The sequence below is a fragment of the Variovorax sp. M-6 genome (genome assembly GCF_052114385.1).
GTDB lineage: Bacteria > Pseudomonadota > Gammaproteobacteria > Burkholderiales > Burkholderiaceae_C > Variovorax.
Window position 1 is genome coordinate 1 of the sequence record NZ_JBFREQ010000001.1, and the last position, 109,228, is coordinate 109,228.

At 69.0% G+C, this 109,228-nt stretch carries 109 protein-coding genes (1 of these 109 cut by a window edge); 45 read left to right on the top strand and 64 right to left on the bottom strand.

The window, feature by feature from the left end; genetic code table 11:
* Nucleotides 1-250: 250 nt before the first annotated feature.
* The 3 genes from AB4Z46_RS00005 (at nt 251) to AB4Z46_RS00015 (ending at nt 2,235) form a co-directional block, all read left to right on the top strand.
* Nucleotides 251-1,231 carry a transglutaminase family protein gene (locus AB4Z46_RS00005; RefSeq protein ID WP_442281415.1) on the top strand — a complete coding sequence of 327 codons (981 nt, stop codon included), beginning with the start codon at nt 251-253 and terminating at the stop codon, nt 1,229-1,231.
* Nucleotides 1,228-1,686, top strand: coding sequence for a RidA family protein (locus AB4Z46_RS00010; protein WP_442281416.1), 459 nt, complete (start codon nt 1,228-1,230; stop codon nt 1,684-1,686). The genes AB4Z46_RS00005 and AB4Z46_RS00010 overlap by 4 nt, the downstream gene beginning before the upstream one ends.
* 96 nt (nt 1,687-1,782) lie before the next feature.
* Complete coding sequence (locus AB4Z46_RS00015) at nt 1,783-2,235, top strand: Lrp/AsnC family transcriptional regulator (protein ID WP_442281417.1); 453 nt, start codon at nt 1,783-1,785, stop codon at nt 2,233-2,235.
* Nucleotides 2,236-2,250: 15 nt separating this feature from the next.
* Here the strand turns inward: AB4Z46_RS00015 and amaB are convergent, their stop codons facing one another.
* The 3 genes from amaB to AB4Z46_RS00030 form a co-directional block, all read right to left on the bottom strand.
* Nucleotides 2,251-3,756, bottom strand: coding sequence for an L-piperidine-6-carboxylate dehydrogenase (gene amaB / locus AB4Z46_RS00020; protein ID WP_442281418.1), 1,506 nt, complete (start codon nt 3,754-3,756; stop codon nt 2,251-2,253).
* A 16-nt stretch (nt 3,757-3,772) separates the two neighbouring features.
* Complete coding sequence (locus AB4Z46_RS00025; protein WP_442281419.1) at nt 3,773-5,020, bottom strand: saccharopine dehydrogenase NADP-binding domain-containing protein; 1,248 nt, start codon at nt 5,018-5,020, stop codon at nt 3,773-3,775.
* Between the two features lie 235 nt (nt 5,021-5,255).
* The gene (locus tag AB4Z46_RS00030; protein ID WP_442281420.1) at nt 5,256-5,948 is read right to left on the bottom strand and encodes a Crp/Fnr family transcriptional regulator; all 693 of its coding nucleotides are present in this window, start codon (nt 5,946-5,948) and stop codon (nt 5,256-5,258) included.
* Between the two features lie 35 nt (nt 5,949-5,983).
* Here AB4Z46_RS00030 and AB4Z46_RS00035 point away from each other — a divergent pair, with 35 nt between their 5' ends.
* The 6 genes from AB4Z46_RS00035 to AB4Z46_RS00060 all read left to right on the top strand — a co-directional run bounded on the left by AB4Z46_RS00035 (nt 5,984) and on the right by AB4Z46_RS00060 (nt 10,198).
* A complete protein-coding gene (locus AB4Z46_RS00035; protein WP_442281421.1) occupies nt 5,984-7,120 on the top strand; it encodes an aminotransferase class V-fold PLP-dependent enzyme in 1,137 nt (378 codons plus the stop codon).
* Nucleotides 7,121-7,125: 5 nt separating this feature from the next.
* On the top strand, nt 7,126-7,575 hold the full coding sequence (locus AB4Z46_RS00040) for a hypothetical protein (protein WP_442281422.1): 450 nt from the start codon (nt 7,126-7,128) through the stop codon (nt 7,573-7,575).
* Nucleotides 7,576-7,596: 21 nt separating this feature from the next.
* On the top strand, nt 7,597-8,586 hold the full coding sequence (locus AB4Z46_RS00045; RefSeq protein ID WP_442281423.1) for a Bug family tripartite tricarboxylate transporter substrate binding protein: 990 nt from the start codon (nt 7,597-7,599) through the stop codon (nt 8,584-8,586).
* Nucleotides 8,583-8,984, top strand: coding sequence for a RidA family protein (locus AB4Z46_RS00050; RefSeq protein ID WP_442281424.1), 402 nt, complete (start codon nt 8,583-8,585; stop codon nt 8,982-8,984). Before AB4Z46_RS00045 ends, AB4Z46_RS00050 begins: the two co-directional genes overlap by 4 nt.
* 32 nt (nt 8,985-9,016) lie before the next feature.
* Nucleotides 9,017-9,817: a cyclase family protein gene (locus AB4Z46_RS00055; protein ID WP_442281425.1), complete on the top strand. Its 801-nt coding sequence runs from the start codon at nt 9,017-9,019 to the stop codon at nt 9,815-9,817.
* Between the two features lie 90 nt (nt 9,818-9,907).
* Entirely contained in the window at nt 9,908-10,198 is a 291-nt protein-coding gene (locus AB4Z46_RS00060) for a hypothetical protein (RefSeq protein WP_442281426.1), read from the top strand.
* A gap of 2 nt (nt 10,199-10,200) precedes the next feature.
* Here AB4Z46_RS00060 and AB4Z46_RS00065 read toward each other — a convergent pair whose 3' ends face one another.
* Both AB4Z46_RS00065 and trkA read right to left on the bottom strand, forming a co-directional pair.
* Entirely contained in the window at nt 10,201-11,667 is a 1,467-nt protein-coding gene (locus tag AB4Z46_RS00065) for a TrkH family potassium uptake protein (protein WP_442281427.1), read from the bottom strand.
* Nucleotides 11,668-11,685: 18 nt separating this feature from the next.
* Complete coding sequence (gene trkA, locus AB4Z46_RS00070) at nt 11,686-13,152, bottom strand: Trk system potassium transporter TrkA (protein ID WP_442281428.1); 1,467 nt, start codon at nt 13,150-13,152, stop codon at nt 11,686-11,688.
* A 147-nt stretch (nt 13,153-13,299) separates the two neighbouring features.
* Between trkA and AB4Z46_RS00075 the strand changes: the two genes are divergently transcribed.
* Nucleotides 13,300-13,830, top strand: a complete 531-nt coding sequence (locus AB4Z46_RS00075; protein ID WP_442281429.1) for a hypothetical protein — start codon at nt 13,300-13,302, stop codon at nt 13,828-13,830.
* 45 nt (nt 13,831-13,875) lie between these two features.
* On the opposite strand, the gene AB4Z46_RS00080 is transcribed toward AB4Z46_RS00075, so the two are convergent.
* The 8 genes from AB4Z46_RS00080 to AB4Z46_RS00115 all read right to left on the bottom strand — a co-directional run bounded on the left by AB4Z46_RS00080 (nt 13,876) and on the right by AB4Z46_RS00115 (nt 20,819).
* A complete protein-coding gene (locus AB4Z46_RS00080; RefSeq protein ID WP_442281872.1) occupies nt 13,876-14,901 on the bottom strand; it encodes a LacI family DNA-binding transcriptional regulator in 1,026 nt (341 codons plus the stop codon).
* A 14-nt stretch (nt 14,902-14,915) separates the two neighbouring features.
* On the bottom strand, nt 14,916-15,908 hold the full coding sequence (locus AB4Z46_RS00085; protein WP_442281430.1) for a 2-hydroxyacid dehydrogenase: 993 nt from the start codon (nt 15,906-15,908) through the stop codon (nt 14,916-14,918).
* A complete protein-coding gene (locus tag AB4Z46_RS00090) occupies nt 15,905-16,864 on the bottom strand; it encodes a sugar kinase (protein WP_442281431.1) in 960 nt (319 codons plus the stop codon). The genes AB4Z46_RS00085 and AB4Z46_RS00090 overlap by 4 nt, the downstream gene beginning before the upstream one ends.
* Nucleotides 16,864-17,598 (bottom strand): sugar phosphate isomerase/epimerase family protein, encoded by a 735-nt coding sequence (locus AB4Z46_RS00095; RefSeq protein WP_442281432.1) that lies wholly within the window; start codon nt 17,596-17,598, stop codon nt 16,864-16,866. The genes AB4Z46_RS00090 and AB4Z46_RS00095 overlap by 1 nt, the downstream gene beginning before the upstream one ends.
* A 16-nt stretch (nt 17,599-17,614) precedes the next feature.
* Nucleotides 17,615-18,394, bottom strand: coding sequence for an amino acid ABC transporter ATP-binding protein (locus AB4Z46_RS00100; protein WP_442281433.1), 780 nt, complete (start codon nt 18,392-18,394; stop codon nt 17,615-17,617).
* A 149-nt stretch (nt 18,395-18,543) separates the two neighbouring features.
* Nucleotides 18,544-19,341, bottom strand: a complete 798-nt coding sequence (locus AB4Z46_RS00105; protein WP_442281434.1) for a transporter substrate-binding domain-containing protein — start codon at nt 19,339-19,341, stop codon at nt 18,544-18,546.
* A gap of 138 nt (nt 19,342-19,479) precedes the next feature.
* Nucleotides 19,480-20,133, bottom strand: a complete 654-nt coding sequence (locus AB4Z46_RS00110; RefSeq protein WP_442281435.1) for an amino acid ABC transporter permease — start codon at nt 20,131-20,133, stop codon at nt 19,480-19,482.
* A 14-nt stretch (nt 20,134-20,147) separates the two neighbouring features.
* Complete coding sequence (locus AB4Z46_RS00115; protein WP_442281436.1) at nt 20,148-20,819, bottom strand: amino acid ABC transporter permease; 672 nt, start codon at nt 20,817-20,819, stop codon at nt 20,148-20,150.
* Between the two features lie 145 nt (nt 20,820-20,964).
* Between AB4Z46_RS00115 and AB4Z46_RS00120 the strand changes: the two genes are divergently transcribed.
* Nucleotides 20,965-22,668 (top strand): hypothetical protein, encoded by a 1,704-nt coding sequence (locus AB4Z46_RS00120; protein WP_442281437.1) that lies wholly within the window; start codon nt 20,965-20,967, stop codon nt 22,666-22,668.
* 26 nt (nt 22,669-22,694) lie between these two features.
* On the opposite strand, the gene AB4Z46_RS00125 is transcribed toward AB4Z46_RS00120, so the two are convergent.
* The gene (locus AB4Z46_RS00125) at nt 22,695-26,195 is read right to left on the bottom strand and encodes a patatin-like phospholipase family protein (protein WP_442281438.1); all 3,501 of its coding nucleotides are present in this window, start codon (nt 26,193-26,195) and stop codon (nt 22,695-22,697) included.
* A 152-nt stretch (nt 26,196-26,347) separates the two neighbouring features.
* Here AB4Z46_RS00125 and AB4Z46_RS00130 point away from each other — a divergent pair, with 152 nt between their 5' ends.
* A complete protein-coding gene (locus tag AB4Z46_RS00130) occupies nt 26,348-27,475 on the top strand; it encodes an MBL fold metallo-hydrolase (protein ID WP_442281439.1) in 1,128 nt (375 codons plus the stop codon).
* 23 nt (nt 27,476-27,498) lie between these two features.
* Here AB4Z46_RS00130 and AB4Z46_RS00135 read toward each other — a convergent pair whose 3' ends face one another.
* The 4 genes from AB4Z46_RS00135 to AB4Z46_RS00150 all read right to left on the bottom strand — a co-directional run bounded on the left by AB4Z46_RS00135 (nt 27,499) and on the right by AB4Z46_RS00150 (nt 33,109).
* Nucleotides 27,499-27,678, bottom strand: coding sequence for a hypothetical protein (locus AB4Z46_RS00135; protein ID WP_442281440.1), 180 nt, complete (start codon nt 27,676-27,678; stop codon nt 27,499-27,501).
* 11 nt (nt 27,679-27,689) lie between these two features.
* Nucleotides 27,690-30,074: a DNA topoisomerase IV subunit A gene (gene parC / locus AB4Z46_RS00140; RefSeq protein ID WP_442281441.1), complete on the bottom strand. Its 2,385-nt coding sequence runs from the start codon at nt 30,072-30,074 to the stop codon at nt 27,690-27,692.
* Between the two features lie 74 nt (nt 30,075-30,148).
* Nucleotides 30,149-31,027, bottom strand: a complete 879-nt coding sequence (locus AB4Z46_RS00145; protein ID WP_442281442.1) for a lytic transglycosylase domain-containing protein — start codon at nt 31,025-31,027, stop codon at nt 30,149-30,151.
* 84 nt (nt 31,028-31,111) lie between these two features.
* Complete coding sequence (locus tag AB4Z46_RS00150) at nt 31,112-33,109, bottom strand: DNA topoisomerase IV subunit B (protein WP_442281443.1); 1,998 nt, start codon at nt 33,107-33,109, stop codon at nt 31,112-31,114.
* 222 nt (nt 33,110-33,331) lie between these two features.
* On the opposite strand from AB4Z46_RS00150, the gene AB4Z46_RS00155 reads away from it, so the two are divergent.
* The 6 genes from AB4Z46_RS00155 to AB4Z46_RS00180 all read left to right on the top strand — a co-directional run bounded on the left by AB4Z46_RS00155 (nt 33,332) and on the right by AB4Z46_RS00180 (nt 38,197).
* Nucleotides 33,332-34,546: an MFS transporter gene (locus tag AB4Z46_RS00155; protein ID WP_442281444.1), complete on the top strand. Its 1,215-nt coding sequence runs from the start codon at nt 33,332-33,334 to the stop codon at nt 34,544-34,546.
* Nucleotides 34,547-34,554: 8 nt separating this feature from the next.
* A complete protein-coding gene (locus AB4Z46_RS00160) occupies nt 34,555-34,695 on the top strand; it encodes a hypothetical protein (protein ID WP_442281445.1) in 141 nt (46 codons plus the stop codon).
* On the top strand, nt 34,692-35,246 hold the full coding sequence (locus AB4Z46_RS00165; RefSeq protein WP_442281446.1) for a class I SAM-dependent methyltransferase: 555 nt from the start codon (nt 34,692-34,694) through the stop codon (nt 35,244-35,246). Before AB4Z46_RS00160 ends, AB4Z46_RS00165 begins: the two co-directional genes overlap by 4 nt.
* A 41-nt stretch (nt 35,247-35,287) precedes the next feature.
* Nucleotides 35,288-36,214, top strand: a complete 927-nt coding sequence (gene dapA / locus AB4Z46_RS00170) for a 4-hydroxy-tetrahydrodipicolinate synthase (RefSeq protein ID WP_442281447.1) — start codon at nt 35,288-35,290, stop codon at nt 36,212-36,214.
* Between the two features lie 116 nt (nt 36,215-36,330).
* Nucleotides 36,331-37,413 carry an outer membrane protein assembly factor BamC gene (gene bamC / locus AB4Z46_RS00175; RefSeq protein WP_442281448.1) on the top strand — a complete coding sequence of 361 codons (1,083 nt, stop codon included), beginning with the start codon at nt 36,331-36,333 and terminating at the stop codon, nt 37,411-37,413.
* A 7-nt stretch (nt 37,414-37,420) separates the two neighbouring features.
* Entirely contained in the window at nt 37,421-38,197 is a 777-nt protein-coding gene (locus AB4Z46_RS00180; protein ID WP_442281449.1) for an MBL fold metallo-hydrolase, read from the top strand.
* A 61-nt stretch (nt 38,198-38,258) separates the two neighbouring features.
* Here the strand turns inward: AB4Z46_RS00180 and AB4Z46_RS00185 are convergent, their stop codons facing one another.
* The 3 genes from AB4Z46_RS00185 to AB4Z46_RS00195 all read right to left on the bottom strand — a co-directional run bounded on the left by AB4Z46_RS00185 (nt 38,259) and on the right by AB4Z46_RS00195 (nt 40,224).
* Complete coding sequence (locus AB4Z46_RS00185; RefSeq protein WP_442281450.1) at nt 38,259-38,498, bottom strand: hypothetical protein; 240 nt, start codon at nt 38,496-38,498, stop codon at nt 38,259-38,261.
* A gap of 93 nt (nt 38,499-38,591) precedes the next feature.
* On the bottom strand, nt 38,592-39,095 hold the full coding sequence (locus tag AB4Z46_RS00190) for a hypothetical protein (protein WP_442281451.1): 504 nt from the start codon (nt 39,093-39,095) through the stop codon (nt 38,592-38,594).
* Nucleotides 39,085-40,224, bottom strand: coding sequence for a JmjC domain-containing protein (locus AB4Z46_RS00195; RefSeq protein ID WP_442281452.1), 1,140 nt, complete (start codon nt 40,222-40,224; stop codon nt 39,085-39,087). The genes AB4Z46_RS00190 and AB4Z46_RS00195 overlap by 11 nt, the downstream gene beginning before the upstream one ends.
* Before the next feature lie 14 nt (nt 40,225-40,238).
* Between AB4Z46_RS00195 and AB4Z46_RS00200 the strand changes: the two genes are divergently transcribed.
* Entirely contained in the window at nt 40,239-40,763 is a 525-nt protein-coding gene (locus AB4Z46_RS00200) for an FKBP-type peptidyl-prolyl cis-trans isomerase (protein ID WP_442281453.1), read from the top strand.
* 61 nt (nt 40,764-40,824) lie between these two features.
* On the opposite strand, the gene AB4Z46_RS00205 is transcribed toward AB4Z46_RS00200, so the two are convergent.
* From AB4Z46_RS00205 to coaBC, 3 genes are all read right to left on the bottom strand, one after another.
* Nucleotides 40,825-41,316 (bottom strand): glycine zipper 2TM domain-containing protein, encoded by a 492-nt coding sequence (locus tag AB4Z46_RS00205; protein ID WP_442281454.1) that lies wholly within the window; start codon nt 41,314-41,316, stop codon nt 40,825-40,827.
* Between the two features lie 193 nt (nt 41,317-41,509).
* Complete coding sequence (dut, locus tag AB4Z46_RS00210; protein WP_442281455.1) at nt 41,510-41,956, bottom strand: dUTP diphosphatase; 447 nt, start codon at nt 41,954-41,956, stop codon at nt 41,510-41,512.
* 37 nt (nt 41,957-41,993) lie between these two features.
* Nucleotides 41,994-43,223, bottom strand: coding sequence for a bifunctional phosphopantothenoylcysteine decarboxylase/phosphopantothenate--cysteine ligase CoaBC (gene coaBC / locus AB4Z46_RS00215; RefSeq protein WP_442281456.1), 1,230 nt, complete (start codon nt 43,221-43,223; stop codon nt 41,994-41,996).
* A gap of 190 nt (nt 43,224-43,413) precedes the next feature.
* Here coaBC and AB4Z46_RS00220 point away from each other — a divergent pair, with 190 nt between their 5' ends.
* The 7 genes from AB4Z46_RS00220 (at nt 43,414) to AB4Z46_RS00250 (ending at nt 49,467) form a co-directional block, all read left to right on the top strand.
* Nucleotides 43,414-45,084 carry a CTP synthase gene (locus tag AB4Z46_RS00220; RefSeq protein ID WP_442281457.1) on the top strand — a complete coding sequence of 557 codons (1,671 nt, stop codon included), beginning with the start codon at nt 43,414-43,416 and terminating at the stop codon, nt 45,082-45,084.
* Entirely contained in the window at nt 45,081-45,938 is an 858-nt protein-coding gene (gene kdsA, locus AB4Z46_RS00225; RefSeq protein WP_442281458.1) for a 3-deoxy-8-phosphooctulonate synthase, read from the top strand. Before AB4Z46_RS00220 ends, kdsA begins: the two co-directional genes overlap by 4 nt.
* Nucleotides 45,935-46,225 carry a DUF1330 domain-containing protein gene (locus AB4Z46_RS00230; protein WP_442281459.1) on the top strand — a complete coding sequence of 97 codons (291 nt, stop codon included), beginning with the start codon at nt 45,935-45,937 and terminating at the stop codon, nt 46,223-46,225. The genes kdsA and AB4Z46_RS00230 overlap by 4 nt, the downstream gene beginning before the upstream one ends.
* Before the next feature lie 158 nt (nt 46,226-46,383).
* Nucleotides 46,384-47,667 (top strand): phosphopyruvate hydratase, encoded by a 1,284-nt coding sequence (gene eno, locus AB4Z46_RS00235; protein WP_442281460.1) that lies wholly within the window; start codon nt 46,384-46,386, stop codon nt 47,665-47,667.
* Nucleotides 47,668-47,688: 21 nt separating this feature from the next.
* A complete protein-coding gene (ftsB, locus tag AB4Z46_RS00240) occupies nt 47,689-47,964 on the top strand; it encodes a cell division protein FtsB (RefSeq protein ID WP_442281461.1) in 276 nt (91 codons plus the stop codon).
* A gap of 13 nt (nt 47,965-47,977) precedes the next feature.
* A complete protein-coding gene (locus AB4Z46_RS00245) occupies nt 47,978-48,502 on the top strand; it encodes an ATPase (protein WP_442281462.1) in 525 nt (174 codons plus the stop codon).
* On the top strand, nt 48,499-49,467 hold the full coding sequence (locus tag AB4Z46_RS00250) for a hypothetical protein (RefSeq protein ID WP_442281463.1): 969 nt from the start codon (nt 48,499-48,501) through the stop codon (nt 49,465-49,467). Before AB4Z46_RS00245 ends, AB4Z46_RS00250 begins: the two co-directional genes overlap by 4 nt.
* 17 nt (nt 49,468-49,484) lie before the next feature.
* Here AB4Z46_RS00250 and AB4Z46_RS00255 read toward each other — a convergent pair whose 3' ends face one another.
* From AB4Z46_RS00255 to AB4Z46_RS00280, 6 genes are all read right to left on the bottom strand, one after another.
* Nucleotides 49,485-49,967 carry an adenosine-specific kinase gene (locus AB4Z46_RS00255; protein ID WP_442281464.1) on the bottom strand — a complete coding sequence of 161 codons (483 nt, stop codon included), beginning with the start codon at nt 49,965-49,967 and terminating at the stop codon, nt 49,485-49,487.
* A 48-nt stretch (nt 49,968-50,015) separates the two neighbouring features.
* Nucleotides 50,016-50,225: a hypothetical protein gene (locus tag AB4Z46_RS00260; RefSeq protein ID WP_442281465.1), complete on the bottom strand. Its 210-nt coding sequence runs from the start codon at nt 50,223-50,225 to the stop codon at nt 50,016-50,018.
* Nucleotides 50,226-50,283: 58 nt separating this feature from the next.
* The gene (locus AB4Z46_RS00265) at nt 50,284-50,538 is read right to left on the bottom strand and encodes a DUF6494 family protein (RefSeq protein ID WP_442281466.1); all 255 of its coding nucleotides are present in this window, start codon (nt 50,536-50,538) and stop codon (nt 50,284-50,286) included.
* Between the two features lie 46 nt (nt 50,539-50,584).
* A complete protein-coding gene (locus AB4Z46_RS00270) occupies nt 50,585-51,160 on the bottom strand; it encodes an NnrU family protein (RefSeq protein ID WP_442281467.1) in 576 nt (191 codons plus the stop codon).
* Nucleotides 51,161-51,327: 167 nt separating this feature from the next.
* A complete protein-coding gene (hslO, locus tag AB4Z46_RS00275) occupies nt 51,328-52,326 on the bottom strand; it encodes an Hsp33 family molecular chaperone HslO (RefSeq protein ID WP_442281468.1) in 999 nt (332 codons plus the stop codon).
* A gap of 23 nt (nt 52,327-52,349) precedes the next feature.
* Complete coding sequence (locus AB4Z46_RS00280) at nt 52,350-52,874, bottom strand: gamma carbonic anhydrase family protein (protein ID WP_442281469.1); 525 nt, start codon at nt 52,872-52,874, stop codon at nt 52,350-52,352.
* Between the two features lie 40 nt (nt 52,875-52,914).
* On the opposite strand from AB4Z46_RS00280, the gene AB4Z46_RS00285 reads away from it, so the two are divergent.
* Nucleotides 52,915-53,718: a ferritin-like domain-containing protein gene (locus AB4Z46_RS00285; RefSeq protein WP_442281470.1), complete on the top strand. Its 804-nt coding sequence runs from the start codon at nt 52,915-52,917 to the stop codon at nt 53,716-53,718.
* Between the two features lie 6 nt (nt 53,719-53,724).
* On the opposite strand, the gene AB4Z46_RS00290 is transcribed toward AB4Z46_RS00285, so the two are convergent.
* From AB4Z46_RS00290 to AB4Z46_RS00315, 6 genes are all read right to left on the bottom strand, one after another.
* The gene (locus AB4Z46_RS00290) at nt 53,725-54,192 is read right to left on the bottom strand and encodes a MaoC family dehydratase (protein ID WP_442281471.1); all 468 of its coding nucleotides are present in this window, start codon (nt 54,190-54,192) and stop codon (nt 53,725-53,727) included.
* Nucleotides 54,193-54,224: 32 nt separating this feature from the next.
* Nucleotides 54,225-55,358: a thiolase family protein gene (locus AB4Z46_RS00295; protein WP_442281472.1), complete on the bottom strand. Its 1,134-nt coding sequence runs from the start codon at nt 55,356-55,358 to the stop codon at nt 54,225-54,227.
* A gap of 90 nt (nt 55,359-55,448) precedes the next feature.
* Nucleotides 55,449-56,012 carry a TetR/AcrR family transcriptional regulator gene (locus AB4Z46_RS00300; protein ID WP_442281473.1) on the bottom strand — a complete coding sequence of 188 codons (564 nt, stop codon included), beginning with the start codon at nt 56,010-56,012 and terminating at the stop codon, nt 55,449-55,451.
* A gap of 49 nt (nt 56,013-56,061) precedes the next feature.
* Nucleotides 56,062-57,036, bottom strand: a complete 975-nt coding sequence (locus tag AB4Z46_RS00305) for a Bug family tripartite tricarboxylate transporter substrate binding protein (protein WP_442281474.1) — start codon at nt 57,034-57,036, stop codon at nt 56,062-56,064.
* A gap of 190 nt (nt 57,037-57,226) precedes the next feature.
* The gene (gene xerD / locus AB4Z46_RS00310) at nt 57,227-58,141 is read right to left on the bottom strand and encodes a site-specific tyrosine recombinase XerD (protein ID WP_442281475.1); all 915 of its coding nucleotides are present in this window, start codon (nt 58,139-58,141) and stop codon (nt 57,227-57,229) included.
* Nucleotides 58,142-58,281: 140 nt separating this feature from the next.
* Nucleotides 58,282-59,256, bottom strand: a complete 975-nt coding sequence (locus AB4Z46_RS00315) for a tripartite tricarboxylate transporter substrate binding protein BugE (RefSeq protein WP_442281476.1) — start codon at nt 59,254-59,256, stop codon at nt 58,282-58,284.
* A gap of 76 nt (nt 59,257-59,332) precedes the next feature.
* Here AB4Z46_RS00315 and AB4Z46_RS00320 point away from each other — a divergent pair, with 76 nt between their 5' ends.
* A complete protein-coding gene (locus AB4Z46_RS00320; RefSeq protein ID WP_442281477.1) occupies nt 59,333-60,265 on the top strand; it encodes an AEC family transporter in 933 nt (310 codons plus the stop codon).
* Between the two features lie 27 nt (nt 60,266-60,292).
* Nucleotides 60,293-60,724, top strand: a complete 432-nt coding sequence (locus tag AB4Z46_RS00325) for a hypothetical protein (protein ID WP_442281478.1) — start codon at nt 60,293-60,295, stop codon at nt 60,722-60,724.
* Here AB4Z46_RS00325 and queG read toward each other — a convergent pair.
* Nucleotides 60,711-61,781, bottom strand: coding sequence for a tRNA epoxyqueuosine(34) reductase QueG (gene queG, locus AB4Z46_RS00330; RefSeq protein WP_442281479.1), 1,071 nt, complete (start codon nt 61,779-61,781; stop codon nt 60,711-60,713). The genes AB4Z46_RS00325 and queG overlap by 14 nt on opposite strands.
* On the opposite strand from queG, the gene tsaE reads away from it, so the two are divergent.
* Both tsaE and AB4Z46_RS00340 read left to right on the top strand, forming a co-directional pair.
* Complete coding sequence (gene tsaE, locus AB4Z46_RS00335; protein WP_442281480.1) at nt 61,767-62,264, top strand: tRNA (adenosine(37)-N6)-threonylcarbamoyltransferase complex ATPase subunit type 1 TsaE; 498 nt, start codon at nt 61,767-61,769, stop codon at nt 62,262-62,264. The genes queG and tsaE overlap by 15 nt on opposite strands.
* Entirely contained in the window at nt 62,261-63,688 is a 1,428-nt protein-coding gene (locus tag AB4Z46_RS00340) for an N-acetylmuramoyl-L-alanine amidase (RefSeq protein WP_442281481.1), read from the top strand. The genes tsaE and AB4Z46_RS00340 overlap by 4 nt, the downstream gene beginning before the upstream one ends.
* A gap of 55 nt (nt 63,689-63,743) precedes the next feature.
* Here the strand turns inward: AB4Z46_RS00340 and AB4Z46_RS00345 are convergent, their stop codons facing one another.
* Genes AB4Z46_RS00345 through metC form a run of 10 tightly spaced genes read right to left on the bottom strand, consistent with a single transcriptional unit; the run spans nt 63,744 to nt 75,638 of the window.
* Nucleotides 63,744-65,369, bottom strand: a complete 1,626-nt coding sequence (locus AB4Z46_RS00345) for an FAD-dependent oxidoreductase (RefSeq protein ID WP_442281482.1) — start codon at nt 65,367-65,369, stop codon at nt 63,744-63,746.
* Nucleotides 65,370-65,423: 54 nt separating this feature from the next.
* Nucleotides 65,424-66,539, bottom strand: a complete 1,116-nt coding sequence (locus AB4Z46_RS00350) for a M14 family metallopeptidase (protein ID WP_442281483.1) — start codon at nt 66,537-66,539, stop codon at nt 65,424-65,426.
* Nucleotides 66,540-66,559: 20 nt separating this feature from the next.
* The gene (locus tag AB4Z46_RS00355) at nt 66,560-67,087 is read right to left on the bottom strand and encodes an L-2-amino-thiazoline-4-carboxylic acid hydrolase (protein WP_442281484.1); all 528 of its coding nucleotides are present in this window, start codon (nt 67,085-67,087) and stop codon (nt 66,560-66,562) included.
* On the bottom strand, nt 67,084-68,760 hold the full coding sequence (locus AB4Z46_RS00360; protein WP_442281485.1) for an ABC transporter ATP-binding protein: 1,677 nt from the start codon (nt 68,758-68,760) through the stop codon (nt 67,084-67,086). The genes AB4Z46_RS00355 and AB4Z46_RS00360 overlap by 4 nt, the downstream gene beginning before the upstream one ends.
* Nucleotides 68,757-69,587 carry an ABC transporter permease gene (locus tag AB4Z46_RS00365; RefSeq protein ID WP_442281486.1) on the bottom strand — a complete coding sequence of 277 codons (831 nt, stop codon included), beginning with the start codon at nt 69,585-69,587 and terminating at the stop codon, nt 68,757-68,759. Before AB4Z46_RS00365 ends, AB4Z46_RS00360 begins: the two co-directional genes overlap by 4 nt.
* Before the next feature lie 6 nt (nt 69,588-69,593).
* Entirely contained in the window at nt 69,594-70,571 is a 978-nt protein-coding gene (locus tag AB4Z46_RS00370) for an ABC transporter permease (protein WP_442281487.1), read from the bottom strand.
* Between the two features lies 1 nt (nt 70,572).
* Nucleotides 70,573-72,177: an ABC transporter substrate-binding protein gene (locus tag AB4Z46_RS00375; protein ID WP_442281488.1), complete on the bottom strand. Its 1,605-nt coding sequence runs from the start codon at nt 72,175-72,177 to the stop codon at nt 70,573-70,575.
* A gap of 14 nt (nt 72,178-72,191) precedes the next feature.
* Complete coding sequence (locus AB4Z46_RS00380) at nt 72,192-73,076, bottom strand: VOC family protein (protein WP_442281489.1); 885 nt, start codon at nt 73,074-73,076, stop codon at nt 72,192-72,194.
* A 23-nt stretch (nt 73,077-73,099) separates the two neighbouring features.
* A complete protein-coding gene (locus AB4Z46_RS00385; RefSeq protein ID WP_442281490.1) occupies nt 73,100-74,413 on the bottom strand; it encodes an NAD(P)/FAD-dependent oxidoreductase in 1,314 nt (437 codons plus the stop codon).
* A 22-nt stretch (nt 74,414-74,435) separates the two neighbouring features.
* The gene (metC, locus tag AB4Z46_RS00390; RefSeq protein ID WP_442281491.1) at nt 74,436-75,638 is read right to left on the bottom strand and encodes a cystathionine beta-lyase; all 1,203 of its coding nucleotides are present in this window, start codon (nt 75,636-75,638) and stop codon (nt 74,436-74,438) included.
* Nucleotides 75,639-75,808: 170 nt separating this feature from the next.
* Here metC and AB4Z46_RS00395 point away from each other — a divergent pair, with 170 nt between their 5' ends.
* Entirely contained in the window at nt 75,809-76,285 is a 477-nt protein-coding gene (locus tag AB4Z46_RS00395) for an Lrp/AsnC family transcriptional regulator (protein ID WP_442281492.1), read from the top strand.
* 132 nt (nt 76,286-76,417) lie between these two features.
* Nucleotides 76,418-76,714 (top strand): glycine zipper domain-containing protein, encoded by a 297-nt coding sequence (locus AB4Z46_RS00400; RefSeq protein WP_442281493.1) that lies wholly within the window; start codon nt 76,418-76,420, stop codon nt 76,712-76,714.
* Between the two features lie 70 nt (nt 76,715-76,784).
* Here AB4Z46_RS00400 and AB4Z46_RS00405 read toward each other — a convergent pair whose 3' ends face one another.
* The gene (locus AB4Z46_RS00405; RefSeq protein WP_442281494.1) at nt 76,785-77,432 is read right to left on the bottom strand and encodes a DedA family protein; all 648 of its coding nucleotides are present in this window, start codon (nt 77,430-77,432) and stop codon (nt 76,785-76,787) included.
* A gap of 49 nt (nt 77,433-77,481) precedes the next feature.
* On the opposite strand from AB4Z46_RS00405, the gene mutL reads away from it, so the two are divergent.
* The 5 genes from mutL to AB4Z46_RS00430 all read left to right on the top strand — a co-directional run bounded on the left by mutL (nt 77,482) and on the right by AB4Z46_RS00430 (nt 83,368).
* Nucleotides 77,482-79,332, top strand: coding sequence for a DNA mismatch repair endonuclease MutL (gene mutL / locus AB4Z46_RS00410; protein WP_442281495.1), 1,851 nt, complete (start codon nt 77,482-77,484; stop codon nt 79,330-79,332).
* A 191-nt stretch (nt 79,333-79,523) separates the two neighbouring features.
* Nucleotides 79,524-80,489 (top strand): alpha/beta hydrolase, encoded by a 966-nt coding sequence (locus AB4Z46_RS00415; RefSeq protein ID WP_442281496.1) that lies wholly within the window; start codon nt 79,524-79,526, stop codon nt 80,487-80,489.
* A gap of 44 nt (nt 80,490-80,533) precedes the next feature.
* The gene (locus AB4Z46_RS00420) at nt 80,534-81,778 is read left to right on the top strand and encodes a multidrug effflux MFS transporter (protein WP_442281497.1); all 1,245 of its coding nucleotides are present in this window, start codon (nt 80,534-80,536) and stop codon (nt 81,776-81,778) included.
* Nucleotides 81,768-82,715 (top strand): tRNA (adenosine(37)-N6)-dimethylallyltransferase MiaA, encoded by a 948-nt coding sequence (miaA, locus tag AB4Z46_RS00425; RefSeq protein WP_442281498.1) that lies wholly within the window; start codon nt 81,768-81,770, stop codon nt 82,713-82,715. The genes AB4Z46_RS00420 and miaA overlap by 11 nt, the downstream gene beginning before the upstream one ends.
* Nucleotides 82,712-83,368, top strand: a complete 657-nt coding sequence (locus AB4Z46_RS00430) for an ABC transporter ATP-binding protein (protein ID WP_442281499.1) — start codon at nt 82,712-82,714, stop codon at nt 83,366-83,368. The genes miaA and AB4Z46_RS00430 overlap by 4 nt, the downstream gene beginning before the upstream one ends.
* A 16-nt stretch (nt 83,369-83,384) precedes the next feature.
* On the opposite strand, the gene AB4Z46_RS00435 is transcribed toward AB4Z46_RS00430, so the two are convergent.
* The gene (locus AB4Z46_RS00435) at nt 83,385-84,350 is read right to left on the bottom strand and encodes a threo-3-hydroxy-L-aspartate ammonia-lyase (RefSeq protein ID WP_442281500.1); all 966 of its coding nucleotides are present in this window, start codon (nt 84,348-84,350) and stop codon (nt 83,385-83,387) included.
* A gap of 127 nt (nt 84,351-84,477) precedes the next feature.
* On the opposite strand from AB4Z46_RS00435, the gene AB4Z46_RS00440 reads away from it, so the two are divergent.
* From AB4Z46_RS00440 to AB4Z46_RS00455, 4 genes are read left to right on the top strand one after another with little or no spacing between them, the layout of a single operon-like run.
* Entirely contained in the window at nt 84,478-84,834 is a 357-nt protein-coding gene (locus AB4Z46_RS00440; RefSeq protein WP_442281501.1) for a YciI family protein, read from the top strand.
* Nucleotides 84,831-86,072 carry an RNA polymerase sigma factor gene (locus tag AB4Z46_RS00445; protein ID WP_442281502.1) on the top strand — a complete coding sequence of 414 codons (1,242 nt, stop codon included), beginning with the start codon at nt 84,831-84,833 and terminating at the stop codon, nt 86,070-86,072. The genes AB4Z46_RS00440 and AB4Z46_RS00445 overlap by 4 nt, the downstream gene beginning before the upstream one ends.
* 28 nt (nt 86,073-86,100) lie before the next feature.
* Entirely contained in the window at nt 86,101-88,662 is a 2,562-nt protein-coding gene (locus AB4Z46_RS00450; RefSeq protein ID WP_442281503.1) for an ABC transporter permease, read from the top strand.
* 2 nt (nt 88,663-88,664) lie between these two features.
* Nucleotides 88,665-89,744 (top strand): lipocalin-like domain-containing protein, encoded by a 1,080-nt coding sequence (locus tag AB4Z46_RS00455; protein WP_442281504.1) that lies wholly within the window; start codon nt 88,665-88,667, stop codon nt 89,742-89,744.
* Between the two features lie 58 nt (nt 89,745-89,802).
* On the opposite strand, the gene AB4Z46_RS00460 is transcribed toward AB4Z46_RS00455, so the two are convergent.
* From AB4Z46_RS00460 to AB4Z46_RS00485, 6 genes are all read right to left on the bottom strand, one after another.
* A complete protein-coding gene (locus AB4Z46_RS00460) occupies nt 89,803-90,792 on the bottom strand; it encodes a branched-chain amino acid ABC transporter permease (protein WP_442281505.1) in 990 nt (329 codons plus the stop codon).
* A gap of 22 nt (nt 90,793-90,814) precedes the next feature.
* Nucleotides 90,815-91,690 carry a branched-chain amino acid ABC transporter permease gene (locus tag AB4Z46_RS00465; protein WP_442281506.1) on the bottom strand — a complete coding sequence of 292 codons (876 nt, stop codon included), beginning with the start codon at nt 91,688-91,690 and terminating at the stop codon, nt 90,815-90,817.
* Nucleotides 91,691-91,796: 106 nt separating this feature from the next.
* Nucleotides 91,797-92,990, bottom strand: coding sequence for an ABC transporter substrate-binding protein (locus AB4Z46_RS00470; RefSeq protein WP_442281507.1), 1,194 nt, complete (start codon nt 92,988-92,990; stop codon nt 91,797-91,799).
* A gap of 45 nt (nt 92,991-93,035) precedes the next feature.
* Entirely contained in the window at nt 93,036-94,232 is a 1,197-nt protein-coding gene (locus AB4Z46_RS00475) for an ABC transporter substrate-binding protein (RefSeq protein ID WP_442281508.1), read from the bottom strand.
* Nucleotides 94,233-94,269: 37 nt separating this feature from the next.
* Complete coding sequence (locus AB4Z46_RS00480) at nt 94,270-94,980, bottom strand: ABC transporter ATP-binding protein (RefSeq protein ID WP_442281509.1); 711 nt, start codon at nt 94,978-94,980, stop codon at nt 94,270-94,272.
* The gene (locus tag AB4Z46_RS00485; protein WP_442281510.1) at nt 94,980-95,750 is read right to left on the bottom strand and encodes an ABC transporter ATP-binding protein; all 771 of its coding nucleotides are present in this window, start codon (nt 95,748-95,750) and stop codon (nt 94,980-94,982) included. Before AB4Z46_RS00485 ends, AB4Z46_RS00480 begins: the two co-directional genes overlap by 1 nt.
* A 224-nt stretch (nt 95,751-95,974) precedes the next feature.
* Here AB4Z46_RS00485 and AB4Z46_RS00490 point away from each other — a divergent pair, with 224 nt between their 5' ends.
* Nucleotides 95,975-96,337 (top strand): hypothetical protein, encoded by a 363-nt coding sequence (locus AB4Z46_RS00490; protein WP_442281511.1) that lies wholly within the window; start codon nt 95,975-95,977, stop codon nt 96,335-96,337.
* Here AB4Z46_RS00490 and AB4Z46_RS00495 read toward each other — a convergent pair.
* From AB4Z46_RS00495 to AB4Z46_RS00505, 3 genes are all read right to left on the bottom strand, one after another.
* On the bottom strand, nt 96,334-98,160 hold the full coding sequence (locus AB4Z46_RS00495) for an acyclic terpene utilization AtuA family protein (RefSeq protein ID WP_442281512.1): 1,827 nt from the start codon (nt 98,158-98,160) through the stop codon (nt 96,334-96,336). The two genes, AB4Z46_RS00490 and AB4Z46_RS00495, sit on opposite strands and share 4 nt — an antisense overlap.
* A 26-nt stretch (nt 98,161-98,186) precedes the next feature.
* Nucleotides 98,187-99,164, bottom strand: a complete 978-nt coding sequence (locus AB4Z46_RS00500; protein ID WP_442281513.1) for a Bug family tripartite tricarboxylate transporter substrate binding protein — start codon at nt 99,162-99,164, stop codon at nt 98,187-98,189.
* A 61-nt stretch (nt 99,165-99,225) separates the two neighbouring features.
* Nucleotides 99,226-100,377, bottom strand: a complete 1,152-nt coding sequence (locus AB4Z46_RS00505) for a CaiB/BaiF CoA transferase family protein (protein WP_442281514.1) — start codon at nt 100,375-100,377, stop codon at nt 99,226-99,228.
* Nucleotides 100,378-100,510: 133 nt separating this feature from the next.
* On the opposite strand from AB4Z46_RS00505, the gene AB4Z46_RS00510 reads away from it, so the two are divergent.
* Complete coding sequence (locus AB4Z46_RS00510) at nt 100,511-101,512, top strand: LysR family transcriptional regulator (protein ID WP_442281515.1); 1,002 nt, start codon at nt 100,511-100,513, stop codon at nt 101,510-101,512.
* On the opposite strand, the gene AB4Z46_RS00515 is transcribed toward AB4Z46_RS00510, so the two are convergent.
* From AB4Z46_RS00515 to AB4Z46_RS00530, 4 genes are read right to left on the bottom strand one after another with little or no spacing between them, the layout of a single operon-like run.
* Complete coding sequence (locus tag AB4Z46_RS00515) at nt 101,410-102,969, bottom strand: DHA2 family efflux MFS transporter permease subunit (RefSeq protein WP_442281516.1); 1,560 nt, start codon at nt 102,967-102,969, stop codon at nt 101,410-101,412. The two genes, AB4Z46_RS00510 and AB4Z46_RS00515, sit on opposite strands and share 103 nt — an antisense overlap.
* Before the next feature lie 17 nt (nt 102,970-102,986).
* Nucleotides 102,987-104,297, bottom strand: a complete 1,311-nt coding sequence (locus AB4Z46_RS00520; protein WP_442281517.1) for an HlyD family secretion protein — start codon at nt 104,295-104,297, stop codon at nt 102,987-102,989.
* 39 nt (nt 104,298-104,336) lie between these two features.
* Nucleotides 104,337-105,818 carry an efflux transporter outer membrane subunit gene (locus tag AB4Z46_RS00525; protein ID WP_442281518.1) on the bottom strand — a complete coding sequence of 494 codons (1,482 nt, stop codon included), beginning with the start codon at nt 105,816-105,818 and terminating at the stop codon, nt 104,337-104,339.
* Nucleotides 105,799-106,293 (bottom strand): MarR family winged helix-turn-helix transcriptional regulator, encoded by a 495-nt coding sequence (locus tag AB4Z46_RS00530; RefSeq protein WP_442281873.1) that lies wholly within the window; start codon nt 106,291-106,293, stop codon nt 105,799-105,801. The genes AB4Z46_RS00525 and AB4Z46_RS00530 overlap by 20 nt, the downstream gene beginning before the upstream one ends.
* A gap of 139 nt (nt 106,294-106,432) precedes the next feature.
* Here AB4Z46_RS00530 and AB4Z46_RS00535 point away from each other — a divergent pair, with 139 nt between their 5' ends.
* A complete protein-coding gene (locus tag AB4Z46_RS00535; protein WP_442281519.1) occupies nt 106,433-108,241 on the top strand; it encodes an ABC transporter transmembrane domain-containing protein in 1,809 nt (602 codons plus the stop codon).
* A 9-nt stretch (nt 108,242-108,250) separates the two neighbouring features.
* On the opposite strand, the gene AB4Z46_RS00540 is transcribed toward AB4Z46_RS00535, so the two are convergent.
* Both AB4Z46_RS00540 and AB4Z46_RS00545 read right to left on the bottom strand, forming a co-directional pair.
* Nucleotides 108,251-108,691: a DUF1178 family protein gene (locus AB4Z46_RS00540; protein WP_442281520.1), complete on the bottom strand. Its 441-nt coding sequence runs from the start codon at nt 108,689-108,691 to the stop codon at nt 108,251-108,253.
* A gap of 7 nt (nt 108,692-108,698) precedes the next feature.
* Nucleotides 108,699-109,228: the 3' portion of an NUDIX domain-containing protein gene (locus AB4Z46_RS00545; RefSeq protein ID WP_442281521.1), read on the bottom strand. It continues 61 nt past the right edge of the window; the window shows 530 of its 591 coding nt (coding positions 62-591); the start codon falls outside the window, past its right edge; its stop codon occupies nt 108,699-108,701.

Sequence of the window (109,228 nt, forward strand, 5' to 3'; positions counted from 1 at the left end):
TTCAGGCGGAAGAAGGGCCGCGCGTGTTTGAGCGAAGCGAGTTTGCGCGGACCCCGCCTGAAGCGAGCACCGCAAGGCAGCCCGAAGGGCCGGCGCAGTGGGGTCGACGGGCCCGCACCGCATGCCGGGCGCGCTTCCATGGGAAACAAGCCCGGGGTACAACCAACTGGCGCTCCGCTTGGAGACAATCCCCGAGCCCAATTCCTGCCCCTCGCACCCGCCCTGGGCGGGCAGCTGTAAGCTCTGCCCTATGCTGCTTCACGTCACCCATGCAACCCGCTACGACTACGCGCCGCCGGTCGAGACGGCGCAGCACCTGGCGCACCTGAAGCCGATGAACACCGCCTCGCAGCGCCTCGTGAGCCATGCGCTGACGATCAGCCCGACACCCGCCCTGCACGAGGAGTCGCCGGACGTCTACGGCAATGCGCGCGCCTTCTTCGCGCTCGAGGCGACGCACGACGAGCTGGTGGTGACCGCCGAGAGCGTGGTCGAGACCGCGCAGCCCGTGCTGTCGCCGGCGGCGGCGCCCAAGCTGCCGTGGGAAGAGGTGCGGGAGCGCTTCCGTTACGTCAAGGACTCGAGCTACGACCCGGCCTCCGAGTTCGTCTTCCCGTCGCGCTACGTGCCGCGCCATGACGACTTCGCCGCCTACGCGCGGCCCAGCTTCGCACCGGGCCGGCCGGCCTTCGACGCCGCGCTGGACCTCACGCTGCGCATGTACCGCGACTTCGAATACGACGCCGAGAGCACCGAAATCAGCACGCCGGCGATCGAGGCCCTGGCGCAGCGCAAGGGCGTCTGCCAGGACTTCGCCCACATCATGATCGCCTGCCTGCGCACCCTGGGCCTGCCGGCGCGCTACGTGAGCGGCTACCTGCTGACCCAGCCCCCGCCCGGCCGCCCGCGCCTGGTCGGCGCCGATGCCTCGCACGCCTGGGTGTCGCTCTACCTGCCAGGCGCCGACGGCCCCGGCGACTGGGCCGACTTCGACCCGACCAACGGCCGCCAGCCCGGCGAGGACTACGTGACACTGGCCGTCGGCCGCGACTATTCCGACGTCTCGCCGATGCGCGGCGTGCTGCATGGCGGGGCCCGGCACACGCTCGATGTCAGGGTCACCGTGCGGCCGCTCGAGGAGCTGAAGGACGAAGCCGCCCGCATCGCACAGGCCCTGTCGCAAACCCAATCCCAATCCCAATCTCAATCCCAGAACAAGGAGTCCTCATGAACATCTACGACACGCTGTCCCGCCTCGGCATCACCCTGCCGCCCGTCGCCACCCCGGCCGCGGCCTACGTGCCCTTCGCGCGCACCGGCAACCTGGTCTTCCTCTCGGGCCACATCGCCCGCAAGGACGGCAAGCCCTGGGTCGGCCAGCTCGGTGCCGCGCTCGGCACGGACGAGGGCAAGCAGGCCGCGCGCGCGATCGCGATCGACCTGCTCGGCACCCTGCACGCGGCGGTCGGCGACCTGAACAAGGTCAAGCGCATCGTCAAGCTCATGAGCCTGGTCAATTCGACCAGCACCTTCACCGAACAGCACCTGGTGACCAACGGCGCGAGCGAGCTCATGGCCGAGGTCTTCGGCAGCGAGAAAGGCGCCCACGCGCGCAGCGCCTTCGGCGTCGCGCAGATCCCGATGGGTGCCTGCGTGGAGATCGAGCTGATCGCCGAAGTGGAATAAGTTGACCCCCACGCTCCTCACTTCGTGTGTCGCTGCCCCCCGAGGGGGCCGCAGGCCGACTTGGGTCGGCCCGGCGCCGGCCTGAGACCGCCCTCGATGGACGGCACCGATCGCCACCTGCTGAGCCTGCTCCAGGCCAACGCCAGGGAGCCAGCGGCGCTGCTCGCCCGCAAGCTCGGCGTGGCGCGCACCACGGTCGTGGCCCGCGTCGCGCGGCTGGAACGCGACGGTGTGATCGCCGGCTACGGCGTGCGGCTCGGCCAGCGGCTCGAACAGGCCGCGGTACGGGCCTACTGCGGCCTGAGCGTCGCGCCGCGCATGGGCACGGCGGTGGTCCGCGCGCTCGAGCGCCTGCCCGAGGTCGAGGAGCTGTCGGCGGTCAGCGGCCAGTACGACTACATGGTGTTCCTGCGCTGCGAAAGCAACGAGCAGCTCGACGCCCTGCTCGACCAGATCGGCCAGATCGAAGGCATCCGGCAGACGCACACGGCGGTGGTGCTGAGCCGCAAGGTCGACCGGCGCAGCGCAGTCCCTCCTGCACCAGACTGAGCCCGGTGCGCCGGCTCAGTCGAACTGCACCCCCTGCGCCAGCGGCAGGCCGGTCGAATAGTTGATGGTGTTGGTGGCGCGGCGCATGTACTGCTTCCAGGCGTCGGAGCCGCTCTCGCGATCGCCGCCGGTGTCCTTCTCGCCGCCGAAGGCGCCTCCGATCTCCGCGCCGCTCGGGCCGATGTTGACGTTGGCCATGCCGCAGTCGGAACCCGCCGCCGAGAGGAAGCGCTCGACCTCGCGCAGGTCGTTCGAGAAGATGCACGAAGACAGTCCCTGCGGCACGTCGTTGTGCAAGGCGATGGCTTCTTCCAGGCCCTCGCAGCCCAGCACGTAGAGCAGCGGACCGAAGGTCTCGCGGCGCACCAGCTCGGTCTGCGCCGGCATGTCGGCAATGGCCGGTTGCACGTAGAAGGCGTTCGGGAAGCGCTCGGCCAGGACACGCCCGCCCCCGACCAGGATCCGTCCGCCCTGCTGCCACGCCTCGGCGATGGCGCGCTGCAGGGCGTCGTGGGCCGCTTCGTCGATCAGCGGGCCCACCAGGACGCCCTCCTGCAGCGGATGGCCGATGCGCAGGCTCTCGTAGGCCGGCAGCAGCTTGGCGATCAGCGCGTCCTTGACCCGACGATCGACGATCAGCCGGCGCAGCGAGGTGCAGCGCTGGCCCGCGGTGCCCACGGCGCTGAACAGGATGGCGCGCAGCGCCATGTCGAGATCGGCCGCCGGCGTCACGATCATCGCGTTGTTGCCGCCGAGCTCGAGAATGCGGCGGCCGAAGCGCGCCGCCACCCGCGGGCCGACCTCGCGGCCCATGCGCGTGGAGCCAGTCGCCGACACCAGCGCGATGTCCGGGCTGTCGACCAGCGCCTGCGCCTGCGCACGGCCGCCGATCGCGATCTGGGCCAGGCCCGCCGGCGCGCGCTCGCCGAAGCGCGCGATCGCGCGTTCCAGCGCCCTGAAGGTGGCGAGTCCCGACAGGGGCGCCTTCTCGGACGGCTTGAAGATCACCGGGTCGCCGCACACCAGCGCGATGGCCGCGTTCCAGGCGAACACCGCGCTCGGGAAATTGAAGGCCGTGATCACGGCGACCGGGCCCAGCGGGTGGTACTGCTCCATGATCCGGTGGCCCGGGCGCTCGGACACGATGGTCCGGCCATAGAGCTGGCGCGACAGGCCGAGCGCGAACTCGCAGATGTCCACGCCTTCCTGCACTTCGCCCAGGCCTTCCTGGGCGATCTTGCCGACCTCGATCGAGATCACATGGCCGATGTCGGCCTTGGCACTGCGGAGCTCGTCGCCCCACAGCCGCACCAGCTCGCCGCGCGCGGGCGCCGGCAGCTCGCGCCAGGGGCGGAATGCGGCCTGCGCGCGGGCGATCAGCGCGGGCATCGATGCCGCCGGGGTTTCATGCAGACGCGCCAGTTCCGCGCCGTCGATGGCCGAGCGCACGCCCAGCGTGCCGCCGGACAGGTCCGCCGCGTCGATGCCGCAGCGCGCCAGAATCGTCGATGGATCGTTCATGGTCTCGGCTCTTTCCCTATGCGGCACCGCGCCTGAAGCCCCCGGGTTCCCTCGCTTCGCGTGATCGCTGCCCCCGAGGGGGCCGCAGGCCGCGTTGGGGCTGGCCGGCGTCGGCCTGAGGCGGCCAGGCATGCGCGAGAGTCGGGCCTGCACGGTCGTCACCCGGGCTCGAATCATCCAGGCCAGCGTAGCAACGGCCCACGCGCGTGGCAAGGAAGGCGTCGAACGCCACCTGCTCCTGTCGCACGAAACCTCGCGCCGGCAGGCGGCCGGTGCGCAGCAGCTCGAACACGCCGACCACGCCCGCGGCCGTCGCCAGTTCGATCGCGGTGCGGTCGACGCCACGCAGCCGGCCGCCGTGGATGCGGGCGATGCGGGTCTCCTGCTCGAGCCGGCCCTCGCGCAGGCCCGAGGCCGACGCGAACACGACCACCCGGTCCTCCCGGCTGTGGGGTACGGCGTGGTCGAGCACCTGCCGCAGCAGATCGCGGCGCTCGCCCAGCCGCAGGCCGTTCAGCAGCAGGTCCATGGCATCGCGGTGGCCGGGGTAGCGCAGGGTCTTGTAGTCGAGATCGCGCACCTGTCCGGCGAGCGTTTCGCACAGCGTGCCGAGCCCTCCCGAGGTGTTGAAGGCCTCGAAGCACTCGCCGTCGAGCACCAGCGTCTCGAGCCCCTCGAGCGGCTGCACCGTGACCGGCCGCCCCTGCACGATGGCCGCGCACGGATGGCAGTACTGGTTGATGACGCCGTCGATGCTCCAGGTGAAGTCGTAGCGCAGGCGGTTGGTGGCGTGGCGCGACAGCGCGCCGACGCGCAGGTGCAGCGACTGCAAGTCGTCGAAGCGCCCTGCCAGGTGCCCGCCCAGCATGCCGATCACGCCGGGCGCGAGCCCGCACTGCGGCATCAGCACCGCGTCGGCGCCGTCGGCCAGGGCGCGGATGGCGCGGGTGGCCGAGACATCCTCGGTGAGGTCGAGGTAGTGCACGCCGCGCGCGCGGGCCGCCGCGGCGACGCGTGCGGCCAGGTGGAAAGGCAGCGCGTTGATGACCATCTCGTGCCCCTCCAGCGCGGCCGCGAGCCCCGTGTCGTCCTCGGCATCGACGACGGCGCGCCGCACCAGCCGGTCGCCGAGTTCGCGCCGCGGGGGCTCGCGGTCGGCCAGCGTGACCGCAATGCGGTGGTATTCGGCCAGCATGTCGGCCACCGTGCCGCCCACCTTGCCCGCGCCCAGCACGAGGATGTTGCGAATCAGGATCGGGTTCATCGGGCACCTCCTTCCAGCGATCGAGCCTCAGGAACTGTAGGAGGCCGCGCTGGCATGGAGAAGCCGCCATTGCGTCGAGGAAACGCGGCGCCCCGACGGAACGACGGGATGGACGGTCGAAGGGTCAGGCGCCGCCTCCGGGGCGCGCTGCAAGAAAAACCATCGTGCTTGTAAAGCCGTTGACATACGGCGCCGCAACGCGTTCCTAAACTGGACCGCAGCCAACCCCTCCACCTCACAGGCCCAAGGCAAGCCGCCTCAACCCCTGCATCTCGCGAATCACGCAATGCGACTTGACCATCTCGATCAGTCCCTGCTCCTGCAGCTGCAGGAGCACGTTCGAAGTCATGACCCGGCTCAGGCCGGCGATGTTGGCCATCTCCTGGTGCGTGAACGAAATCCGTATCGCGACACCCTGCGCCTGCGCCTCGCCGTAGGTGCCGGCCAGTTGCACCAGGTGGTGGACCACCCGCTGCGCGGCCGTGGCCTGGCTCAGCAACAGGTTCTGGTGCGCCAGCACGCGCAGCTTGACGCTCATGAGCCAGAGCACCTGGCGCAGGCAGGCCGGATCGCGCTCCATGCACAGCAGCAGGTGCTGCCGCTCGACCTGCCGCGCAACGACATCCGACGAAGCGACCGCGCTCACCGAGTGCCTGCCGTCCAGGAAGGCGCTGCACTCGCCGACCATCCCGTGAGTGCCGACTATCGCCATGTGCTTCTCGTGGCCCGCCGCCGAGAGCAGCACCAGCCGCACCCGCCCCTGTTCCACGACATGGACGTGGGTCACCGCGTCGCCTTGCGAAAACAGGGTCTGGCCCTTGTGGAAACGAACCGTCGGTGCGCCCTGCGCTGTCAGCGTCCCCCAGTCGAAATGCGGCACCTCGATCCAAGCCGAAGGGGTCGCTGTCGTGTCTCCATTCTTGTTCATCGCCTCAAAGCCCCGTCATTGCACCGAGCCGTTTCATGAAACATCCATTCTCTTCGTACCGAAAGCTCTTTCCCATCCTGGACAACGCGATCCAGCTGTCCAGCTGCTCCCAGAGTGCGCTCAGCCTGCCGGTGCGGCAGGCGATCGACGACTACCTCGACGTCTGGGTGCGGCGCGGCGCCGACTGGGGCTACTGGATGGAGCAAGTGGCACTGGCCCGCGCCGAATTCGCCCGCATGATCCACGCCGACGTCGACGACATCGCCGTGCTGGGCAGCGTGTCGGATGCGGCGTCCGCCTTCGCCTCGGCGCTGCGCTTCGAAGCCGATCGGCCGGAGATCGTCACCACCACGCTCGACTTCCCGTCGATCTGCCACGTCTGGCTGGCGCAGCAGCCGCGCGGCGCGCAGACCCGCTTCGTGCCCGTCGAGGCCGGCGGCACGGACACCACCGACCGCGTGGTCGCGGCGATCGACGGCCGCACCGCATTGGTGTCGGTGTCGCAGGCCTGCTTCTATGACGGCCAGCTCGTGGACATCGCCGCCACCGGCCGGGCCGCGCGCCGGCATGGCGCGGTCCAGTTCGTCGATGCCTACCAGTCCGCCGGCTCGGTCGCGATCGACGTGCGCGCGCAGGAGGTCGACGTCCTGGCCAGCGGCGCGCAGAAATACCTGCTCGGGATCCCGGGCATCGCCTTCCTCTACGTGCGCCCCGAGCTCGCGCGTCGGCTCGTGCCCACGGTCACCGGCTGGTTCGGCCGCGTGGATCCTTTCGCGTTCGACCCCGCCCGGCTCGATTTCGCCGACAGCGCGACGCGATTCAGCACCGGAACGCCGCCGATGATGTGCGCCAGCGTCGCGCGCGCCAGCATGGGCCTGCTCAACGAGATCGGCATCCCCGCGATCGAGGCCTACCTGGGGCAACTGTCGGCGCTCGCCATCGAAGAAGCGACGCGCCTGGACCTCGAGGTCGCGAGCCCTTTGGAGCCTTCCGCCAAGGGCGCGAACACGGCGATCCGCATCGCGAATGCGGCCCAGGTCGAAGCACGGATGCTGCAGTCGGGCTACGTGGTCTCGGCACGCAACGACGTGATCCGGATCGCGCCGCACTTCTACAACAACGCCGACGACGTCGTCGGCGCCCTGCGCGAATTGGCCCGCCTCACGCGCTGATGGCCATGCAGATCGACACCCCTCTTCTTCGCTCGCACTGCGCCTCGGTCGTCTGCCGGGTGTCCGCGCCACAGGCCCTGGCCTTTCTTGCCGACGGCCTGCAGCTCGGGCAATGGGCGCTCGGCTGCTGGCAGACCGAAGCGGTCGGCGGCGGCGTGGTGCGCGGCCGCTCGCTATTCGACGACACGCCGAGCTGGGTGCGCCCGGTCGTGGACGAAGCGCACATGACAGTGGTCTACCACGTGGGCGGCGCGCCCGATGGGCTGAGCCCCCGCATCCACGCCGTGGTGGCAGCCGATCCAGGCGGCTGCCGGATCAGCCTGCATGGGTCACGCACGCCCGACATGGACGACGCCCGCTGGCTGCGCCTGGTGCGCTGCCACGAGCTCGAAGTGCTCCTGATCCAGGCACGCCTGGAGCTCCACGCCGCGCCACCCGCTCCGCAAGTTCTTTGACACCACGATGAGGAAGAGATCATGAACCGACGTCATTTCGGCCAGGCCTTCACGGCGGCGCTGCTCACCCCCGCGCTCTCGTCTCCCTGGAGCGCCCACGCGAGCACCAAGGCCTACGCGGGGCCCATCCGCGTGCTGGTGGGCTTCCCGCCGGGCGGCGCCACCGACGTGGTGGCGCGCGCGGTGATCGACAAGCTCGGCAAGGCCATGAACGGCCAGGTGTTCGTGGTCGACAACAAGCCCGGGGCCGGCGGGCAGATCGCCGCCCAGTTGCTCAAGGCCGCGCCGGCCGACGGCTCGACCATCATGCTGTCGATCGACCACACGCAAGTGATCATTCCGCTGACCATCGCTGCCGCAGGCTACGACCCGGTGGCCGACTTCACGGCGCTGGCCGGCGTGGCCTCCTACTACAACGTGCTCGCGGTCAGCGCCGCCACCGACGTCAAGACCATGGCCGAGCTCGGCGCCTGGGTGAAGGCCCATCCGAACGAGGCCAACTACGGCATCCCGGCGGCCGCCAGCGTGCCGCAGTTCATCGGCCACATTGTCGGAAAGTCCTTCGGCGTCACGATGAACTCGGTGCCCTACAAGGGTGGAGCCCCGATGGTGCAGGACCTGCTCGCGGGCCAGATCCCGATCGGCATTGCCTCGATGACCGAATTGATCGAGTACCACCGCGCCGGCAAGGTGCGCATCCTCGCGAGTTCGGGCCAGGTGCGCAGCAAGACCGCGCCCGAGATCCCGACTTTCCTCGAACTGGGCTACAGCGGCATCGACAAGAACCCGTGGCTGGCCTTCTTCGGGCCGAAGGGCATGCCGGTCGAATTCGTCGATCAGTTCGACCGCGCGATGAAGATCGCCCTGGCTCAGCCCGACCTGCAGGAACGGCTGGCCAAGATGGGCAACGAGGTGACGCCGGCGCCGGCCAAGGAGGTCGAGCAGTGGGTGGTCGATGCCTCGCGCGGCTGGGGCAAGGTGATCCGCGACTCGGGGTTCAAGGCGCAATGAGCACCGACTCCGACACGCCACGCACGTTCATCCAGAGCGGCTCCCGCTGGGAGGAGCTGGCCGGCTACTCGCGCGCCGTGGTCGACGGCGACTGGATCTTCGTCTCGGGCACGCTGGGCCAGGTTTTCGCCACCGGCGAGTTTCCGGCCACCGTCGAGCAGCAGTGCGATGTCGCGCTCGACACCATCGAAAGCGCGCTGGCGCAGGCACGGGCCAGCCTGGCGGACGTGGTGCGGGTGCGGGTCCATGTGCCCGATCGCGGCGATGTGATCGCGGTCAGCGGTGTGCTCAAGCGCCGCTTCGGCGCCAACCGCCCGGCCAACACCACGCTGTGCAGCGCATTGGCGGTCGAGGGCGCCAAGGTCGAACTCGAAGTCACCGCCCGGCGCCGCACCTGAGTCTCCTTTTCCTTGTCTGATTGAAAGCCACGATGAACCTCCTGACCCAGCTGGCCACGGCCATGCGCGACCGGTCGGTCCGCACGATCGATCTCACCCACACCCTGAGCGAGGACTTCCCGCCGCTGCAGCTGCCGCCGCAGTTCGGCCAGGTCGCCGCCTTCAAGATGGAGCGCATCTCGCGCTACGACGAGGCCGGCCCTGGCTGGTACTGGAACAACTTCACCTGCGGCGAGCACACCGGCACGCACTTCGACGCACCCGCGCACTGGGTGACGGGCAAGGACCATCCGCGCAACACGGTCGACACCATCGACACCGGCAACTTCATTGCGCCGGCGGTGGTGGTCGATGCCAGCGCCGAGGTCGCCGAGGATGCCGACTGGCTGCTGACGGTGGATTTCCTGCAGGCCTGGGAAGTGCGCCACGGCCGCATTCCCGAAGGCGCCTGGGTGCTGCTTCGCACCGACTGGTCGAAGCGGATCGCCGACCCGGCCGCCTTCGTCAACATGCGCGACGACGGCGCGCACACACCGGGACCGACGCAGGAGGCGGTCGAGTGGCTGATCCGCGAGCGCAACGTGCACGGCTTCGGCGTCGAGACGATCAACACCGATGCGGGTCAATCCCATGGCTGGCCGCTGGCCTATCCGTGCCACACGCTGATGCATGGCGCCAACCGCTATGGGCTGCAGTGTCTGAAGAACCTTGACCAGTTGCCGCCGACGGGCGCGTTGATCGTGTCGGCACCGTTGAAGATACGCGAAGGCTCGGGCAGCCCGTTGCGGGTGCTGGCGCTGGTCGAGGGCGACGCCGGCGGTACGCCGAACTGAGCCGGGGCCAAGGGGTGCGATCGGCTGCCGGAGGCATTTTTCGGATATTTCTGATGGCTCGCATCGACGGCGAAAACTAATCTTGGGGTCATGAATGCAACTCGAGATCTCTCCGTCCACGCCACCGACATCCCCGCCACGTTCACTGCAGCGCAGGTCGAAACGATCCTCGCCTTGAACGAAAAGATCGACGACGCCAAGGCCGGCGCCGCACAGCTGTTGAACGCAATGACGCCCACGCGCTTCAGCGCGGCCCAGGCCGAGTGCATTCGCGAGCTGCTGACCCTGAACGTTCGGGACTTCCACGCGACCTTGGCCGACGCCATGGAACTCGGTCCGCTCAGGGACCGGCTGCGTACGAGCGCACGACGGCTCTCGTAGGCTCACTTGCGCCAGAACGAGGGCGTCAGCAGCGCGATGAAGCTCAGCATTTCAAGCCGGCCGAGCACCATCGCAAAGGTGCAGACCCATACCTGGAAATCCGTCAGGCCGCTGAAATTGCCTGCCGGCCCGACGGTGCCCAGCCCCGGACCGGTGCAGTTCACGCTGGCCAGCACGGCGCTGAAGGCCGTGACCGGGTCGAGGTCTGTCAGCACCAGCAGCATGCTCAGCGAGATCGTGGTCACGCCGTAGACCAGCATGAAGGCCAGCACCGAGAAGATCACGCGGTGGTCGACCACCATGCTGCCGAGCGTCACCGGCTGAACCGCGCGCGGATGCACGAGGCGCGTCATCTCGCGCCGCGCCTGCTTCACGAGGATCAGCACCCGCACCATCTTGATCCCGCAGCCGGCCGAGCCTGCGCTGGTCGCCACGCTCGAAAGCAGCAGCATGAAAAGCGGCGCGAACACGGGCCAGGCCAGGTAGTCGACGGTCGCGAATCCGGTCGTGCTGCCGACGGAGATGGCGTGGAACACGCCATAGCGCAGCGCATCCAACGGCCCGTAGACGCCCTTCACCCACAGCACCACCGCCACCAGCAGGCCGCCGCCGATCAGCGCGATGAGCGTGCCGCGCAACTCCGGGTCACGCCAGAAGCCGCGCCAGTGGCCCTTTCGCATCGCGACGAAATAGAGCGCGAAGTTGCAGCTGGCCGCGAGCATGAAAAGCACGGCCACCCCTTCGAGCAGCGGCGACGCGAAGTACGCAAAGCTCGCGTCGTGCGACGAGAGCCCGCCCAGGCTCACGGTGGTGAACATGTGCATCATCGCGTCGATGGCGGTCATGCCGCCGGCCCAGTACGCGAGGAAGCAGGCCGCCGAGAACGTCGCGTAGATGCCCCAGAGCCCCTTGGCGGTTTCCTTCACGCGCGGCGTCAGCTTGCTGTCCTTGATCGGGCCGGCCACCTCGGCCTTGAAGAGCTGGCTGCCGCCCACGCCGAGCAGCGGCAGGATGGCCACCGCCAGCACCAGGATCCCCATGCCGCCGAGCCATTGCAGGAAGGTGCGCCACACGTTGATCGACACCGGCAGCTCGTCCAGCTTGGCCAGCACCGTCGCGCCCGTGGTCGTGAGGCCCGACACCGACTCGAAATACGCATGCGTGAAGTTGACCGGCCGCCCGATGGCGTCGAGCGCCCACATCAGCGGCATCGTGGAGACAAGCGGCAGCAGCACCCAGGTGAAGGACACCAGGAAGATGCCGTGGCGCGGTTGCAGCTCGCGCTTGTGGCGGCGCAGGCCGCCCCACAATGCGGCGCCGCAGATGAATGAGATCGCCGCGGAGCCGGCCCACACATGGCGCAGGCCGTCGGCATGCGTCCACGAGACGATCCACGGCACGAACATGCCGAGCGAGAAGAAGGTCAGGAGCGCGCCGAGCACGCGCAACACCGGAAAGAAGTCTCTCATGGGACAGGGACGGCGGTGTCAGAAGAAGGTGGCGCTGACGCGGAACAGCTTTTCCACGTCGCGCACCTGGCGCTTGCGGGGCACGAAGATCACGACGTGGTCGTTGCTCTCGATCACGGTGTCGCCGCGCGCGATGATCACTTGCGCCGGCGTCGGCGGCTCGCTGCCGGCCGGGACCGCACCTTCGCCGATTTCCGGCAACCCGCGCATGACCAGCCCGAATTCCGCGCCCTTGGGCAGCTGGATGTCCGAGATCTTGCGTCCGACCACGCGCGAGGTCTTGCGGTCGCCGCGCGCCACGATCTCCAGCGCTTCGGCCACGCCTCGGCGCAGGCTGTGGACCGCCTGCACATCGCCCTGCCGCACATAGGCCAGCAGTTCGCCGAGCATGGTCTGCGCGGGCGACAGCGCAATGTCGATCTGCGTGCCGTGCATCAGATCGGCATAGCTGCGCCGGTTGATCAGCGCCAGCACGCGCCGCGCGCCCAGTCGCTTGGCCAGCAGGCTGGCCATGATGTTGTCCTCGTCGTCGTTGGTGAGCGAGAGGAACAGGTCGATGTTCTCGATGCCCTCGTCGTCCAGCAGGTCTTCGTCGGTGCCATCGCCGTGCAGCACCAGCACGCTGCTGGGCAGTTCGGAGGCGAGCTGCACGCAGCGTGCATGGTCGCGCTCCAGTACCTTGATCTGGTATTTGCGGCCGGTCTCGAAAAGCTGTCTTGCGAGCCGCAGCCCCACGCGGCCGCCGCCCGCGATCATGATGCGCTCGACGTCGCGATGGTCGGCCAGGTCGTAGCGGTGCAGCGCCGACAGCACCGATTGCAGGTGCTCGCGCGCCGACAGCACGAACACCTCGTCGCCGGGCTCGATGAGCGTCTGGCCTTCGCAGACGATGAAGCGGTCGGGCTCGTTGTCGAGCCGGCGGTAGATCGCGACGATGCGCATGTCGGCACCGGGCACGCGTTCGCGCAGCTCGGCGATGCTGTGGCGCACCAGCGGCGCGCCCGCCACCGCGCGCACCGACACCAGGCAGGCCAGCCCGTTGGCGAACTCGCGCACCTGCAGCGCCTCGGGGTACTCGACCAGCTTGCCGATGTAGCGCGTCAGCGATTCCTCGGGGCAGATCACGCAGTCGACGGCGAAGCCCTCCTTGCCAAGGAGCGGGCTGTCTTCCTTGTAGGCATCGGAACGCACGCGCGCAATGCGCGTCGGAATGCCGAACACCTGATAGGCGACCTTGCAGCAGACCAGGTTGGTCTCGTCCTGCGCGGCGCAGGCGATCAGCATGTCGGCATCGCGCGCACCGGCTTCGGCCAGCACGTCGGGCTCGATGCCGCTGCCCACCACGCCGCGCAGTTCGAGGCGTTCCTCGAGCTCGCGCAGGCGCCCCGCATCGGTGTCGATGACGGTGATGTCGTTGCGCTCCGACACGAGCGTGCCGGCCACGCTCTCGCCGATTCGGCCTGCGCCGAGAATGATGATTTTCAAGTGATTTACTCCCCCGGGACGCTTTATACGCCCGAAGGGAATCGCCGCCGCATGGCGCTCGAGAAGGCACGTCCGCATCGGAATTGACGCCTGTCGACAATTCGAGCGAACATGTCCCCTGCGCAATGGCTCTTGTGGAGGATCTTCATGACGACCCGACGCGTTTTCGTTGCCTCCGCGACCTTGCTCGCCTCGACGCCCGCGCTCGAGACCGCCACGGCGCAGGGCGCTGACGCGCCTGCGAAGCAGGCCGACTTCCTGTTCGTGCAAACGGCGAACCGCATGACCTACGACAAGACGAACGGCAAGCTGACGCTGCTGGGCGTGAGCCCGGTCACCGTGTTCTTCTCCGACCGGCCCGAACGCATTGCCGGGAACATGGCGACAGCGGCCTTCGTCCCCTTCTGGAGCAAGGGCAAGGACAGTTTTCTTTCGGACCCGCCGAATGCCGACATCTCCATCATCGAAGGCAATTCGATGCGGCAAGTGGTCGTGGTGCTGCAGTCGCCCGTGTTGAAAGGCTCTGCCCTTTCCTACACGGCCCAGGTCCTGAAGGGCAGCATGCCGGCCAAGGGAGCGGAAATTTCGGTGTTCATCGACGTCATCGGCATGCCCATGACGCCCGTGTCGTACGCCGGTGTGGCGCGGCGCAGCTACCGCCGTGCTGTCATTCGATAGCGCCAAGCGCGCCGTTCGGTCCGCAAGACGACGGACCAGCGCGCGTCAGGCGCCGCGCGACGATCCCCGCACCACCAGCTCCCCCGGCAGCAAGAGCTGCCGCGCCGGCCCTTCCAGGCCTCGCAGGCGTTCGAGCAGGCAGGTCGCCGCGACCCGGCCGATCTCCTCGGTGGGCTGCGCGATGGCGCTCAGCCCGGGGCCGATCAGCGGCGCCCATTCGGCGTCGTCGAACCCGACGAAGCCGATGTCGGTTCCGAAGCGCAAACCCAGCCGCGCCATCGCCGCGGCCAGCCGCAAGGTCACGACCGCATTGCCCGCCAGCACCGCCGCGCGCTTGCCKCGCTTGGCGCGCTTGTGCAGGGCGCGCAGCGCGGCGTCAAGGCCCTCGCCGTCGTCACCCGTGCATTCGTACACCTCGCCGGCCACGCGCGGCTCGTGCGCCGCGACGCAGGCCCCGAAGGCTGCCGTGCGCTCGCGCCGCGAACTCACGCCCTTCTGCGGCTCCGTGATGTAGAGCAGCTCGCGGTAGCCGCCTTCGACCAGGTGGCCGCAGGCCGCGCGCATCGCCGCGGGGTTGTCCAGCGACACGAAGTCGGTGTGCATGCCCGCATGGCGCCGGTCCACCAGCACGGCCGGCTTGCCATGCAGCGCATCGGCATCGACCAGCCCCGCGCCGCGGCCCAGCGTGTTGAGGATGAAGCCATCGACCTGGTAACCGGCCAGCGCATCGATGGCCTCGCGCTCGCGGTCGATGTCGTTACCCAGGTTGAACAGCATCACCAGGTAGCCGGCATCCTGGCAGGCCTTCTCGGCGCCGCGCAGCACGGCCACCGAATAGGGATTGGTGATGTCGGCCACGATCAGGCCGATCAGGCGCGAGCGGCCGTGGCTCAGTGCCTGCGCCATCGGGCTCGGCGTGTAGGCCAGTTGCGCGACCGCGGCCTCGACGCGGGCCGCGATGTCGGGACTCAACAGCCGCTCGCGGTGGTTCAGGAAACGCGAGACCGTGGCCTTGGAGACACCGGCCGCCTTGGCGACGTCGGCGATGGTGGCGCGGGCCGGGCGCTGCATGGGGGTTCGGGCGTTCAAGCGGATGCGGTGTCGTAGACCGCCGCGGGGCGCTCGCCGGCCAGCGACTGCAGCAGGTTGGTGGTCGCGAGCTCGGCCATCGCATGCCGGGTCTCGTGCGTGGCCGAGCCGATGTGGGGCAACGGGGTCACGCGCGGATGGGTGCGCAGCGGCGAGTCCGCGGGCAGCGGTTCGGTCGCGAAGACGTCGAGGCCGGCCGCACGCAGCGTGCCGTGATCGAGCGCCGCGAGCAGCGCGTCTTCCTGCACCGTGGCGCCGCGGCCGCCGTTGATGAAGATGGCGCCCGGCTTCATCGCGGCGAAGAACTTCGCATCGACCAGGCCGCGCGTGCTGTCCGACAGCGGCAGCATCGCGACCACGAAGTCGGCGCGTGCCAGCAATTCGTCCAGCGGGGTGTGCGCGGCAGCGCCCTGCAGTTCGGGCGCCTGCGCAGCCAGGTCCACCGGCCGGCGCGCGTGATAGAGCACGGGCATGCCGAAACCGAGCGCGGCGCGGCGCGCGATCGCCTGGCCGATGCGGCCGAAGCCGACCAGGCCCAGCGTCTTGCCGTGGACGTCGAAGCCGAACAGATCCTCGCCGATGTTCTTCGTCCAACGGCCTTCCCGCACCAGGTTCGAGAGCTCGACCACGCGCCGGCTGGTGGCCATCAGCAGGGCGAACACGGTGTCGGCCACGGTCTCGTCGAGCACGCCGGGCGTGTGGCACAAGGTGACGCCGCGCGCGTGCAGCGACGCCAGCGCGTAGTTGTCGACGCCGACCGAGACGCTGGACACCACTTCGAGCTGCGGCGCGCGCGCCAGCAGCGCGTCGTCGACCGGGTAGCTGGAGCCGATCAGCCCGTTCGCCTGCGCAAGCGCGGCATCGAAGGCCGCGCGCTGCGCGGGCAGGCGCGGATTGGCGACCGTGACCTCGTGCACCGCCTGCAAGCGCGCGAGCTGGTCGTCGGGAAGTTCGCGAAACACCAGCACCTTCTTGCGGGCAGCAGTCACAGTCCAGCCTCCTCGAGTTCTGCGCGAGTCGGCAGGCCCTCAGTATCGCCGAGGACCTGCACCGCGCGGGCGCCGATCCAGGCGCCGCGCCGCACCGCGTCGGGCACCGACTTGCCTTCGAGCAGCGCGCTGACCACGCCGGCCGCGAAGCCGTCGCCCGCGCCCACGGTGTCGACGATTTCCTTCACGGGGAAGCCTTCGACGCGGCCGGTGCCGGCGACCTCGCTGTCGTAGTAGGCGCCTTCGGCACCGAGCTTCACGACCACCAGCCTGGCGCCGCGTGCACGGTAGAAATGCGCCACGCCCTCGGGCGTGCTTTCGCCGGTGAGGAACAGGCCCTCCTCCATGCCGGGCAACACCCAGTCGGCGCGCGCCGCCAGGTCGTTGATCCAGTGGCGCATGGTCTCCGCCGACGACCACAGCGTCGGCCGAAGGTTGGGGTCGAAGGAGATCGTGCGGCCGGCCGCGCGCATCACGTCCATCGACTTGATGGCCGCCTGCAGGCTAGTGTCGGAGATCGCCGCGAACACGCCGGTGGCGTGCAGGTGGCGCGCCGAGCGCAGCCAGGCCTCGTCGACATCGGCCGGGCCCATGTGGCTGGCGGCCGAGCCCTTGCGGTGGTACTCGACCGGCGGGTCGCTGCCGTCGGTCACGCGGCCCTTGAACTGGAAGCCGGTGCGCTGGGTCGCATCGGTGATCACGTGCGAGCAGTCGATGCCTTCGCCTTGCATGGTGGCCAGCAGCGCCCGCCCCATCGAGTCGGTGCCGAGCCGGCTGGCCCAGCCGACCTGGAGGCCGAGGCGCGAAAGGCCGATCGCCACGTTGGTCTCGGCGCCCGCGGTGCGCTTGTGGAAGGCCGTGGCGTTCTCGATCGGACCGGGCCGATCGGCCACCAGCAGCAGCATGGCCTCGCCGAACAGCGCGACGTCCAGGGCGGAAGCGGAAGCGTTCACCATCAGAGCGAGCGGATGTGGGTGATCTGGTCGCGCGTGACGGCCAGCAGGTCGTCACCGACCAGCGGGTATTCGATCGCGCGCGGCACGTCGGCCGGCAGCGCCCGCAGCACGGCGCGCCAGGGCGCGACCGAGTCGGCCAGCGGCACCGCCACCCACTTGGCGGGCAGCCGCTGCGCACCCTTGCAATGCACGTAGCGCACGCGGCCGCCCAGCGCCTGGGCCGCCTGCAGCGGACACTCGCCGACCCAGTGCCAGTTGCCCATGTCGAAGGTCATGCCGAGCTCCAGCCCCGCACGGTCGGCGGCATCGAAGAAGGCCTGCAGCGCCGGCAGCGTACCGGCGGAGACGGTCTGGTCGTTCTCGATCACGAGCTCGACCCGGGTTTCGGCGAGCTGCACCTTGAGGCCCCACAGCGAACCGTGCGAGGCCGGACCGAAATCGCCGATCGACATCTTGAGCCGCCTGGCGCCCAGCGTGGTCGCGGCGGCGATGCCGCGGGCCAGCGCGGCGCTGTCGAGCCAGCCCCCTTCGGCCCAGAGGCCTTCGGGGCTGGAATAGACCGAGGCCAGCCCGGCCATCGCGGGCAGCTCCGTCGCCGGGTCGCGCAACAGTTCGCCGCGCACCTCGACGCTGTCGGCGCCCGCGGCGTGCGCCAGTTGCGCACACCAGAGCTGCCCATGACGCCCGATCTCTGCGGCGCCGAAGGATGAAAGGGAAATCAGTACCGGCGTCATGTCGTCGATCGCGGCGTCAGTGCGCTTGATGGGAACTCAGGATTTGTCCGAGAAACTGGCGCGTCTTCTCGTGCTTGGGATGGCCAAAGAATTCGGCCGGCGGACCCTGCTCGATGATCTGGCCGTCGGCCATGAAGATCACCCGGTCGGCCACGCTGCGCGCGAAACCCATCTCGTGCGTGACGCACAGCATGGTCATGCCGTCCTCGGCCAGGCCGATCATGGTGTCGAGCACTTCCTTGACCATCTCGGGGTCGAGCGCCGAGGTCGGCTCGTCGAACAGCATGATCTTGGGCGCCATGCACAGCGCGCGCGCGATCGCCACCCGCTGCTGCTGGCCGCCCGAGAGCTGGCTCGGATACTTCTGCGCCTGCTCGGGAATGCGCACGCGCGTGAGGTATTTCATCGCCACCTCTTCCGCCTGCGCACGGCTCATGCCGCGCGAGCGCATCGGCGCCAGCGTGCAGTTCTGCAGGATCGTGAGGTGCGGGAACAGGTTGAACTGCTGGAACACCATGCCGACCTCGGCCCGCACGGCATCGACGTTCTTGCCACCGGCCGTGAGTTCGATGCCGTCGACCACGATGCGGCCCTTCTGCACCGTCTCGAGCCGGTTGATGCAACGGATGAGCGTCGACTTGCCCGAGCCCGAGGGCCCGCAGATCACGATGCGCTCGCCGGTGCGCACGGACAGGTCGATGCCGGTCAGCACCTGGAAGCTGCCGTACCACTTGTTGACCGCCTCCATGCGGATGATCGGGTCCGCTCCCGCCGATGTCGTGACTGCGTCCATCATGATTGCTTCCATTGATTCACTGCTTGCCCTGTTCGTGGCGAGGGCACCGAGGCCTGTTGGTGAAACACCGCGGAACCGGCTTTGCCGGGCCGCTGGTGTTGCCCCCTGAAAGGGGGTGGGCGGCTACACGAAGTGAGCCAACCTGGGGGTTAGTTCAATTTCGGCAGGTCGGTCTGCAGCCACTTCTGGTACAGCTTGTTCAGCTCGCCGTTGGCCGTGTTCTTCGACACGAACTCGTTCACGTTCTTGAGCAGGTCGTCCTGCCCCGGGCGCATCGCGATACCCATGGACTGCTGCAGCAGCGTGAACTTGTTCTCGAAGGTGTTGGCCGGCACGCGCTTGGCGATCTGCGCCGCCACCGTGACCGAGCAGCCGATCGCATCGACCTGGCCCGACATCAGCGCCTGCATGGCCGAGGCGTCGTCGTCGAAGCGGCGAATCTCGGTGCCTTCGGGCGCTGCCTTGGTCACGGCCACGTCCTGCGTGCTGGCGCGGGCCACGCCCACGCGCAGGCCCTTCAGGTCGGCCGCGCTCTTGATCGACGTGCCGCTCTTGCCGTACAGCACGACGGTCGCGGCCGCATAGGGCTGCGAGAACTGCACCTGCTTGGCGCGCTCGGGCGTCACGGCCAGCGAAGCGACCAGCAGGTCGACCTTGTTGGTCAGCAGGAAGGGAATGCGGTTCGGGCCGGTGACCGGCACGATGTTGGCCTTGACGCCCCAGTCCTTGGCCAGCAGCTTGGCCACGTCGGCGTCGTAGCCGTCGGGCTGGTTCTTCGCATCGGTGGTGCCATAGGGCGGGAAGTCGACCAGCATGCCGATCGTGATCTCGCCCTTCTTCTTGATGTCGGCCACGGTCTGGGCCGAAGCGAAGGGAGCGAAGGCGGTCAGCGCGGCGCCCAGGCCCAGGGCTGCAATGACCGCGCGGCGGGTGGTGGAACGGATCATGTCAGGTCTCCTTGATAGAACAGAAAGAAAGAGCGATTCCAGGAACACCGCGGAACCGGCTTTGCCGGGCCGCTGGTGTTGCCCCCGGCGAGGGGGTTGGCGCAGCGACACGAAGTGCGCGAAGACTGGGGGAGTGCTTCATCTCCCGAGCGCCTGTGCCCGCTTGCGCTCCATGCGCGCGGCCAGCAGCGACAGCGGCCAGCAGATGACGAAGTAGATCGCGGCCACGGTGGTGAAGACGTGCAGCGGCTGGAAGGTGGCGTTGTTGATGATCTGCCCGGCACGCGTGACCTCGGTGAAGCCGATGATGGCCGCGAGCGAGGTGCCCTTGATGATCTGCACCAGGTAGCCGACCGTCGGCGGCAGCGCGATCTTGAAGGCCTGCGGCAGCACCACGTCGCGCATCCGCGATGTGTAGTCGAGGCTCAGCGCCTCGGCCGCCTCCCACTGGCCGCGCGGGATCGCCTGAATGCAGCCGCGCCAGATCTCGCCGAGGAAGGCGGCGCTGTTGAGGATCAGCGCCACGCCGGCCGCAATCCACGGATTGATGTCGAGGCCCAGCACCGGCGCGCCGAAGAAGATCAGGAACAGCTGCAGCAGCAGCGGCGTGCCCTGGAAGATCTGGATGAAGCCGGTGGACAGCACGCGCGCGGCCCTGTTGTCGGAAGTGCGCGCGAGCGCGATCACGAGGCCCAGGATGGCACCGCCGACGAAGGCGATCGCCGACAGCGCCAGCGTCCACTTGGCCGCTTCGAGGATGAACAGGAATTCGGGAAAGCCGAAGGTACGCATGGATTGGCAGGCCCTTAGCGCCGGTCCGGATAGTTGAGGGTGCGCCTGTAGATCAGCTTGAACAGGGCCGAGAACGCGAGCGAGAGCGCCAGGTAGATGCCGGCGACCACGATGTAGATCTCGAAGCTGCGGAAGGTCTGCGACTGCAGGTTGGCGGCGACCGAGGTCAGGTCGTCGGCCGAGATCACCGACACCACGGCCGAGCTCAGCATCAGCAGGATGAACTGGCTCGTGAGCGCCGGGTAGATGGCCTTGAGCGCGGGCTTGATGATCACGAAGCGGAAGATCTCCCAGGGCTTCAGGTTGAGCGCCCGGCCCGCCTCGATCTGGCCCTTGGGGATCGACTCGATGCCGGCGCGCACGATCTCGGCGGCATAGGCGCCGAGGTTCACCACCATCGCGGTCAGCGCCGCGGTGTAGGGCGACCAGCGCAGCCCGATGGCCGGCAGCGCGAAGAAAAAGAAGAACAGCTGCACCAGGAACGGCGTGTTGCGGATGACCTCGATGTACGCGTTCACGATGAAGCGCAGCCAGGCCGGGCCCGAGGTCTTGCCCCAGGCGCAGAAGACCGCCACCACCAGGCCCAGCAGCGTGGCGACCAGGGACAGCTGGATCGTGATCCAGGTGCCCTTCAGCAGCAGCGGCCAGGCGGCGAAGACGGCATCGAACTGGAATTGGTAGTTCACGGGGGCGTCGATTCGAAACGGGGTTCGGTGTTGGTGCATCCCGCGACAAACGCACTTCATCGCGGGGCAGCGCAGTATATTTGAAACCGGTTTCAGCACCACACTAGGGATTCCCCCTAGACGCCCGCATGCCTACACTGGCGGAATGCCGATCACAGACTTGGTGGACACCGAGGCAGAGTTTTCCGGCGCAGTGGCCGCACCCGCCGTGCAGCACCTGCGCCAGACCCTCTTGTGGCCCTTGCGCCTGATGCCGACCGCCCAGCCGCGCCACGCGCATCGCGGCCCCTGGCAGGTGTTGCGGGATCTCGGCGACGCCTCGCCGTGGCGCGAGGAGATCGACGAGTACACCGGCGCCAGCGACCGCTTCCACGAGCGCCACTACAACGAGTTCGTGAGCTTCCTGCCCTACGTGCAGCGCTTCCTGTACGGCGACGGCCGCAAGGGCCGCGCGGCCGGCGGCGCCAACGACGGCGACTCGCCAATGCGCGTGTTCCGCCGCAGCGACGTCGCCGCGGTGCGCGTGGTGGGGCGGCCCGGCGACGCACCGATCACGCTGCAGGTGGTGCACGTCGATCTCTACTTCTTCTTCGACGTCGATGTGGTGATCCTCAACGTCGAGGTCGGCGCCGACCGGTTGAGCCTCGCGCAGGCGCAGGAGATCCTCTACCGCTTCGGCCGCGCCTACCCCGGCGGCTGGGATGCGCAGGGCCAGGCGCTGCACTGCATGAGCAGCGTCGAGTGGCTGGCCGCCGACGGCAGCGTGCTCGCGTGCTCCGACGCGCAGCAGCGCGAGGCCTTCATGTCGCACGTGGCCGAGCATCGCGCGCCGCGGCTGGCCGCGCACTGGGCCTGGCTGATGCGGCCGCTGGTCAGCGATCATTCGGACGAGGCTGGCGCACTGCGCTTCCGCCAGATCGAGTACTACCGCATGCCGGTGATGGCCTACCTCGCGCTCGACGATCCGCGCCGGCTCTCGCGCAACGATTTCATCCGGCTGGCGCTGGTGACCGGCGCGGCCGAGCCGGCCACCAGCGGTGGCGGCCCCCTGCCCTACGCCGACGAACTCGTGGAGGACTTCGAGCGGCGCTACTGCTACGACCGCTTCTGGGTCGACGCCGGCGCCGCGCCTCGCACGCGCTACCTGTGCAACGGCCGCGCCCTGGTCGTGATCGGCGACGCGCATGCCGAATACTTCTGCTGCCGCGACCGCGGCGTGCTGGCGCAGTTCCGCCACCAGCACTTCCTGCTGTTCCTGATCGCGCATTTCCAGAAGGCGGCGCTGCTGATGTACTCCGACCGGCTGGTGGAAGCGCTGCGCATGCTCGACGTCCACGACGTCGCCAGCGTCAAGCGCTTCAAGCGAGCGATCCGCGCCAGCTTCGAAGGCTTCCTGCGCTTCACGCACCGCTACTGGTTCCACGAGATCTCGGAGCAGGCGCAGGTGCGTGCGCTGTCGCACCTGTGCACCACGCACCTCGGACTCGATCCGCTCTACGAAGAAGTCAAGGAGCGCATCGCCGACATGAACACCTACCTGGACGCCGACAGCCTGCGAAGACAAGCCAACACGGTGGTGCGGCTCACGGTGGTCACCCTCTTCGGCCTCATCGGCACCATCACCACCGGCTTCCTCGGCATGAACCTGCTGGCCGAGGCCGATTCGCCGCTGTGGCGCAAGCTGATCTGGTTCGGCATCGTCTTCGGCTTCACCACCTGGCTCACGGTCTACACGATGGTCAAGTCGAAGCGGCTGTCGGACTTCATCGATGCGCTGTCCGACGAGCGCCACACGCTGCGCACCAAGCTCGGCGTGCTGGCCCGGGTCTGGCGGCCGGGTTCGGACTGAGTGCTCCCGACCCAGGGGGCGGAACCTCAACGGGGCAACCAGACCTCGATCGCGCCGGGGTCCGCCTGGATCGGGCGCGGCAGCAGCTTGATGACCCAGGGCTGCCCGGTCGGCGATGCCGCCGTCTGGATCAGGGCTTGCGCGCAGGCGCGCGAGGACTCCTCGCGGATGACCACGGTCGGCACCGGATGGCCGACCGGCGGCGCGCGTCCGGCGCGGCGCGAGGTGCTCAGCAGGTCCTCGATCGGCGGCACCGACGCGCCCAGGGCACGCCAGGGGCCACGCCAGGCGCGCGCCTTATCGCGCAGCCCGGTGCCATAGGTCAGGATGTAGACCACCGCGCCCTCGCAGGCATCCGGGGCGATCGGCGCGGGCGCCGGCTGCGGCGCGCTCGTGCCGTCGGGCGACGGCGCATAGGTGGGCGGTGGCCCGGCCGCCATCGGCGGAGCGGCCGCCACCTGCTCGTCGCGACCGGCCCCCGTGAGCCGGTCGCGCAGCCATACCGCCAGCCGGAAGGGCACCGGCAGGATGCCGCTGCAATTCTGCTTCGAGCCGGTCTGGCCGCTGTAGTCGCGCGCCCAGTAGCGCGGTGCGCACGGCGGCGCCTGCGCGGGCTGCAGGCAGTCGATGCCGTTGCCCGGATCGAGCAGCCGCGCGCAGGCCGGGCTGCGTTGATCCGCGGCCTCGCTCGCGCAGGCCTGCTTGGCGTCGTCGACCAGGCGCACCGACAGTCGGAACCTGGCCATGAAGTTGTCGCTGCCCTCGCGGCACAGCAGGTCGCCGGTGCGCAGCAGCTCGGCCGCCAGCAGGGCCGGCGCATCGCCGCCGCCGCCGCCGCTGCGCAGATGGGCCCAGCGTTCGGTGAGCTCCTTGAAGGCGCTGTTCTCCGATTTTTCCTGGTCGGCACGCTGCGCCCGCCAGCTGTCGATGCCCTGCCAGGCGGCGACGCCGAAGGTGGCCGCGGTGCCGATGCCGATCGATGCCGTGACCGCGCCGGCCTTGAGCACGCGGGCCTGCAGCCGGCTCATCGAGCCCACCGCGGCGGCCGTGGCGCTGTCCTTGTCGCTCGCCTTGGCGCCGCGGGCGCTCGAATCCGGCTGGCCGTCGTCGAGCACGAACAGGCCCGGTGCACCGGCCGCCACGTGCTCCAGCATCTCCTCGTCGAGCCGGAAGCCGATCTCCGAGCCGAGGCGGAAGTAGCTCTCCCACTGGGCCTCGTCGAAGAACTGGTCGGTGGTCGGCTGCTGCGGGAACAGCGGATTGGCCGCCTTGAAGTTCACCAGGTCGACCGGCAGCGAGGCCGAGACGTTGGGCTTGACCAGCACGATCTGTCCGGTGGCGCCGCTCGCATAGCGGACCTGCGCGAGCGCCAGGCAAGCCTGGCTGCTCGGCGAGGCCAGGTCGTTGAGCGAACCGAAGGCGCCCAGGTGCGTCCACTCGGCGTCGGGCCGAGGCTTCATGAAGGTGATCTCGGCGCTGAGGTCGATGCGGGCGCGGCGAATCAGGATCTCGAGGTCGCAGAAGCGGTAGTCCGGATCGGCGCCGCAGTCGGCGATCACGATCAGCGCGGCCTCCTGCCGCAGCAGCGCGTAGGCGCCGGTGTTCTCGAAATGGCCGCCGTCGCTCAGGTACCAGTTGGCCGAACTGCTGCCCGGAAAGGCGCCGAAGCACTCGAGCAGCATGAAGCGCGTCTTCATCAGGAGCGGGCTCGCATGCACCACCGCGCCGCGCTGCAAGATCCCTGCGCCGGCGCTGTTCCACCAGTAGCCCAGCCGCAGGCCCGCGAACACCGACAGCGCAGAGATGCCGCGCTTGGTGAGACGCCCGAGGCCCGGTGCGAAGGCCGCGCCCGAGATCGCCATCCAGGCGCCCAGCGTGAGCGCGCCGTCGCCGCGGGCCTGGGCCCACTGGGCGCCGCCGGCCTGCATCCAGCCCAGCGGCCCGATGGTCAGCGGCTGGCTCTTGCGGTCGCGGTTGAAGAGCCGATCCTTGGTGCCGTGCGTCTGGTTGATGCAGACGTTCGCCAGGTGCACCGGCCCGCCGTGGGCCTGCGGCGCGTAGCGCAGCTGCGAGATGTCGTCGTGTGCATCGACCCGGCCCACCGGCACCTGCGGCGGCTCCAGCCCCGACATCTTGTCGGTCGGCCGGGCACCGAGCCGCCGCTCATTGGCGGCCCCGAGGTAGCCGCGCACGATGCGCGCCTTGTAGAACATGTGCAGCGACGAGGCATTCAGGAAGGCGAAGTTGCGCCCGGTCGCCAAGGCATAGATGCCGATGATCACGGCGATCGTGCCGAGCCAGGCCCAGCCGCGCATGAAGTCCAGCCCGGCCGGCGTGAAGACCGGCAGCAGCACCGCCGCATACACGACGCTGACCCACCACGCCGCGAGACAGAAGGCCAGCACCAGCCCGAGCAGACTGGCGAGCGTCATCACCACCGTCTTGCCGATGCCGGGCAGCTCCTGGCGGTGCGACAGCAGCATCGGCAGCACGCCGCGCAGCACCGCGGCGACCACCAGCAGCACCGCGCCGTACGACACCCGCTGCTCCTGGCCCTCGGCGGCCAGCCACCAGGCGCTGCGGTCGAGCAGGCCGAGCATCACGATCAGCAGCGCCGTATTGAGGACCGAGGCCAGTCGCTCGGTCAGCTCGTTGCGCAGTTCGGCCGGCGACCGCCTGCGGCCACGGTGCAGCACCCACAGCAGGGCGATCACCCAGCAGGCCGCGAAGGCCTCGAAGGCCGGCGCCAGCCAGGGCGGGCCGCTGTAGCGCTGCATCAGCCTGGGCCCGACGAAGGCCGCACCGATGCCCAGCGCCAGCCACATCGCCACCTGCAACAGCATCGACGAGGTGGACGGCTTGTCGTGCACCGACCAGTAGGCGCAGGCCAGCACCACCGAGGCCAGGAAGGGCCCGACCAGCGTGAACCACAGCGTCGGCCATTGCGTCGCCCACTCCACCACCATCCGCATGTATTGCAGCGCGTAGAGTTCGGCCGTTCGCACCACCGCGTCGGGCGGAAGGCTGTTGAGGTCGACGGCGCGGAACACGGCGTCCCACAGCAGCAGGTTGGCGGCCGCCAGCACCATGCCGATCAGGCTGGCGGCGATCGCGAGTTCGATGTGGGTGGCGAGCAGGTTGCGCAGGTAGAGCGCGGTGGCGAACAGCGTGTCGCGCAGGCCACCCGGAATCAGGTAGCGGCCGTTGGCGCGCAGCCACCAGCCGAAGCGTGCGCGGTCGACGTCGCCGAGGGCGCACTCGATCTCGCGCACCTCCTCGGCCGACTGGGCATTGGTGCACAGCCGCCCGAGCGCCGCGCCGATGTAGCCGCCTCCCGAGACGGTCGAGATCAAATCGAACTTGAGCAGTTGCCGGCGCGCCGCCAGCGCCTTCAGCAGGCCCAGGCAGAAGGTGGCGCTGCGGATGCCGCCACCCGACAGTGCCAGGCCCCAGGGCCGTCGGCCATCGTCGGTGCCGTGAAGAGCGCAACGACGCTCGGCGACCAGCTTCTGGATGGTCTCGTCCATTCGGCTCCTCGTCGTTCGAAGCAATATTTCATGGTTGGGCCGCTGCATCAATGGCTCGAACGGCCTATGCCGGAGCGCAGGGGCTGCCCGATTCCCGTCGATTGGTTAAGCTCTCGCCGCCCCGTCCATCCTCCGCTTCATCAGGATCCCCCATGACGACAGCGCCCCCTGACATCGTGCCCGCCGCACAAGCGCGCCGACTGCTGCGCCTGTGTGCGGGCCTCGCGACGGCGGCGTGCACGCTGCTTGCCGCCTGCACGACCAGCGGCGCTTGCGAGAGCCCCTATGTCCGGTCGCCCCAGTTCAAGGGCTGCGGCTTCCAGAACCCGCCGAACCCGGACGCCCTGCCCTCGGCCGGCAGCTGGAAGATCTGGTCGCGCTTCCTCTTCGAAACCAAGACCGATACCGTACCGACCGATCCGATTCCGGTGCAGGCCCTCGACACCGCGGAGCTGCAGGCGCTGGACCCGCAAACCAACCACCTGATCCGCCTGGGGCATTCGTCGCACCTGCTCAAGCTGCAGGGCAAGTTCTGGCTGATCGATCCGGTGTTCAGCGAGCGCGCCTCGCCCTTCCAGTGGCTGGGCCCGCGGCGCTTCCACAAGCCGCCGCTCACGCTCGAGCAGTTGCCGCCGATCGACGGGTTGATCCTTTCGCACGACCACTACGACCACCTCGACACCGCGACCATCGAATACCTGGCGCAACGGGTGCAGCGCTACTTCGTGCCGCTGGGCGTCAAGGCACGGCTGCTCGAGCTCGGCGTGCCGGCCGACCGGGTCACCGAGCTCGACTGGTGGCAGAACGCGCAGTACGACGGCGTCCAGCTCACCGCCACGCCGGCGCAGCATTTCTCGGGTCGCACCCTCAACGACCGGGACCGCACGCTGTGGGCGTCGTGGGTGATCCAGAGCGGCGGCCAGCGAATCTTCTACAGCGGCGACTCGGGCTACTTCGGGGGCTTTCGCGACATCGGCGAGCGCTTCGGCGGCTTCGACCTGGCGATGATGGAGAACGGCGCCTACGACGCCTACTGGCCCTCGGTCCACATGACGCCCGAGCAGAGCGTGCAGGCCTTCGAGGACCTGCGCGGCAAGGTGCTTTACTCGGTGCACAACAGCACCTTCGACCTCGCCTTCCACACCTGGCACGACCCGCTGGACCGCATCGCCGACCTGTCGGCGGGCAGGAAGATCGAGCTCGCCACGCCGGAGATCGGCGAGGTGCTGACGATCGGCCAGCCGCGCACCAACCAGCGCTGGTGGGCCGGACTGAAGTAGCGGCCCTCGATGGCAGCCGAGGCTCAGCGCTTCTGCCGCCGCTCCCGCGCCCGCCGCACCTGCCGGCTCTGCCCGGCCTCGGCCGCCGCCCGCGCCTGCTGGGCCTTCTTCTGCCGCCGCCGGCCCGACAGCCAGCGGCCGAGCGCGAAGCTCGCGAGGCCGCTCACCACCGCGATCACGATTCCGATGATTCCGATTTCCATGCGCGGCTCCCCTACAGCACGCGCACGATGCCGGTCGGCTTGAAGCCGAGGTCGGCCGCCTTGCCCTTGCGTGCCCGGCTGCCGCGCGCGTTGTTGAGCGTGCGGATCTCCAGCGTCTCCTCGCGCTCCTTGCCGCCGCGGCCGATGCCTTCGATCTTCACGCTGCGCGTGTAGGCCGCCGCGCCCGCGAGCGTGTCCTTGGCCTCGAGATCGATCAGCGTGAGCCCGCGGCCGCCCTTCGGCAGCGCCTTGAGTTCGCCGATGTCGAAGGTCAGGATGCGGCCGCCGGTCGAGGCGCAGGCCACGTGCGTGGCGGCCGGCAGCGGCTCGGCGCCACCGGCGCCGCCGACCAGCGAAGGCCGGCACAGCTGCTCGCCCTCGCCGACGTCGATGAAGGCCTTGCCGCCGCGCTGGCGCGAGATCATGTTCTCGACCGCTGCGATGAAGCCATAGCCACCGGTGTTCGCAAGCAGCAGGCTGGCCGTCAGCGGGCCCGCGAAGTAGTGCGCGACATGCGTGCCGCTGTCGAGGTCGATCAGCGTCGTCACGGGCTGGCCGTCGCCGCGCCCGCCCGGCAGCGACGCCACCGGCACGCTGTAGACGCGCACGCCCTTGTCCTTGGCGGTGCCGAAGACCAGCAGCGTATCGACCGAGCGGCATTCGAAGGCGCCGTACAGCGCATCGCCGGACTTGAAGCTGTACTCGGGTGCCGCGGCGCCCGCAGCGCGCTCGCTGGCCCAGCCCTTCTGCGTTCGCACCCAGCCCTTCTGCGAAACGATCACCGTCACCGGCTCGTCGACCACGCGCACTTCGGCCACGGCGCGCTTCTCGGCCTGGATCAGCGTGCGGCGCGCATCCTCGAAGCTCTTGGCGTCGGCCTCGATTTCCTTCACCAGCAGGCGGCGCAGCGCGGCCGGGCTGCCGAGGATGTCCTCGAGCTTCTTCTGTTCCTCGCGCAGGCCCTTGAGCTCCTGCTCGATCTTGATCGCCTCGAGCCGCGCCAGCTGGCGCAGCCGGATCTCGAGAATGTCCTCGGCCTGCCGGTCGCTCAGGTTGAAGCGCGCGATCAAGGCTGCCTTCGGATCCTCGGCGGCGCGGATGATCGCGATCACCTCGTCGATGTTGAGCAGCACCAGCTGCCGGCCTTCGAGGATGTGGATGCGGTCCTGCACCTTGCCGAGCCGATGGCGCGAGCGCTTCTCGACCGTGATCTCGCGGAAGGCGATCCATTCGTTCAGGATCTGGCGCAGCGACTTCTGCGTCGGCTTGCCGTCGATGCCCACCATCGTGAGGTTGATCGACGAGGAGCTCTCCAGCGAAGTCTGCGACAGCAGCATCGTGGTGAACTCCTCCTGGCTGATGCGCGAGGTCTTGGGCTCGAACACCAGCCGCACCGGCGCGTCCTTGCTCGACTCGTCGCGCACCACGTCGAGCAGCGACAGCACGGCGGCCTTCAGCTGCGTCTGCTCGGCCGAGAGCGCCTTCTTGCCGGCGCGGATCTTGGGATTGGTGAGCTCCTCGATCTCTTCGAGCACCTTCTGCGAGCTGACGCCGGGCGGCAGTTCGTTGACCACCAGCTGCCACTGGCCGCGCGCGAGCTCCTCGATCTTCCAGCGGGCCCGCACCTTGAGCGAGCCGCGGCCGGTGCGATAGGCGTCGGCGATGTCGGCCGCGCTGCTGATGATCTGCGCGCCGCCCGGATAGTCGGGGCCGGGCACCAGCGTGAACAGCTCCTCGTCGGTCAGCTTGCCGTTGGCCTTGATCAGCGCCACGCAGGCGTCGGCGACCTCGCGCAGGTTGTGGCTCGGGATCTCGGTCGCCAGGCCGACCGCAATGCCGCTCGCGCCGTTGAGCAGCGTGAACGGCAGCCGTGCCGGCAGCAGGCGCGGCTCCTCGGTCGAGCCGTCGTAGTTGGGGATGAAGTCGACCGTGCCCTCGTCGATCTCGTCGAGCAGCAGGCTCGTGATGCGGGCCAGCCGCGCCTCGGTGTAGCGCATCGCCGCGGCGCCGTCGCCGTCGCGGCTGCCGAAGTTGCCCTGGCCGTCGACCAGCGGATAGCGCTGCGAGAAATCCTGCGCCATGCGCACCAGCGCGTCGTAGGCCGCCTGGTCGCTGTGCGGGTGGAAGCGGCCGAGCACGTCGCCGACCACGCGCGCACTCTTGACCGGCTTGGCGCCCACGGTGCCGTTGGCGCCGCCGAAGCCCAGGCCCATGCGCGACATCGAATAGAGGATGCGCCGCTGCACCGGCTTCTGGCCGTCGCTGACATCGGGCAAGGCGCGGCCCTTGACCACGCTGAGCGCGTATTCGAGGTAGGCGGTCTGCGCGTAGTCGGCCAGCGTCAGCGCGCCATCGTCTTCGGGGCTCTGGAGGTCGAGCGTGGGTTGAGAGTCCATGGAAAGAGAATGATGAGGAAATTCAGGGGGGCCGGCGCCTTGCGCTCAACCCGGTGTCCGGGTCGCCACCGGCTTCATGGCAGCGCGGGCGACTCCGTTTCGGCAGGCCCGGCGGGCGCCGGTCCGGCATCGGCGGGCAGCGCCGGCACGCTGCGCCGTTCGGACGGCATGTTGCCACGTCCGAGCGCACCGCCCTTCGGCACCGTCATTTCCATGCGGATGCGGCCGGGCGCATTGCCGCGCCCGAGGGGCGCCGAAGGCTTCAGGTAGGCGTAGAGCTGCAGCACGGTCGCGACGTAGTTCTGGGTCTCGCGGTAGTTCGGGATCTTGTTGCCGGCGCGCTGCACCGCGCCCTCGCCCGCGTTGTAGGCCGCCAGCGCCAGCTCGATCCGGCCGGGAAACATCGCGAGCAGGTCGCGCAGGTAGCGCGAGCCGGTGGCGACGTTGATGTGCGGGTCGAAGAGCTTCTTCTCGATCGACGCCCGCTTGTCCGTCGTGACGCCATAGCGCTGCGCGGTGGCCGGCATCACCTGCATCAAACCCAATGCGCCCTTGGGCGACACGGCCTGCGCGTCGAACCCCGATTCGGTCGCGACCAGCGCCTGCAGCAGCTCGTAGTCGATCGAATGGCGCCGCGCCGCCTCGCGCAGCGCGCCCTGCGCGGGCTTGTAGTTCGGCGAGGCCTCGAACAACGCCAGCAGGGCCTGCGACGCAGGCGGCACCTTGCCGTCGATCACGCCCTTCGCGCCAAGCCGGGGCAGCCCGATGCCCTTGGCCGTGTCGAAGCTCTGGCCGCCCCGAAAGAAGAGCTGGTAGCGCGGATCGATCGGCTCCGATGCGAAATGCGCCACGCCCTTGTCGTCGACGTAGCCGAAGATGTCGGCGGCGTGGACGCGCGGCAGCGCGAACAGCAGCAGCGCCGGCAGCAGCAGGAAGCGTCCAGGGGCTCTCATGAGGTTGACCATGCGGCACTATGGATGGCTACGGGCCGGTCCGACCGCCCACAGCGTCACAAAATGTTCGCGGCCTGCGCCGGCCTAGACATCGATTTCGACGTCATCGGCGCGCAGTTCCATCAGTTCGCGACGGGCGGCGGCTTCGCCCTTGCCCATCAGCTTGGTGATCTCGCCCTCGGTGCCCTGGGCATCGAAGCGCCCCAGCCGCACCTGCAGCAGGCGCCGCGTGTCGGGGTTCAGCGTGGTCTCCCAGAGCTGCTCGGCGTTCATTTCGCCCAGCCCCTTGAAGCGGCTGATGCTCCAGGCGCCTTCGCGCACGCCGTCCTTGCGCAGCTTGTCGAGGATTGCCGTGAGTTCGCCCTCGTCGAGCGCATAGACCTTCGAAGCCGGCTTCTTGCCCCGCGCCGGCGCGTCGACCCGGAACAGCGGCGGCTTGGCCACGTACACGTGGCCGGCCTCGATCAGCTTCGGGAAATGGCGGAAGAACAAGGTCAGCAGCAGCACCTGGATGTGCGAGCCGTCGACGTCGGCATCGCTCAGGATGCAGACCTTGCCGTAGCGCAGGCCCGACATGTCGGGCGTGTCGCTGGGCCCGTGCGGATCGACGCCGACGGCCACCGAGATGTCGTGGATTTCGGTGTTGGCGAACAAGCGGTCGCGCTCCACCTCCCAGGTGTTGAGCACCTTGCCGCGCAGCGGCAGGATGGCCTGGCTTTCCTTGTCGCGGCCCATCTTGGCGCTGCCGCCGGCCGAATCGCCCTCGACCAGGAAGACCTCGTTGTGCGCGATGTCCTTGCTCTCGCAGTCGGTCAGCTTGCCGGGGAGCACGGCCACGCCGGAGCCCTTGCGCTTCTCGACTTTCTGCCCGGCCTTCTGGCGCGTCTGCGCGGCCTTGATGGCCAGTTCGGCGAGCTTCCTGCCGTAGTCCACATGCTGGTTCAGCCACAGCTCGAGCGCCGGCCGCACGAAGCTGGACACCAGCCGCACCGCGTCGCGCGAGTTGAGCCGTTCCTTGATCTGGCCCTGGAACTGGGGGTCGAGCACCTTGGCCGAAAGCACGTACGAAGCGCGTGCGAACACGTCCTCGGGCAGCAGCTTGACGCCCTTGGGCAGCAGCGAATGCAGCTCGATGAAGCTCTTGACCGCGTTGAACAGGCCGTCGCGCAACCCGCTCTCGTGGGTGCCGCCGGCGCTGGTCGGAATCAGGTTGACGTAACTCTCGCGCACCGGCTGGCCGTCCTCGGTGAAGGCCACGCACCAGTCGGCGCCCTCGCCCTCGGCGAAGTTGTCGGCGTTCTTGTCGGCATGGCCCGCGCCTTCGAACAGCGGGATCACCGGATCGCCGTTGAGGGTCTGCATCAGGTAGTCGCGCAGGCCGCCCTTGTAGAGCCAGGTCTGGACGTCCTTGGTCTTCTCGACCACCAGCGTCACCGTGACGCCGGGCATCAGCACCGCCTTGCTGCGCAGCAGGTGGGTCAGCTCGTTGATCGGCAGCACGGCGGACTCGAAATACTTCGGGTCCGGCCAGGCCCGCACCGTGGTGCCCTGCCTGCGGTCGCGCGGGCCATCGCCGTTCGACGCGGCCGCGCTTTCCTGCGGCCGAACCTTCAGTGGCTCGATCACGTCGCCGGCCGAGAACGCCAGTTGCGCCACCGAGCCTTCGCGGTACGAGACGACTTCCAGCCGGGTCGACAGCGCATTGGTGACCGACACGCCCACGCCGTGCAGGCCGCCCGAGAAGCTGTAGGCGCCGCCCGAGCCCTTGTCGAACTTGCCGCCCGCGTGCAGCCGGGTGAACACCAGCTCGACCACCGGCGCCTTCTCTTCCGGATGCAGGCCGAACGGAATGCCGCGGCCGTCGTCCTCGACGCTGACCGAGCCGTCGGTGTGCAGCGTGACCTTGATCTTCTTGCCGTAGCCCGCGAGTGCCTCGTCGGCCGCGTTGTCCAATACTTCCTGAATGATGTGCAGCGGGTTGTCGGTGCGGGTGTACATGCCCGGCCGCTGCTTGACGGGCTCGAGGCCCTTGAGGACGCGAATCGACGCCTCGCCGTAACTGCCTGGTTCCTTGCTTGCCATGGCGCGGGATTCTAGGCCCCCACGCTCCCCCACTCCGTGTGGGTCGCTGCCCCCGAGGGGGCGCGGTCCGCCTTGGGGCGGCCCGGCGTCGGACCATGCCTTGGCTCCGGAGCCGCCGGCGACCCCTGACGCGCAGGACGCATCAAAGGTCGGCGAAAATTTCAACAATCGCCGCTGGCAGGCGCCCGACGCCGATCCTGGCTTTTGGGTACATTTTCCGCAATGACCTCTTCTTCCCAGCCGCTCGGCATCCAGCGGGTGCTCATCTGCGGCGCCATGATCGTCACCCTTTCGATGGGGATCCGCCACGGCTTCGGCCTCTGGCTCCAGCCGATCACCCAGGACCAGGGGTGGACGCGACAGGCCTTCTCGCTCGCGCTCGCCATCCAGAACCTGTCCTGGGGCGTGATCGGCGTCTTCGCCGGCATGCTGGCCGACAAGCTCGGCGCCTTCCGGGTGCTGGTGGCCGGCGCCGTGCTCTATGCGCTGGGACTGGCCGGCATGGCGCTGTCGCACACGCCGCTGCTGTTCGCGCTGACCACCGGCGTGCTGATCGGCGCCGCCCAGGCCGGCACCACCTATGCCGTGATCTACGGCGTGATCGGGCGCCAGGTCCCGGCCGAGCGCCGCTCCTGGGCCATGGGCGTGGCGGCCGCGGCCGGCTCCTTCGGCCAGTTCCTCATGGTGCCGGTCGAGGGCCAGCTGATCTCCCGGCTCGGCTGGCAGACCGCGCTGCTGGCGCTGGCGGCCATGGTGCTGCTGATCATCCCGCTGGCCTTCGCGCTGCGCGAGCCGCGGCTGGCCGCCGCCGGCGTCAAGCGCGATCAGACCATCGCGCAGGCCGTGCAGGAGGCCTTCAGGTACCCCAGCTTCGTGATGCTGATGGCCGGCTACTTCGTCTGCGGCTTCCAGTTGGCGTTCATCGGCATCCACATGCCGAGCTACCTGCGCGACAAGGGACTCTCGCCCGAGGTGGCCAGCTATGCGCTGGCGCTGATCGGCCTGTTCAACATCTTCGGCACCTACACCGCGGGCGCGCTCGGTTCCCGGCTGGCCAAGCGCAAGCTGCTGGCGGCCATCTACCTGAGCCGCGCGGCGGCGATCGCGCTCTTCCTGCTGACGCCGCTGTCGCCGCTCTCGGTCTATGTGTTCGCCGCCGCGATGGGCTTCCTGTGGCTCTCCACCGTGCCGCTGACCAGCGGCATCGTGGCCCAGATCTTCGGCGTCGCCCACCTGTCGATGCTGGGCGGCTTCGTCTTCCTGAGCCACCAGGTCGGCTCCTTCCTGGGGGTCTGGCTGGGCGGCTCCCTGTACGACCGGCTGGGCAGCTACGACCTGGTCTGGTACCTCTCGATCGGGCTCGGCGTGATGGCGGCGCTGATCAACCTGCCGGTCAAGGAAGGCGCGATTCTGCGCACCCGGATCCAGCCGGCCTGACCACGTCCATGTCCAAGACCCTCCGCCATCGCCTCGTCCACGCCGGCTGGCTGGGCGCCGCCGCGCTCGCGCTGGCGGGCGTGTTCGCGCTCTACACGCGCCCGGCCTTCCTGGTGTCGCTGGCCGACCAGATCTGGGCCTGCTTTTGAACCACGCCTCGCTCGCACCCTCGCCCTGGATCGTGCGCTGGTCGCACCTGCTGGCGCCCGGCGCCTCGGTGCTGGACGTGGCTTGCGGCAGCGGCCGACACATGCGCTGGTTCGGCGGCCGCGGCCACCCCGCCACCGGCGTCGACCGCTCGCAGGACGCGATCGCTGCCGCGGCGGCGTTCGGCCGCGCCGTGCAGGCCGACATCGAGGACGGCCCCTGGCCCTTCGAAGGCCAGCATTTCGGCGCCGTGGTCGTCACCCACTACCTCTGGCGCCCGCGCCTGCCGGACATCGTCGCGGCGGTCGCGCCCGGCGGTGTTTTGCTTTATGAAACCTTTGCGGCGGGCAACGAGAGCGTCGGCAAGCCGTCGCGGCCGGACTTCCTGCTCCAGCCCGGCGAACTGCTGGCCGCCTGCGCCGGCCTGCGCGTGGTGGCCTACGAGGACGGTTTCCTGCCCGAACCCGAGCGCTTCGTCCAGCGCATCGCCGCTGTCCGGCCCTGCGTCGCCGCTTCCGGGCCACCGCCGCGCCATCGGCTGCAGCAGCCCTGACAGGGCGCCTTCTTCCCGGAAGTCGCGGCCAGGTCAGTAGAATGGCTGCTTTTCGGGCAACCCACAAAGAGATTCCCTTGGAGCAACTGACAGGCAGCATCGTTGCGCTCGTCACGCCGATGCATGACGACGGCAGTGTCGACTACCCCGCCCTGCGCCGGCTGATCGACTGGCACATCGACGAAGGCACCGATTGTCTCGGCGTCGTCGGCACCACCGGCGAATCGCCGACGGTCGACGTCGAAGAGCACTGCGAGATCATCCGCGTCTCGGTCGAACAGGCCCGCGGCCGCGTGCCCGTGATGGCCGGCTGCGGCGCCAATTCCACCAAGGAAGCCATCGAGCTCGCCAAATTCGCCAGGGGCGTGGGCGCCGATTGCCAGCTCCAGGTGGTGCCCTACTACAACAAGCCGACGCAGGAAGGCCAGTACCAGCACTTCAAGGCGATCGCCGAAGCGGTGGGCGACCTGCCAACGGTGCTCTACAACGTGCCCGGCCGAACCGTCGCCGACATGGCGCACGACACCGTGCTGCGGCTGGCGCAGGTGCCCGGCATCATCGGCATCAAGGAAGCGACCGGCAACATCGAGCGCGCCCAGTGGCTGATCCGCGACCTGCCGAAGAGTTTCGCCGTGTACTCCGGCGACGACCCGACCGCGGTCGCACTGATGCTGTGCGGCGGCCAGGGCAACATCAGCGTCACGGCCAACATCGCGCCGCGCAAGATGCACGAGCTGTGCGTGGCCGCGATCGCCGGCGACGTCAAGCGCGCCATGCAGATCCAGTTCGAGCTGATGCCGCTGCACCGCCACCTGTTCGTCGAGCCCAATCCGATTCCGCTCAAGTGGGCCATGGCCCGGCTCGGGCTGTGCGGCGGCGCGTTGCGCCTGCCCCTCACCGAACTGGCGGAAGCCGGCCGGCCGGTGGTCGAATCCGCATTGCGCGCCAGCGGCCTCCTCAAGGACTGACCCCATCTTTACAGCGGGCGTTCGCGGACGCCGGCAACCTTTTGCCCGGACCGCGCTCTGAAGGAGCGGGCGCCGCGCCCACTGATCGAGCTCAACATTCCAAAAGGAAGCAGACGTTGAAAACCATTTCGCGATTCGCATTGCTGGCCCTGGTCGCCAGCCTCGCCGCCTGTTCGGCCCTCGAGAGCGACAAGATCGACTACAAGAGCGCCGGCAAGGCCCCCACCCTCGAAGTGCCGCCCGACCTGACGCAGCTGTCGCGCGACAACCGCTATGCGGTGCCGGGCGGCGCGGTCACGGCCAACGCCTACCAGGCCGGCCTCGCCAATTCACCGAGCCTGCCGACCGCGGTCAGTTCGGTCGGCGACGTGCGCATGGAACGTGCAGGCTCGCAGCGCTGGCTGGTCATTAACCGGCCGGCCGACCAGCTCTGGGACCCGGTGCGCGACTTCTGGCAGGAGAGCGGCTTCCTGCTCACCACCGACCAGCGCAACCTCGGCATCATGGAAACCGACTGGGCCGAGAACCGCGCCAAGCTGCCGCAGGACATCCTTCGCGGCACGCTCGGCAAGCTGCTCGACTCGGTCTACTCGACCGGCGAGCTCGACCGCTTCCGCACCCGGCTTGAACGCACGCCCAACGGCACCGAGATCTTCATCAGCCACCGCGGCATGGAAGAGGTCTACAGCAGCTCGCGCCAGGACCAGACCACCTGGCAGCCGCGCGCCAGCGATCCTGAACTCGAAGCCGAGTTCCTGCGCCGCCTGATGGTCAAGCTGGGCGTCTCGCAAGAGCAGTCGAAGGTCATCGCCGCCACCGGCGCTGCGCCGCAGACGGCCAAGGTCGCCAACGTCGGCGGCCAGCCGGTGGTGCAGATCAACGACAACTTCGAGCGCGCCTGGCGCCGCGTCGGCCTGGCGCTCGACCGCACCGGCTTCACGGTGGAAGACCGCGACCGCACCGCCGGCACCTACTTCGTGCGCTACGTGCCGCCGAACCCCAACAAGTCGGAACCGAGCATCTTCGCCAAGATGTTGAGCTTCGGCTCGAGCAAGACCGAAGCGCCGCTCAAGTTCCGCATCCTGGTCAAGGGTCAGGGCGAGACCAGCACGGTGTCGGTGCTGAACGAAGCCGGCGCAGCCGACAGCACCGCCAATGCGCAACGCATCGTGCAGGTGATTGCCGACGACCTGAAGTAGCCGGTCGATGCTGCGCTTCCGCAGTCTGGGCAGCGGCAGCACCGGCAACGCCACGCTGGTCGAGGCATCCAGCGGTGGCCGCATCTCGCGGCTGCTGATCGACTGCGGCTTCGCGCTGCGGCATCTGGACACGCGGCTGGCGCGTGCCGGGCTCGCGGCCAGCGACATCGACGCGATCTTCATCACGCACGAGCACGGCGACCACATCGGCTGTGCGCGTGCCTTGTCGCGCCGGGAACGGATCCCGGTCTGGATGAGCGAGGGCACCTGGCTCGCGACCGGCGGACACGATTTCGAAGGCCGCCTGAAGCTCGCCCGCGACAGCGTCGACATCGAGGTCGGCGACCTGTGCGTCCAGCCCTTCACCGTGCCGCACGATGCGCGCGAGCCCCTGCAGCTGCGCTGCACTGACGGCGCGCGCAGCCTCGGCGTGCTGACCGACCTGGGCCATGCAACGCCGCACGTGCTGGCCCGCCTGATGGGCCTCGACGCCCTGCTGCTCGAGTTCAACCACGACAGCGACCTGCTGGCCGGCTCGGCCTATCCGCCCTTCCTCAAGCAGCGCGTCGGCGGCAACTACGGGCATCTCTCGAACGCCGCCGCGGCGGCCATCGCGCGCGCCGTGCACCACGGCGGCCTGCGCCATGTGCTGGCGGCGCACCTGAGCGAACAGAACAACCGGCCCGAGATCGTGCGCCGCGTGATGGCCGAAGCGCTGGGCGCCGGCGAGCAGGACATGCTCACCGCCACGGCGGCCGAGGGTTCGCCCTGGCTGGACCTTTGAGCCCGAGCCCCTGAGAAAAAAGGCCGCCCGAGGGCGGCCTGTGCGGATGGTGGTTCAGCCCTCAGGGCTTGGCCGGCGGGGTCTCGGCATTCTTCTTCGCGGCCTCGGTCGCCGCATTGGCGGCGTCGAGCGCGGATTGCGAGTCGGCGGATGGCGCTGTTGCGGGCGCGGCAGGTGCGGCCGGCGGCGCGACCTGTGCGGGAGGCGGCGCGACCACGGCCGGCGCCGGCTCTTCCTTCTTGCCGCAGGCAGTCAATGCGGCAGCGGCGATCAGCGAGGCGAGCAGGACGGACTTCTTCATTGGGGAACTCCTTTGGATGAAGATGGCAAAGAAAAAATTCTAGACCCGTGGTCGGGCCCGACGCCCCGATCCGGTGCGATTCGCGGCATTGGCTTACAAGCCGAGCGTGTCGGCAGGAAAGGCCGGCCTCGCGTGACGCAGGCATTCGTCGATGCGCTCGCGCACGGCGCGCCGCGCGTCCGGCGCGCTGCCGCAGAGGCCTCGCGCGTGCTCGACGTCGATGCGCTGGAGAAACCAGGTGGGCGTCCAGATCGCGCTGGGCACCTGCGGCAGCCCGGGGCCGTGGCAGGCACGGCAATCGACGATATGGCTCCACATGCGGCGCCAATGGACGAAGCGCGCATGTTCGCGTGCGAAGACGTCGAATCGCTGGGCCAGCAGGACGAAGCTGCGCCCGGCGGCCGACCAGGCCTGCAGGGCCTCGACGCTCGCGCGCTCGCCGAGCGGCCAGTCCGTGAAGTCGGGGTCGGCCAGCACGATCTCGCGCCAGTTCTGCCGCGCTGCCGCATCGAGCGCGGCATGAAGGTGCGCATGGAAGGCCTGGCGGCCATCGAAGGCGCCTTCTGGCAGGTCGACACCGACGGCGTCATCCGGCATGCAGCCACCCCGCTTCGCACCAGTCGCCCAGCAGCGCGAGCGCATCCTCGCTGGCGCCCGCCAGGTCGCGCGCCCCGAGCGTGCGCTGGTCGGCCAGCCGCCGCATCAGGGTGGCGTCGCGGCCCCCGGCACGAAAGCTCTCGCCGTTGATGTAGAGATGGCGCGCGTCGTAGAGCATGCGCGTGCGACGGTCCAGCGCGACCTCTTTCCAGTGGTCGGGCAGTTCGCCGGCATCGAACCAGACCGTCGGCTTCGGCTCGGTCATCGATTCGCCGAGCGCGCGGTCGATGATCTCGCCGTCGCGCACGGCGGCCAGCACCGCTTCGCGCGCGAAGGCCTGCAGCGCCTGGGGCATGGCGGCCGGCGTCGCGAGTGCGTCCTGCGACGGGTCGCGGTAGTGCACCGCGGACCGCGCCGGTTCGTCCTGCAGCGCATCGGCGTGCGCTTCGGCGATGCGCGCCAGCAGGTCGGCGCCGAGCGGCGCGGCGGCCGGCGAACGCAAGCCGATCGAGCAGGTCATGCAGTCGTCGCCGACCGCGACGCCGTCGTGCGCGTAGCGCGGCGGCAGGTAGAGCATGTCGCCGGGCTCGAGAACGAAAGTCTGCTCGGCCTCGAAACGGGCCAGGATCTTGAGCGGCACGTCGGGTTGCAGGCTGAGGTCGCGCTGCTTGCCGATCGACCAGCGGCGCCGTCCCTGCGCCTGCAGCAGGAACACGTCGTAGCTGTCGAAATGCGGCCCGACGCCACCGGTGTCGCTCGCATAGCTGATCATCAGGTCGTCGAGCCGGGCGTCGGGAACAAAACGGAACTGTTGCAACAGTTCATGAACACCTTGATCATGCAGATCCACGCCCTGCACCAGCAGGGTCCAGCCGGGCTGCTGGAGCCCGGGCAAGGCGCGGCGCGCGAAAGGCCCGTGCTTGAGGGTCCAGCCGGCATCGCGGTGGCGGATCAGCCGGGACTCGACCTCCTCGCGGGCGGCCAGGTCGAACAGCGCCGGGCGCGCGATCGGTGGCACCATGCCGGGCACGGCCTGGCGGACCAGCAGAGGCTTCTTCTGCCAGTGGCGTCGCATGAACTGGCGGGCGCTGAGGCCGCCGAGCAGGGGCAGGGGTAAATCAATCTCCATGGGAGAATTGTCCAATGGAAATCACTGAACAATGCGTGGTCGGCCTGACCTGGACACTGAAAGACACCTTGGGCGAAGTCCTGGACGTGCTCGACGACCCGGTGGAATTCCTGGTCGGCGGCGATGATCTCTTCGACGCCATCGAGGCCGCCCTGCTCGGCCACGAGCCCGGCGCCCGGGTCCAGTTGCAGCTCGAACCCGAACAGGCGTTCGGCGACTTCAACGACCAGTTGCTCTTTCTGGAGCCGCGCTCGCTGTTCCCGCCCGAGACCGAGGAAGGCATGACCTTCGACGGCGCGGCGCTGCCCAAGGGCGTGAACCCCGACATGCCCAGGGACGTGCTCTACACCGTGAGCGAGATCTATCCCGAGCATCTGGTGCTGGACGGCAACCATCCGCTGGCGGGCATCGCGATCCGGCTCGACATGACCGTGAAGTCGGTGCGCGAAGCCACCGAAGAAGAGATCGGCCGCGGCACCGCCGGCACCGGTTTCTTCAAGGTCCCGACCACCGCGCCGGGCAACGACCTGCTGCATTGAGCCGCGACACGGATGCAAAAAAGCCGGGCCCCTGCCCGGCTTTTTGCTTGGCGCGCGGCGCTCAGAAACGGGAGATCTGGCCGTTGTCGATACGCACGCGGTCGCCGATGCGCAGATCGCCCGGGCTGGGCACGTCGAAGGCGCGATAGCCGCCGTTGTCGGTCTGGATCGAGACGCGGTAGCTCTCGTGGACGCGCGGCCCGTTGCGGCTGCCTTCGATGCTGTTGCCGAGCAACGCACCGCCGACCACGCCGGCCACGGTGGCTGCGGTACGCCCGCTGCCCTTGCCGATCTGGTTGCCGAGCAGGCCGCCCACCAAGCCGCCGGCCACCGCACCGCCGCCACTGGTGCCGGTGCCCGCGGTTTCGCTGCGCAGAACCTCGATGTTCGCGACGCGGCCGTATTCGACATAGGGGCCCTGGGCCATCGGCTGCGCCGGCTGGTACGGATAGCTCGTGGTCTGGTAGACCGGTGCCGGCGCGACGCAGGCCGTCAGCGCGGCCAGTGCCAGGACGGAGGCGCCAGCGGAAACGAGGCGGACGGGGATCTTCATGGTGTTTTGCTCCTCAGCAACTGCGGCCGATGCCGGCCGGATGGGAATTCAACGCGGCCGAGGCACGCAGGATGACCTCGACACAGCTTGATACCTTCGATGGCGAATGGCCATCGCCGGTTCCGCTCTTTACGTGTGGGCATGCAAGGCGCGCCCCTGAAGGCGACAGCCTACAGATCCAGGCCCCGCGGCTTCAGTGCTTGCCGGTCGATCCGTAGCCGCCCTCGCCGCGTTCGCTGAGCGGGAACTCCGCCACGACCCGGAACTGCGCCTGCACCACCGGCACGATCACCAGTTGGGCCAGCCGCTCCATGGGCTGCAGCACGAAGGGCGTGTCGCTGCGGTTCCAGGCGCTGATCTTGAGCTCGCCCTGGTAGTCGCTGTCGATCAGGCCGACCAGGTTGCCCAGCACGATGCCGTGCTTGTGGCCCAGGCCGGAGCGCGGCAGGATCAGCGCCGCGAAGCCCGGATCGGCCAGATGGATCGCGATGCCCGTGCCCACCAGCTGCCAGGCATTGGGTTCCAGCGTGATGGGCGCGTCGAGGCAGGCCCGGAGGTCCAGCCCGGCACTGCCGGGCGTGGCGTAGGCAGGCAACTGGTCCTGCATGCGGGGATCGAGGATGCGAACGTCGACTTTCAATTCGTGTGACCTGTGCGTGTGATGAGAGAGGGCCGGTTCAACGCGAACCAGCGGTGGGAAGGCGGGCCGCGATCTCGGCCACCAGATCGCGCGCCAGCGTCAGCTTGGGGGCGCGCGGCAATTCGCGCACGCCGTGGGCGTCGACCAGCAGCAGGCTGTTGTCGTCCTGCCCGAAGGTGAGCGGACCGATGTTGCCGACCAGCAGCGGAATGCCCTTGCGTTGGCGCTTGGCCTTGGCATGGGCTTCCAGATTCTCGCTTTCGGCCGCGAAGCCGACGCAGAACAGCTGGCCGCCCTTGGCGCGCGCACCCTGGGCAACGGTCAGCAGGATGTCGTCGTTCTCGACGAAGTGCAGCACCGGCGGCTTGCCGCTGCCGTCCTTCTTGATCTTCTGCTCGCTGTGCGACGCCGGGCGCCAGTCGGCCACGGCCGCGGTGGCAACGAAGATCGAGGCCGCCTGCACGGCTTGCAGCGTCGCGTCGAGCATCTCGCGGGCCGACAGCACGTCGACGCGGCGCACGCCGCGCGGTGTCGGCAGGTGCACCGGACCAGCCACCAGCGTGACCTCGGCACCGGCATCGTGCGCGGCGCGGGCGATGGCGAAGCCCATCTTGCCGGATGAATGGTTGGTGATGCCGCGGATCGGATCGAGCGCCTCGAAGGTCGGCCCGGCGGTCACGACCACCTGCTGGCCGGCCAGCACCTTGGGCTGGAACTGGGCGATCACCTCCTCGAGCAGCTGCTGGGCCTCCAGCATGCGGCCGTCGCCGGTCTCGCCGCAGGCCTGCCAGCCGTTGCCCACGCCCAGCACGCGCGCACCGTCGGCGTCGACCTGGCGCAGGTTGCGCTGGGTCGCCGGATGGATCCACATCTCGCGGTTCATGGCCGGCGCGATCAGGAGCGGCACCCGCTCGGCCGGGCGCGCCAGGCACAGCAGGCTCAGCAGTTCGTCGGAGCGTCCCTGCACCAGCCGGGCAATGAAATCCGCGCTGGCGGGCGCCAGCAGGATCGCATCGGCCTCGCGGCTCAGGTTGATGTGCGGCATGTTGTTGGGCTCGCGCGCGTCCCACTGCGAGCCGTACACCGGCCGCCCCGACAACGCCTGCATGGTCACCGGCGTGATGAACTGCTCGGCCGCCTCGGTCATCACGACCTGCACCGTGGCGCCGGCCTTCACCAGCAGCCGGCACAGTTCGGCCGACTTGTAGCAGGCGATGCCCCCCGTGAGACCCAGGACGATGTGTTTGCCGTCAAGTTCTTGTTGCATCAAGGGAGTTTAAAGCGCCGGGGGTCGAGGCCAGGGGGCCGCCGCGCCGGGCCGCTCCCTAGCGGCCGGCCCACCCTCCGGTCGGGGGTGGGCGTCCCGGCACGAAGCGCGGCGCGCCATCGGGGGGCGAGCGATGCCCCCCACCTATAATCCCTATTTCCCACTTCCCGGATCTGCGTCCGGAACTGGCATGACCAAATTTGTCTTCGTCACCGGCGGTGTGGTGTCCTCCCTGGGCAAGGGAATCGCCTCCGCCTCGCTCGCCGCCCTCCTCGAATCGCGCGGCCTCAATGTCACCCTCATCAAGCTGGATCCGTACATCAACGTCGACCCCGGCACGATGTCGCCGTTCCAGCACGGCGAGGTGTTCGTCACCGATGACGGCGCCGAGACCGACCTCGACCTGGGCCACTACGAGCGCTTCATCACGACGCGCATGCGCCGTGCCAACAATTTCACCACCGGCCAGATCTACAAGTCCGTGCTCGAGAAGGAGCGCCGTGGCGACTACCTGGGCAAGACGGTGCAGGTGATCCCGCACATCACGAACGAGATCCAGGAATACGTCAAGCGCGGCGCCGGCATCGACACCGCGCACGAGGTCGACGTCGCGATCGTCGAGATCGGCGGCACGGTCGGCGACATCGAGTCGCTGCCCTTCCTCGAGGCGGTGCGCCAGATGAGCCTGCGCATGGGCCCCAACAACTCGGCCTTCGTGCACCTGAGCTACGTGCCGTGGATCGCCGCGGCCGGCGAGCTCAAGACCAAGCCGACCCAGCACACCGCCAAGGAACTGCGCGCCATCGGCATCCAGGCCGACGCACTGCTGTGCCGCGCCGACCGGCCGATTCCGGACGACGAGCGCGCCAAGATCTCGCTGTTCTCGAACGTGCCCGAATGGGGCGTGATCTCGATGTGGGACGTCGACACCATCTACAAGGTGCCGCGCATGCTGCACGAGCAGGGCCTGGACGGCCTGATCTGCGACAAGCTGCGCATCAACACGCCGCCGGCCAAGCTCCAGCGCTGGGACGACCTGGTCTACGAGGTCGAGCATCCGCAAAAGGAAGTGTCGATCGCGATGGTCGGCAAGTACGTCGACCTGTCGGACAGCTACAAGTCGCTCAACGAGGCGCTGCGCCACGCCGGCATGAAGAACCATGCACGCGTGAAGATCGACTACATCGACTCCGAGACCATCACGCCGCAGGACGTGGCACGGCTCGGCAAGTACGACGGCGTCCTGGTGCCCGGCGGCTTCGGCCAGCGCGGCGTCGAGGGCAAGATCGCGGCCGCGCGCTTCGCCCGCGAGACCAAGGTGCCCTACCTCGGCATCTGCCTGGGCATGCAGGTCGCCACCATCGAATATGCCCGCAACGTGGCCGGCCTCAAGAACGCCAACAGCACCGAGTTCGACCCCGAGACCCCCTGCCCCGTGATCGCGCTGATCACCGAGTGGAAGGACAACGACGGCACGGTCAAGACCCGCGACGAGAAGTCCGACCTCGGCGGCACCATGCGCCTGGGCGCCCAGAGCTCCGACGTCGCGGCCGGCACGCTGGCCCACAGCATCTACGGCGACGTCGTGACCGAACGGCACCGCCATCGCTACGAAGCCAACGTCAACTACCTCGACGACCTGCGCCGCGCCGGCCTGGTGATCTCGGCGCTGACGCAGCGCGAGCACCTGACCGAGATCGTCGAATTGCCGCAGAACGTCCACCCGTGGTTCATGGGCGTGCAATTCCACCCCGAGTTCAAGTCCACGCCGTGGGGCGGTCATCCGTTGTTCAATGCATTCGTCAAGGCGGCGCTCGAACATCAGGGCGCGGACAAGAAGGCTCTCAAGGTGGTGGCATGAAACTCTGCGGATTCGACATCGGGCTGGACCAGCCGTTCTTCCTGATCGCGGGGCCCTGCGTCGTCGAGTCCGAGCAGTTGCAGATGGACACCGCCGGCACGCTCAAGGAGATCACCGCGTCGCTCGGCATCCCGTTCATCTTCAAGAGCAGCTTCGACAAGGCCAACCGGTCCTCGGGCACCAGCTTCCGCGGCCCGGGCCGCGACAAGGGCCTCGAGATCCTGGCCAAGGTCAAGCGCGAACTCGGCCTGCCGGTGCTCACCGACGTCCACACCGAAGAAGACATCACGGCCGCCGCCCAGGTGGTCGACGTGCTGCAGACGCCGGCCTTCCTGTGCCGCCAGACCGACTTCATCCGCGCCGTGGCGCAGTCGGGCAAGCCGGTCAACATCAAGAAGGGCCAGTTCCTCGCGCCGCACGACATGAAGAACGTGATCGACAAGGCGCGCGCGGCAGCGAGGGAGAAGGGCCTGCCCGAGGACAGCTTCATGGCCTGCGAGCGCGGCGCGAGCTTCGGCTACAACAACCTGGTCTCCGACATGCGCTCGCTCGCGATCATGCGCGAGACCGGCGCGCCCGTGGTCTTCGACGCCACGCATTCGGTGCAGTTGCCGGGCGGCCAGGGCACGAGCTCGGGCGGCCAGCGCGAGATGGTGCCGGTGCTGTCGCGCGCGGCGGTCGCGGTCGGCGTGGCGGGGCTGTTCATGGAAACCCATCCGGACCCGGCCAAGGCCTTGAGCGACGGTCCCAATGCCGTGCCGCTCAAGCACATGAAGGCGCTGCTCGAGACGCTGCTGGCGCTCGACCGCGTCACGAAGAAGAACGCATTCCTAGAGGACATTTTTCAGCAATGACCAGTGCCTACATCATCGCGAACGTCGAAGTGACGAATCCGACGCAATACGAGGACTACAAGAAGTGGTCCACCGAGGCCATGAAGGTGCATGGTGCCGAGGTCTGCGTGCGTGGCGGCAAGGTCGAGGTGCTCGAGGGCGACTGGAATCCCCAGCGCATCGTGCTGCTCAAGTTTCCGAGCGTCGAGGCGGCGAAGAAATTCAACGACTCGCCCGAATACGGCAAGGCGCGCGCGTCGCGCCAGGGGGCCGCGATCATGCGCATGATCGTGGTCGAAGGCATTTGACCAAGCTGCCCCCCAGGTTGGCTCACTTCATGTAGCCGCCCACCCCCTTTCAGGGGGCGATACCAGCAGCCCGGCAGAGCCGGTTCTGCGGTATCCCTGGAATGAGACTGTGCATTTTTTGATCGCTGAATGATTGGTTTTTTTCGGAGCAAGAGAACATGAGTGCAATCGTAGACATCGTCGGGCGCGAGATTCTCGACAGCCGCGGCAACCCCACCGTCGAATGCGACGTGCTGCTTGAATCGGGCACCATGGGCCGCGCCGCCGTGCCCTCGGGCGCATCGACCGGATCGCGCGAAGCCATCGAGCTGCGCGACGGCGACAAGAGCCGCTACCTGGGCAAGGGCGTGCTCAAGGCGGTCGAGAACATCAACACCGAAATCTCCGAGTCCGTGCTGGGCCTGGACGCCAGCGAGCAGGCCTTCCTCGACCGCACGCTGAACGACCTCGACGGCACCGAGAACAAGGCTCGCCTGGGCGCCAACGCAACCCTCGCCGTGTCGATGGCCGTGGCCCGCGCCGCGGCCGAGGAATCGGGCCTGCCGCTGTACCGCTACTTCGGCGGCATGGGCGGCATGCAGCTGCCGGTGCCGATGATGAACGTCATCAACGGCGGCGCGCACGCCAACAACAGCCTCGACCTGCAGGAGTTCATGATCATCCCCGTGGGCGCCAAGAGCTTCCGCGAATCGGTGCGCTATGGCGCCGAGGTGTTCCATGCACTGAAGAAGATCCTGGGCGACCGCGGCATCAGCACCGCGGTCGGCGACGAAGGCGGTTTCGCGCCCAGCGTCGAGAGCCACGAAGCGGCGATCCAGCTGATCCTCGAAGCCATCGACAAGGCCGGCTACGTGGCGGGCGAGCAGATCGCCCTGGGCCTCGACTGCGCGGCCAGCGAGTTCTACAAGGACGGCAAGTACGTGCTGGCCGGCGAGAACCTGAGCCTGAGCGCCGAGAGCTGGACCGACATGCTCGCGAGCTGGGTCGACAAGTACCCGATCATCAGCATCGAGGACGGCATGCACGAAGGCGACTGGGACGGCTGGAAGCACCTGACCGAACGCCTGGGCAAGCGCGTGCAGCTGGTGGGCGACGACCTGTTCGTCACCAACACCAAGATCCTGCAAGAGGGCATCGACCGCGGCATCGCCAATTCGATCCTGATCAAGATCAACCAGATCGGCACCCTGACCGAGACCTTCGCCGCGATCGAGATGGCCAAGCGCGCGGGATACACCGCCGTGATCAGCCACCGCTCGGGCGAGACCGAGGACAGCACCATCGCCGACATCGCGGTCGGCACCAACGCGGGCCAGATCAAGACCGGCTCGCTGTCGCGCTCGGACCGCATCGCCAAGTACAACCAGCTGCTGCGCATCGAGGAAGACCTCGGTGATGTCGCCAGCTACCCGGGCCGCGGCGCCTTCTACAACTTGCGCTGATCGTCCGGCGGATCCGGCGCCATGCGCTCACGCATCGTCCCGATCATCCTGGTCCTGCTGCTGCTGATTCTTCAATGGCAGCTCTGGACCGGGCGCGGCAGCGTGCGCGACGTGGCGCAGCTCCAGGAAAAGCTGGCCGACCAGAAGGAGGCCAACGCCAAGGCGGCGATCACCAACGAGCGCCTCACCTCCGAGGTCAACGATCTCAAGGAAGGGCTCGAGATGGTCGAGGAACGGGCCCGCCAGGAGCTCGGCATGGTCAAGCCCAACGAAGTGTTCGTCCAGATCACGCGCTGAAGGGCGGCTCGGCATGATGCCCGCCCTTCCCGCCGGCTGCACGATCGCGTTGCTCGGCGCCGAACGCACCGGAAAGACCGAACTGGCTCGCGCGCTCGCGGCACGCCTGCGGGGCCGCGGTGTGACGGTGGCCGACGGCACGCCGCTCGGCGCGGCCGTTTCGCACGAACTTCTCACCGGGGACCGCTCGCCCTATGCAGGGGCACTCGCGGCGCAGCGCCGATTCGCGTACACCCTGTTGATGGGCCTCGATCTTCCGTGGCCGGCCGAGCTCGGGCCGGCGTCTTCGCAACGGCGGGAGCGCACCGACGCCCTGCTGCGTGCGGCGCTCGCCGGCGCGCAACTCCCCTTCGCCGTGATCCACGGCCGTGGCAGCGAGCGCCTCGCCAATGCCTGCAACGCCATCGGCGCCGGGGATTGCGGCAGCGGCCCGGAGCTCGCACCCTGGAGCTGCGACAAGTGCTCCGACCCGGCGTGCGAACATCGGCTCTTCACCGCTCTCCTCGGCCGGCGCCGCGAAGCCGGCACCGTCGCATGACCCACGCCTGCCTGCGCATCGCCCTCTGCACCTCCGCCCTCTGGCTCTGCGCCAGCGCGACCGCCGCGCCCGCCACAGTCGTCGTCGAGAACAAGACCCGGCCGACCGCCTGTGCCGAGGAAGACAACGTGTCGCTGGCATTGAGCGGCCGCGGCATCGCGCGCTTTCGCGTCGAGGCGCTGCAGCCGCCCTACCTGGCCGGCATCGGGGCCGACACCACCGCGCCCGATTTCTCCAACTGCAACTTCGACGGCGGCGCCCATCCCACCGACCCGAGCTACGCCTTCAAGCCGCGCCGCGTGGTGCTGCATGACGGCCGACAATGGATGATCGTGGGCATCACGCTGCCCACCTTCTGGCGCCCTCACCGGGTGCCGGTGCGCGTCGGCCAGCGTTCGGAGGACGACATCCACCTGCTGCAGGTCTTCGCCAAGAAGCCCGGCGCCAAGCCGCTGGAGGCGATCGTGATGTACCCGGCCGACGGCTACTGGCGCCTCAAGCCGCTGCCCCTGGCCCGCTTCGGCGACGGCGTCTACGGCTCGTCCTTCCTGATGGGGCCGATCGAGACCGACGGGCGGCCGGTGGTGAACATCGCCTCGATCGAAGTCATGACCCAGCCGCTCGCCTTCCGCCTGCGCTTCGCCAGCGGCGGCCGGGCGGACGTGAAGGTCGCGGAGATCAGCGAGACCCGCACCGCGCTCGATGTGACCCTCGCGCCGCCGACCCGCCGCGACCAGCCCTTCGCGGTGCTGCGCTCGATGTACGTGACGGCCGACAACGCGGACGTCAGTGCGCTCAGCTGGCAGGCCACGCCCTCCTCGGCCATGCAAACGCAGGACCTGCCCTCGGTCTCCACCGTCGAAGCGGCGCAGGTCCGCTTCGGCCGCACCGTGCCGTCGCGCCACAACACGAGCGCGCCGGACATCCGCTTCAGCGGCTTCGAAACGGCAGGCTCCGGGCGCTAGGCCCGTCCGACCGGCGCTCAGAGCTTGTAGCCGAACTGGCGCAGCATCTTCTTGCGCGCCTCGACATCGGACTCGGTTTCGATGCCCTTGCTCTTGACGCCGTCGACAACGCCGAGAATCCCTCGCCCGCTCCCGGTGTCGGCCACCACGACCTCCACCGGGTTGGCAGTCGCGCAGTAGATGGCGCAAACCTCGGGCACCGCCTTGATGGCGTTCAGTATGTTGACCGGAAATCCATCGGCCATGAAGACAATGAAGCAATGGCCGCAGCTCAGCGCCAGTGCGTTCTTCTCGGCCAATGCGATGAGCTCCGCGTCGTTTCCGGTTCGACGGACCAGGGCGGGCCCGCTGGCCTCGCAGAACGCAATGCCGAACTTCATCTGAGGCACGGTCTGCACGATCGCCTCGTGCAGGTCCTCGATCGTCTTGATGAAATGCGACTGGCCGAGGATGAAGTTGAGGTCGGCCGGCTTGTCGATCGGGACGGTTGTCAGTTCCATCGCAGTCTCCTTGACGTTGCGGCCCCGTCGGGGTCTGGCAGGTCCGGCTCAATCCGGACTGCGCACATGCCCCTCGATCTCGTCGCGCGCATCCCCCAGCGTCAGGTACGCACGAATCAGCGCCACTCGAATGACATCCTGGTGAGTGGGTGCATCGAAGCTTCGATCGCTGCTCAGCGAGTTGGCGGATACGGCTGCGGCGACGAGTTGCACGGCTTGCGCAAAGCGTGCTTCGTCGATCCGGGATCTTTCGCTCATGGCATCCTCCGGTCAAAAGGGCATGTACAGCCCCGCATCGAGCCCGCGGCGCACCATGTCACTGCAGCTTGATGTCGCCATCGAACCTGACCTTGAGCGCCAGCTGCGGGATTTCCAGGGTCATGGTGGCGGCAAGTGTTTCGGCGACGACGCCGGCGGCGACGGCCTTCGCCACCGCCTGTTCGATGTCGCGCTGCGAGCTGACGCCGACCATCTTGAGGAACTTGCGAATACTGAGGTTGAGTATCTCGTCGTCCATCGGTGCCTCCTGATCTGCCTCGCTCATGTTGGCATCGACCGAGCGCTTCGGCAAGGCTGGAAACGCGCGGCACCGATCAGGACGCGACGCACGGGTACGTCTAGCCGAGCGGTGAAACCCCAGTCAGCCGAACGTGCGCCCAGAACAGGAAACCGACGTACACCACCAGGCCCCCGACGAGCGCAGCCACGTCGTTCAGCGCCCCCGGCGGGGCGCCCGGCACGCTGTGCGGCACGGCGCGGCGCTTGACGGAAATCCGGTCGGCCACGGCCCAGACGAGGAAGGCGCCGAACAGGAGCACATCGGCCAGCGTGCCATTGGCCAGCAGGTGCGCCGCCGCCCAGAGTTTCACGGCAAGCAGCATGGGGTGCTTGGCCGCCCGCTGTATGCGCCCGGGCAGGTAAGCCGCGAACAGCAGCGGGAACACCGGCAGCATCAGCAGCAGCGCGACGTGGCGCAGCGCGGGCGGTGGCGTGTAGAGGATCACCGGGGTCTGGCGGGCGACGCCATAGCCATGGACAAGCAAGATCAGTCCGGCGAGCGAGGCCAGGGCGTAGATGCCCTTCCAGACCCGTTCGCCACGCCGTTCCACCTGCGCATCGCGCCAGGCCGGCGCAACGATCGACACCGAATGAATGCCAAGGAAAAGGAGGAGGCCAGCGACAAGAAGAGACATGAGAGATTCTCCGGGCGGCGCTGCTGACCGCAGAGGGCGTCGAAAGATGGGCGGTCGAACCGAGCAGCACCCTGCGTGGCTGCTCCTGGCCCGCATTCTGTCCTACCGAAGTGTGGGTCGCCAGCCCTCCACCGGCTGGCGCACGCGCCTCAGGGTGGCGCCCCGCCCTACTGAACCACCGCGCTCCCGGGCATCTGGTCCCCCGGCGCGGTGAAGATCTGGGCCGCGTCGACCGCGTCGAAGCGGTACTGCTTGCCGCAGAAGTCGCAGCCGACCTCGATGTCGCCGCGCTCGGCGAGGATGCTCTCGGCCTCCTCCATGCCGAGCCCGCGGATCATGTTGGCAACCCGGTTTCGGCCGCAGGTGCACGCGAAATGCGGCCCCAGCAGGCCGGACTGCGGCTCGAAGCGCAGCAGCTTCTCTTCCCAGAACAGGCGCCGCAGGATGGTGTCGACGTCGAGCGTCAGCAATTCGTCCTTGGTCAGGCTCGAGGCCAGGATCGAGATGCGGTTGTAGTCCTCGTTGCGGCCGATCTGGTCTTCGTTGGCCTGGTCGTGGTCGCTGCCGGAAGTGCCCTCGAGGTTGGCCTCGCCCTTGACCGGCAGGCGCTGGATCAGCAGCCCGGCGGCCACCTTGTCGTCGGCCGCCAGCACCAGCGTGGTGTCGAGCTGCTCGCTTTGCAGCATGTAGTGCTGCAGCACCTCGCTCAGGCGCCCGAGCTTCTCGCCGCGGTCGCCGAACAATGGCACCACGCCTTGGTAGGGCTGCTGGCCCGGCAGCTTGTCCTTGGGGTCGAGCGTGATCGCGCAGCGGCCCTTGTTCGTGACGTTGACCATCTCGGGCAGGCGCGCGTCGGCCGGCAGCTCGCCCACCACCTTGGCGGTGGCGCGCAGGCTCAGGTCGGGCTTGGCCTCGGCAACCGCGATCTTGACCGGCCCGTCACCGAAGATCTGCAGGATCAGCGCGCCATTGAACTTGATGTTGGCCTGCATCAGCGTGGCGGCGGCCGTCATCTCGCCCAGCAGCTCGGCCACCGGCGCCGGATAGGCGCCCGTGGCGGTGTTGGACGCGCGCCGCGCCAGGATCTCCTGCCAGGCGTCGGTCAGGCGCACGATCATGCCGCGCACCGGCATGCCGTCGAACAGGAACTTGTGCAACTCGCTCAATGGAAACTCGCTCTCCCGCCCTTTCAGGCGATCTTCTTGAGGCCCTTCGCGAAGCGACGGCCGTTTTCAACATAGTGCTCGGCGCTCTGCCGCAGCCTGGCGGCGGCCGCATCGTCGAGCGTGCGCACCACCTTGGCGGGCGAGCCGATGATCAGCGAGTTGTCCGGAAACTCCTTGCCCTCGGTCACGACGCTGCCGGCGCCAACGATCGAATTGCGGCCGATCCTGGCGTTATTCAAGACCACCGCCTGGATCCCGATCAGCGAGTTGTCGCCGATGGTGCAGCCATGCAGCATCACCTGGTGGCCGACCGTCACGTTCTCGCCGAGGGTCAGCGGGCAGCCGATGTCGGCATGCAGCACCGACAGGTCCTGCACATTGCTGTTGCGGCCGATGGTGAGGCTCTCGGTGTCGCCGCGCAGYACGGCGCCGAACCAGATGCTCGCGTTCTCGCCCAGGATGACGTTGCCCATGACCTGCGCACTGTCGGCGACCCAGGCGCCGTCGGCGAGTTGCGGCGCCACGCCGTCGAGTTCATAGAGGGCCATCGCGTGTGTCTCCAGAAGAACAAAAACTAGAATTGTAGGGATGCATCCCCGCCTTGGCGCCCTGGCCGCGCTGCGCCTCACCGACCCCGACCTGAAGGTGGCCGCGACCCGGGCCCTGGTCGCCGGCCTCGGGCCGGGGTCGATCGAAGGCAAGCCGATGCGCGTCGCCGGCGACGATGCCGGCGTCCCCGGCCGCCCCGAACGCCCGCTGCGCGTGTCGGCGACCGCGGTCGGGAAACGCTCGCCCTTCACGGCCGAAGGCCGCGCGGCGCTGATCCATTCGATCTGCCACATCGAGTTCAATGCGATCAACCTGGCGCTCGACGCCGCCTGGCGCTACGACGGCATGCCCGAGGCCTACTACCGCGACTGGCTGCGCGTGGCCGACGAGGAGGCGCAGCATTTCATGCTGCTGCACGCGCACCTGCGCGCCATGGGCCATGCCTACGGCGACTTCAGCGGCCACGACGGCCTCTGGTCGATGTGCGAGAAGACCCGGGACGACGTGGTCGCCCGCATGGCGCTGGTGCCGCGCACGCTCGAGGCGCGCGGGCTGGACGCGACGCCGCTGATCCAGGCCAAGCTGCGCCGGGTCGGCACGCCCGATGCACTGGCGGCCTGCGCCATCCTCGACATCATCCTGCGCGACGAGGTCGGCCACGTGGCGATCGGCAACCGCTGGTACCGCTGGCTGTGCGAGCGCGACGGCCTCGATCCGATCGCCCACTATCGCGTGCTGTACCGCCGGCACGAGGCGCCCCGCCTGCGCGCGCCCTTCAACCTCGAGGCCCGGGCCCTGGCCGGGTTCACCGACGAGGAACTGCTGGGCCTGCAGCAGAGTTGAGCGCGGCTACGAAGGCCGCTTCGACACCACCAGCTTCGGCGAGAAGCGCTGCAGCACGTCGCCGTGCTGGTTCAGTGTTTCGCAGCGCATCTGCACCATGCCGCGCTCGGGCCGCGAGCGCGATGGCGTCACCTCGACCACCTCGCTCTCGACGTGCAGCACGTCGCCCGGCCGGGTCGGCTTCGGCCAGCTGAGTTCGCCACCCGAGCCGATGATGCCGTCGGCCAGCGGAATGCCGCTCTCGACCAGCAGCTTCATCGTGATCGCCGCCGTGTGCCAGCCACTGGCCGCGAGACCCTGGAAGAAAGTGCGCTGCGCCGCCTCCGGGTCGAGGTGGAAGGGCTGGGGATCGAAGCGGGTCGCGAAGTCGATGATCTGCGCGGCATCGAGGGCATGCTCGCCGCTCGTGAAGCGATCGCCGGGCGCGAGGTCTTCGAGGTACAGCTTGGGCTTCGAGGGGCTGGATTCGGGCATGGGGATTTCCGCTGTCGTTGGGTTCGACATTGTCAGACCCGCTCGAGGATCGTCGCAATGCCCTGCCCGCCGCCGATGCACTGGGTCGCCAGCGCGTAGCGCCCGTTCTCGCGCACCAGCAGCGAGGCCGCCTTGCCGGTGATGCGGGCGCCCGTGGCGCCCAGCGGGTGGCCGATCGCGAGGCCGCCGCCGTCGAGGTTGACCTTGTCCGGATCGAGCCCCAGATCCCGGATGCAGGCCAGCGCCTGCGACGAGAAGGCCTCGTTGATCTCGACCACGTCGAGGTCGGCCGCCGCGAGGCCGGCGCGCGCCAGCGCCTTGCGCGTGGCCGGGACCGGCCCGATGCCCATCACGGCCGGATCGACGCCCACCGAGGCGAAGGACTTGATGCGTGCCAGTGCCTGCAGGCCGTGGCGGGCGGCAAAGGTGTCGCTCGTGACCAGCACCACGGCGGCGCCGTCCGTCAGCGGCGAGGAGGTGCCCGCGGTCACGACGCCATCGGGCCGGAACGCGGGCCGCAGCGCGGCCAGCGCTTCGGCCGAGGTCGCCGGGCGGATGCAGCCATCGGCCGCGACGCTGTCGCCGCCGGGCAGCGCGATGGCGACGATCTCGTCGGCCAGCCGCCCCCGCTCGCGCGCTTCGGCGGCCTTGCGGTGCGATTGCACCGCCAGCGCCTCCTGGTCGGTTCGGCTCACGTTCCAGCGTTCGGCGACGTTCTCGGCGGTCTCGCCCATCGAGATGTAGGCGTCGGTGTCGGCCAGCAATTCGGGGTTGGGCGAAAAGTTGAAGCCGCCCTGCGGCACCATCGTCATCGACTCCACGCCGACGCAGAGGAAGGCCTCGCCCATCCCGGCTTCGATCTGCGCGGCCGCGATGTGGATCGCCTGCATCGACGAGCCGCAGAAGCGGTTGACCGTCATGCCGCCGACCTCGTGCGGCAGCCCGGCCAGCAGGCCGACGATCCGTGCCAGGTTGTTGCCCTGGGCCGCCTCGGGGTAGGCGCAGCCCAGGATCACGTCCTCGATCAGCGCAGGATCGAGATCGGTGCGCTGCAGCAGGCCGCCGACCACCTGCGCGGCCAGCGCATCGGGCCGGATGCCGGCCAGGGCGCCCTTTTTCGCGAAATGGAATGGGGAGCGGGCATATCCCGTGATGACGGCTTTCATGGATTTTCTCCGGTTGACTACCAACCAATCGGTAGTTTCATCTTGCCAAAAGAGGGCACGCCAAGGCGTGCCCAGGGGAATCTCTGTCGCTCAACTCGCGAGCGAATGCTTCAGCTGCTCGATGGCCTCGTCGAAGTCCTCGACCTGCCCGGTCATGCGCGCCGACAGCAGGGCACCCTGGCAAGCGGCGAACACGTAGCTGGCGCAAGCGCCGACCCTGCCGCCCGGCGACAAGGCGCCGAGCACGCCGGTCAGCCAGAGGATCTGTGCGTTGCGCAGATCGCGCACGGCCCGCCTGAGCTCCTCGTCGATGCAGTCCCAGCCCGGTGCCATCGCGCCTGCCGGGCAGACGCCCTCGCCCGCGTGCAAGCCGTTGCGGTACATCCGGAAATAGGCATCGAGCGAGGCTTGCGGCGTGCGCGGCTTCGCGATGGTCCAGTCCTTGAAGGCCTGCGCCGCCGCGCGCAGCACCTCGACGCCGAGCGCCTCCTTGGTCGCGAAGTGGTGGTACAGGCTCGCCTTGCGGATGCCGACCCGGTCCGCGACGTCCTGGAAACTGAAGCCGAGGTAGGAGCGGGTCTGGATCAGTTCCCGCGCCACGCCCAGGATCTGCTCGCGCGTGGTGGCGCCGGCCAAGGTGTTCGCAGCAATCATCTACCTACTATATGGTAGGTGGTCCGAATGGTCAAGCCACGCAGGCGTTTCAGTCAGCCCTGATTCCAGCGGCTTTCACGATGCGGGCATTGTTCTCGTATTCCGCCGCGATCTCGTTGGCGAAGGCTTCCGCGCGGCCACCGGTGGGCACGTTGTCGGTCGCCAGCAGCTTGGCGCGCAGGTCGGGGCTGGCCAGCGCCTTGTTGATCTCGACGTTGTACTTTTCGATCAGGATGGCCGGCGTGCCCGCGGGCGCAAAGACGCCGAACTGCGAGGACAGGTTGGCCGCGGGGTAGCCCAATTCGGCCAGCGTGGCGACCTTCGGCAGGTTCTCCAGCCGCGCCGGCGCGCCGACCGCGAGCGGCCGCAGCTTGCCGGCCTGGATCTGTGCCGAGACGGTCGGCCCGGCATTGGTCGACAGCACCTCGAACTGGCCGCCGATCGCATCGCTGAGCTGCTGGGCGCCGCCCTTGTAAGGAATGTGCGTGATGTCGACCTTGGCGGCCGCGCGCAGCTGCTCGAGCACGATGTGGCCGAGCGAGGCCTGGCCGGAGGTGGCCCAGCGCACCGCGCCGGGACGCGCCCGGGCGTCTTCGAGCAGGCTGCGCAGGTCGCGCGTGCCGGTCGCCGGCGTCGCCATCAGCAGCACCGGCGAGTACATGACGCTGGCCACCGGCGCGATGTCCTTGATCGGATCGAAGGGCGAGCGGCCCAGGTGCGGGTTCAGCACCAGCGGACTGATGGCCGAGAAGCCCAGGGTGGCGCCGTCGGGCGCCGCCTTGGCGACCGCATCCATGCCGATCGTGCCGCTGGCGCCGGCCTTGTTCTCGACCACCAGCGTGCTGCCGAGCTGCGCGGCCAACTTGTCGGCCAGCGCCCGCGCCACCACGTCGCTGACGCCGCCCGAGGGATAGGCGACCACCAGCCGGATGGTCTTGGGCACCGCCTGCGCCGATGCCGCGGCGCTGAAGAAGACCAGGCCCAGCGCGGCGGCCAGGGCACATGGACGAACGGTCGAGAGCATCGATGCGACTCCTGCAATAAATGGTCAATGCCAACATTCTGCCGACTGGGCAAGGCTCGCCCCCCGGCCGCGCGCAGCGCGACTGTTCGTGGGCGGTCGCGGAACCGGCTTCGCCGGGCCGCCGACTGCGCCCCCGGCAGGGGGTGGGCGCCCGGACACGAAGTGCCGGGCAACCTGGGGGCGAGCCAAACTATCCTCGAGGGTGGTGCTTCGCGTGTATCTGCTTCAAGCGCTCGCGCGCCACGTGCGTGTAGATCGTGGTGGTCGAGATGTCGGCATGGCCCAGCAGCAGCTGCACCGCGCGCAGGTCGGCGCCATGGTTGAGCAGGTGGGTGGCGAAGGCATGGCGCAGCGTGTGGGGCGACAGCGGCGCGTGGATGCCGGCGGCCAGCGCGTTCTTCTTGACGATGATCCAGAACATCACGCGCGTCATGCCCGCCCCGCGCGCGGTGACGAACAGGTCCGGCGTCTGCTGGCCGTCGAGGATCGAGGGCCGCGCATCGTGCAGATAGCGCTCGATCCAGCGCCGCGCCTCGCCGCCGAAGGGCACCAGCCGCTCCTTGCTGCCCTTGCCCAGCACGCGGATGACGCCATCGTTGAGGCTCATCTCGAACACCTTGAGCGCGACCAGCTCGCTGACCCGCAGCCCGCTGGCATACATCAGCTCGAGCATCGCGCGGTCGCGCAGGCCCAGCGGCGTGTCGACGTCGGGCGCGGCCAGCAGGTCGTCGACCTGCTTCTCGGACAGGGTCTTGATCGCGCGCGGCATCTGCCGGGCCGGCGCCAGCCTGAGGCTCGGGTCGGCGGCGATGCGATGCTCGCGCAGGGCCCAGCGGTAATAGCGCTTGAACACGGTGAGCCGGCGATTGGCCGAGGTCGCCTTGCCCTTTTCGGTCAGGCGTGCGCCCATGTAGGCCTGCAGGTCGTTTTCGAGCGCGGCATCGAGCGGCTTGCCGCGCTGCACCCGCAGCCACTGGGCGAACAGCGCGAGATCGCGGCGGTAGGCCGCCAGCGTGTTCTTCGACAGGCCGTCCTCGAGCCACAGCGCATCGACGAAGTCGTCGATCTCGGGGGTATCAGAGAGCGTATCGGCGGCAGTTGTCATGCACCGCAAGATAACAAATAGGCCGGCGCAGCCAGGCCCGCTCGTGAAACACCGCGGAACCGGCTCCGCCGGGCCGCTGGTGTTGCCCCCGGTAGGGGGTGGGCGCCCGGACACGAAGTGCCGGGCAACCTGGGGGCGAGCTAGTCCAGCGAGAGCTTCTGCTTCGCAACCACCTGCTTGTAGACCTCGTACTCGGCCTTGATCTGGGCCGCGAACTGCTCGGGCGTGTTGGCCACGATCAGCGAGCCGGTGTCCTCGATGCGCTTGCGCACCGCCGGGTCCTCGACCGACTTCTTGACGCCGGCGTTGACCTTGTCGACCACTTCCTTCGGCAGGCCCTTGGGCCCCAGGATGCCGTAGTAAGCCATGCGGTTGACCGGCTCCAGGCCGACTTCCTTGAAGGTCGGCACATTCGGCAGCGCAGCCAGGCGCTGCGGCGCGGACACCACGATCGGCACCAGCTTGCCGGTCTGGATGAAGGGCAGCGCCGACGGGATGTTGTCGAACATGATCGCCACCTGCCCGGCCACCACGTCGTTGAGCGCCGGCCCGGCGCCGCGGTACGGAATGTGGGTCACGTAGGTGTTGGTCAGGTTCTTGTACAGCTCCATCAGCAGGTGGCCGATGCCGCCCGTGCCCGACGAGGCATACGAATACTTGCCCGGGTTCTTCTTGAGTTCGGCCACGAACTCGGCGTAATTCTTGGCCGGGAAGCTCGGGTGCACCGCAATGATGTTCGGCGTCGCCGCGATGTTCACGATCGGCGTGAAGTCGTTGATCGGGTCGTAGGGCACCTTCGGATTGATGGCCGGATTGGCGGCCGTGCTCGACACCGTCGCGACGCCGAGCTTGTAGCCGTCGGGCGCGGCGCGCGCGGTTTCGGCGGCCCCCACGATGCCGCCGCCGCCGGCCTTGTTGATCACGATCACGCTCTGCCCGAGCGCCTTGCCCAGCGGCTCCGAAATGACGCGCGCCACGATGTCCGTGGTGCCGCCGGGGGCAAAGGGCACCTGGAGTTCGATCGGCTTGTTCGGGTAGCCCTGCGCCCAGCTGGAACCTGCGACTGCGAACAGCGCGGCCGCACCGACCACCGCACTCCATTGACGACGTTGCATTGATAGCCTCCTCGGGCCAAGAAACGAAAGTGCGGATGCTAACGGGTGGCCCCGGCCGATGCCACGTGGATAACCCATGGTCGAGGCGGATATCCTCGAAGCGGTGAACTATGCCCAGCTCCTCTTCCCCGACTTCTCCCTCATCGCCTGCGGCTGGCTGCTGTGCCGCTACACGCCCCTCGACCGCCGCGTCTGGGACCAGGTCGAGAGCCTGGTGTACTACTTTCTATTTCCGGTGCTGCTGTTCCACTCGATCGTGCGCAGTCCGCTCGACTTCGGCGCCACCTCGAACCTGCTGACGGCCGGTGTCGGCGTCGGCCTCTGCGGCATCGCGCTGGCCTATGCCCTGCCCTTCCTGCCGGGCATCGGAGAGCACATCGACCGCCGCGACCACGCGGCCAGCGCGCAGATCGCATTTCGCTTCAATTCCTTCATCTGCCTGGCACTGGCCGACCGGATCGCTGGCCCCGAGGGGCTCTTGATGATCGCGGTGCTGATCGGGGTCTGCGTGCCGCTGTTCAACATCGCGGCGGTCTGGCCGATGGCCAGGCATGCGCAGACCGGGCTGGCGCGCCAGCTGCTGCGCAACCCGCTGATCATCGCGACGGTCAGCGGCCTCGTTGCCAACCTGCTCGGCCTGGGTGTGCCGGGCTGGATCGAACCGACGCTCACGCGCATCGGCGCGGCCTCGCTGGCGCTGGGGCTGATGGCGGCCGGCGCCGGCATGCAGTTCGCCACCATCGCGCGCGGCAAGGTGCTGGCCGTCTCGGTGCTCACGATCCGGCACCTGCTGCTGCCGCTGATCGGATGGGGGCTCGCCGTGGTGCTGCGGCTGCATCCGGCCCAGGCCGCGGTGCTGCTGACCTTCTCGGCCGTGCCGACCGCGTCGAGCGCCTATGTGCTGGCGGCGCGCATGGGCTACAACGGCCCCTACGTCGCCGGGCTGGTGACGCTGTCGACGCTGCTCGGCGTGGCCAGCCTGCCCTTTGCGCTGGCGCTCATCCGCTAGCCGGGCTCAACCCGCTACCATGCGGCGATGCGCTCCCCTCTCCTGGCTGCCATCGCCGTCACCTCGACATTGACGGTGTGCGCGCAGGCGCAGGAATACACCCACTACCACGGTGCCTGGAGCGGCCCCTTCCTGTTCTACTTCGCCCAGCCGGACACCGGTGCCGAGGGCCCGCCGGCGGTGTTCACGGGCACCTTGCAGATCGAGCTCGATGGCGCGGTGTACGGCGCGGTGCCCGAGGCGACCTGCACGCTGGCCGGTTCGAGCATGGACTACATCACGCCGGCCAACGCCTCGATCGACCTGGTGGCGAGCGGCTGCCGGGATACGCGCTTCAATGGCCACTTCGTCGGCAAGCTGATCAACAACCCACCGCTGAAGTACGCCTCGATCCGCCTCAGTTCGATGCGCTCGCTCGACGCCGGCACGGCGCAGATCTCGGCCATCATCCGGCACTGAACGCCAGCGCCCATTCGACATGCTCGCGCACCAGCGCGCTCGGGTCGGCGCGGCGAGTGGCCAGTGCCTCTCGCGCGCCCGGCTCCCCGGCGCGCAGCGCATTGCCCAGCGCCACCGCCACGTTGCGCAGCCAGCGCTCGTGCCCGATGCGGCGGATCGGACTGCCTTCGGTGAAGCGCAGGAAATCCTCTTCGCTCCAGGCGAACAGCTCGCCGAGCTGGCGGCCCGTGAGCCCGTCGCGGGCATCGAAATCGGGCAGTGCGCTCTTCTTGGCGAACTTGTTCCAAGGGCAGACGAGCTGGCAGTCGTCGCAGCCGTAGATGCGGTTGCCGATCAGGGGGCGCAGCTCGAGCGGGATCGCTCCGGCATGCTCGATCGTCAGGTAGGAGATGCAGCGCCGCGCGTCGAGGCGATGCGGCGCGACGATCGCGCGTGTCGGGCAGATGTCGATGCAGGCGCTGCAGCTGCCGCAGTGCGGCGTGACCGGCTCGCTCGGCGGCAGCGCCATGTCGACGTAGATCTCGCCGAGGAAGAACATCGAGCCGGCCTCGCGATCGAGCACCAGCGTGTGCTTGCCGCGCCAGCCCTGCCCGCTGCGCGAGGCCAGTTCGGCCTCGAGCACCGGCGCCGAATCGGTGAAGGCGCGGTGGCCGAAAGGCCCGACCTCGGCGGCGATGCGCTCGGCCAGCCTGGCCAGCCGCGAGCGCAGCACCTTGTGGTAGTCGCGGCCGCGGGCATAGAGCGAGACGATGCCTTCGCCGGGCCGCTCGAGCCGCGCGAACTCCACGGCCTGCCAGTCGTCCGGCGTGGCGCGCGGCAGGTAGTCCATGCGCGCCGTGATCACCGACACCGTGCCCGGCACCAGCTCGGCCGGCCTCGCGCGACGGGTGCCATGCGCGGCCATGTAGTGCATCTCGCCGTGGAAGCCTTCGGCCAGCCATTGCATCAGTCCGGGCTCGGCGCTCGACAGATCGACGCCCGCGACGCCGATTTGGGAGAATCCGAGCTCCCGGGCCAAGGCCTGAATCCTGTTGACGAGTTGATGGCTGCCGATCACCTTCCGATTGTAGAAACGCACAGCGCCACCCAGGTCTGGCGAACCGAGGACGACACCGACGTCCTGGCGCAGGCGCTGGCGCGCTCGCCCGCACTGCGCGATGCCTTCATCTCGCTGCAGGGCGACCTGGGCGCCGGCAAGACCACCTTCGTGCGCCACCTGCTGCGCGCGCTCGGCATCGCCGGGCGCATCAAGAGCCCGACCTACGCGGTGGTCGAGCCGCACGAGGCGCCCGACGGGCTGGCGATCTTCCATTTCGACTTCTACCGCTTCAGCGACCCGCGCGAATGGGAGGACGCCGGTTTCCGTGACATCTTCGCGGGCCCGGGCGTCAAGCTGGCCGAATGGCCCGAAAACGCGGCCGGGCGCATTCCGCTTGCGGACCTCGCTATTAAAATCGAAGCGATGACCGACGACACCCGCACCGTGACGCTGCGCGCCCACACCGAGCGAGGCACGCGCCTGCTCGCAGCCATTGCATGAAGGCGAGCGGACTGAAGCGGCGCGTGCTGCTGCAGGGCGGCAGCGTGGCGCTGCTGCTGGGCCTGCACGAGATCGCCCGCGGCGCCACCATCATGGCAGTGCGGGTATGGCCCGCAGCCGACTACACCCGCGTCACCATCGAATCCGACGGCCGGCTCAGTTCGCAGCAGCTGGTGGTGGGCAGCCCGCCGCGGCTGGCGGTCGACATCACCGGCATCGAGCTCAACCCGGCGCTGCGCGAGCTGGTCGGCAAGATCAAGCCCGACGACCCCTTCATCAACGGCCTGCGCGTCGGCCAGTTCGCGCCCGGCGTGGTGCGCATCGTGTTCGACCTCAAGCAGGCCGTGGCGCCGCAGGTGTTCTCGCTGGCGCCGGTGGCGGCCTACCGCGACCGGCTGGTGCTGGACCTGTATCCGCAGCAGGCCATCGACCCGCTCGAGGCGCTGATCGCCGAGCGGCTGCGCGACGCGCCCAAGACGCCGGGCCGCGACACCGCCGCCGCGCCCGAGCCCGCCGTCGACCCGCTGGGCGACCTGATGGCGCAGCAATCGGCGCGGCCGACGCCGCCCGTGTCGGTCACGCAGGCCAACCGCCCATCGGCCCCGGTCGGCCCGCTGCCGATGCCGATGCCGCCGGTGGCCAGCGCTCCGCCGCCCGCCCCTGCGACAGCCAACCGCGGCGCCACCGCGAGCCAGACCGACCGCATCATCATCGTCGCGCTCGATCCGGGCCACGGTGGCGAAGACCCGGGGGCGATCGGCTCCAACGGCACGCGCGAGAAGGACATCGTCCTGCAGATCGCGCACCGGCTGCGCACCCGCATCAATGCCAGCAGCGTCAACGGCAACCCGATGCGCGCCTACCTGACGCGCGACGCCGACTTCTTCGTGCCGCTGGGCGTGCGCGTGCAGAAGGCGCGGCGGGTGCAGGCCGACCTGTTCGTGAGCATCCATGCCGACGCCTTCACCACGCCCGAGGCCCGCGGCGCCAGCGTCTTCGCGCTGAGCCAGGGCGGCGCCTCGAGCAGTGCCGCGCGCTGGCTCGCCAACAAGGAGAACCAGGCCGACAAGGTCGGCGGCGTCAACGTGGGCAACCACGAAGTGCAGGTGCAGCGCGCGCTGCTCGACATGAGCACCACGGCGCAGATCAACGACAGCCTCAAGCTCGGCGGCGCGATGCTCGGCGAGATCCGCGGCATCGGCGCGCGGCTGCACAAGCCGAAGGTCGAGCAGGCCGGCTTCGCGGTGCTCAAGGCGCCCGACATCCCGAGCGTGCTGGTCGAGACCGCCTTCATCAGCAACCCCGAGGAAGAGGCCAAGCTGCGCAGCACGGCCTATCAGGAAGACCTGGCGGATGCGCTGATGCGAGGCATCCAGAGCTACTTCGCGCAGAACCCGCCGCTGGCGCGCAGCCGGCAGCTGTAGGTTCGCGTGGTGCGCCTGGGTGGACTGCCCCCTTGTCGAGGGGGACGTCGAGGTCTCAAGCGCCGCTGATCGTGCGGGCGCACACGAAGCCCCAGGTCATGCACGGGCCGATCGTGGTGCCGGCGCCCACGGCACGCGTGCCGATGGGATTGGCCATCGCGTTCCCTGCACAGTAGAGCCCCTCGATCACGCTGCCATCGGGTCGCAGCACCCGACCTCCCGCGTCGGTGCGCGCCCCGCCCTTGGTGCCGAGGATGGACCGGTTGATCGACATGCCGAAAAACGGCCCCCGCTCCACGCTGCCCCAGTTCACCTTCCCTCCCGACTGGAAGCGTTCCCAGACGCTTTCGCCTCGCGCGAAATCCAGGTCCTTGCCCTGTGCGCAAAAACCGTTGAAACGGGACACGGTGTCCTGCAACGACTGGGCTGGCAAGCCCAGCCGGGCGGCCAGTTCCGCCAGGGTGGGCGCGCTGTGGACCCAGCCGCGCTGCTTGCGTGCGAACCACCGGAAGGGAAGCGAGTGCTTCATGAACCGTGCGTCGGCCACGACATAGGCCGGAAGGTGCACGGGCGAACCATCCGCATGTCGCCGGTCCAGCTGCTCGCCGATGTTGTAGTCGCTTTCGCTGACGAAGCGGCGCCCGTGGCGATCCACCACGATCGCATGCGCGAAGGCCTGGAACGGAAAGGGCAGCCCGTGCGGCTTCCCTTCATAGACGGTGGGAAGCGTCGGATACACATTGGCCTGGTCCATCCGATCGAGGCGCGCCCCGACCCTCTGCGCCATGCGCTGTCCATCGCCCTCGTTGCTGCGCGGGCTGCCGAGCCTGTCCAGCGGCCCCGGGAAATGGGCTTGCCTGAGCGCCTCGTCCCATTCGAATCCGCCGGTCGCCAGCACGACGCCGCGCCGCGCGTGGTAGTCGAGTTGCTCGCCGCCGCGCTGTACCCGAACGCCAGTGATGCGTGCGGACGCGTCGTCGACCAGCAGGTCCAGCACCCGGGCCGACGTCTCGATACGGCATCCGTGGTCGAGGCAGCCTTTCAGCAGGCCGGTGATCAGCGCACTGCCCTGCCCGGCACGGCGGGTGAGCGCGCGCCACAGCAGTTTCGGCAGCATGCCCACGATGCCGCGCACGGGCCGCGTGTAGATGCCGGTCGACCGCATCTCGTTGTAGGTGAAAAGGTGTGGCATGGTCGACGAGCGCAAGCGGCGGGCGTACCGGCCCACGATGCGGCGGCCCAGCAGGTTCGGCGACACCATGCGCCCCTCCAGCTTGCCGCCTTCGTGCTCGGCCATCGGGTCGGGCTCGTTGGTCAGCGAAAAGCGCAGCGGCGTGTGGCGTTCCACGAACGCGAGCATGGTCGGCGCGTCCTCGGCGAAGCGTTGCCACAAGGGGTCTTCGGTGTCCCGCCAACCGGCCGGCGACGCGTTCCTCAGGTAGGCCAGGGCTTCCTGCCGGCTGTCCTGGAAGCCGGCTGCCGCCGCCAGATGATTCGCCGGCACCCAGATGCCCGCCCCCGACATGGCGGAGGTGCCGCCCAGCAGCGCGGATTTTTCCAGCACCAGCACCTTCAACCCGGCCACCGCGGCGGTCAGGGCGGCCGTCAGCGCGGCAGCCCCCGAACCCGCCACGATGACGTCGACCGTCCGCTCGAGCCCCGCGTCAGAGGAATTTGTCATGCTGAACCTTGAGAGAAGAAGTTGGGCGTGTGGGTCTGCCGGAGCGGCGGCGCGTCAGCGCCAGCCGGCCGCGCCCTGCAGCGCCTGCTGCTGGATCCTGATCGCGTGGCCGAGCACGCTGCGCTGCCAGCCCGGCGAAAAGGGCGAGAACGCATCCAGCAATTGTTCGCGCATCGCCGCGTGCTGCGACTTGGGGAGCGCGGCGTCGAACTTCAGGCAGTGATCGATCTGCAGCGCGCGTTGCATCTCGGCCCGGCCGAGGGTGCCGAACTCGATGACGGCGCCGGTCACCTCGGCCTCGGCGGCGAACCGCTGCACGCCGTGGAACAGCAATCCGGAATAGCTGGGCCGACCCGCGCCCTCGAAGCCGCCCTTGGTTTCGACATGTTCGCGGCCCCACCAGCCACAGGCCCGCTCCCAGCCCGGGCCACCGCGCTCGTTGAAGCACAGGAAGAACGGTTCGCCGGGTTCGCCCAGCCCGGTGTGCCAGTCGATCAGCGCGATCCGCTTCGCGCCGTCGAGATGGCGTCCGATGATCGTTTCGAGCGCCTGGTTCGACCACTCGCGGCCGGTGCCGCCGTAGTGCTGCCCGTCCGGATGGCTGTACTGGCCGCGGCTCGTCACGTCGACGTAGGCATCCAGGCCGTTCTTCGCGATCCAGGCATCCCGCCCCGTGTTGGCCGTTTCGAGCGCCCGGGCCGACCATTCCGAAGGGCACAACAGAGGATGCAGTTCGGCATAGGGCGGATTGGCGGGCGGTGGCGAACGCCAGTCGATGAAGTTGCGATTCAGGTCGACGTTGTTTTCGGTGGTGCGACTGACGTGGGCGAAGCCCCACGGATTGATCGCGTGCACCAGCACGACCCGCACCGCGAGCGCATGCGCCTGGGTCGCGAGCGCATCGAGCAGCGCGATCTGCGCGGCCGAGCCGACGAAGCCCTCGGGGCCATGCGTGCCGCTGAAGATCAGCAAGGCGTTGTGGGCATCCGGCGGTCCGAGCACGGCAACGTCGGTGGTGAGGGTTCCGCCGTCGGGGCCGCGGGCCACGGTGTTCGTGAGAACGTCGAGGCGCGCGCCCGCCCGGTCGGCAGCGAGCAGGAAGCGGCCGCGCGCGCTGGCATAGGACGGGCTGAAGCAGGAAGCGGCAAGTGCGATGCTGACAGGTTGCATGGGAACTCCGGTGGTCTCGATCAGTCGGCGCCGTCGCGCGACGCCGCGGTCGTCGCGCCCTCGGCTTCGTACGAGTAGCGGAAATCGCAGTGGCTCGCGCCCTGCATGATGGTCTGGGTGCGCGCGAACTTCAGCTTCGGGTCGTAGCCCTCGCAGAAGGTCCCGTCGCGCTGGCAGGACAGCAGGTGGCCGATCTCGCCGAGGCCCATGGCCTGGTACATCTCGGCATAGCGGCAGCGCACGACGTCGAACACGTACTGCGTGTCGGTCTTCTCGCGCACCTCGATCTTCAGCGCGTCCTCGCTTTCCCAGAGGGAACTGATATCGACGAAGCTCTGCAGCGAGGTCGGGCCGCCCGTCTCGGCGGCGAAGCGCCGTGCCTGGTCGATCGAGGAGCGGCGCACCGCGTCGCCGATGGCCTGCATCGCAGCCTCCTTGCCGTGGCTGGCCTTGAGCACCTCGTAGACGTGTCCGAGCATCTCGGCCTCGATGCGCCGCTTGGTCAGCATCGACAGGTTCTGCGGGTGGGCGGGCGGCGGCTGGCTCATGTCGATACTCCTTCGTGGTTTTCTTCTGACTCGGGGCGCCCCGACCATTCGCGCCCCGGAATGGCTTCGAGCAGCGCGCGCGTATAGGCGGCCCGCGGATTCGTGAACACCTCGGCGGTCGGGCCGGCCTCCACGACCTTGCCGGACTTCATCACGACCACCACGTCGCAGATCTGCGCGGCGACCCGGAGGTCGTGCGTGACGAACAGCATCGACAGCCCCAGGCGGCTCTTCAGATCGGCCAGCAGGCGCAGCACCTGGGCCTGCACCGACACATCCAGCGCCGACACGGGCTCATCGGCCACGAGGATTTCGGGATCGAGCGCCAGCGCGCGCGCCAGGCCGATACGCTGGCGCTGGCCTCCCGAGAATTCGTGCGGGAAGCGATCGATCGCCGCCGGATCCAGCCCGACCAGCGAGAACAGCGAACGGGCCTTCGCCATCGCTTCGCGCCGGCCCATGCCATGCGCCATCGGCCCTTGCGCCACCAGCTCACCGACACGCCGACGCGGATTGAGCGACGCATAAGGATCCTGGAACACCATCTGCACCCGCTTTGTGGCCGAGCGAAGTTGACTGCGCGACATCGCCGCCAGATCGACATCGCCGATCTGGATGCGGCCGCCATCGGGATCGATCAGTCGCACGATGCAGCGCGCCAGCGTCGACTTGCCGGAGCCCGACTCGCCGACCACGCCCAAGGTGGCGCCCTTCGGCACTTCGAGCGACACGTGGTCGAGCGCGTGCGTGACGCGCGCACCGCGCCCGAGAAAACCGCCGGTGCTGTAGGTCTTCGACACGTCGGCGACGACCAGGGCGGGCACCGCGCCAACGCGGGTCGGCTGGGGCGGCGTCAGCGGCGGCACCGCCGCGATCAGCTTTTGCGTGTACGGGTGCGCAGGCGCATTGAGCACCTGCGCCGCCCGCCCCTGCTCGACCAGCCGGCCCTGCTGCATCACGGCGACCCGGTCGGCGATCTCGGCGACCACCCCGAAGTCGTGGGTGATGAACAGCACCGAAGTGCCCTTGCGTTTCTGGAGATCGCGGATCAGCCGCAGGATCTGAGCCTGCGTGGTCACGTCGAGCGCGGTGGTCGGTTCGTCGGCGATCAACACCCGCGGCTCGAGCGCCAGCGCCATGGCGATCATGGCGCGCTGGCGCTGCCCACCCGACAGCTCGTGCGGATAAGCCCGCGCCGCCGACTGCGGGTCGGGCAGCCGCACTTCGTCGAGCAGTTCGAGCACTCGCCGGTCGATCGCAGCGGCCTCCAGACCGGTGTGGATGCGGAACATCTCGCCGATCTGCTTGCCCACCGTATGCAGCGGGTTCAGGGCCGTCATCGGTTCCTGGAACACCATGGCGATCTGGGCCCCGCGCACTTCCCGCATCTGCGCTTCGCTGAGCGTCAGCAGATCGCGGCCATCGAAATGAATGGAGCCGCTGTCGGCGCTCACGCCGGCCGGCAGCAGCCTCATGATCGCGCTGCTGGTCATCGACTTGCCGGACCCCGACTCGCCGACCACGCACAGGATCTCGTTCGGCGCCAGCGCGAGGCTGACATCGACGATCGCATGCGTGCGGTCGGCGTTGCGCGGCAGGCGGACGCTGAGTCCGTCGAGGCTCAGGATCGGCGCCGGTGCGCGCACCGGAACGTTTGCATCGTCGCGTTTCATCGTGATTTCAATCGAGGGTTCAGGGCATCGTTCAGGCCCTGTCCGACCAGCGACACGGCCAGCACCGTGAGCAGGATCGCAACGCCCGGGATCGCCGACACGTACCACTGGGTACGCAGCACGCCCCGGCCCTGGCCGATCAGGTTGCCCCAGGAGGCGACGTTCGGGTCCGACAGATTCAGGAAGGCCAGCGCGCTCTCCATCAGGATCGCCAGCGCCATCACCACGCTGGCATAGACGATCAGCGGCGGCATCGCGTTGGGCAGGATCTCCCTGAAGATGATCGCGCTGTCGCGCAGGCCCAGCGTGCGGCAGGCCTGCACGAACTCGCGGCTTCGCAGCGACAGGAACTCGGCCCGCGTGAGACGCGCCGGCGCCGGCCAGGACACCACGCCGATGGCCAGCGTGACCGTCAGCAGGTTGGAGCCGAACACGGCCACCAGGACCAGCAGCAGCAAGAAGCTCGGCACGGTCTGGAACGCCTCGGTGATCCGCATGAGCACGTCGTCGACCCAGCCGCCGTAGAAGCCGGCCAGTGCGCCGATCACGGTGCCCAGAAGGATGGCCACCAGGGTCGCCGCAATGCCGATCATCAGGGAGATCCGGGCGCCGTGAAAGATCTGCGCGGCAATGTCTCGCCCCGATGAATCGGTACCGAGAACAAAGCGCGAGTTCTCCAGCGGCCAGGACAGCGGCCGGCCGGCCAGGCTCAACGGGTCGCGCGGATAGAAGATGTCGGCGGACGCGGCCAGGAACAGCACCGCGGCGAGCAGCACCAGTCCGATGATGGCGGCCGGATTCCGAAGGTAAAGGCGAAGAAGTCTCATGGGTGGCTACCTGCCGGAACCAATGCGGGGGTCGAGCCGCGCATAGGCGATGTCGACGAGAAAGTTGATCACGATGACCAGGACCGCCGAGACGAAGACGATGCCCAGCAGGGTGTTCAGGTCCCGCTGCACGACCGATTCGTAGGCCAGGCGTCCAAGGCCCGGCAGCGCGAACACGCTCTCGACGACCACCGAGCCGCCGAGCATCGTGCCGGCCTGCAGGCCGATCAGCGTGACCATCGGCAGCAGGGCATTGCGCAGCACATGGCGCACCACCACGCCGTACTCGGCGAGGCCCTTGGCGCGCGCCGTGCGCACGAAGTCGAGCGTCAGCACCTCGAGCATCGAGGCGCGCATGATCCGCAGGTAGATCGCCAGAAAGCCCAGGCCCAGCGTGAGCGTGGGCAGTACCAGGTACCGTGCGGCGTCCAGAACGCGCGCCCAGCCGGTCAGGCCCGAGCCGATCGTCTCGAACCCGCCCGCGGGCAGCCAGGCCAGGTGCACCGAGAACCCCACGACACTCATCAACCCGAACCAGAACGAGGGCGTCGCGTAGAAGATCAGGCCCAGGGTCGAGATCATCGTGTCCGGCCATTGGTTGACGCGCCGCGCCGCGATCACGCCGAGCACGATGCCCGCCGCAAAGGCGAACGACAGCGCCGAGACCATCAGCAGCAGCGTCGCCGGCAGGCGTTCGAGGATCACGTCGAGCACCGGCTTCGCATAGATCGCCGAGTAGCCCAGGTCGAGCCGCACCAGGCGCCAGAGGTAGTTGCCCAGTTGCACCGGAACCGATGCATCGAGGCCGTAGAACTGCCGCATCTGGGCAATCATCGCGGGATCGCCGCCGCCCATCTGGGCGACCAGCGCGTCCACGGTGTCTCCCGGCGCCAGCTGCAGCAGCAGGAACAGCCCGGCCAGGATGATCAGCAGCGTGGGCAGGCTTGACGCCAGGCGCCGCAGCGCCAATGCCAGCACTTGCATATCAGGACGTCATCCAGAGGTCGGCCCAGCTGCTGGAGATCCAGCGCGGCTGGTTGTGGTGGTTCTGCAGGTTCTTGTTGGTGACCGAAATCAGCAAGCGCTCGGCCGCCATCCACACCGGGATCTCGGTGTTCACCTGGCCCGCCAGGTCCGCGTAGAGCTTGCGGCGCTTCACCGGCTCGATCTCGAACGCCGCGGCGTCGATCAGCTGGTCGACGTTGTCGGACTTCCAGCCCCACTGGTTGGTCCACGGCGCGCCCTTGGGGCTGCCCGAGCGGTACCAGACGGTGGTCGAGACCGCGGGGTCGCCGCGGTACTGGTGCCAGCCGGTGGCCAGGTCGAAATTCCAGTCCTTGTAGACGTTGCTCAGGAACCCCGCCGCGTCGTAGCGGACGATCTCGACCCCGATGCCCACCTGCTGCAGGGATTGCTGCATGAATGTCGACCACAGCGTGATGTCCTCGCCCCAGGGCGCAGGCACCAGCCGCAGCGAGAAGCGCTGGCCCTTGGCGTCGCGCTTGTAGCCGGCTTCGTCGAGCAGGGCCTCGGCCTTCTTCTTGTCGAAGGGGTAGCGCGGCACGTCCTTGGCAAAGAACTTCGGCGACGTGGTGGGATAGGGACCGCTCGCGGGCTTGGCGAAGCCGTACAGGAAGTTCTCGCAGAAGAAGTTGATGTCGATCGCGCGCACGATGGCCTCGCGCACCCGGCGATCGGCCAGTTCCTTGCGCCGGAAGTTGTACTCGATGGTGTTCATCACCGCGTTGCCCTCGTTGCCGCGCGTCGACACCTCGAACTTCGGGCTTTTCTTCAGGCGGTCGAGATCCGAGAGCGCGAGGCCGCCTTCGGGACTGACGTGGATCTGTCCCGATTCGATCGCGGCCGCCGCGGCGGCCTGGTCGGGCACGAAGCGCCAGACGATCTGGTCGAGATAGGGAAAGCCGGCGCGCCAATAGCTCTCGTTGCGCACCGCGATGACGTACTGACCGCGCTCGTACTTCGAGAACTTGAACGGGCCGGTGCCGATCGGCGCGGTGTTCGCCGGATTCTCCAGCAGGTTCGTGCCCTCGTAGACGTGCCTGGGCGCCACGTAGCCCAGGTCGGCCAGCGCCCGCAACAGCAGGTCGAGCGGCATGGGTCGGGAGTAGCGGAAGACGGCCGTGTTCGCATCCGGCGTGTCGACGGCGTCCAGGTAGAGCTGCAGGGCCGTGCTGTAGTTGAGATGCTTCTTCCACATCTCCATCGCGCTGAACTGGACGTCCGCAGAGGTGAAGGGCTTGCCGTCATGCCACTTGACGCCTTCGCGCAGCGTGAAGGTGATCGTCTTCCCGTCGGGCGTCGATTTCCAGGCGGTGGCCAGCACCGGGGCCGGATCGCCCTTGGCGTCGAGGTCGACCAGCGGCTCCATGATCTTCCCGGCGATCACGTAGACGCCGGTGGAGGCACGCAGCGCGGGGTTCAGCACGCGCTGCTCGCCGGTCATGTGCACCGTCACGCTGCCACCGCGGCGTGGCGTCGATGCCACCTGGGCTTGAAGCACGCCAGGGATCGCTGCGGAAAGGGCCAGTGCGGGTCCGGTGAGCAGTGCGTTGCGTCGGGTCAATGTCATCAGTGTCTCCAGTTCTACTTTTCGTTGATTGACTTGGGTTCGATCGGGTCGCGGGGTTCGAACACGACCATGGCGCCGCTCGCGCGGTCGGCGCCCACCGTGACCGAAGACGCGCCGACCACGGCAGCCGCTCCGGCCGAGCGCGCGGCGGCGCCGAGATCCGCCACGTGCAGCACCAGCGCCGCCACACCCTCGGCGGGCAGCGCCTCGCGCGGTGCCGAGGGACGGCGTGCAATGAAGGCGTCTTGGGTCAGGAACAGGAAGTCGCCCCGCCCCGGCGCGGTGGCCACCCTGACCCCGGCGTCGCACGGCTGGGCCCGGCCGTCGATCAGGCCGGCCAGTTGCGCCGCCGCCTCGGCCGGCGTCGGCGTCACGATCTCGACGCATGCGAGGCCGGTGGCCGTGTTCGGGTGCGTCTGCAGTCCGGGCATCCAGACCGTGTCGCGCGTGTGATGCTGGCAGGCAAAGATGCGAAGGTCCGCCGGCCGTTGTTCCACCGGCCAGTGAAAGACGCTGAATGCGGCTTCTGCGCGACGGCCACCGGGCAGGTCGACCGGCCGGCTGAATTCGATCGGCGCCCGCGCGTCGATGCCGCGGGCCCGCAGCGCGCTCACCCCGGCCACCGCGTCGCTGGTCGTGAAGGCGGCGCGCTCTATGCCCTCGCCGCGCCGGTCGAGAAAGGCACGGCTCGGCGCGTTCAGCTCCGTCTCGTGCAGGACACCCAGCAACTCGACATAGTCGACACCGAACATGATCGTGTAGTTGCCGGTGCCCAGATGCGCACTGTGGGTGCCGCGCGGCGAAAGGGTGAAGCCCAGGGCGCGCCACCGGTCGGCGGCGGCATCGAGATTGCGGACCATCACCACGAGGTGGTCGAGTCCTTCAAGGCTGGCGAGCATGCTGAACCTCCAGTTGATTGCGATCAGATTTCCATTCGGTCCAGGCGCCGGTAGCGCAGCAGCATCAGCGGCGCCACGCGACGGGCAATGCCGTGCAACGGCAGCGGTGCCGGCTCGGTGAAGGGCAGCGCCAGTTCAGCCTCGGGCACTCCGCGCACCGCCTTCGCGAACTCTCCGCCCAGTGCGACCGACAGGCCGACGGCACGGCCATTGCAGCCGGCCCAGGCCCACGCGTCGGGTCCGAGACGGTGAAAGCGCGGCATGAAATCGTCCGTCATCCCGACGTAGCCGTTCCAGACGTAGTCGAAGCGCACCTCGCCGATCTGCGGCCACAGCCGCTCGATCCGTGCCCCCACGGCGGCCCTCAGGCGATCGGCGCGATGGAACGGCAGGAGGATCGCCCCGCCGGTGATGAGCCGGTGGCGTGCGTCGAAACGCGCGAAGTACAGCTCGCCATGCGTGTCGGAGAGCGCCTGGCGGCCGGGAATCACCGTGGCCCGGACGCTTTCGGGCAATGGCTGGGTCGCCATCTGCCACGACCGGATGGGGATCACCTCGCGCGCAATCCGCGGCGCCAGGGCGCTCGAGAACTCGCCGGTGTAGGTGTTGGTGGCGAGCACCAGCGCACGGGCGCGCACTTCGCCCGACGGCGTGCGCACCACCCAGCGTCCTTCCCGGCGCTCGAAGTCGAGTGCCGGTGTCTGCGCGTAGATCCGCGCGCCGGCCTCGATCGCCGCCCGCGCGAGGCCACGCGCCAGCGCCAGCGGATTGATGTGACCGCCGCTGCGATTCCAGAAGCCGCCATGCCAGGCCTGCGAACCCAGCATCTTCTGCACCTGGCCCGCATCGAGCAACTCGACCGGTGCACCGCGTCGAGACCATTGCCTGACGCGCCGTTCGGCGATCGCCATCCGGCCCGGCGAATGCACCGGCTGAACCCAGCCGGCCTGCTCGGCCTCGGCCTGGATGCCGTGCTCGCGAACGGTGTCGAACAAGGTCGATGCGCAATCGCGAAGCAGGCGCACGAAGCGTTCGCCGGCCGCTCCGTGGCGCGCCTCGATGTCGTCGGGATCGGGGCGCGACAGCGTGGGAATCACCTGGCCGTTGTTGCGCCCCGAGGCACCCCAGCCCGGCTCGGCCGCCTCGATCACGACCACCTCGACGCCGGCCTTGCGCAGGTTCAGCGCAGTGGACAGGCCCGTGAAGCCGGCGCCGATGACGATCGCATCGGTGTGCACAGTGCCGTTCAGCGTCGGGCACGAAGGGCCAGGCGGCGTGACAGTCGCCCAGAGAGATCCCGTGCCCTCCACGGAGGCACTCAAAAAATCAGTGGGCATCAGACTTCCTTGACGCGGCAGCTCATGCCGCACGCGCACACAAGGCGCCCATCACCCTGAACGACGCGGCAAGATCCTGGATCAGGTCGTCCGTGTCCTCGAGGCCGATGTGAAGCCTCACCGCCGGGCCTTCATGGGCCCAGCGCGTACTGCTGCGCAGGTTGCTCAGATTGATCGGTGCCACCAGGCTCTCGAAGCCGCCCCAGGAGGCGCCAAGCCCGAACAACTCCAGGCTGTCGATGAACCCGGCGAATGCCTGGCGCGGCACCGGGTGCAGCACACAGCCGAACAGCCCGCTGGCCCCCGTGCAATCGCGTTGCCAGAGCGCATGGCCCGGATCGCYGGCCAACGCGGGATGCAACACGCTTGCGACCTCGGGTTGGCGCATCAGCCATTCGGCGACCCGCAATCCCGACGCATGGTGCTGGCGCAGCCGCGTCGGCAGGGTGCGCAGCCCCCTCAACGCCACGTACGCGGCATCCGGGCTCGCCGTTTCTCCGAAATTGCTGGCGCTGCTGGCCAGCGCATCCCACGATTCGCGGTTGCAGGTCGCGATGCCGAGCAAGGTATCGGAATGGCCGCAGATGTACTTGGTCGCCGAATGGATCGAGATATCGACCCCATGGGCCAGCGGCTTGAAATAGAGCGGCGTGGCCCAGGTGTTGTCGATCATGGTCGTGATGCCGCGTCGCTTCGCGACCGCGCAGATCGCCGGCACGTCCTGCATCTCGAAGCTCATCGAACCCGGCGATTCAAGATAGATCACCCGCGTGTTGTCGCGCACGAGCGCCTCGATGCCGGCCCCGATGCCCGGGTCGTAGAAGGTCACGTCGATGCCGAACGGAATCAGCGTGCCGTGGGCGAACTGGCGGATCGGACCGTACACCGTGTCGACGATCAGCACATGGTCGCCGGGCCGCGCGAAGGCCATCAGGCTGTGGGTGCAGGCCGCCAGCCCCGACGGAAACAGCATCGCGCGATGGCCTCCCTCGAGCTGCACCATCGCCTGCTCCAGCGCCTGCGTGGTCACCGTGCCGAAGCGGCCGTAGTACCTGGTCGGATCGCCCGTGACCGGCTCGCGGCAGGTCTGCTCCCACTCGGCCAGATTGCTGGCGAGCACCGTGGTGGTCCGAGCGATCGGCGGGTTCACCAGCCGGCCGCATATCGCACGATCCCTGCCGCCGCGGGTGGCCTCAGTGTCTTCTCTGTAGATTTTCCGTTCCATGGGGTCCCTGTGTCCTGGTCACGCACCGCCGTCGCATTCGTCGAATGCCGACGGTGGTCTTCATTTCGTCATGGGAGAATGCTATTCGAGACAAGCGAGAATATGCTTTCGAAATCACTCTCGAAAATGACTGCAGAGAGATTTTTCTTCCACGAAATGGGATGTACGCGATGGATGCGATTGACCGAAAGATCCTGCAGCTGCTGCAGGAAGACGCCTCGCTGCCGATCGGCGAGATCGCCGAGGCAGTGAACCTTTCGGCCACGCCGTGCTGGAAACGGATTCAGCGACTGAAGAAGGATGGCGTCATTCGAAAGCAGGTCGTTCTCTGCGATCCGAAGAAGCTGGGCTACGGCGCCGTCGCCTTCGTCACGGTTCGCACCAACCAGCACAACGCCGCCTGGCTGGAGCGGTTCGCCACGGTGGTGCAGCAGATTCCCGAGATCGTCGAGGTCTATCGCATGACCGGCGATATCGACTACCTGTTGCGTGTGGTGGTGCGTGACATCGAGGGGCTGGATGCGGTCTATCACAAGCTGATCCACTCGGTCGAAATGTTCGACGTCAGTTCCAGCTTCGCGATGGAGGAGATCAAGTACTCGACCGCAGTCCCGGTCGACGGCAACCCGCTGTCAGGGAGCGACTGAATCGGTGAGCTTCGCGGGACTTGTCGCGCAGGCCGCGCATGTGCATTCGCTCAACACACCGGCGCCCGCTCCTACATGCAACGCCGCGCTTTCTCGAACAATGAATCCACCAATCACTGAAAGGTGGACGATATGACGACAAGACTCTGGATCTCGGCAGCCGCCGCCGCGGGCATCATGACCCTGGCCGGCTGCGCGGGCGGTCCGAACCAGCAACTCGGCACGGCAGGCGGTGCCGTCGGTGGCGCGGTGATCGGCCACGCAATCGGCGGCAACACGGCCGCCACGGTCGGTGGCGCCGCCGTCGGCGGCCTGATCGGCAACCAGGTGGGCCGCAGCGTCGACGAACGGAACCAGCAGCGCTACTACCCGCAGGGCAACTACTACACCCCGAACAGCTACTACCCGAACAACGGTCCGAACTACTGAGCGAGGCCGGGTGGAAATCGAAAAGCGCACCCGCGGGTGCGCTTTTTCTTTGAGCGGGGCGCGTAGGGGCTCAGCGCGCCGCCGAGGTGCGGCGGGCGCGCCAGGCGCCGAACAGCGCGATCAGCCCGGGCACCAGGATCAGCGCCCAGATGACCTTCTCGAGGTTGTCCTTGACGATCGGCAGGTTGCCGAAGAAATAGCCGATGGTGCACAGCCCCAGCACCCACAGCAGCGCACCCGCCACGTTGAACAGCGTGAACTTGCCGCGGGTCATGTCGGCCACGCCCGCCACGAAGGGGGCGAAGGTGCGAATGAAGGGCAGGAAGCGCGCCGCGATGATCGTGACGCCGCCGAAGCGCTCATAGAAGGCATGCGCCTGGTCGAAGGCCTTGCGGTTGAAGAAGCGCGAGTTCTCCCACTGGAACACCTTCGGCCCGAAGTAGCGCCCGATGCTGAAGTTGCACTGGTCGCCCAGGATCGCGGCCGCCAGCAGGATCGGCACCGCCAGCCCGAAGCTCATCAGGCCCGCGCCGCACAGCGCGCCGACGATGAACAGCAGCGAATCGCCGGGCAGGAAGGGCATCACCACCAGCCCGGTCTCGACGAACACGATCAGGAACAGCAGCGCGTAGACCCAGGGGCCGTAGGCGATGACGAAGGCCTCGAGGTGTTTGTCGACATGCAGGATGAAGTCGATGAGAAAGCTGATGATTTCCATGGCGCGCATTATCCCGGTGCGCACGAGGGCGCCCTTCTAGAATGTCCCCGTGAGCGCTCTTCCTTCTTCCACCGCCGGCGCGCGCCGGCCGATCCGCGAACTCCCCGACGAACTGATCAGCCAGATCGCGGCCGGCGAAGTGGTCGAGCGGCCCGCCTCGGTGGTGCGCGAGCTGCTCGACAACGCGCTCGACGCCGGCGCCAGGCAGATCACGCTGCGGCTCTCGGCCGGCGGCGTGCGGCTGATCTCGGTCGAGGACGACGGCCTGGGCCTGCCGCGCGAGGAACTCCCGCTGGCCCTGCGCCGGCACGCCACCAGCAAGATCGCCAGCCTGGGCGACCTCGAGACCGTGGGCACGATGGGCTTTCGCGGCGAGGCGCTGGCCGCCATCAATGCGATCGCCGAGCTCAGCGTGCTGTCGCGCTTCGCCGGTGCCGACAGCGCCTTCTCGCTCGACGGCCGCACCGGCGAACTGCGGCCGGTGGCGCGCGCCACCGGCACCACGGTCGAGGTCCGCGAGCTGTTCTTCGCCACCCCGGCCCGGCGCAAGTTCCTCAAGACCGACGCCACCGAACTCGCCCACTGCATCGAGGCCGTGCGGCGCCATGCGCTGGCGCGTCCCGAGGTCGGCTTTTCGATCTGGCACGAGGGCCGCCTGGTCGAGCAGTGGCGTGCCGCCGCCTCGCGCGACCAGCGTCTGGCCGACACGCTCGGCGACGACTTCGTGGCCCACAGCGTGGCGGTCGATCGCAGCGCCGGCCCGGTGCGCGTCACCGGCCGTGCCGGCATTCCCGATGCGGCGCGCTCGCGCGCCGACCAGCAGTTCTTCTACGTCAACGGCCGCTTCGTGCGCGACAAGGTGCTGGCCCACGCGGTGCGCAGCGCCTACGAGGACGTGCTGCACGGCCAGCGCCAGCCGGTCTATGCGCTGTACCTCGAGATCGATCCGGCCCGGGTCGACGTCAACGTGCACCCGACCAAGATCGAGGTGCGCTTCCGCGACGGCCGCGAGGTGCACCAGGCGGTGCGCCACGCGATCGAGGACGCGCTGGCCGCCCCGCGGGCCGGCGAGGCGGCCGCGGCCCCGGCAGAACCCTTCTTCAAGCCCCGCATGGCGCCGGCCTCGGCCTCATGGACGCAGCCGGCGATGCACTTCGCGGGCGAGCGCGGACTCGGCGATGCGGCGGCCATGTGGCCTGTCGCGCCTCGCGAGACGTCGGTGGAAAGCCCGGCGCCGGCATTCGCTTCGGAAGCCGCGCCGGTTTTCGCCGCCGCGCCTCCCAGCGCAGGTCCCGGCGCCGCCGTCGAAGCCGAAGCCTGGCCCCTGGGCCGCGCGCTGGCCCAGTTGCAGGGCATCTACATCCTGGCCGAGAACAATCAAGGGCTGGTCATCGTCGACATGCATGCCGCGCACGAGCGGATCGTCTACGAGCGCCTGAAGACCCAGCTCGACGGCGCCGCCATCAGCAGCCAGCCGCTGCTGATCCCGGCCACCTTCGCCGCCACGCCCCAGGAGGTGGCCACCGCCGAAGCCTGCGCCGCGGTGCTGCCCGCGCTCGGCCTCGAGATCACGCCGTTCTCGCCGCGCACACTTGCGGTGCGTGCGGTGCCCGGAACCCTGGCCGACGGCGATCCCGTGGAGCTAGCGCGCAGCGTGCTGGCCGAGCTCGCCCACCACGACGCCAGCACCGTGGTGCAGCGGGCCCAGAACGAACTGCTGTCCACCATGGCCTGCCACGGCGCCGTGCGCGCCAACCGCAAGCTGACCATCGACGAGATGAACGCCCTGCTGCGCCAGATGGAAGCCACCGAACGCTCCGACCAGTGCAACCACGGCCGCCCGACCTGGCGCCAGCTTTCGGTGCGCGAGCTCGACGCGCTCTTCATGCGCGGGCGCTGAAGCTCTCTTTCCTCCGCTTACAAACCGGGTTTTGATCAGGCCCGAGGCCCGAAAAGCATGAAATTTGGCTGAATTGCGCCTGGTTGCGCTCAGAACCAAGGGTTTTCAGGGGCATCGCCCAAGCCGGCACGTACGTTGCATGGAATCTGTCGTTGAACTTTCCGGCCCCCGCGCCTGTCTTTCAGCCTTCCATGAAATCCTGGTCCCTGTTCGCATCCGCCACCGCCCTGGTCGCCCTGCTGGCCGGCGGCTGTTCGACCCTCGATGAGCAGCAGCGCGAGTGGATCTTCCAGCCCAGCGACCGCAGCTGGGGCAATTCGGAGGCCATGAGCCAGGGCATGGACGACGTCTGGATCGACTTCGAGTCCTCCCTGACCGGCGAGCCCGCGCGTCTGCACGGCCTGTGGCTCGGCGGCGCCCCCGAAACGGAGGACACGCCGGTGCTGCTCTACCTGCACGGCGCGCGCTACAACGTGGCCGGCTCGGCCCCTCGCATGCGCCGCATGCACGAGCTGGGCTTCTCGGTGCTGGCGATCGACTACCGCGGCTTCGGCAAGAGCTCCAAGGGATTGCCTTCGGAAGATTCGGCGCGCGAAGACGCCCGCGCGGCCTGGGCCTGGCTCGCGGCCCGGCACCCGAAGCAGGCGCGCTACATCTTCGGCCACTCCCTCGGCGGCGCGATCGGCATCGACCTGGCGTCGCGCGTGAACGACGAGAGCGGCACCATCGTCGAGAGCACCTTCACCTCGATCGCCGACGTGGCCAGCAGCTTCAAGTGGGGCTGGCTGCCCTTCGGTCCCTTCATCACCCAGCGCTTCGAGGCGATCAGCAAGGTCAAGGACATCGGCGCGCCGCTGCTGGTGGTGCATGGCGCGGCCGACAGCCTGATCAACCCGACCCTGGGCCGCAAGCTCTACGACGCCGCGACCGTGCCGAAGATGTTCGTGCTGGTCGAGGGCGGCTCGCACCACAATGCGAATTCGATCGGCCAGGCGCAGTACCGGGCGGCCCTGTCGCAGCTGTTCCGCATGAAGGAGCCGCCGGTCGAGACCGCCTCGGGCGCGGATGCGCCGCCCAAGCCCGCGCCATTGCCGCAGCCCGCGCCTCCCGAGACGACCGCCCTGCGGCCCCATCGCCTGTCCGGCCAGGCGATCTGAGCGCGCCGGCGCCAGGCAGCGGCGCCTTTGTTAACCTTGGGCGCATGCCGCCTCCTGTCGCACCGGCCATTTCTCGCACCGCGCCGTCTGCCTCGAGCATGTCGCCGGCCGCGCTCGTCCTCATGCTGGCGCTGCTGCTGGGCATCCAGCCGGTCACGACCGACCTTTATCTGCCCGCGCTGCCCACGCTGACCGCCGACTTCGGCGCCCGCATGTCCCACGCGCAGCTCACGCTGAGCGCCCTGCTGCTGGCCTTCGGTGTCTCGCAGCTGGTGCTCGGACCGTTGTCCGACCGCTTCGGCCGCCGGCCGGTCCTGCTGTGGGGCCTGGGCGGCTACGTGGCCGCCAGCATCGGCGGCGCCATGGCGCCCTCGATCGAGATGCTGATCGTCTGGCGCACCCTGCAGGGCGCCGCGATGGGCGCGGCCGTGATGGCGGCGCGCGCGATCGTGCGCGACCTCTACCAGCCGGCCGATGGCGCGCGCGTGATGTCGCGCGCCCTGACCGGCCTGGGCACCATCGCCTGCCTCTGCGTGCCCCTGGGCGGGCTGGTGTCGGACTTATTCGGCTGGCGCGTCGCGCTGCTGGTGCCCGCCGTGTTCGGCGCCCTCACGCTGGCGCTGATCGCCCTGCGATTCAACGAGACCCTGCCGCGCCGCAACCCCGACGCCTTGCGTGCCGCCACGCTGGTCGCCACCTGGGCGACGGTGCTGCGCAACCCGGTCTTCCTGGCTTTCAGCGCACTGACCACCGCGTCCTACGGGCTGCTGTTCACTTTCCTGGCCGCGTCGTCCTTCGTGTTCATCCAGGTGCTCGGGCTCAGCAAGACGCAATACGGCGCCGTGATGCTGTGGAACTCGCTGGCCTACATCGCGGGCACCTTCGTCTGCCGGCGCTGGCTGGCCCGCCACGGGGTGCGCCGCAGCGTTGCGCGGGCGGCCTGGCTGACGCTCGCGGGCGGCACCTCGATGGGGCTGCTGGCGCTGGCGGGCGTGGTGTCGGTCGCGGCCATCGTCGGCCCGCAGACGCTGGTGATGATCGCGCACGGCGTCCACCAGCCCTGCGGCCAGACCGGTGCGGTCGGCCCGTTTCCGCAGGCGGCGGGTGCCGCCTCGGCGCTCAACGGCTTCCTCATGATGCTGGCCGCCTTCGCCATCGGCGGCTGGCTCGGCGCGCGCATGGACGGCACCGTGATGCCGCTGGCGCTCGGCGTCTGGTTCTGGAGCGTCTGCATCGCCGCCGTCGCCTGGACCCTGGTGCGCAAATACGGGGAGCCGCGTGGCCGCTGATCCGACACCGAACGCATTGCGCTACGTGGCGCTCGCCGGTCCCACTGCCTCGGGCAAGACCGCGGCGGCGCTGGCGATCGCCCGCCAACGCCCGGTCGAGATCGTCAGCGTCGACTCGGCCCTGGTCTACCGCGGCATGGACATCGGCACCGCCAAGCCCACCCCGGCCGAACTCGCCGAAGTCCCGCACCACCTGATCGACATCCGCGATCCGCGCGAGGCCTACAGCGCCGCCGCGTTCGTGGAGGACGCCCGGCGCCTGATCGGCGAGATCGCGGCACGCGGCAGGCTCCCGCTGCTGGTGGGCGGCACGATGCTCTACTTCAAGGCGCTGGCCGACGGCATCGACGCGATGCCCGCGGCCGATCCCGCGCTGCGCCGGCAGCTCGAGGCCGACGCCGCCGCGCTCGGCTGGCCGGCGATGCACGCCCGCCTCGCGGAGGTCGATGCGATCACGGCGGCGCGGCTGGCGCCCAACGACGGCCAGCGCATCCAGCGTGCGCTCGAGGTCTGGCACGCGAGCGGCCAGCCGCTGGCCAGCTTCCATGCCGCGGGCCGCGCGAGCCGAGGAACGCCGGCGGTCGCGTTGCTGTCCCTGGAGCCCACCGATCGCGCGTGGCTGAACGAACGCATCGCGGCGCGCTTCGACGCGATGCTCTCCGCCGGCTTCATCGCCGAGGTGCAGGCGCTGCGCGCGCGCGGCGACCTGGCGGCGGACCTGCCGTCGATGCGCTGCGTCGGCTACCGCCAGACCTGGGAAGCCCTGGACGGCGCCTGGCCGATCACCGAGCTGCGCGAACGCGGCGTCGCCGCCACCCGCCAGCTCGCGAAACGCCAGATGACCTGGCTGCGCAGCATGCCGCAGCGCCGCGTGATCGCGGCCGAAGCCCCCGACGCCATCGCGCAGGTCGTCAGGCTCGTCGCCGACCTCTCATGACGCTGCGCATCACGGACCTGGCCAAGCACTATGGCGAGCTGCCGGTGTTCGAGCACGTGTCGCTCGAGGTCGCGGCCGGCGAATTCGTCGCGATCGTGGGCGAATCCGGCGTCGGCAAATCGACCTTGCTCAATTGCATGGCCGGCCTCGACGGCTGGGATGCCGGCACGGTCCAGCACGGCGGCACCGACATCGGCGCCCTCGACGCCGAAGCGCGCGCGCTGTGGCGGCGCGCGCATGTCGGCTTCGTGTTCCAGGCCTTCCACGTGCTGCCGCACCTGGACGTGGCGCAGAACGTCGCGCTGCCGCTGATGCTGCTGGGCCGACAGGGTCCGGCCGGCGCCGAGCGCGTCGCCCGGATGCTCGATGCGGTCGGCCTCGCCGGCCTCGGCGAACGCCTGCCGCAGCAGCTGAGCGGCGGGCAGCTCCAGCGCGTGGCGATCGCGCGCGCCCTGGTGCACCGGCCCGCGCTGCTGCTGGCCGACGAGCCGACCGGCAACCTCGATCCCGCCACCGCCACGCGCGTGATGGACGTGCTGCTGGCGCAGACCCGCGAGCACGGCGCCTCGCTGGTGCTGGTCACGCACTCCGAGGCCGCGGCGGCGCGCGCCGACCGCGTGCTGCACCTGAGCGCCGAAGGGATTCGGGCCTAGGGCCTGTGAACAGGCCCTAGGCTGCGGACAGCAGCGCGGCGAAGCGCGCCAGGTCGACGTTGCCGCCGCTCACGATGACGCCCACGCGCTTGCCAGCGAGCGCCTCACCCGCCGCGCAGGCCGCCGCGAAGGCCAGGCAGCCCGTCGGCTCGACCACCATCTTCATGCGCTCGGCGAAGAAGCGCATGGCATCGACCAGTTGCGCATCGCTGACCGTGACGATGTCGCTCACATCGCGCCGGATGATGCCGAAGGTGTACTCGCCCAGGTGCTGGGTCTGCGCGCCGTCGGCAATGGTCTTCGGGGTTTCGATGTGCACGATGCGGCCGGCGCGCAGCGACTGCTGGCCGTCGTTGCCGGCTTCGGGCTCGACGCCGTAGACCTTGCAGTCCGGCGCCAGCGCGCGCGCCGCCAGCGCCGATCCGCTGGTCAGGCCGCCGCCGCCGAGGCAGACGTAGAGCGCGTCGAGCGCACCCGCCTCCTCGATCAGTTCCTTCGCCGCCGTGCCCTGGCCCGCGATCACGTCCGGATGGTCGTAGGGCGGGATCAGCGTCATGCCGCGCTCCTCGGCCAGCCGCCGCGTCAGCGCCTCGCGGTCCTCGGTGAAGCGGTCGTAGAGGACCACCTCGGCACCGTACTCGCGCGTGGCGGCGAGCTTGGCGGCCGGCGCATCGGTGGGCATCACGATCACGGCCGGCATGCCGAGGATGCGCGCCGCCAGCGCGACCGCCTGCGCATGGTTGCCCGACGAGAAGGCGATCGCGCCGGCCCGGCGCTGCCGGGCATCGAACTTCGACAGCGCATTGAAGGCGCCGCGGAACTTGAAGGCGCCCATGCGCTGGAAGTTCTCGCACTTGAAGAAGAACTGCGCGCCCCAGCGGGCGTCGGCGGTGCGCGAGCGCAGCACCGGCGTGCGGTGCGCATGCCCTTCGAGCCGCGCGGCCGCGGCGATCACGTCGTCGTAGGTCGGAAGTGTCTGCATGGCGACGAGCTTAGCGCGGCGGCGATCGAAAAAGGCATGCTTCCTGTCGCACACTGTCGAAATGCCCGCCGGTGCGCCGTCATTGCAGTGAGCGATCCTGCTCGTGTGTTTTCTTCGCGGAGGTTCCATGCAATACATGCTGATGTTCTACCAACCCCAGTCCGAGTTCGACCAGCGCGACGAGGCAGCAGCCCAAGCCTACCGGGCCGGCTGGATGGACTACGTGGGCGCGATCCGCCAGTCGGGCGTCACGCTCAGCGGCCACGGCCTGCAACCGCCGATGACCGGCACCACGCTGCGGGTGCGCGGCGACAAGCGCCAGGTGCAGGACGGGCCCTTCGCCGACAGCAAGGAGCAGCTCGGCGGCTACTTCGTGATCGAGGTCCCGGACCTCGACACCGCCCTCGAGTGGGCCGCGCGCGCGCCCTGCGCCAGCACCGGTGGCGTCGAGGTGCGGCCGGTGTTCACGGCACCCACGATGTGACGGACGAGGCCGTCCGGGAGGCCCGCTCGGCGGCCGAGCGGGCGGCGCGCCAGTCGTATGGCCGGCTGGTCGCCATCCTGTCGGCGCGCACGCGCGACATCGCGGCCTCGGAGGACGCGCTGGCCGACGCCTTCGCGCGGGCGCTCGAGCGCTGGCCCGCGGACGGCGTGCCGGCGATGCCGGAGGCCTGGCTGCTGCAGGTGGCACGCCACCGCACGCTCGACGCCTGGCGCCACAGCCGGGTGCAGGACGAGGCGACGCAGACCCTGCTGCTGCTGGCCGACCAGATCGAGGAGGACGCGGACAGCGGCGAGACCGTGCCCGACGAGCGGCTGCGCCTATTCTTCGTCTGCGCCCATCCGGCCATCGATGCCGCGGCGCGCGCGCCCCTGATGCTGCAGACCGTGCTCGGCCTGGACGCCGCCCGCATGGCCGGCGCCTTCCTGAGCGCGCCGGCCACGCTCGGCCAGCGCCTGGTGCGGGCCAAGGCACGCATCCGGGCAGCCGGCATTCCGTTCGAGTTCCCGCGCGCCAACGACCTGCCGCAGCGGCTGCAGGACGTGCTCGACGGCATCTACGCGGCCTACGGCACCGGCTGGGACGAAGTCGACGGCGCCGACGCCTCGCAGCGCGGGCTCACTGCCGAGGCGATCGACCTCTGCCGCATCCTCTGCGGCCTGCTGCCGCGGGAACCCGAACCGCTGGGCCTGCTGGCGCTGATGCTGTTCTGCGAAAGCCGCGCCGCGGCGAGGCGCAGCACCGCCGGCGACTACGTGCCGCTGGACCAGCAGGACGTCGCGCGCTGGAACCCGCAACTGCGCGGGCAGGCCGAGCAGGCGCTGCAGAGCGCCGCCAGCCTCGAGGCGCTCGGCGCCTACCAGATCGAGGCCGCGATCCAGTCGGCCCATTGCGCGCGACGCCTCGGCGCGCAGGTGCCAGCCGATGCACTGGTCGCGCTCTATGACGGCCTGATTGCGCTGCGCCCGAGCACCGGCGCGCAGGTCGGCCGCGCCTGTGCCGTGGCCGAGGCGGAAACGCCGGCGGCCGGCCTGCGGGCGCTCGATGCCATGGCGCCGGTCGAGGTCGCGAACTACCAGCCCTTCTGGGCTGCGCGCGCGCACCTGCTGGGCCGCAGCGGCCAGGCTGCCGCAGCGCGACAGGCCTATGCCCGCGCAGCCGGCCTCAGCACCAGCCCGGCGATCCGCGCCTGGCTGGCCGCCGCGTCCGAGCGCCTGTGACCCGCGCGCATCGCGCAGAATGGGCCGCATGAGGGCCCTGCTGTTCAGCTTCTCGTGGCAGGAACTGCGCCACCATCCGTGGCGCAACGCGGCCGCGGTCGTCGCCGTGATGCTGGGCGTCGCGCTGGCCTTTTCGGTGCAATTGATCAATGCCTCGGCGCTCGACGAATTCTCGAGCGCGGTGCGCTCGGTCAACGGCCAGCCCGACCTCGAACTGCGCGCCGCGCAGGGCGGCTTCGACGAGGCCGTCTTCGCGCGGGTGGCCCGGCATCCGGGGGTCGCCCTGGCCAGCCCCGTGCTCGAACTGCAAAGCGTCGCGCAGGTCGGCGAGCGCCGGCTGCCGCTGCGGGTCGTCGGCATCGACGCGCTCGCGCTGCCGACCATCGCGCCGGCACTGATGCCGCGCCCCGCCGAAGCCGGCGACCGTTTCTCGCTCTTCGCGCCGCGCCAGGTCTTTCTCAATGCCGCCGCGCGCAAGGCCGTCGGCGACGACGCCACGCAGCTTCGGTTGCGCGTCGGCACGCAATGGCAGTCGCTGCAGGTCGCCGGCCAGGTCGCGGCCGGCGGCGGCGCGCTGGCGGTGATGGACATCGGCGCCGCCCAGGACCTGTTCGGCCGCGCCGGACAGCTCACGCGCATCGACCTGCGGCTGGCGCCGGGCACCGAACACGCGGCCTTCATCCGCTCGCTGCAGCAGTCGCCCGACTGGCCGCCAGGCATCCAGATCGCCGAGCCGGGCGATGCGGCCGAGCGCGTCAGCAACCTCTCGCGCGCCTACCGCGTGAACCTCACGGTGCTGGCGCTGGTGGCGCTGTTCACCGGCGCCTTCCTGGTGTTCTCGGTGCTCGCGCTGAGCGTCGCCAAGCGCGCGCAACAGTTCGCGCTGCTCGGCGTGCTCGGCCTCACGCCGCGCGAGCGCCTGCGGCTGGTGCTGGCCGAGTCGCTGGTGCTCGGGCTGATCGGCAGCGCCGCGGGCATCGCCCTCGGCGCGGCGCTCGCCCTGCTGGCGCTGAAGCTGCTGGGGGGCGACCTCGGCGGCGGCTATTTCGACGGCGTCGCGCCGACCCTGCGCTGGAGCTGGGGCGCGGCCTGGACCTACGGCACGCTCGGCGTGATCGCGGCCGGCGTCGGCGGCTGGTGGCCGGCGCGCGCCGCGCAGGCCCTGCCCGAGGCGCAGACGCTCAAGGGCCTGGGCGCCGCGCCGGCGAGTGGCGGCGCGCATCGCATCGCGCTGCTGCTGATCGCCGCCGGCGTCGCCCTGGCCGCGGCGCCGGCGATCTTCGGCATCCCGATCGCCGCCTATCTGTCGGTCGGCTTCCTGCTGGTCGGCGGCATCGGCGCGCTGCCGTGGCTGATCGCGGGGGTCTATGACCGGCTCGCGCCGCTGGCCGCGCGGCGCCTGCTGCCGCTGCTGGCGATCGAACGCGCCCGGCGCATGCGCGGCACCGCCGCGGTGGCGGTGAGCGGCGTGGTCGCGAGCCTGAGTCTCGCCGTCGCGCTCACCGTGATGGTCGCGAGCTTTCGCGACTCGGTCACGCACTGGCTCGACATCGTGCTGCCGGCCGACCTGTACCTGCGCAACGCCGCCGGCGCGGGATCGGGCAGCGAGCAGGCCCTCTTCGCGCCGGCCTTCGTGCAGGCGCTGGCGCAGTTGCCCGGCGTGGCGCGCACCGGGACGCTGCGCACCCGCGCGCTGCTGATCGATCCGTCGCGGCCCGCGGTGACGCTGATCGCGCGCAGCCTGGACGACGACGTCGGGCGTTCGCTGCCGCTGATCGGCGCCGCACTGCCGGTGCCGGCCGGACAGGTCGGGATCTACGTCAGCGAGGCAATGGTCGAGCTCTACGGCGCCCGCCCCGGCACCGCCTTCGAGCCGCTGGCGCGTGCCTGGGGCCCGCGGCGCGACCGCCCCGGCGCGGCGCCGGTGTTCTTCGTCGCCGGCATCTGGCGCGACTACGTGCGGCAGTTCGGCGCCGTCACGATGGACGCCCGCGACTTCGAGCGCCTGACTGGCGAGGCCGGAGTCAGCGACGTCGCACTGTGGCTCGCGCCCGGCGCGGCCGAGGGCTCGGTGCAGGAAGCGGTGCGGGCGCTGGCCGCGCGCGAACTCGGCGTGGCCGAGCCGATCGAGATGTCCTCGGTGGCCCAGATCCGCGCCACCTCGCTGCGCATCTTCGACCGCAGCTTCGCGGTCACTTATTGGCTGCAGGCGGTGGCGATCGCGATCGGCCTGTTCGGCATCGCGGCCAGCTTCAGCGCCCAGGTGCTGGCGCGGCGCAAGGAGTTCGGCCTGCTCGCGCACCTGGGCTTCACGCGCCGGCAGGTGCTCGCGATCGTCGCCGGCGAAGGCGCAGCCTGGACCGCGATCGGCGCCGTCGCCGGGCTGGTGCTCGGGCTCGCGGTGTCGGTGGTGCTGGTGCACGTGGTCAACCCACAGAGCTTCCACTGGACCATGGACCTGCAGGTGCCCTGGGCGCGGCTGGCCGCGCTGTGCGCGGCGGTGGTCGCGGCCGGCACGGTCACGGCCTGGCTTGCCGGCCGCGCGGCCGCGGGCCACGACGCCGTGATGGCGGTCAAGGAGGACTGGTGACGATGCCGCCCCTGAATGCACCCACCCCGGGAGCCCGCGGCTGGTCGCGTCGCGCCGTGTTGCTGGCGACGCTCGCGGTCCCGGCGGCCTGGGCGCTGCCGCCGCGTGCCTTGCAGTTCCCGCGCGACTTCGGCAGCCACTCCGGGCTGCGCACCGAGTGGTGGTACATCACCGGCCATGCGAACAGCGCTGCGCGCGAGTTCGGCTTCCAGCTGACCTTCTTCCGCTCGCGCATCGACGCCACGCAGGCCATGCATTCCGCCTTTGCGGCGAAGCAGCTRATCTTCGCGCATGCGGCGATCACCGATCTCGAAGGCCGCAAGCTGTGGCACGACCAGCGCATCGCGCGCGAAGGCTTCGGCGTGGCATCCGTCTCCGAAGCCGACACCGACATCCGCCTGCGCGACTGGTCGCTGCAGCGCGACGGCGCGGGCTACGCGGCACGGCTGCCGGCCACGGGCTTCGCGATCGACCTGCGCTTCGCTTCGACCCAGCCGGTGCTGCTGCAGGGCAGCGCCGGCCTCTCGCGCAAGGGCCCCGAGCCCGAGCAGGCCAGCTACTACTACAGCGAGCCGCAGCTCGCGGCCTCGGGCAGTCTGACCGTCCAGGGCCGGCGCTTCGAAGTGCTGGGCCGCGCCTGGCTCGACCACGAGTGGAGCGAGGCGCTGATGCATCCCGAGGCGGTCGGCTGGGACTGGATCGGCATGAACCTGTTCGACGGCAGCGCGCTGACGGCCTTCAGGCTGCGGCGCCGCGACGGCTCCGCGCTGTGGCACGGCGGCTCGCTGCGCACGGCCGACGGCCGGCTGCAGGTGTTCGGCCCCGAGGCGCTGCGCTTCGAGGCCCAGGCCCACTGGACCAGCCCGCGCACGCGCGCCGCCTATCCGACGCGATGGCGCATCGAGACGCCGGCCGGTGCGTTCACGGTGCGGGCCCTGCTCGACGACCAGGAGCTCGACGGCCAGGGCTCGACCGGCACGGTGTACTGGGAAGGCCTGAGCGAATTGCTGGATGCAAGCGGCAAGCCGGTGGGCCGCGGCTACCTCGAGCTCACGGGTTACGCGCAGCCGCTGCGGCTTTGAACGCGAGGCCGGAGGCTCAGGGCCGGCGCCGGGTCGCTCCCGAGGCGCGGGGGCACGTTCAGCCCTTCGCCACCCCGCGCCGCCGATCGATGAAGGCGATGATCTCGCCCATGATCCCGCGCCGGAAGGCCAGCACGCAGACCACGAAGATCAGGCCCGTCACCATGGTCACCGACTCGCCCAGGGTGTTGAACCAGTCGATGGTCGTGAGGCGCGCCAGCAGGTGGCCGAATTCGCCGATCTTGTTCTCGAGCAGCACCACCACGGCCGAGCCCACCAGCGGACCCGACAGCGTGCCCAGGCCGCCCACCAGCGTCATCAGGATCACCTGGCCCGATGCGCTCCAGTGCACGTCGGACAGCGTCGCGAAGCCCAGCACCAGCGTCTTGAGCGAGCCCGCGAGGCCCGACAGCGCGGCCGAGATCACGAAGGCCAGCAGCTTGAAGCGGCTGACGTCGTAGCCCAGAGACAGCGCGCGCGGCTCGTTCTCCTTGATGCCCTTCAACACCTGTCCGAAGGGCGAATGGATGGTGCGCACGATCAGCAGGAAGGCGGCCACCACGATCACCAGCGTGACGTAGTACATCGTGAGGTCGCTCTGCAGGTCGATCAGGCCGAAGAGCTTGCCGCGCGGCACGCCCTGCAGGCCGTCTTCGCCGCCGGTGAACTTGGCCTGCAGCGCGACGAAGAACACCATCTGGGCCAGCGCCAGCGTGATCATCGCGAAGTAGATGCCCTGGCGGCGGATCGCCAGCAGGCCGAAGATCCAGCCCAGGAAGGCACCGGCCGCGGTGCCGGCGATGAGGCCGAGCTCGGGCGTCAGGCCCCAGACCTTCATCGCATGGCCGGCCACGTAGGCCGAACCGCCGAGGAAAGCCGCATGGCCGAAGGACAGCAGGCCGGTGTAGCCCAGCAGCAGGTTGAAGGCCGAGGCGAACAGCGCGAAGCACATCAGCTTCATCACGAACACCGGGTAGGCGCCCACGAAGGGTGCGACGACGAGCGCGATCAGCAGCAGCGCGTAGACAACAGGGGTGATTTTTCTCATGGCTCTATGCGTTGGGGCCGCGTCATTTCTCTTTGCCGAACAGGCCGGCCGGCCGGATGAGCAGCACGATCACCATGATCACGAACACGACGGTCGAGGAGGCCTCGGGATAGAACACCTTGGTCAGGCCTTCGATGACACCGAGCCCGAGCCCGGTGAGGATGGCGCCCATGATCGAGCCCATGCCACCGATCACCACGACCGCGAACACCACGATGATCAGGTTCTGGCCCATCAGCGGCGAGACCTGGATCACCGGCGCCGCCAGCACGCCCGCGAAGGCCGCCAGCGCGACACCGAAGCCGTAGGTCAGCGTGATCATCAGCGGCACGTTGACGCCGAAGGCCTCGACCAGCCGCGGGTTCTCGGTACCGGCGCGCAGGTAGGCGCCGAGCCGCGTCTTCTCGATCACGAACCAGGTCGCGAAGCAGACCACCAGCGAAGCCACCACCACCCAGGCCCGGTAGTTGGGCAGGATCATGAAGCCGAGGTCGGTGGCGCTCGCGAGCGCGTCGGGCGTGTCGTAGGCCAGGCCCGAGACGCCGTAGACCGAGCGGAACACGCCCTCGATCAGCAGCGTGAGCCCGAGCGTGAGCAGGAGGCCGTACAGATGGTCGAGCTTGTAGATCCAGCGCAGCAGCAGGCGTTCGATGAGGATGCCGAACAGGCCCACGATGACCGGCGCCACTGCCAGCATCACCCAGTAGTTGACGTCGAAATAATTCATCGCCATCCAGGTCAGCACCGCGCCGAGCATGAACAGCGCGCCGTGCGCGAAGTTGATGACGTTGAGCAGGCCGAAGATCACTGCAAGCCCGAGGCTCAGGATCGCGTAGAACGACCCGTTGACCAGCCCCAGAAGGAGCTGGCTCAACAAGGCAGGAAGCGAGATGTTCATAGGCTGTTCGAAGAGGCCGCCGCGCACGGCTGCCCGAAGGGGGTCATCCCCCTCCCGGCGGGGCTGGGCGAGGCGATACGAAGTGCGCCAGGCCCGGGGACGCGCGTCATTTCAGGAGGGCGCACTTGCTGTCGGCCAAGGTGGTGAAGACCTGGTCGCCGGGCAGCTTGGCGACCAGCTTGTAGTAGTCCCACGGCTGGGTCGACTCGGACGGCGACTTGACCTGCATCAGGTACATGTCGTGCACGAAGCGGCCATCCGCGCGGATCGTTCCCTTGGCGTAGAAGTCGTTGATCGGGGTCTTCTTGAGTTCCGCCATCACCTTGTCGGCATCGGTGCTCTTCACGGCCTGCACCGCCTTCAGGTAGGCCGTCGTGGCCGAATAGTCGGCCGCCTGGATGTCGGTCGGCATGCGCTTGGTCTTGTCGAAGAACTTCTTGCCGAAGGCGCGGGTCTTCTCGTCGAGGTTCCAGTCCCAGCTGGTGGTGAGCAGCAGGCCTTCGGTGTTCTTCAGGCCCAGGCTGTGGATGTCGGTGATGAAGACCAGCAGGCCGGCCATCTTCATGGACTTGTTGATGCCGAATTCCTTCGCGGCCTTGATCGCATTGATGGTGTCGCCGCTCGCGTTCGCGAGGCCGAGGATCTGCGCCTTGGAGTTCTGCGCCTGCAGCAGGAACGACGAGAAGTCCGAGGCGTTGAGCGGATGCCTGACGCTGCCGACCACCGTGCCGCCCTTTTCCTTCACGACCTTGGTGGTATCGGCCTCGAGCGCCGCGCCGAAGGCGTAGTCGGCCGTCAGGAAGAACCAGCTCTTGCCGCCCTGCCCCACCACGGCGCCGCCGGTGCCCTTGGCCAGCGCCACGGTGTCGTAGGCGTAGTGCACGGTGTAGGGGCTGCATTGCTCGTTGGTGAGCGCCGAGGTTCCCGCGCCGTTGACGATGAAGACGCGCTTCTTCTCCTGCGCGACCTTGGCCAGCGCGAGGCCGGTGCCGGAGTTGGTGCCGCCGAACAGCATCGTGAGGTTGTCGGTGTCGATCCACTCGCGCGCCTTCGAGGCGGCGATGTCGGCCTTGTTCTGGTGGTCGGCCGTGACCAGTTCGATGGGCAGGCCGTTGACCTTGCCGCCGAAGTCGTCGATCGCCATCTGGATCGCGGTCGCCCCGCCCTTGCCTTCGACGTCGGCATAGAGGCTGGACATGTCGGTGATGAATCCGATCTTGACCTTGTCCTGTGCCTGGACGCCGCCGGCCGCCATGGCGACGGCGAGGGAGACAGCGGTAAGCGCGATTGTTTTTTTCATGGTCGGATCAGAGAGATGAGTGAGAGAAATCGTTGAATCGGCGCGTCATTTCCAGAGCGCGCACTTGGAGTCGGCCTTGGCCGTGAACACCTGGTCGCCCGGCAGCTTGGCGATCACCTTGAGGTAGTCCCAGGGCTGCTTCGACTCGGCCGGCGACTTGACCTCGACCAGGTACATGTCGTGCACCATGCGGCCGTCGGCGCGGATCGTGCCCTTGGCGTAGAAGTCGTTGATCGGCGTCTTCTTGAGTTCGGCCATCACCTTGTCGGCATCGGTCGTCTTGGCCGCCTGCACCGCCTTCAGGTAGGTCATCGTGGCCGAATAGTCGGCCGCCTGGATGTCGGTCGGCATGCGCTTGGTCTTGTCGAAGAAGCGCTTGGAGAACTTGCGGGTGTCGTCGTTCAGGTCCCAGTACCAGCTCGTGGTGTGGAGCAGGCCTTCGGTGTTCTTGAGGCCCAGGCTGTGGATGTCGGTCAGGAAGATCAGCAGTCCGGCCAGCTTCATGCTCTTGCCGATGCCGAATTCCTTCGCCGCCTTGATCGAGTTGACGGTGTCACCGCCGGCATTGGCCAGGCCGAGGATCTGCGCCTTCGAGTTCTGCGCCTGCAGCAGGAAGGACGAGAAGTCCGAGGCATTGAGCGGCGCCCGGACCGCGCCGACCACCGTGCCCCCCTTGGCCTTGATCACCGCCGAGGTGTCAGCTTCGAGCGCATGGCCGAAGGCGTAGTCGGCGGTCAGGAAGAACCAGGTCTTGCCGCCGCGGTCGACCACCGCGCCGCCCGTTCCCTTGGCCAGCGCGACGGTGTCGTAGGCATAGTGCACCGTGTAGGGGCTGCACTGCTCGTTGGTGAGCGCCGAGGTGGCGGCGCCATTGTTGAAGTAGATCCGCTTCTTTTCCTGCGCCACCTTGGCGGTCGCCAGCGCGGTGCCGGAATTGGTGCCGCCGAACACCATGGTCACGCCCGCGGTGTCGATCCATTCGCGGGCCTTGGAGGCGGCGATGTCGGCCTTGTTCTGGTGGTCCGCGGTCAGCAGTTCGATCGGCTGGCCCAGCACCTTGCCGCCGAAATCGTCGATCGCCATCTGGATCGCGGTCGCCCCGCCCTTGCCTTCGAGGTCGGCGTACAGGCTCGACAAGTCGGTGACGAAACCGATCTTCACTTTCTCCTGTGCCTGCGCGGCGCCGGCAGCGAGCGCCATCGCGGCGATGGCCAGGGTCATTGCGCTGAACTGGTTCTTCATGGAATCCTCCGTTCGATCAACAGGTTGAGAAAAGAAATCAAACACCGAGCAATTCGTTGAGCACCGGCATCTTGGCCTCGAGTTCGGAGGCGCCGAACTTCTCGACGATGCGCCCGTGCTCCATCACGTAGAAGCGATCGGCCAGCGGCGCCGCGAACCGGAAGTTCTGCTCCACCATGACCACCGTGTAGCCCTTGCCGCGCAAGGTGTGGATCATGCGGGCGAGCGCCTGCACGATCACCGGCGCCAGGCCTTCGGAGATCTCGTCGAGCAAGAGCAGCCGGGCGCCGGTGCGCAGGATGCGCGCCACCGCCAGCATCTGCTGCTCGCCGCCCGACAGCCGCGTGCCCTGGCTGTTGCGACGTTCGGCCAGGTTCGGGAACATGGCGTAGATCTCGTCGACCGACATGCCCTTGGCGGCGCCTTTGAGCGGCGGCGGCAGCAGCAGGTTCTCCTCGCACGAAAGGCTGGCGAAGATGCCGCGCTCTTCCGGGCAGTAGCCGATGCCCTGGTGGGCGATGCGGTGCGTCGCCATGTGGATGGTCTCGACGCCGTGGACCTTGATGCTGCCCTTGCGGGTGCCGGTCAGGCCGAGCACGGCGCGCATCGTCGTCGTGCGGCCGGCACCGTTGCGCCCCAGCAGCGTGACGACTTCGCCGGGCTGCACGACCATGTCGACGCCGTGCAGCACGTGCGATTCGCCGTACCAGGCCTGCAAACCCTTGATTTCGAGTGCGGGAGTGGCCATCAGTGGGCTCCCTGCAGTGCGCCGTCGGTGGTGCCCATGTAGGCCTCCATCACCTGCGGATTGCGCGAGACCTCGGCATACGGCCCCTCGGCCAGCACGGCGCCGCGCTGCAGCACCGTGATGGTGTCGGCGATGGTCGAGACCACGCTCATGTTGTGCTCGACCATCAGGATCGTGCGGCCGGCCGACACCCGCTTGATCAGTTCGGCCACCCGGTGCACGTCCTCGTGGCCCATGCCCTGGGTCGGCTCGTCGAGCAGCATCAGTTCGGGCTCCATCGCGAGCGTGGTCGCGATCTCGAGCGCGCGCTTGCGGCCGTAGGGCAGGTTCACGGTCAGCTCGTCGGCCAGGTCCTCGAGGCCGACTTCGGCCAGCAACGCTTCGGCGCGGGCATCCAGGGGCGCCAGCGTCTTCTCGCTCTTCCAGAAGTGGTAGGACGTTCCCAGCGCACGTTGCAGGCCCAGGCGCACGTTCTCGCGCAAGGTCAGGTGCGGGAACACCGCGGAGATCTGGAACGAGCGGATGATGCCGCGCCGCGCGATCTGCGCCGGGCGTTCGTTCGTGATGTCCATGCCGTTGAACAGGATCGTGCCCGAGGTCGGCTCGAGGAACTTGGTCAGCAGATTGAAGCAGGTCGTCTTGCCGGCGCCGTTGGGGCCGATCAGCGCATGGATCGATCCGCGCACGACCGAGAGATCGACCTTGCTGACCGCGGTGAAGCCCTTGAATTCCTTGGTGAGCTGACGTGTTTCGAGAATGATGTCGCTCATCTCGCGCGGTCGCCCGTTGGCTGGCAGAAAAATTCGGTCATGCGGTCCATCTCAGCGCACCACCATGGTTGCGCGGACCGCATTGTTTGCAGCGGCGGCAACACTTGCCTACTGGGGCAAATGCCTAGCCGGGGCTCGGCCCCGGCGACGGGGGCACGGCGATTGTGCTCGTCCGTTCGAGCGAAAGGCAGAATGCGGTCCAGCACCCAGCATCCGACGCCACCATGAAACATGCCTGCCCGCGTTGCCAGGAGCTCACCATCTCCGGGCTTGCCAAACGTTGGTCAGACCGCGCATGCCCCGCGAAGTGCGCGAATTGCGGCTGCCTGTCGCACGTGCTCGCAAGCACTTCCGGCGGCATCGGCGCCGGAACGTTTCTGGCGCTCGTGGCGTCGATGGTCGCCGCCGCGGGCCTGATGTCCTATCTCGTCGCGGTGAGCGGGGCCTGCCTTGCGTTCGCTTTCAACATGTGGGCATGGAAGCGCGCCATGCTGGTGCCGATTCCCAAGGAGAACATGGACGCGGCGAGGACGGTGGGCTGGTTTCTTGCGGGCGTCTACGCGCTACTGGCGTTGTTCGGCAACTAGCGCACGCGGGCCGCCGCATCCAGCTGCCGGACAGCGACCTGGACCGGCATCGACAGCAGGATCTGCGCCATGCTCTTTCCCAGCGGGTCCACCCGCAGCGACGCCATGCCGCCGCCGCCCAGCGCCTCTTCGCACACGAAGTTCATCGCGTCGATGCCGGGCAGCTCGTAGCGGGTCACCTTGCCGCGGACCAGATGCGCCAGGTAGGCCGCCACCGCGTCCGCCGTCAGCTGGGCACGCAGCGTCGGCAGCAAGGCCGGATGCCGCGCCATGACGCCGATGTTCGAGGTGTCGCCCTTGTCGCCGCTGCGGGCGTAGGCCAGCCGGATCAGCGGGACTTCGATCCGGTCGTCATCGCGCGTCGTGGCGTCGTCCTCGCCCTGAACGGCCACGGCGCCATCCTGCGCGCCAGGGGCTTCGGGCGTCCGCGCCTCCGAGGCCGGCGAACTCGCCGGCACGGCCCACCGTTCGCCGCCCAGTTCGACGAAGGGCGTGAACAGCGCCTTGTCGACGAGCAACGGGAACTGGCGGATCGACAGCGCCGCCGAGGGCCGCCCGCCGCCCATGCCGGTCGTGCCCGGCGCCCAGGAGGTGCCGGCCGCGGAGATTTCCTTCGCGAACACTTCGAGCGCGGCCTTCTCGCCATGCGTCACGGCGACGCGCAGCACGGCCTGCCTCGGCGGATGCCGGGTCGCATGCGGCCCATAGCCGTCCTCGGCGCCCAGCACATCGATGTGCGTCGCGCTGAAGTCGCGCCAGCCACGCGCTTCGAAGAGATCGCGCGTCCGACGGATCATGGCCTCGCCGGTGCGCCGGGCCTTCGCCGTGGCGTCGAAGCCGACGATCAGCAGCTCGGCGTTGCAGCGGTACCCCGCGGCGTAGGTGGCGGTGACCTTGAACTTGTCGGAGGGCGCGCGGCCCTTGGCGCCGGCCACGCGGACTTCGCCCGGCGCGGTCTCGGTGATGCTGACGTTGCGGAAGTCGCACACCACGTCCGGAAGCAGATAGGCGGACGGGTCGCCGATCTCGTAGAGCAGCTGCTCGCCGACCGTGGCACGAGAGACCAGGCCGCCGGTGCCCGGCGGCTTGCTGACCGTGAAGGAACCGTCGGCCGCGCATTCGACGATGGGATAGCCGATGTGCGCCCAGTCCGGTACCCGGTCCCAATCGGTGTGAAGCCCGCCCGTGGCCTGGCATCCGCACTCGATGATGTGACCCGCGAGGCTGCCGCCCGCCAGGCGGTCCCAGTCGTCGGCGCTCCATCCGAACTCGTGCATGAGGGCGCCCAGCGTCACGGCGCTGTCGACGCAGCGTCCCGTGATGACGATCTGGGCGCCGGCGGCCAGGGCGCTCGCGATCGGCGCCGCCCCCAGGTAGGCATTGGCGCTGACCAGCCGCTCGGGCAAGGGCTCGCCCGTCGTCATGTGGCCGATGCCCTGCGCGCGCAGCGCGTCGATCAGAGGCAGCGCGTCGTCGCCGGTGACGACCGCGACCTTGACTTCGAGACCGAGGCCCGCGGCCAGCTTTTCGACGGCTGCAGCGCAGGCCCTCGGGTTGACGCCGCCGGCGTTCGCGATCACCCGGATGTTCTTGCTGACCACCATCGGCAGCACCGTGGCCATGGCCGAGGTCACGAAATCGGTCGCATAGCCCATGTCCGGGTTCTTCAGCCTGGCGCCGGCCAGCAGCGACATCGTGAGTTCCGCCAGGTAGTCGAACACCAGGTAGTCGATCGCGCCCTGCTCGACCAGCTGCGGCGCGCCCACCGAGCTGTCGCCCCAGAAGCCCGAGGCGCCACCGATCCTCACGGTCCGTTTGTTCATCATCGCTCCTTCGGAAAATCTGCGGCTCACTCGGCTTCGATGCCGGCGGCCCGGATCACGCGACCCCACTTCTGGGATTCGGCGGACTGGAACCTGGCCAGACCTTCCGGCGTGCTGGTCGCCGCCTCGCCGCTCGAGGTCGCCTGGTAGGCCACGATGGCGGGCGATGCGGAGACCTTGATCAGCATCTCGTTGAGCCTGGCCGTGACCGCGGCCGGCGCCTTCGGCGGCAGGTAGACCGCGGTCCAGTACGACATGTCATACCCCTTGACGCCGGCCTCGTCCACCGTCGGCACCGTGGGGGCCGCGGCGAGCCGCTGGGTGCCGCTCACCGCGAGGGCGCGCAGCTTGCCGCTCTTGACCTGGGGCAGCGCGGTCGGCGCGTCGGCGAACATGAAGTCGACCTGGCCGCCCAGCAGGTCCGTGATCGCCATCGGATTGCTCTTGTAGGGGACGTTGACCATGTCGACGCCCGTCATCTGCTTGAGCAACTCGCTGGCCACCCGGCTGGAAGAACTGCCGCTGCCGAAGTTGAGCTTCCCGGGCGACTTCCTTGCCGCGGCGATCAGGTCGGAAACCGACTTGATCGGGGACGACTCGTTCACGAGCAGCAGCATGTGCCCCTTGGAGAGCAGCGTCACGGGCGTGAAGTCCTTGACCGGGTCGTAGGGCAGCTTCTTGTAGAGGTGTTCGTTGGCCGCGTGCGTGGTGTTGGTGGTCATCAGCATCGTGTAGCCGTCCGGCGCGGCCTTCGCGACGTATTGCGCGGCAATGAAGCCGCTGGCGCCCGCCTTGTTGTCGACGACGACGGGCACCTTGTACTCGGTGGACAGGGCTTGCGCCATGCTGCGCGCCTGCTGATCGGTGCCGCTGCCCGCGGCGAAAGGCACCACGATCGTGATCGGCTTTTCCGGGTAGGCCTGTGCGTGCGCGAGTCCGACGCACCACATCATGGCGGCAGCGGCCGTTGTAGCGCCCAGGGCGCGATGGAAGAAACGAGGCATGGGGTCTCCTGTTTGAAAAATGGCTGGATGCGGTCCATGGCGCCGGCGGCGCCTCGGCAGCTCAGGCATCGCTGCCGCCTGCTTTCGAAGGGATGCCGTAGTCCGCGTTGTGCTGGCCCAGCCGCGGCGCCACGCCGCGGTGCGCGGGGCGCACGCCATCGATCGACAGCGGCAGCGCCGTCAAGCGGAAGTCCTCGCCGGGCACCGCCTGCAGCATGCCCAGGGCTTCGACTTGGGGATGGGCGATGGCCTCGGGGACGGTGTGCACGGGTGCGCACGGGACGCCGGAGGCCTTGAAGCGGGAGAGCCACTGCGAACGCGTCTGCGCCTTCAGCAGCGGGGCCAGCTCTGCCAGCAGCGCCGCCTTGTTGCCGAGCCGCGCACGGTTGGTGGCAAAGCGCTCGTCGTCGACCCAGTCGGCGCGGCCGAGTTCGTGCGCGAGCTTGGCGAACAGGCGGTCGTTGCCGCAACAGATCAGCACCGGTGCATCGGCGGTCTCGAAGGCCTCGTACGGCACGAAGCCCGGATGGCCGGAACGGTGGCGATCCGGCAGCCGGCCCTCGTTGACGTAGGCGTCCGCCTTCTGGCCGGTCCACACCAGGGCCGTCTCCAGCAACGAGGTGCTGACCACACCGCCCTTGCCCGTCGAATGCCTGCGCTGCAGAAGCGCCAGCGCCCCGATGACGGTCCACATGCCGCTGCCCTGGTCGCAGACCGAAGCACCGGTCCGCATCGGCGGATCCTCCGGGCCGCCGTTGATGCTGGAGAGCCCGCTGAAAGCCTGGATCAACGGCTCGTAGCCCGGCAGCATGCGCATGGGCCCGGTGTGGCCGAACGCGGAGATCTCGCAATAGATCAGGCGCGGGTGCCTCTCGCACAGCGTGGGGCCATCGATGCCCAGCGTCTTCGTGACGCCGGGGCGCAGGTTGTGGATCAGGATGTCCGTGTCCGCGACCAGGCGTTCGAATGCCGCCAGGCCCTCGTCGCTCTTGAGGTCGATCGCGACCGACTTCTTGCCGCGATTGAAGATGTGGAAGTTGTGGGCATCGCCATGGCGGAACGCCGGGCCCATGTGACGGGCGTCGTCCCCGCCTTCGGTCCGTTCGAGCTTGACCACCTCGGCGCCGAGGTCGGCGAGGATCGCGCCGGCGAAAGGCCCCGCCAGGACCTGACCCAGCTCGAGGACGCGAATGCCTTCAAGAATGTTGTTCATGCATTTGTCGAGGCCGTTCGACCTCTTGTCTCCGTAGCAGCAACAAATTCTGGCCGCATGCGCCTGATGTGGGAAGGACAATAATCCTATAACTCTGATAACCCAATCGGATCAATTTCACCACTCACACGGCATGCGGATCGGCATCACCCTTCAGCAACTCGAGGCCTTCGTCGAAGTCGCCCGGACGGTCAACTTCCGATCGGCGGCCCAGGCGCTGCATGTGTCGCAGCCGGCCTTGAGCCGGACGATCAAGGTGGTCGAGGCGGCGCTGGGCGCGCGCCTGTTCGACCGCGATACCCGGCATGTGGAAATCACGCCCGCCGGCAGGGAACTGCTCCCGATCGCCTTGCGGATCCTGGAGAACTTCAACAGCTCGTTCAGCGAGTTGTCACAGTTCCTGGAGGGACGCAGTGGCCACGTCACCGTCGCGTCGCTGCCCTCGGCCGGCGTGGCGCTGCTGCCGAGAGCGATCGCCGCGTTCCGCCTGCTGCACCCGCAGGTCCAGTTCTCGCTGATCGAGGGGCACGCGGACCTGCTGCGAACGGCCATCGACGAGGGGAAGGCCGACATGGCCATCAGCGTGCGGCCGGCGCCGCAGGAGCCCCTGCTCTACCGCCATTTGCTCGATGACCCCTTCGTGCTGCTGTGCCGTCGCGACGACCCCCTCAGCGCGAGATCCTCGGTGCCGTGGTCGGCGTTCGCTGCGCGCCCGTTCATCGCGAGCAGCTACAGGAGCAGCATCCGGCCGATCACCGATGCGGCCTTTCTCCAGAAGGGCCTGCCGATCCTTCCGGCCATCGAGTATCCGAGCATCGCCGTGGCGGGAGCCCTGGTGGCGGCGGGCCTCGGCTTGACGGCCTTGCCGCGGCTGGCCCTTCAGCTCATCAAGAACGACGATCTGGTCGCGATACCGCTGCAGCGGCCCGTGATGTCGCGGCCGGTCGGCGTGGTCACGCGGGCCGGCCGTTCGCTCTCGCCGGTGAGCCGGGCGTTCCTGGAGTCGCTCCGGCGCCTCGCGCGGGCGCCCGCTCAGTGCGCGCCGGCCGCGGCGTCCGACGTGCCTGCGCCCTTGGCGGGCCTGGCCAGCCAGACCAGCGGGATCAGCAGCAGGAACAGGAGCGCGGAGCCGTAGAACACGTCATTGGTGGCCAGCATGAAGGACTGCTGGTCGACGATGCGGTTGATCTGGCCCAGCACCTGTTCGGGGCTGAAGCCCCCGGCGCCCAGGTTGGCGATCGCGCTGTTCGCCGCCGCGCTGCCCTGGTTCACGGATTCGACCAGCTGCGCGTGGTGCAGCGCCGCCCTGTTCTCCCACAAGGTGGTTGCGCTCGAGGTGCCGATCGCGCCCGCGGTGATGCGCAGGAAGTTCGACAGCCCCGAGGCCGCCGGGATCCGGTCGGGCGAGAGGCCCGACAAGGTGATGGTCACCAGCGGAATGAAGAAGAAGGCCATCGCCACGCCCTGGATGATCGTCGGGATCATGATGGTCCAGAAGTCGGCCTGGGTGTTGAAGTTCGAGCGCATCCAGAGCACCAGCGCGAACACCAGGAACGAGAAGGTCGCGTAGCGGCGCGGGTCGACCTTGCCCACCGTGAGGCCGACGATCGGCGAGAAGATGATCGCCAGCATGCCCACCGGCGCCATGATCATGCCGGCCTGGGTCGCGGTGTAGCCCATGAACTGCTGCAGCCACAGCGGCAGGATCACCACGTTGCCGAAGAAGAGGCCATAGGCCACCGCCGTCGCCAGCGCGCCCGACCAGAAGTTGCGCCGCTTGAAGAGCGACAGGTCGACCACCGGATGCTTGTCGGTCAGCTCCCAGATCAGGAAGAAGGCGAAGCCGACCACCGCCACCACCGCCAGCGTCATGATCACCGCCGAATGGAACCAGTCGAGCTCCTTGCCCTTGTCGAGCATCAGCTGCATCGCGCCGACCCAGATCACCAGCAGCGCCAGCCCGATGCCGTCGATCGGCACCTTGCGGGTCACGCTCTCGCGCTTGCGATAGATGGCCCAGGTGATGCCCGCGGCCAGCAGGCCGACCGGGATGTTGATGTAGAAGATCCAGGGCCAGGAGATGTTGTCGGTGATCCAGCCGCCGAGCATCGGCCCCATCACCGGCGCGACCAGCGTGGTCATCGACCACATCGCCATCGCGAGGCCCGCCTTGGCGCGCGGATAGCTCGACAGCAGCAGCGTCTGCGACAGCGGGATCATCGGGCCGGCCACGAAGCCCTGCAGCGCGCGGAACGCGATCAGCGTCGTCATGTTCGGCGCCAGGCCGCACAGCCACGAGCTGATGATGAACAGCAGCACGCTGGTCATGAACAGCCGCACCTGCCCGAAGCGCTGCGTGAGCCAGCCCGTGAGCGGCACCGCGATGGCGTTGGCCACCGCGAAGCTGGTGATGACCCAGGTGCCCTGCGTCGAACTGACGCCGAGGTCGCCGGCGATCGCCGGCAGCGACACGTTCGCGATCGAGGTGTCGAGCACGTTCATGAAGGTCGCGGCCGACAGCGCGATCGTGCCCCACACCCGGGCGGAGCCCTCGAGCGGCGGCAGCGGCTGGGAAGCGGTGGCGTTCGACATCGCGCGCGCTCGCCCGATCAGCCGGGATGCGCTGGCGAAGGCGTCGGCGTCGCGGCCGGCGCGGCGCTGGCCGCCGGCGCCTGGCGCGGCGCGTTGCGGCCGAGGTTGGCGGCGATGATGCGATCGACCTCGGCATCGGCGCCGCTGTCGAGCTGGCTGTAGACCTGCGTCTGGATCAGTGCACTGCCGCGCGGCGCGTCGGCCAGCGCCTTGCCGTCCTTCTTCGAGATGTCGATCTCGGCGTCCATCGACAGGCCCACGCGCAGCGGGTTGGCCTTGAGCTGCTCGGGGTCGAGCGCGATGCGCACCGGCACCCGCTGCACCACCTTGATCCAGTTGCCGGTGGCGTTCTGCGCCGGCAGCAGCGCGAAGGCCGAGCCGGTGCCGACGCCGAGGCCGGCGACCCGGCCGTCGTACTCCACCTTCTTGCCGTACAGGTCGGCCGTGAGCTTCACGGGCTGGTCGATACGGATGTTGCGCAGCTGCACTTCCTTGAAGTTGGCATCGACCCACAGCTGGTTCAGAGGCACGATCGACATCATCGGCGTGCCGGCGGCCACGCGCTGGCCGAGCTGAACCGTGCGCTTGGCCACGTAGCCCTCGACCGGTGCCGGCATCGCGACGCGCTGGGTCGCGAGGTAGGCCTCGCGCACCTTGGCCGCGGCCGCGAGCACACTCGGGTGCCGCTCGACAGAGGTGCCCTCGGTCAGCGACTGGTTGCTGGTCAGCTGTTCGCGCGCCGAGAGCACGCCGGCCTGCGCCGCCGCCAGTTGGCTCTTGGCATTGGCCAGCGCGGTCTCGGAGTGGTTCAGCTCTTCCTTCGACACCGCGCCGTTGCCCGACAGGGCCTGGCGGCGCTTCAGATCGTCCTGCGCCCGCGCGATGTCGCTCTGTGCGCGCACGATGTCGGCCTGCCGCAGCGTGACTTGCGCCGCCAGCGAGCCGTTGTTGGCATACAGGGTGCGCGCCAGGCGCACCGCCTGCGCCAGCGCGGCCTCGGCCTGCTCGAGCGCCACCCTGGCATCGGAGGGATCGAGCTGGACCAGCGGCTGGCCGGCCTTCACCAGGTCGGTGTCGTCGGCCATGATCGCCATCACGGTGCCGCCGATCTGCGGCGTGATCTGGATCACGTTGCCCTGCACGTAGGCGTTGTCGGTCGATTCATAGTGGCTCGCGACCAGCCATTCGTAGACCCCCCAGCCGGCGCCGGCCAGCACCACGACCGAGGCCAGCGCGGTCAGCGCACGGCGGCGCTTGTTGTTGGCGGCAGGCGCCTGGGCGATGGGCTCGATCGGCGCGGCGGCCGGGGCGTTGTTGCTGTTTTCCATGACGGTGTCTTTCGGATTCGGAGCAGTGTTCGGGAGTGATCAGGGATGCGCGGCCGCAGGCGCGGCGGCGGTCTGGGTGGCGTCCGAAGGCTGCCAGCCGCCGCCCAGCGCGCGCGCCAGCCCGACCTGGCTTTCGAGCGCACGGGCCGCGAGGTCGACGCCGTCGCGGCGCTGCGCCAGCACGGTGATCTCGGCCGTCAGGACGTCGAGGTAGTTGCCGAGCCCCGCGCTGTAGCGCTGCAGGCCGATGTCGTAGGCGGCCTCGGCGGCATCCTGCGCCTCGCGCTGCTGGATCTGCTGGCGCGCCACCGACTGCACGCTCGTGACCTGGTCGGCGACGTCGCGCACCGCATCGAAGACGGTGGCGTTGTAGCTGTCGATCGCGGCGTCCAGGTCGGCCGACTTGCCGCGCAGGTTGGCGCGCAGGCGGCCACCCTCGAAGATCGGCAGACGGATCGCGGGGCCGACGCCCCACTGCTGGCTGTCCGACTTCAGCAGGTTGCCGTAGCCGATGCTCGAGAAGCCGGCGAAGGCCACGAGGTTGACGTTGGGATAGAACTGCGTCTTCGCATTCGCGACGTCGCTGTTCGCGGCCTCGACACGCCAGCGCGCAGCGGCGATGTCGGCGCGCCGGCCCAGCAGATCGGCCGGAATGGTCTGCTGCAGGGCCATGCCCTTGAAATTGCCAAGCCTCGGCGGCGCCAGCGCCTGGGTCGCGCCGGGCTTCGCCACCAGGGCGTCGAGCGCGTGCCGCGCGATCGCAATCTGCTCGTCCAGCGCCTCGATCTGCTGGCGGGCCTCGGGCACGCTGCTTTCGCTCTGCTTCAACTGCAGGCGCGTGTCCAGGCCGGCGGATACGCGGTCGCGCACCAGCGTGAGCAGCTCTTCGCGCTGGGCCAGCGCGCGCTGGGCCACCACCAGCCGGTCGTTGAGTCGTGCCCACTGGACATAGCCGCGCGCCACGTTGCTCGCCAGCAGGATGCGCGCGGCATCGGCCTCCGCCGCGGCCGCATTGGCCGTGCCCAGCGCGGCGTCGAGCGCCGTGCGGTTCTTGCCGAAGAAGTCGAGTTCCCAGCTGGCACCGATCTGCAGCGTGCCTGTTTCCTGGACCGAGCCGCCGAGCGGCTTCGGATAGATGGAGGTGGCGCTGAACTTCTGCCGCGTCAGGTCGAGGGCGCCGTTGATCTGGGGCCAGTCGGCCGCCTCGGCCGTCATCACGGAAGCCTGGGCGCGCGCGAGCCGGGCGCGGGCGATCTGCAGATTGGGGTTGCCTTCGACGGCCTGGTCGACCAGCGCGTTGAGCTGCGGATCGCCGAAGGCCAGCCACCATTGGCTGTCGAGCGTCGGTGCGGCCCGGGCGGCCGTCGGTGCCGTGGCCAGGCCGAGGCTTTCCGCGGTCTGCAGCTTCGGGTTCGAGGCGATCGCGCCCATGTCGGCGCAGCCGGCGATGGCCAGCGCCAGCACGGCCGCGGCGACGGCACTCGCACGCCGCAAGGTCCGCTCAGGAAGAGGTCGAGTCATCTTTTTCCCCACGGGCCGACAAGGCCTGTGCGTTGTCGAGGATGCGGCGCAGGTAGCTCTTGAGCTGCTCCCACTCCTCGTTGGTGAATCCGGCCAGGTGTTCGTTCTGCACCCGGCTGAGAATTTGCGGCACCTCGCGGGCCGCTGCGCGGCCCTCGTCGGTGAGTTCGATGTGGACCACGCGCCGATCCGCCACGGAACGCACGCGCCGGCAGAGGCCCTTGGCTTCGAGGCGATCGAGCAGGCGCGTCATGGCGCCGGTGTCGAGCAGGCATTCGCGCGCCAGTTCGGCCACCGTGGTGACCTTGCCCGTGTACAGCTTGTGCAGCGGCACCCACTGGGGATAGGTCGGACTGCCGGGTTCGCACATGTGCATTTCCACCGACTGGCCGACCGCCGTCAGGATGCGGCGCATCATGTAGCCGATGCTCTCCTCCGCGCGGTAGTTCTCGGCCTTGTAGAAAGCCTCGACCATCGGCGGCTTGCCGGGTGAAGGGGCCGCCCGGCGGTCTTCCGGGGTCTTGGATTCGGACATACCCGAATATTAGTTGCCTCGGCAATTACTGTCAAGGCGACCTTTGGTGAGGCAAGCGTTTCGCTAGAATGGCTGGGATATGGCCTCCTCTTCCCCCTCGCTCGCCAAAGGCTCGCCGAAGTCCTTGTCGGGTCTGGCGCCCTTCCTGCGCCCTTACCGCACCCAGATCTTTCTTGCGGTGGTGTTCCTGGTGCTGGCTGCGGCGACCACCCTGGTGTTCCCGATCGCCCTGCGCAGCCTCATCGATGGCGGCCTGGTCTCGACCGACAAGGGGGCCCAGACGATGGCGCTGCGCGAGCATTTCGTCGCCCTGTTCGCGGTCGCCGTGGCGCTCGGGCTGTTCTCGGCGGCGCGCTTCTATACGGTCAGCTGGCTCGGCGAGCGCGTGACGGCGGATCTGCGCAACGCCGTCTACGCCCACGTGCTGCGGCAAAGCCCGGTCTTTTTCGAGACCACCCAGACCGGCGAGGTGCTGTCGCGCCTGACCGCCGACACCACGCTGGTGCAGACCGTGGTCGGCTCCTCGCTCAGCATGGGGCTTCGCAATGCGGTGATGGGCGTCGGCGCCCTGGCCATCCTGGTCTGGACCAACCCCTATGTGATGGTGCAGGTGCTCGGCATTCTGGTGCTGGTCGTGCTGCCCAGCATGTGGTTCGGCCGCCGCGTGCGCAAGCTGTCGCGCGCCAGCCAGGACCGGGTGGCCGACTCCAGCGCGATCGCGGCCGAGGTGCTCAACGCGATCCCGGTGGTCCAGAGCTACACCGCCGAAGCCCGCGAGGCGGCCCGCTTCGATGCCTCGACCGACAGCGCGTTCCGGACGGCGGTGCGCCGCACGCGGGCGCGTTCGGTGCTCGTGGCGTTCATCATCATCGCGACCTCGGCGGCGCTGCTCTGGGGCCTGTACCAGGGCACGCAAGCGGTGCTGCGCGGCGACATCACGGCCGGCCATCTCGGGCAGACCGTGGTCTACGTGATCATCCTGGCGAGCGCCGCGGCCGTGCTCGGCGAGGTCTACGGCGACCTGCTGCGCGCCGCCGGCGCCACCGAGCGCCTGATGGAACTGCTTCACGCCAAGCCGGTGATCCTGTCGCCGGAGCGGCCGACCCAGGCGCCGGTGCCCAAGGCCGGCAGCGCCCTGAGCCTGGAGGGCGTGGGCTTCCACTATCCCTCGCGGCCCGGCACCCCTGCCCTGCGCGATGTCACGCTCCGGGTGGCGCCCGGCGAAACCGTGGCGCTGGTGGGATCGAGCGGGGCCGGCAAGAGCACCGTGTTCCAGCTCTTGCTGCGCTACTACGACCCGCAGTCCGGAAGCATCACGCTCGACGGCACGCCGCTGGCGGCACTGTCGCTCGACGAATTGCGCAAGCGCATCGGCCTGGTGCCTCAGGACGCGGTGATCTTCTCGGCCAGCGCGCTCGAGAACATCCGCTACGGCCGGCCCGACGCCAGCGTCGAGGAGGTTCACGCCGCCGCCCGCGCCGCCTTCGCGGACGGCTTCCTGCGGGCCCTGCCCGAGGGTTACGACACCTTCCTGGGCGAGCGCGGCGTGCGCCTGTCGGGCGGCCAGCGCCAGCGCATCGCGATCGCCCGCGCCATGCTCAAGAACCCGCCGCTGCTGCTGCTCGACGAAGCCACCAGCGCGCTGGACGCCGAGAGCGAGCGCATGGTGCAGGCGGCCCTCGAATCCGCCATGTCGGGCCGCACCACGCTGGTCATCGCCCACCGGCTCGCGACGGTGCAAAAGGCCGATCGCATCGTGGTGCTGGACCACGGCGGCATCGTCGAACAGGGAACGCATGCGGCGCTGGTGGCGCAGAACGGCGTTTATGCGCGGTTGGCCGCTCTCCAATTCACGGCGGATCCCCAGGCGCTGACCGAAGCCGCCTGACGCTGCAGGCTACTGCAGCGTCTCCTTGAGGGCCGCAGGCAGCGGCAGCGTGAAGACGGGGATGCCTTCCTCGGCCAGCGAACGGGCCTGCTCGGGCGTCGCCTGGCCGCGGATGCCGCGTTCCTCGGCTTCGCCGTAATGCATCTTGCGGGCTTCGTCGACGAAGCGCTCGCCCACGTCCTCGGTCTGGGCGATCACCTCGCGCACCGCGCGCAGCCAGCGCGCCTCGGGCGAATCGGTGGCCGGCAGCCGGGCCGGCGGCGTTTCGACCGGCGCCTTGGCATTGCCGAGGTTCAGCCGTGGCGCGGCCAGCAGCTTGGTGATGGCCGTATCGCCGCACATCGGGCATTCCACCAGGCCACCGGCGAGCTGGGTGTCGAATGCATCCTGCGATGCAAACCACCCTTCGAAGCCATGGCCGTGGGCGCACTGGAGGTTGAGGACCTTCATGGGCCGATTATCGGCCGGCGGGCAAAGTTGTGTGGTGCCAGTCGAGCACCCATGCGCCCGACAGGACGTTCTGCAGCCAGAGCGTGCAGGTCAGCGTCTTGGCGTCCGACACCGTGCCGTCGCGGCACCAGCCCATCAGTTCCTCGGGCGTGGCGGTGATCACGTCCAGGAACTCGCCGTGGTCGAGCTGACGGTCGCCCAGCGTCAGGCCGCGTGCAAAGTAGATGTGAATGATCTCGGTCGAGTACGCCACGGCGAGATGCATGGCACCGGCACGGGCCCACTCGCGTGCGGTATAGCCGGTTTCCTCGAGCAGCTCGCGCTGGCCGCAGACCAGCGGCTCTTCGCCCGCGTCGAGCTTGCCGGCCGGGAATTCAGTCATCACGTGGCCGACCGGATAGCGGTACTGGCGCTCGAGCACGACGCGGCCGTCGTCCAGCAGCGGCACCACCACCACCGCCCCCGGATGCACCACGTACTCGCGAGTGGCGGTGTGGCCATCGGGCAGGCGCACGGTGTCGCGCTTGGCGTGCAGGA

Excerpts from the sequence above, each read along its gene's own strand:
- AB4Z46_RS00005 (WP_442281415.1), top strand. The coding sequence starts at position 251 with ATGCTGCTTCACGTCACCCATGCAACCCGCTACGACTACGCGCCGCCG.
- AB4Z46_RS00010 (WP_442281416.1), top strand. The coding sequence starts at position 1,228 with ATGAACATCTACGACACGCTGTCCCGCCTCGGCATCACCCTGCCGCCC.
- AB4Z46_RS00015 (WP_442281417.1), top strand. The coding sequence starts at position 1,783 with ATGGACGGCACCGATCGCCACCTGCTGAGCCTGCTCCAGGCCAACGCC.
- amaB (WP_442281418.1), bottom strand. The coding sequence starts at position 3,756 with ATGAACGATCCATCGACGATTCTGGCGCGCTGCGGCATCGACGCGGCG.
- AB4Z46_RS00025 (WP_442281419.1), bottom strand. The coding sequence starts at position 5,020 with ATGAACCCGATCCTGATTCGCAACATCCTCGTGCTGGGCGCGGGCAAG.
- AB4Z46_RS00030 (WP_442281420.1), bottom strand. The coding sequence starts at position 5,948 with ATGAACAAGAATGGAGACACGACAGCGACCCCTTCGGCTTGGATCGAG.
- AB4Z46_RS00035 (WP_442281421.1), top strand. The coding sequence starts at position 5,984 with ATGAAACATCCATTCTCTTCGTACCGAAAGCTCTTTCCCATCCTGGAC.
- AB4Z46_RS00040 (WP_442281422.1), top strand. The coding sequence starts at position 7,126 with ATGCAGATCGACACCCCTCTTCTTCGCTCGCACTGCGCCTCGGTCGTC.
- AB4Z46_RS00045 (WP_442281423.1), top strand. The coding sequence starts at position 7,597 with ATGAACCGACGTCATTTCGGCCAGGCCTTCACGGCGGCGCTGCTCACC.
- AB4Z46_RS00050 (WP_442281424.1), top strand. The coding sequence starts at position 8,583 with ATGAGCACCGACTCCGACACGCCACGCACGTTCATCCAGAGCGGCTCC.
- AB4Z46_RS00055 (WP_442281425.1), top strand. The coding sequence starts at position 9,017 with ATGAACCTCCTGACCCAGCTGGCCACGGCCATGCGCGACCGGTCGGTC.
- AB4Z46_RS00060 (WP_442281426.1), top strand. The coding sequence starts at position 9,908 with ATGAATGCAACTCGAGATCTCTCCGTCCACGCCACCGACATCCCCGCC.
- AB4Z46_RS00065 (WP_442281427.1), bottom strand. The coding sequence starts at position 11,667 with ATGAGAGACTTCTTTCCGGTGTTGCGCGTGCTCGGCGCGCTCCTGACC.
- AB4Z46_RS00075 (WP_442281429.1), top strand. The coding sequence starts at position 13,300 with ATGACGACCCGACGCGTTTTCGTTGCCTCCGCGACCTTGCTCGCCTCG.
- AB4Z46_RS00090 (WP_442281431.1), bottom strand. The coding sequence starts at position 16,864 with ATGGTGAACGCTTCCGCTTCCGCCCTGGACGTCGCGCTGTTCGGCGAG.
- AB4Z46_RS00095 (WP_442281432.1), bottom strand. The coding sequence starts at position 17,598 with ATGACGCCGGTACTGATTTCCCTTTCATCCTTCGGCGCCGCAGAGATC.
- AB4Z46_RS00100 (WP_442281433.1), bottom strand. The coding sequence starts at position 18,394 with ATGATGGACGCAGTCACGACATCGGCGGGAGCGGACCCGATCATCCGC.
- AB4Z46_RS00105 (WP_442281434.1), bottom strand. The coding sequence starts at position 19,341 with ATGATCCGTTCCACCACCCGCCGCGCGGTCATTGCAGCCCTGGGCCTG.
- AB4Z46_RS00110 (WP_442281435.1), bottom strand. The coding sequence starts at position 20,133 with ATGCGTACCTTCGGCTTTCCCGAATTCCTGTTCATCCTCGAAGCGGCC.
- AB4Z46_RS00120 (WP_442281437.1), top strand. The coding sequence starts at position 20,965 with ATGCCGATCACAGACTTGGTGGACACCGAGGCAGAGTTTTCCGGCGCA.
- AB4Z46_RS00125 (WP_442281438.1), bottom strand. The coding sequence starts at position 26,195 with ATGGACGAGACCATCCAGAAGCTGGTCGCCGAGCGTCGTTGCGCTCTT.
- AB4Z46_RS00130 (WP_442281439.1), top strand. The coding sequence starts at position 26,348 with ATGACGACAGCGCCCCCTGACATCGTGCCCGCCGCACAAGCGCGCCGA.
- AB4Z46_RS00135 (WP_442281440.1), bottom strand. The coding sequence starts at position 27,678 with ATGGAAATCGGAATCATCGGAATCGTGATCGCGGTGGTGAGCGGCCTC.
- parC (WP_442281441.1), bottom strand. The coding sequence starts at position 30,074 with ATGGACTCTCAACCCACGCTCGACCTCCAGAGCCCCGAAGACGATGGC.
- AB4Z46_RS00145 (WP_442281442.1), bottom strand. The coding sequence starts at position 31,027 with ATGAGAGCCCCTGGACGCTTCCTGCTGCTGCCGGCGCTGCTGCTGTTC.
- AB4Z46_RS00150 (WP_442281443.1), bottom strand. The coding sequence starts at position 33,109 with ATGGCAAGCAAGGAACCAGGCAGTTACGGCGAGGCGTCGATTCGCGTC.
- AB4Z46_RS00155 (WP_442281444.1), top strand. The coding sequence starts at position 33,332 with ATGACCTCTTCTTCCCAGCCGCTCGGCATCCAGCGGGTGCTCATCTGC.
- AB4Z46_RS00160 (WP_442281445.1), top strand. The coding sequence starts at position 34,555 with ATGTCCAAGACCCTCCGCCATCGCCTCGTCCACGCCGGCTGGCTGGGC.
- dapA (WP_442281447.1), top strand. The coding sequence starts at position 35,288 with ATGGCTGCTTTTCGGGCAACCCACAAAGAGATTCCCTTGGAGCAACTG.
- AB4Z46_RS00180 (WP_442281449.1), top strand. The coding sequence starts at position 37,421 with ATGCTGCGCTTCCGCAGTCTGGGCAGCGGCAGCACCGGCAACGCCACG.
- AB4Z46_RS00185 (WP_442281450.1), bottom strand. The coding sequence starts at position 38,498 with ATGAAGAAGTCCGTCCTGCTCGCCTCGCTGATCGCCGCTGCCGCATTG.
- AB4Z46_RS00190 (WP_442281451.1), bottom strand. The coding sequence starts at position 39,095 with ATGCCGGATGACGCCGTCGGTGTCGACCTGCCAGAAGGCGCCTTCGAT.
- AB4Z46_RS00195 (WP_442281452.1), bottom strand. The coding sequence starts at position 40,224 with ATGGAGATTGATTTACCCCTGCCCCTGCTCGGCGGCCTCAGCGCCCGC.
- AB4Z46_RS00200 (WP_442281453.1), top strand. The coding sequence starts at position 40,239 with ATGGAAATCACTGAACAATGCGTGGTCGGCCTGACCTGGACACTGAAA.
- AB4Z46_RS00205 (WP_442281454.1), bottom strand. The coding sequence starts at position 41,316 with ATGAAGATCCCCGTCCGCCTCGTTTCCGCTGGCGCCTCCGTCCTGGCA.
- coaBC (WP_442281456.1), bottom strand. The coding sequence starts at position 43,223 with ATGCAACAAGAACTTGACGGCAAACACATCGTCCTGGGTCTCACGGGG.
- AB4Z46_RS00220 (WP_442281457.1), top strand. The coding sequence starts at position 43,414 with ATGACCAAATTTGTCTTCGTCACCGGCGGTGTGGTGTCCTCCCTGGGC.
- kdsA (WP_442281458.1), top strand. The coding sequence starts at position 45,081 with ATGAAACTCTGCGGATTCGACATCGGGCTGGACCAGCCGTTCTTCCTG.
- AB4Z46_RS00230 (WP_442281459.1), top strand. The coding sequence starts at position 45,935 with ATGACCAGTGCCTACATCATCGCGAACGTCGAAGTGACGAATCCGACG.
- eno (WP_442281460.1), top strand. The coding sequence starts at position 46,384 with ATGAGTGCAATCGTAGACATCGTCGGGCGCGAGATTCTCGACAGCCGC.
- ftsB (WP_442281461.1), top strand. The coding sequence starts at position 47,689 with ATGCGCTCACGCATCGTCCCGATCATCCTGGTCCTGCTGCTGCTGATT.
- AB4Z46_RS00245 (WP_442281462.1), top strand. The coding sequence starts at position 47,978 with ATGATGCCCGCCCTTCCCGCCGGCTGCACGATCGCGTTGCTCGGCGCC.
- AB4Z46_RS00250 (WP_442281463.1), top strand. The coding sequence starts at position 48,499 with ATGACCCACGCCTGCCTGCGCATCGCCCTCTGCACCTCCGCCCTCTGG.
- AB4Z46_RS00255 (WP_442281464.1), bottom strand. The coding sequence starts at position 49,967 with ATGGAACTGACAACCGTCCCGATCGACAAGCCGGCCGACCTCAACTTC.
- AB4Z46_RS00260 (WP_442281465.1), bottom strand. The coding sequence starts at position 50,225 with ATGAGCGAAAGATCCCGGATCGACGAAGCACGCTTTGCGCAAGCCGTG.
- AB4Z46_RS00270 (WP_442281467.1), bottom strand. The coding sequence starts at position 51,160 with ATGTCTCTTCTTGTCGCTGGCCTCCTCCTTTTCCTTGGCATTCATTCG.
- AB4Z46_RS00285 (WP_442281470.1), top strand. The coding sequence starts at position 52,915 with ATGCATCCCCGCCTTGGCGCCCTGGCCGCGCTGCGCCTCACCGACCCC.
- AB4Z46_RS00290 (WP_442281471.1), bottom strand. The coding sequence starts at position 54,192 with ATGCCCGAATCCAGCCCCTCGAAGCCCAAGCTGTACCTCGAAGACCTC.
- AB4Z46_RS00295 (WP_442281472.1), bottom strand. The coding sequence starts at position 55,358 with ATGAAAGCCGTCATCACGGGATATGCCCGCTCCCCATTCCATTTCGCG.
- AB4Z46_RS00300 (WP_442281473.1), bottom strand. The coding sequence starts at position 56,012 with ATGATTGCTGCGAACACCTTGGCCGGCGCCACCACGCGCGAGCAGATC.
- AB4Z46_RS00305 (WP_442281474.1), bottom strand. The coding sequence starts at position 57,036 with ATGCTCTCGACCGTTCGTCCATGTGCCCTGGCCGCCGCGCTGGGCCTG.
- xerD (WP_442281475.1), bottom strand. The coding sequence starts at position 58,141 with ATGACAACTGCCGCCGATACGCTCTCTGATACCCCCGAGATCGACGAC.
- AB4Z46_RS00315 (WP_442281476.1), bottom strand. The coding sequence starts at position 59,256 with ATGCAACGTCGTCAATGGAGTGCGGTGGTCGGTGCGGCCGCGCTGTTC.
- AB4Z46_RS00320 (WP_442281477.1), top strand. The coding sequence starts at position 59,333 with ATGGTCGAGGCGGATATCCTCGAAGCGGTGAACTATGCCCAGCTCCTC.
- AB4Z46_RS00325 (WP_442281478.1), top strand. The coding sequence starts at position 60,293 with ATGCGCTCCCCTCTCCTGGCTGCCATCGCCGTCACCTCGACATTGACG.
- tsaE (WP_442281480.1), top strand. The coding sequence starts at position 61,767 with ATGGCTGCCGATCACCTTCCGATTGTAGAAACGCACAGCGCCACCCAG.
- AB4Z46_RS00340 (WP_442281481.1), top strand. The coding sequence starts at position 62,261 with ATGAAGGCGAGCGGACTGAAGCGGCGCGTGCTGCTGCAGGGCGGCAGC.
- AB4Z46_RS00345 (WP_442281482.1), bottom strand. The coding sequence starts at position 65,369 with ATGACAAATTCCTCTGACGCGGGGCTCGAGCGGACGGTCGACGTCATC.
- AB4Z46_RS00350 (WP_442281483.1), bottom strand. The coding sequence starts at position 66,539 with ATGCAACCTGTCAGCATCGCACTTGCCGCTTCCTGCTTCAGCCCGTCC.
- AB4Z46_RS00355 (WP_442281484.1), bottom strand. The coding sequence starts at position 67,087 with ATGAGCCAGCCGCCGCCCGCCCACCCGCAGAACCTGTCGATGCTGACC.
- AB4Z46_RS00360 (WP_442281485.1), bottom strand. The coding sequence starts at position 68,760 with ATGAAACGCGACGATGCAAACGTTCCGGTGCGCGCACCGGCGCCGATC.
- AB4Z46_RS00365 (WP_442281486.1), bottom strand. The coding sequence starts at position 69,587 with ATGAGACTTCTTCGCCTTTACCTTCGGAATCCGGCCGCCATCATCGGA.
- AB4Z46_RS00370 (WP_442281487.1), bottom strand. The coding sequence starts at position 70,571 with ATGCAAGTGCTGGCATTGGCGCTGCGGCGCCTGGCGTCAAGCCTGCCC.
- AB4Z46_RS00375 (WP_442281488.1), bottom strand. The coding sequence starts at position 72,177 with ATGACATTGACCCGACGCAACGCACTGCTCACCGGACCCGCACTGGCC.
- AB4Z46_RS00380 (WP_442281489.1), bottom strand. The coding sequence starts at position 73,076 with ATGCTCGCCAGCCTTGAAGGACTCGACCACCTCGTGGTGATGGTCCGC.
- AB4Z46_RS00385 (WP_442281490.1), bottom strand. The coding sequence starts at position 74,413 with ATGCCCACTGATTTTTTGAGTGCCTCCGTGGAGGGCACGGGATCTCTC.
- AB4Z46_RS00395 (WP_442281492.1), top strand. The coding sequence starts at position 75,809 with ATGGATGCGATTGACCGAAAGATCCTGCAGCTGCTGCAGGAAGACGCC.
- AB4Z46_RS00400 (WP_442281493.1), top strand. The coding sequence starts at position 76,418 with ATGACGACAAGACTCTGGATCTCGGCAGCCGCCGCCGCGGGCATCATG.
- AB4Z46_RS00405 (WP_442281494.1), bottom strand. The coding sequence starts at position 77,432 with ATGGAAATCATCAGCTTTCTCATCGACTTCATCCTGCATGTCGACAAA.
- AB4Z46_RS00415 (WP_442281496.1), top strand. The coding sequence starts at position 79,524 with ATGAAATCCTGGTCCCTGTTCGCATCCGCCACCGCCCTGGTCGCCCTG.
- AB4Z46_RS00420 (WP_442281497.1), top strand. The coding sequence starts at position 80,534 with ATGCCGCCTCCTGTCGCACCGGCCATTTCTCGCACCGCGCCGTCTGCC.
- AB4Z46_RS00430 (WP_442281499.1), top strand. The coding sequence starts at position 82,712 with ATGACGCTGCGCATCACGGACCTGGCCAAGCACTATGGCGAGCTGCCG.
- AB4Z46_RS00435 (WP_442281500.1), bottom strand. The coding sequence starts at position 84,350 with ATGCAGACACTTCCGACCTACGACGACGTGATCGCCGCGGCCGCGCGG.
- AB4Z46_RS00440 (WP_442281501.1), top strand. The coding sequence starts at position 84,478 with ATGCAATACATGCTGATGTTCTACCAACCCCAGTCCGAGTTCGACCAG.
- AB4Z46_RS00450 (WP_442281503.1), top strand. The coding sequence starts at position 86,101 with ATGAGGGCCCTGCTGTTCAGCTTCTCGTGGCAGGAACTGCGCCACCAT.
- AB4Z46_RS00460 (WP_442281505.1), bottom strand. The coding sequence starts at position 90,792 with ATGAGAAAAATCACCCCTGTTGTCTACGCGCTGCTGCTGATCGCGCTC.
- AB4Z46_RS00465 (WP_442281506.1), bottom strand. The coding sequence starts at position 91,690 with ATGAACATCTCGCTTCCTGCCTTGTTGAGCCAGCTCCTTCTGGGGCTG.
- AB4Z46_RS00470 (WP_442281507.1), bottom strand. The coding sequence starts at position 92,990 with ATGAAAAAAACAATCGCGCTTACCGCTGTCTCCCTCGCCGTCGCCATG.
- AB4Z46_RS00475 (WP_442281508.1), bottom strand. The coding sequence starts at position 94,232 with ATGAAGAACCAGTTCAGCGCAATGACCCTGGCCATCGCCGCGATGGCG.
- AB4Z46_RS00480 (WP_442281509.1), bottom strand. The coding sequence starts at position 94,980 with ATGGCCACTCCCGCACTCGAAATCAAGGGTTTGCAGGCCTGGTACGGC.
- AB4Z46_RS00485 (WP_442281510.1), bottom strand. The coding sequence starts at position 95,750 with ATGAGCGACATCATTCTCGAAACACGTCAGCTCACCAAGGAATTCAAG.
- AB4Z46_RS00490 (WP_442281511.1), top strand. The coding sequence starts at position 95,975 with ATGAAACATGCCTGCCCGCGTTGCCAGGAGCTCACCATCTCCGGGCTT.
- AB4Z46_RS00495 (WP_442281512.1), bottom strand. The coding sequence starts at position 98,160 with ATGAACAAACGGACCGTGAGGATCGGTGGCGCCTCGGGCTTCTGGGGC.
- AB4Z46_RS00500 (WP_442281513.1), bottom strand. The coding sequence starts at position 99,164 with ATGCCTCGTTTCTTCCATCGCGCCCTGGGCGCTACAACGGCCGCTGCC.
- AB4Z46_RS00505 (WP_442281514.1), bottom strand. The coding sequence starts at position 100,377 with ATGAACAACATTCTTGAAGGCATTCGCGTCCTCGAGCTGGGTCAGGTC.
- AB4Z46_RS00510 (WP_442281515.1), top strand. The coding sequence starts at position 100,511 with ATGCGGATCGGCATCACCCTTCAGCAACTCGAGGCCTTCGTCGAAGTC.
- AB4Z46_RS00515 (WP_442281516.1), bottom strand. The coding sequence starts at position 102,969 with ATGTCGAACGCCACCGCTTCCCAGCCGCTGCCGCCGCTCGAGGGCTCC.
- AB4Z46_RS00520 (WP_442281517.1), bottom strand. The coding sequence starts at position 104,297 with ATGGAAAACAGCAACAACGCCCCGGCCGCCGCGCCGATCGAGCCCATC.
- AB4Z46_RS00525 (WP_442281518.1), bottom strand. The coding sequence starts at position 105,818 with ATGACTCGACCTCTTCCTGAGCGGACCTTGCGGCGTGCGAGTGCCGTC.
- AB4Z46_RS00530 (WP_442281873.1), bottom strand. The coding sequence starts at position 106,293 with ATGGTCGAGGCTTTCTACAAGGCCGAGAACTACCGCGCGGAGGAGAGC.
- AB4Z46_RS00535 (WP_442281519.1), top strand. The coding sequence starts at position 106,433 with ATGGCCTCCTCTTCCCCCTCGCTCGCCAAAGGCTCGCCGAAGTCCTTG.
- AB4Z46_RS00540 (WP_442281520.1), bottom strand. The coding sequence starts at position 108,691 with ATGAAGGTCCTCAACCTCCAGTGCGCCCACGGCCATGGCTTCGAAGGG.